The sequence below is a fragment of the Brevibacterium sp. UCMA 11754 genome (assembly GCF_021532275.1).
GTDB lineage: Bacteria > Actinomycetota > Actinomycetes > Actinomycetales > Brevibacteriaceae > Brevibacterium.
The window spans coordinates 57,672-153,364 of record NZ_JACBOT010000028.1 but is presented as its reverse complement, the minus strand read 5'-3'; the positions used below and the strand labels follow the sequence as shown (position 1 = coordinate 153,364).

General features: G+C 63.8%; 73 protein-coding genes and 4 pseudogenes (1 of these 77 only partly in view). 55 read left to right on the top strand and 22 right to left on the bottom strand.

Annotated elements, in window-relative coordinates; genetic code table 11:
* The 3 genes and pseudogenes from HX613_RS15680 to HX613_RS15670 form a co-directional block, all read left to right on the top strand.
* Window positions 1-435, top strand: a pseudogene (locus tag HX613_RS15680) (hypothetical protein); the annotation flags it as partial.
* Window positions 436-437: 2 nt separating this feature from the next.
* Window positions 438-653, top strand: coding sequence for a hypothetical protein (locus tag HX613_RS15675; protein ID WP_235346176.1), 216 nt, complete (start codon window positions 438-440; stop codon window positions 651-653).
* Complete coding sequence (locus HX613_RS15670) at window positions 650-1,300, top strand: TrmH family RNA methyltransferase (protein WP_235346174.1); 651 nt, start codon at window positions 650-652, stop codon at window positions 1,298-1,300. Before HX613_RS15675 ends, HX613_RS15670 begins: the two co-directional genes overlap by 4 nt.
* A gap of 448 nt (window positions 1,301-1,748) precedes the next feature.
* Here HX613_RS15670 and HX613_RS15665 read toward each other — a convergent pair whose 3' ends face one another.
* Together HX613_RS15665 and HX613_RS15660 are read right to left on the bottom strand one after the other, a co-directional pair.
* Window positions 1,749-2,897: an acyl-CoA dehydrogenase family protein gene (locus HX613_RS15665; RefSeq protein ID WP_235345022.1), complete on the bottom strand. Its 1,149-nt coding sequence runs from the start codon at window positions 2,895-2,897 to the stop codon at window positions 1,749-1,751.
* Window positions 2,849-4,129 (bottom strand): acyl-CoA dehydrogenase family protein, encoded by a 1,281-nt coding sequence (locus HX613_RS15660; protein WP_235346173.1) that lies wholly within the window; start codon window positions 4,127-4,129, stop codon window positions 2,849-2,851. The genes HX613_RS15665 and HX613_RS15660 overlap by 49 nt, the downstream gene beginning before the upstream one ends.
* A 313-nt stretch (window positions 4,130-4,442) precedes the next feature.
* Between HX613_RS15660 and HX613_RS15655 the strand changes: the two genes are divergently transcribed.
* The 13 genes from HX613_RS15655 to HX613_RS15595 all read left to right on the top strand — a co-directional run bounded on the left by HX613_RS15655 (window position 4,443) and on the right by HX613_RS15595 (window position 25,001).
* Window positions 4,443-6,983: a LuxR family transcriptional regulator gene (locus HX613_RS15655; RefSeq protein ID WP_268826960.1), complete on the top strand. Its 2,541-nt coding sequence runs from the start codon at window positions 4,443-4,445 to the stop codon at window positions 6,981-6,983.
* Complete coding sequence (locus tag HX613_RS15650; protein ID WP_235346171.1) at window positions 6,980-9,541, top strand: LuxR C-terminal-related transcriptional regulator; 2,562 nt, start codon at window positions 6,980-6,982, stop codon at window positions 9,539-9,541. The genes HX613_RS15655 and HX613_RS15650 overlap by 4 nt, the downstream gene beginning before the upstream one ends.
* Before the next feature lie 268 nt (window positions 9,542-9,809).
* Complete coding sequence (locus HX613_RS15645) at window positions 9,810-12,569, top strand: LuxR C-terminal-related transcriptional regulator (RefSeq protein WP_235346170.1); 2,760 nt, start codon at window positions 9,810-9,812, stop codon at window positions 12,567-12,569.
* A gap of 194 nt (window positions 12,570-12,763) precedes the next feature.
* Window positions 12,764-14,770: a nucleoside-diphosphate sugar epimerase/dehydratase gene (locus HX613_RS15640; RefSeq protein ID WP_235346169.1), complete on the top strand. Its 2,007-nt coding sequence runs from the start codon at window positions 12,764-12,766 to the stop codon at window positions 14,768-14,770.
* Window positions 14,771-14,777: 7 nt separating this feature from the next.
* Window positions 14,778-15,932 (top strand): GNAT family N-acetyltransferase, encoded by a 1,155-nt coding sequence (locus HX613_RS15635; RefSeq protein WP_235346168.1) that lies wholly within the window; start codon window positions 14,778-14,780, stop codon window positions 15,930-15,932.
* Window positions 15,929-17,086, top strand: coding sequence for a GNAT family N-acetyltransferase (locus HX613_RS15630; RefSeq protein WP_235346167.1), 1,158 nt, complete (start codon window positions 15,929-15,931; stop codon window positions 17,084-17,086). Before HX613_RS15635 ends, HX613_RS15630 begins: the two co-directional genes overlap by 4 nt.
* A 1-nt stretch (window position 17,087) precedes the next feature.
* A complete protein-coding gene (locus HX613_RS15625; RefSeq protein WP_235346166.1) occupies window positions 17,088-18,116 on the top strand; it encodes a sugar transferase in 1,029 nt (342 codons plus the stop codon).
* The gene (locus HX613_RS15620) at window positions 18,113-19,297 is read left to right on the top strand and encodes a DegT/DnrJ/EryC1/StrS family aminotransferase (RefSeq protein ID WP_235346165.1); all 1,185 of its coding nucleotides are present in this window, start codon (window positions 18,113-18,115) and stop codon (window positions 19,295-19,297) included. The genes HX613_RS15625 and HX613_RS15620 overlap by 4 nt, the downstream gene beginning before the upstream one ends.
* A 175-nt stretch (window positions 19,298-19,472) precedes the next feature.
* Window positions 19,473-21,101 carry a polysaccharide biosynthesis tyrosine autokinase gene (locus HX613_RS15615; RefSeq protein WP_235346164.1) on the top strand — a complete coding sequence of 543 codons (1,629 nt, stop codon included), beginning with the start codon at window positions 19,473-19,475 and terminating at the stop codon, window positions 21,099-21,101.
* Window positions 21,098-22,216 (top strand): glycosyltransferase, encoded by a 1,119-nt coding sequence (locus HX613_RS15610; RefSeq protein WP_235346163.1) that lies wholly within the window; start codon window positions 21,098-21,100, stop codon window positions 22,214-22,216. The genes HX613_RS15615 and HX613_RS15610 overlap by 4 nt, the downstream gene beginning before the upstream one ends.
* Window positions 22,213-23,304 carry a glycosyltransferase family 2 protein gene (locus tag HX613_RS15605; protein ID WP_235346162.1) on the top strand — a complete coding sequence of 364 codons (1,092 nt, stop codon included), beginning with the start codon at window positions 22,213-22,215 and terminating at the stop codon, window positions 23,302-23,304. Before HX613_RS15610 ends, HX613_RS15605 begins: the two co-directional genes overlap by 4 nt.
* On the top strand, window positions 23,301-23,903 hold the full coding sequence (locus HX613_RS15600; RefSeq protein ID WP_235346161.1) for an arsenate reductase/protein-tyrosine-phosphatase family protein: 603 nt from the start codon (window positions 23,301-23,303) through the stop codon (window positions 23,901-23,903). The genes HX613_RS15605 and HX613_RS15600 overlap by 4 nt, the downstream gene beginning before the upstream one ends.
* A gap of 3 nt (window positions 23,904-23,906) precedes the next feature.
* Entirely contained in the window at window positions 23,907-25,001 is a 1,095-nt protein-coding gene (locus HX613_RS15595) for an EpsG family protein (RefSeq protein ID WP_235346160.1), read from the top strand.
* Here HX613_RS15595 and HX613_RS15590 read toward each other — a convergent pair.
* Together HX613_RS15590 and HX613_RS15585 are read right to left on the bottom strand one after the other, a co-directional pair.
* Complete coding sequence (locus HX613_RS15590) at window positions 24,949-26,259, bottom strand: lipopolysaccharide biosynthesis protein (RefSeq protein WP_235346159.1); 1,311 nt, start codon at window positions 26,257-26,259, stop codon at window positions 24,949-24,951. The two genes, HX613_RS15595 and HX613_RS15590, sit on opposite strands and share 53 nt — an antisense overlap.
* A 45-nt stretch (window positions 26,260-26,304) precedes the next feature.
* Window positions 26,305-27,519 (bottom strand): lipid II:glycine glycyltransferase FemX, encoded by a 1,215-nt coding sequence (locus HX613_RS15585; RefSeq protein WP_235346158.1) that lies wholly within the window; start codon window positions 27,517-27,519, stop codon window positions 26,305-26,307.
* 35 nt (window positions 27,520-27,554) lie between these two features.
* Between HX613_RS15585 and HX613_RS15580 the strand changes: the two genes are divergently transcribed.
* Entirely contained in the window at window positions 27,555-29,987 is a 2,433-nt protein-coding gene (locus tag HX613_RS15580) for a helix-turn-helix transcriptional regulator (protein ID WP_235346157.1), read from the top strand.
* A gap of 24 nt (window positions 29,988-30,011) precedes the next feature.
* On the opposite strand, the gene HX613_RS15575 is transcribed toward HX613_RS15580, so the two are convergent.
* From HX613_RS15575 to HX613_RS15565, 3 genes are read right to left on the bottom strand one after another with little or no spacing between them, the layout of a single operon-like run.
* Window positions 30,012-31,700: an ABC transporter permease gene (locus HX613_RS15575; RefSeq protein ID WP_235346156.1), complete on the bottom strand. Its 1,689-nt coding sequence runs from the start codon at window positions 31,698-31,700 to the stop codon at window positions 30,012-30,014.
* On the bottom strand, window positions 31,697-32,641 hold the full coding sequence (locus HX613_RS15570; protein WP_235346155.1) for an ABC transporter ATP-binding protein: 945 nt from the start codon (window positions 32,639-32,641) through the stop codon (window positions 31,697-31,699). The genes HX613_RS15575 and HX613_RS15570 overlap by 4 nt, the downstream gene beginning before the upstream one ends.
* Complete coding sequence (locus HX613_RS15565) at window positions 32,638-33,390, bottom strand: TetR/AcrR family transcriptional regulator (RefSeq protein WP_235346154.1); 753 nt, start codon at window positions 33,388-33,390, stop codon at window positions 32,638-32,640. Before HX613_RS15565 ends, HX613_RS15570 begins: the two co-directional genes overlap by 4 nt.
* A gap of 88 nt (window positions 33,391-33,478) precedes the next feature.
* Between HX613_RS15565 and HX613_RS15560 the strand changes: the two genes are divergently transcribed.
* Together HX613_RS15560 and HX613_RS15555 are read left to right on the top strand one after the other, a co-directional pair.
* Complete coding sequence (locus HX613_RS15560; RefSeq protein WP_235346153.1) at window positions 33,479-33,820, top strand: ArsR/SmtB family transcription factor; 342 nt, start codon at window positions 33,479-33,481, stop codon at window positions 33,818-33,820.
* A 52-nt stretch (window positions 33,821-33,872) separates the two neighbouring features.
* On the top strand, window positions 33,873-34,361 hold the full coding sequence (locus tag HX613_RS15555; RefSeq protein WP_235346152.1) for an SRPBCC family protein: 489 nt from the start codon (window positions 33,873-33,875) through the stop codon (window positions 34,359-34,361).
* 151 nt (window positions 34,362-34,512) lie between these two features.
* On the opposite strand, the gene HX613_RS15550 is transcribed toward HX613_RS15555, so the two are convergent.
* Window positions 34,513-35,832 carry an MFS transporter gene (locus HX613_RS15550; RefSeq protein WP_235346151.1) on the bottom strand — a complete coding sequence of 440 codons (1,320 nt, stop codon included), beginning with the start codon at window positions 35,830-35,832 and terminating at the stop codon, window positions 34,513-34,515.
* Window positions 35,833-36,084: 252 nt separating this feature from the next.
* On the opposite strand from HX613_RS15550, the gene HX613_RS15545 reads away from it, so the two are divergent.
* Together HX613_RS15545 and fbaA are read left to right on the top strand one after the other, a co-directional pair.
* Entirely contained in the window at window positions 36,085-37,881 is a 1,797-nt protein-coding gene (locus tag HX613_RS15545; RefSeq protein ID WP_235346175.1) for a BCCT family transporter, read from the top strand.
* 182 nt (window positions 37,882-38,063) lie between these two features.
* Complete coding sequence (gene fbaA / locus HX613_RS15540) at window positions 38,064-39,086, top strand: class II fructose-bisphosphate aldolase (protein ID WP_235346150.1); 1,023 nt, start codon at window positions 38,064-38,066, stop codon at window positions 39,084-39,086.
* A 168-nt stretch (window positions 39,087-39,254) separates the two neighbouring features.
* On the opposite strand, the gene HX613_RS15535 is transcribed toward fbaA, so the two are convergent.
* Window positions 39,255-40,793: an alanine/glycine:cation symporter family protein gene (locus HX613_RS15535; RefSeq protein ID WP_235346149.1), complete on the bottom strand. Its 1,539-nt coding sequence runs from the start codon at window positions 40,791-40,793 to the stop codon at window positions 39,255-39,257.
* A gap of 348 nt (window positions 40,794-41,141) precedes the next feature.
* Here HX613_RS15535 and HX613_RS15530 point away from each other — a divergent pair, with 348 nt between their 5' ends.
* From HX613_RS15530 to HX613_RS15515, 4 genes are all read left to right on the top strand, one after another.
* Window positions 41,142-42,773 carry an ABC transporter substrate-binding protein gene (locus tag HX613_RS15530; RefSeq protein ID WP_235346148.1) on the top strand — a complete coding sequence of 544 codons (1,632 nt, stop codon included), beginning with the start codon at window positions 41,142-41,144 and terminating at the stop codon, window positions 42,771-42,773.
* Window positions 42,774-42,999: 226 nt separating this feature from the next.
* A complete protein-coding gene (locus HX613_RS15525) occupies window positions 43,000-44,091 on the top strand; it encodes an ABC transporter permease (protein ID WP_096178050.1) in 1,092 nt (363 codons plus the stop codon).
* The gene (locus HX613_RS15520; RefSeq protein WP_235346147.1) at window positions 44,091-45,128 is read left to right on the top strand and encodes an ABC transporter permease; all 1,038 of its coding nucleotides are present in this window, start codon (window positions 44,091-44,093) and stop codon (window positions 45,126-45,128) included. Before HX613_RS15525 ends, HX613_RS15520 begins: the two co-directional genes overlap by 1 nt.
* Window positions 45,128-46,894, top strand: coding sequence for a dipeptide ABC transporter ATP-binding protein (locus HX613_RS15515; RefSeq protein ID WP_235346146.1), 1,767 nt, complete (start codon window positions 45,128-45,130; stop codon window positions 46,892-46,894). The genes HX613_RS15520 and HX613_RS15515 overlap by 1 nt, the downstream gene beginning before the upstream one ends.
* A gap of 105 nt (window positions 46,895-46,999) precedes the next feature.
* Here HX613_RS15515 and HX613_RS15510 read toward each other — a convergent pair whose 3' ends face one another.
* Window positions 47,000-47,662, bottom strand: coding sequence for a TetR/AcrR family transcriptional regulator (locus tag HX613_RS15510; protein ID WP_235346145.1), 663 nt, complete (start codon window positions 47,660-47,662; stop codon window positions 47,000-47,002).
* Window positions 47,663-48,030: 368 nt separating this feature from the next.
* Here HX613_RS15510 and HX613_RS15505 point away from each other — a divergent pair, with 368 nt between their 5' ends.
* Window positions 48,031-48,633, top strand: coding sequence for an NADPH-dependent FMN reductase (locus HX613_RS15505; RefSeq protein ID WP_235346144.1), 603 nt, complete (start codon window positions 48,031-48,033; stop codon window positions 48,631-48,633).
* Between the two features lie 166 nt (window positions 48,634-48,799).
* A complete protein-coding gene (locus HX613_RS15500; RefSeq protein ID WP_235346143.1) occupies window positions 48,800-49,561 on the top strand; it encodes an SDR family NAD(P)-dependent oxidoreductase in 762 nt (253 codons plus the stop codon).
* A 19-nt stretch (window positions 49,562-49,580) separates the two neighbouring features.
* Here HX613_RS15500 and HX613_RS15495 read toward each other — a convergent pair whose 3' ends face one another.
* Window positions 49,581-50,249, bottom strand: coding sequence for a response regulator (locus tag HX613_RS15495; RefSeq protein WP_235346142.1), 669 nt, complete (start codon window positions 50,247-50,249; stop codon window positions 49,581-49,583).
* Window positions 50,246-51,616, bottom strand: coding sequence for a sensor histidine kinase (locus tag HX613_RS15490; RefSeq protein WP_235346141.1), 1,371 nt, complete (start codon window positions 51,614-51,616; stop codon window positions 50,246-50,248). Before HX613_RS15490 ends, HX613_RS15495 begins: the two co-directional genes overlap by 4 nt.
* Before the next feature lie 108 nt (window positions 51,617-51,724).
* Between HX613_RS15490 and HX613_RS15485 the strand changes: the two genes are divergently transcribed.
* Together HX613_RS15485 and HX613_RS22290 are read left to right on the top strand one after the other, a co-directional pair.
* On the top strand, window positions 51,725-52,750 hold the full coding sequence (locus HX613_RS15485) for a CPBP family intramembrane glutamic endopeptidase (RefSeq protein ID WP_235346140.1): 1,026 nt from the start codon (window positions 51,725-51,727) through the stop codon (window positions 52,748-52,750).
* A complete protein-coding gene (locus tag HX613_RS22290; RefSeq protein WP_268826958.1) occupies window positions 52,743-52,877 on the top strand; it encodes a hypothetical protein in 135 nt (44 codons plus the stop codon). The genes HX613_RS15485 and HX613_RS22290 overlap by 8 nt, the downstream gene beginning before the upstream one ends.
* Window positions 52,878-52,889: 12 nt before the next feature.
* On the opposite strand, the gene HX613_RS15480 is transcribed toward HX613_RS22290, so the two are convergent.
* The 3 genes from HX613_RS15480 to HX613_RS15470 form a co-directional block, all read right to left on the bottom strand.
* A complete protein-coding gene (locus HX613_RS15480) occupies window positions 52,890-53,660 on the bottom strand; it encodes a hypothetical protein (RefSeq protein ID WP_235346139.1) in 771 nt (256 codons plus the stop codon).
* A 71-nt stretch (window positions 53,661-53,731) separates the two neighbouring features.
* Entirely contained in the window at window positions 53,732-55,762 is a 2,031-nt protein-coding gene (locus HX613_RS15475; protein ID WP_235346138.1) for a sensor histidine kinase, read from the bottom strand.
* Window positions 55,759-56,688, bottom strand: a complete 930-nt coding sequence (locus HX613_RS15470; protein ID WP_235346137.1) for a hypothetical protein — start codon at window positions 56,686-56,688, stop codon at window positions 55,759-55,761. Before HX613_RS15470 ends, HX613_RS15475 begins: the two co-directional genes overlap by 4 nt.
* Before the next feature lie 168 nt (window positions 56,689-56,856).
* Between HX613_RS15470 and HX613_RS15465 the strand changes: the two genes are divergently transcribed.
* Complete coding sequence (locus tag HX613_RS15465) at window positions 56,857-57,618, top strand: response regulator (protein ID WP_268826957.1); 762 nt, start codon at window positions 56,857-56,859, stop codon at window positions 57,616-57,618.
* A 191-nt stretch (window positions 57,619-57,809) separates the two neighbouring features.
* Here the strand turns inward: HX613_RS15465 and HX613_RS15460 are convergent, their stop codons facing one another.
* Window positions 57,810-58,844 (bottom strand): nitronate monooxygenase, encoded by a 1,035-nt coding sequence (locus HX613_RS15460; protein ID WP_235346136.1) that lies wholly within the window; start codon window positions 58,842-58,844, stop codon window positions 57,810-57,812.
* A 288-nt stretch (window positions 58,845-59,132) separates the two neighbouring features.
* On the opposite strand from HX613_RS15460, the gene HX613_RS15455 reads away from it, so the two are divergent.
* Window positions 59,133-60,659: an acyltransferase family protein gene (locus HX613_RS15455; protein WP_235346135.1), complete on the top strand. Its 1,527-nt coding sequence runs from the start codon at window positions 59,133-59,135 to the stop codon at window positions 60,657-60,659.
* Between the two features lie 56 nt (window positions 60,660-60,715).
* On the opposite strand, the gene HX613_RS15450 is transcribed toward HX613_RS15455, so the two are convergent.
* A complete protein-coding gene (locus HX613_RS15450; RefSeq protein ID WP_235346134.1) occupies window positions 60,716-61,207 on the bottom strand; it encodes an SRPBCC domain-containing protein in 492 nt (163 codons plus the stop codon).
* On the bottom strand, window positions 61,204-61,557 hold the full coding sequence (locus HX613_RS15445) for an ArsR/SmtB family transcription factor (protein ID WP_235346133.1): 354 nt from the start codon (window positions 61,555-61,557) through the stop codon (window positions 61,204-61,206). The genes HX613_RS15450 and HX613_RS15445 overlap by 4 nt, the downstream gene beginning before the upstream one ends.
* A gap of 580 nt (window positions 61,558-62,137) precedes the next feature.
* Between HX613_RS15445 and HX613_RS15440 the strand changes: the two genes are divergently transcribed.
* The 17 genes and pseudogenes from HX613_RS15440 to HX613_RS15360 all read left to right on the top strand — a co-directional run bounded on the left by HX613_RS15440 (window position 62,138) and on the right by HX613_RS15360 (window position 84,222).
* Window positions 62,138-63,808 carry an ABC transporter substrate-binding protein gene (locus HX613_RS15440; RefSeq protein WP_235346132.1) on the top strand — a complete coding sequence of 557 codons (1,671 nt, stop codon included), beginning with the start codon at window positions 62,138-62,140 and terminating at the stop codon, window positions 63,806-63,808.
* A complete protein-coding gene (locus HX613_RS15435; RefSeq protein ID WP_235346131.1) occupies window positions 63,805-64,797 on the top strand; it encodes an ABC transporter permease in 993 nt (330 codons plus the stop codon). Before HX613_RS15440 ends, HX613_RS15435 begins: the two co-directional genes overlap by 4 nt.
* The gene (locus tag HX613_RS15430; RefSeq protein WP_235346130.1) at window positions 64,794-65,750 is read left to right on the top strand and encodes an ABC transporter permease; all 957 of its coding nucleotides are present in this window, start codon (window positions 64,794-64,796) and stop codon (window positions 65,748-65,750) included. The genes HX613_RS15435 and HX613_RS15430 overlap by 4 nt, the downstream gene beginning before the upstream one ends.
* A complete protein-coding gene (locus HX613_RS15425) occupies window positions 65,747-67,600 on the top strand; it encodes a dipeptide ABC transporter ATP-binding protein (RefSeq protein ID WP_235346129.1) in 1,854 nt (617 codons plus the stop codon). The genes HX613_RS15430 and HX613_RS15425 overlap by 4 nt, the downstream gene beginning before the upstream one ends.
* Entirely contained in the window at window positions 67,593-68,999 is a 1,407-nt protein-coding gene (locus HX613_RS15420) for an NtaA/DmoA family FMN-dependent monooxygenase (RefSeq protein WP_235346128.1), read from the top strand. The genes HX613_RS15425 and HX613_RS15420 overlap by 8 nt, the downstream gene beginning before the upstream one ends.
* 1 nt (window position 69,000) lies before the next feature.
* Entirely contained in the window at window positions 69,001-69,606 is a 606-nt protein-coding gene (ssuE, locus tag HX613_RS15415; protein WP_235346127.1) for an NADPH-dependent FMN reductase, read from the top strand.
* Window positions 69,603-70,571, top strand: a complete 969-nt coding sequence (locus HX613_RS15410) for an LLM class flavin-dependent oxidoreductase (RefSeq protein ID WP_235346126.1) — start codon at window positions 69,603-69,605, stop codon at window positions 70,569-70,571. Before ssuE ends, HX613_RS15410 begins: the two co-directional genes overlap by 4 nt.
* A complete protein-coding gene (locus HX613_RS15405) occupies window positions 70,564-72,669 on the top strand; it encodes an FAD/NAD(P)-binding protein (protein ID WP_235346125.1) in 2,106 nt (701 codons plus the stop codon). The genes HX613_RS15410 and HX613_RS15405 overlap by 8 nt, the downstream gene beginning before the upstream one ends.
* Before the next feature lie 223 nt (window positions 72,670-72,892).
* Window positions 72,893-74,170, top strand: a complete 1,278-nt coding sequence (locus HX613_RS15400) for a trans-sulfuration enzyme family protein (protein WP_235346124.1) — start codon at window positions 72,893-72,895, stop codon at window positions 74,168-74,170.
* An 842-nt stretch (window positions 74,171-75,012) separates the two neighbouring features.
* Window positions 75,013-77,271 carry a solute carrier family 23 protein gene (locus tag HX613_RS15395; protein ID WP_235346123.1) on the top strand — a complete coding sequence of 753 codons (2,259 nt, stop codon included), beginning with the start codon at window positions 75,013-75,015 and terminating at the stop codon, window positions 77,269-77,271.
* 93 nt (window positions 77,272-77,364) lie between these two features.
* Window positions 77,365-78,008 (top strand): annotated as a pseudogene (locus tag HX613_RS15390) (LysE family translocator).
* Between the two features lie 487 nt (window positions 78,009-78,495).
* Window positions 78,496-79,077: pseudogene (locus HX613_RS15385) on the top strand (recombinase family protein).
* Between the two features lie 288 nt (window positions 79,078-79,365).
* Window positions 79,366-81,426, top strand: coding sequence for a sensor histidine kinase (locus tag HX613_RS15380; RefSeq protein ID WP_235346122.1), 2,061 nt, complete (start codon window positions 79,366-79,368; stop codon window positions 81,424-81,426).
* On the top strand, window positions 81,414-82,058 hold the full coding sequence (locus HX613_RS15375) for a response regulator transcription factor (RefSeq protein WP_235346121.1): 645 nt from the start codon (window positions 81,414-81,416) through the stop codon (window positions 82,056-82,058). Before HX613_RS15380 ends, HX613_RS15375 begins: the two co-directional genes overlap by 13 nt.
* Before the next feature lies 1 nt (window position 82,059).
* Entirely contained in the window at window positions 82,060-83,040 is a 981-nt protein-coding gene (locus HX613_RS15370; RefSeq protein WP_235346120.1) for a DUF4097 family beta strand repeat-containing protein, read from the top strand.
* Between the two features lie 161 nt (window positions 83,041-83,201).
* Window positions 83,202-83,975, top strand: a complete 774-nt coding sequence (locus tag HX613_RS15365; protein WP_235346119.1) for an SDR family oxidoreductase — start codon at window positions 83,202-83,204, stop codon at window positions 83,973-83,975.
* 22 nt (window positions 83,976-83,997) lie between these two features.
* Complete coding sequence (locus HX613_RS15360) at window positions 83,998-84,222, top strand: YetF domain-containing protein (RefSeq protein ID WP_235346118.1); 225 nt, start codon at window positions 83,998-84,000, stop codon at window positions 84,220-84,222.
* 61 nt (window positions 84,223-84,283) lie between these two features.
* On the opposite strand, the gene HX613_RS15355 is transcribed toward HX613_RS15360, so the two are convergent.
* Window positions 84,284-85,237 carry an amidohydrolase family protein gene (locus HX613_RS15355; protein WP_235346117.1) on the bottom strand — a complete coding sequence of 318 codons (954 nt, stop codon included), beginning with the start codon at window positions 85,235-85,237 and terminating at the stop codon, window positions 84,284-84,286.
* A gap of 153 nt (window positions 85,238-85,390) precedes the next feature.
* Between HX613_RS15355 and HX613_RS15350 the strand changes: the two genes are divergently transcribed.
* Window positions 85,391-86,299, top strand: a complete 909-nt coding sequence (locus tag HX613_RS15350; RefSeq protein WP_235346116.1) for a DUF402 domain-containing protein — start codon at window positions 85,391-85,393, stop codon at window positions 86,297-86,299.
* A 93-nt stretch (window positions 86,300-86,392) separates the two neighbouring features.
* Window positions 86,393-87,415: an NADP-dependent oxidoreductase gene (locus HX613_RS15345; RefSeq protein WP_235346115.1), complete on the top strand. Its 1,023-nt coding sequence runs from the start codon at window positions 86,393-86,395 to the stop codon at window positions 87,413-87,415.
* 136 nt (window positions 87,416-87,551) lie between these two features.
* Here HX613_RS15345 and HX613_RS15340 read toward each other — a convergent pair.
* Window positions 87,552-87,671, bottom strand: a pseudogene (locus tag HX613_RS15340) (FGGY-family carbohydrate kinase); the annotation flags it as partial.
* Between HX613_RS15340 and HX613_RS15335 the strand changes: the two are divergent.
* Window positions 87,660-88,190, top strand: coding sequence for a substrate-binding domain-containing protein (locus HX613_RS15335; RefSeq protein ID WP_235346114.1), 531 nt, complete (start codon window positions 87,660-87,662; stop codon window positions 88,188-88,190). The pseudogene HX613_RS15340 and the gene HX613_RS15335 sit on opposite strands and share 12 nt — an antisense overlap.
* Before the next feature lie 72 nt (window positions 88,191-88,262).
* Here the strand turns inward: HX613_RS15335 and HX613_RS15330 are convergent, their stop codons facing one another.
* The gene (locus HX613_RS15330) at window positions 88,263-89,252 is read right to left on the bottom strand and encodes an asparaginase domain-containing protein (RefSeq protein ID WP_235346113.1); all 990 of its coding nucleotides are present in this window, start codon (window positions 89,250-89,252) and stop codon (window positions 88,263-88,265) included.
* Between the two features lie 83 nt (window positions 89,253-89,335).
* Here HX613_RS15330 and HX613_RS15325 point away from each other — a divergent pair, with 83 nt between their 5' ends.
* The gene (locus HX613_RS15325) at window positions 89,336-89,764 is read left to right on the top strand and encodes an MmcQ/YjbR family DNA-binding protein (RefSeq protein WP_235346112.1); all 429 of its coding nucleotides are present in this window, start codon (window positions 89,336-89,338) and stop codon (window positions 89,762-89,764) included.
* A gap of 22 nt (window positions 89,765-89,786) precedes the next feature.
* On the opposite strand, the gene HX613_RS15320 is transcribed toward HX613_RS15325, so the two are convergent.
* A complete protein-coding gene (locus tag HX613_RS15320) occupies window positions 89,787-90,788 on the bottom strand; it encodes a phosphatase PAP2 family protein (RefSeq protein ID WP_235346111.1) in 1,002 nt (333 codons plus the stop codon).
* Between the two features lie 296 nt (window positions 90,789-91,084).
* Between HX613_RS15320 and HX613_RS15315 the strand changes: the two genes are divergently transcribed.
* The 3 genes in view from HX613_RS15315 to HX613_RS15305 are tightly spaced (each overlapping or abutting the next) and all read left to right on the top strand, a layout consistent with a single transcriptional unit that may run on beyond the window.
* Window positions 91,085-92,548 (top strand): DUF3375 domain-containing protein, encoded by a 1,464-nt coding sequence (locus HX613_RS15315; RefSeq protein WP_235346110.1) that lies wholly within the window; start codon window positions 91,085-91,087, stop codon window positions 92,546-92,548.
* The gene (locus HX613_RS15310) at window positions 92,545-93,288 is read left to right on the top strand and encodes a DUF4194 domain-containing protein (protein ID WP_235346109.1); all 744 of its coding nucleotides are present in this window, start codon (window positions 92,545-92,547) and stop codon (window positions 93,286-93,288) included. Before HX613_RS15315 ends, HX613_RS15310 begins: the two co-directional genes overlap by 4 nt.
* A protein-coding gene (locus HX613_RS15305) for an ATP-binding protein (protein ID WP_235346108.1) crosses the window boundary here: on the top strand, window positions 93,285-95,693 show its 5' portion. 1,017 nt of this gene lie beyond the right edge of the window; only the first 2,409 of its 3,426 coding nucleotides appear in the window; its start codon is at window positions 93,285-93,287; its stop codon lies off the right edge, out of view. The genes HX613_RS15310 and HX613_RS15305 overlap by 4 nt, the downstream gene beginning before the upstream one ends.

Here is a 95,693-nt window from a genome sequence, read left to right as displayed (position 1 = left end):
GTGGCCGAACTCGGACTCTCCATCACAGGCAAGACCTCACTGGCATTCGCCATGCTGCCCGGCCTGGGCTGGTTCGCACTGACGCTGCTGTTCACCGCGTGGGCGATCTACGCGCTCCTCGTCTGGGCATCGACGGTGTCCGGCAGCAAGGCGCGCAAGACCTTCGTCTCGATCATCGGCGTCATCACCGTTGCCGGCTTCATCGCACCCGTCATCGTGGGAGCATCGGGAACGGTCGCCAAGGTGCTGTCGTGGACTCCGTTCACCTCGCCGCTGGAATTGCCGGACGCTTCTTCGGCAGCCCACCCGCATGGTGGGAGGGCCTCGTCGCCGCAGCCATTGCTGCCCTGGTTGCCCTCATCATCCACTCCTTGGCCAGCAGCGCCTACGTTCGCGCGGTGCTCACCGGCGGAGGACGCGGCGGCAAGACCGTGAAGATGAGCAAGCGTGCGCAGAAGGTCTCCGTCGGCTCAGCCGGCAAGAAGGCTGATTCTAAGGACTCTGCCGCGGACTCGGGCTCCGACGCTGATTCGGGCGCGAAATCCGACGACGTGATCGATTCGGACTCCGACGACACCTCGGACTCCGACGACACCTCGGCGAAGGCAGCGAAGGTTGACGAGTCGGCGGATGAAACCGATGACAAGAAGTGACTGAAGACAGCGCGTTGCAGGCAGACGCGCCACAGGTAGGGGTCGGTCCGTGGACCGGCCCCTGGCCTGTGTCTGAGCATTTTGATCCCGAGCTGCTGCGTGACGGTGATCGTCGCAATGTCGTCGACAGATATCGTTACTGGAAGCTCGACGCGATCGTCGCCGATCTCGACACGACGCGGCACGAGTTCCACGTCGGTGTGGAGAACTGGCAGCACGACCTCAACATCGGGTCGGTGGTCAGGACAGCCAACGCCTTCAACGCCGCCGCGGTGCACATCGTGGGCAGGCGGCGGTGGAATCGGCGCGGGGCGATGGTCACCGACCGGTACCAGTACCAGCACATCATCCACCACCCGAGCATCGACGACCTCCTGCAGTGGTGCACCGACAATTCCGTACCGCTGATCGGAATCGACAACTTCCCGGACTCGGTGCCGTTGGAGACCTATGACCTGCCGCGACGCAGCCTGCTGCTCTTCGGGCAGGAAGGGCCGGGTCTGAGCGAGGAAGCGCACCAGGCGAGCACAGCGGTGCTGTCGATCGCACAGTACGGTTCAACCCGGTCGATGAACGCGGCCGCGGCTGCGGCGATCACCATGCACTCCTGGGTTCGCCGCCACGTCTACGACCAGCCGGTGGACTGAATCCTGCCAACGTGATGAGGGTGGCCGACGGGTGCTCAACAGCCCGTGTGTCGAACGTCGACGGGTACTCAGCAGCCCGTGCGCCGAGCGCCGACGGGTGGGCAGGGCTCTACTGTGCCCCCGCCGGCACTTTTGGCCCCAACGGTTGGTAAGTCCTGGTCGATCGCAGCCCTGGGATCGACCAGGACTTACCAACTGTCCGGTGGTTCGTCGATGCTGCTGGGGCAAAAGTGCAGGAAAGGACGAAGAAGGGGCGTCCCGCGTTGCTTCCGGTATGGAAGAACACGGAACGCCCCTTCTCTTCTGCAGAGATTTCGACGCCCGACAGAGACTTCGACGCCCGACGTCATCGAATGCTCGTCGTCGCGCTGTGGCCTCAGCTCAGGTCGGCAGCCTGTGGCTCGCTGCGGCCTCAGTTCAGGTCGGCAGCCTGTGGCTCGCTGCGGCCTCAGTTCAGGTCGGCAGCCTGTGGCTCGATGAGCCCACCGATCTCTGCCAGCTCGGCAGTCAGCGAATCGGCATCGTCGAAGGTGCGCGAGATGACGGTCAGGCGCTTTGCGTAATGACCGATCGGGTACTCCATCGTCATGCCGATGCCGCCGTGCATCTGAATCGACTCCTGGCTGATGGTGCGAGCCGACTGATCGATGATGATCTTGGCCGCGATGACATCACGGTGGCGGTCCTTCTCGGAGCCGGCTTCCTCGTTGGTGACAGCAAGTCGTGAGTACAGGGCCATGCTGCGCGCATACTCGAGGTCCGCGTAGAGGTCGGCCGCACGGTGCTGCAGGGCCTGGTTCGCACCGATCGGGGCGCCGAACTGCTCACGGGTCTTGAGGTACTCGGCGGTCATGGTCAGCGAGGCTTCCATGACACCGACTGCTTCGGCCATGATCGCAGCGTTCGCGGTGTCGAGCACCTCGGCGACGACGGCATGCGCATCGGCGGCGCCGAGGCGCTGGGCCGGTGCGTTGTCGAACTTCACGCTGGCGCTTCCCTGGCCGTCGGCCTGACGGTGTGTGACGCGGGAGACTCCGGTTGCCGTCGCGGCGACCAGGAACAATCCGAGTTCGCCGTTCTCCGAGGCTGTGACGATGAACTGGTCGGCGACGTCGCCGCCGAGCACGCCGTTCTTCTCGCCGCTGATCGTGAAGGCACCGTCAGCGCCCGTCGAGGCGGTGGTGGACGGAGTATCGACCGCGTAGCGCAGACCGGGCTCGAGGGCCGCAAATGCGAGGAAGGTCTGGCCCTCGCACACGGAGGGCAGGATCTCCTGCTTCTGCTCTTCGCTGCCGGCGGCGGCGATCGCATTGGCGCCCAGCACTGCTGTGGCCAGGAACGGCTCGAGCACGAGTGAACGGCCGAATGCTTCCAAGACCACAGCAACCTCGGCGAAGGTCATTTCTGCTCCACCGTAGTTCTCCGGGATTGCCAGGCCGAGCAGGCCCATCTCTGCGAACGCCTCCCACTTCTCGCGGGAGATGCCCTCTTCGCTGTGCAGAATGGCTTCGCGGGCCTGGGTGTCGTACTCGCTGCGCAGGTACTTGTTCAGGGTGCTGGCGAGTTCTTGCTGAATGTCGTTGAGTTCAAGATCCATTGTTGTCCTCTTCTTAAGTGTTCTGGGGTTGCGGAGACCTCAGAGACCAAGCAGTGCTTTCGAGATGATTCCGCGCTGCACCTCGGACGAGCCGCCGTAGATGGTGACCTTGCGGGTGTTGAAGTACGCGGGAAGGGCGTCGACTGCTCCGAGCGGAAGTCCGAGAGTCCCTCGCCCTGAGCACGGTCGGTGACGAAGTCCAGGCCCTGGGGACCGAGGACGTCGACGAGCAGCTCGCTGATGTCTTCCTGCAGCTGTGAGCCCTTGAGCTTGAGCACGGAGGAGCGTGGATCCGGCTTGTCAGATCCGGCGGCCTGAGTCGAGAGGATCCGCAGCTGGGTCATCTCGAGTGCCGTGAGCTCGGCTTCGATCCTAGTCAGGCGGGCGGAGAACAGCGGATCGTCGAGCAAGGTGCCGCGTGCCGTCTTCGTCACCGCGGCGTATGCCTTGGCACGGGCCAGGTTGACCTTCGAGCCGCCGATCCGGGCGATGCCTGTTCGCTCATTGCCGAGCAGGAATTTCGCGTAGGTCCATCCCTTGTTCTCTTCGCCGACGAGGTTCTCGACGGGAACCTCGACATTGTCGAAGAAGACTTCGTTGACCTCATGGCCGCCGTCGATGAGCTGGATCGGGCGAACCGTGACTCCGGGCGTCTTCATGTCGATGAGCAGGAACGAGATGCCGGCCTGCTTCTTCACATTCGGGTCGGTGCGGACCAGGTTGAACATCCAGTCGCCGTACTGGCCCAGGGTCGTCCAGGTCTTCTGTCCGTTGACGATGTACTTGTCGCCGTCACGTACCGCGGAGGTCTTCAGCGATGCGAGGTCAGAGCCGGCATCGGGTTCGGAGAAGCCCTGTGACCACCAGATGTCGATATTGGCGGTGGCGGGAAGGAAGCGCTCCTTGATCTCCTGGCTGCCGAAGGTCGCGATGACCGGGCCGACCATGGAGACGTTGAAGGGCAGCGGCTGTGGAACGCAGGCCAGCTGCATCTCTTCAAGCCAGATGTGGCGCTGTACCGGAGTCCAGTCCTGGCCGCCCCATTCGACGGGCCAGTTGGGTACGGCGTAACCGTGCTGATTGAGGATCCGCTGCGAAGTGACCATGTCCTCCTTGGTCAGCTCCTGGCCGGTGGCGACCTTGAAGCGCAGCTCCTCGGGGATCTCCGTGCGATAGAACTGACGCATCTTCTGAGCGAACTCGCGCTCCTCTGCATTCAGCAAGGTGTCCATGAAAACTCCTGATTGATCGTTCGGTAACTTAGCTCCAATAGTACGGTTCGGTGTTCGGGCTCACAAGTGGGGCGAGCTGACCCGAGGGGCCGGAGCCAGGCTGCATCTAGTTTCAGGTTCCACCAACATCACGATTGCTTAACATTATTTCAAAAGTGACATACCACAAATACGCTGAGTGGTAAGACATTGATAGGCGCTTGATAGTCTTGGTCGGCGGCCTGAATATTATTCATTGGTGTTCCGATGACGACGCACACCTCTTCTTGACTCAGTTGAGACGCTCGGGAACGGAAAGCTGAGATTCTTGGACATGCAGGGATATCCGGCGTCGCATTCAACTTCTTCGCGGCAGATATTCGGATACGAGTCCGAACTGTCGACTGTGGTCGGTTCGTTCGCTGACCCTGCCTGTTGCGGCGTCCTTCTAGTGGGGCCTGCCGGCGTCGGTAAGACCACAGTCATCAATGCAACGCTGGCTCGTCTGGACCCAGCGGCGACGATCATTCGATTTCGGGGCTCGGAGAACGCGCTGAAGCGGAATCTGGGAATCTTTCAGATCCTCCTGTCTCAATCGGGCTTCGGCCCCAGCCTCGTACCTGGCCGCGCTCTGACGGTCCTCGCAGGGCTGCTCGCCCAGCGGACTGAGGGGGCCGATGCCATCGTCGTTCTCGACAATGCTGATCTTGTCGATGACCATTCGCTCTCCGTTCTGGCTCAGCTGGCTGAGACGGGCCGCGTCCGCCTGCTCGTCGCTGCGGAATCGGTGCGTCCGCCGCTTGATCTCATCGCGAACTTGTGGATTGCGGGAAGGATGTCCCGGGTGGACCTGGAGGGTATCGACGAGGCAGCAGCCACCGCGATGATCAACGGCCTGGGCCTGCTTGAGGCCGAGCTCAGATCCCCCACGGAACTCTACGAGTTCTCTCACGGCAATCCCCGGCTCCTCGAGCGGCTGATCTACGACGGGCGTCGGCACAGCGGGACCGAGCGCACCACTGCACGAGCGGATCCGCGCCACCGAGATCTCATCGAGACGATTTCCCTCATGGATGCGATTCCCTATGATTCACTGGTGCATTTGGCCGACCCCTCAGATCTGGACTCGCTTGCCGAAATCGGCCTGCTGACGATCACCAGAGGACGACGCGCTGTGGTGACGATGCGCGAGCCCGTCGTGTCCGAGAACATTCGAGCGGCCATTCGTCCATCTCGCAGCCTGCAGCTGTTCAAACAGTTCCAGCGCGTGGCCGATCCTGAGCAGCTGCGGGATCGCACCCTGTTCGGCTTCGTCCGCTGGGCCCTGTCTCTGGGAGAGCCGCAATCGGTCGAGCACGTCGTCTCCGCCGCAGGTTGGGCCAATGCGCAGGGCAGCTACTCGGTCGCCGCCGATCTCATCCGCACAAGCGGTCATGAGGAGGAGCGGCTCGCGCTCGAACTGTGTCGGGCCGAGCGGGCTCTCGGGAATTTCAGGTCGGCTCGGAAGATCCTCGACCGTCTCATCGATGCGGCGGTCGAGAGACCGTCCACGATGAGTGCCGAGTTCCTCTCTCGTCTGGCTTCGATCGAGTTGCGGCTCATCGATCCGCGGCATCCAGAGCTATCGCGAACCGAATGGGTGCGCGAGCGACTCTCCCACCCCAGCGATCGGGGCCGACTCGACGCCACACGTGCGAAATTTGAGCTCAAAGGCGGTCGCCTCGAGGCCAGCCGTCGACTCGCGGAGTCCGTCTATCGCGATCATGCCTGCTCGGTGCGGCATCGCCTGAGAGCATGTGCGTTCCTCGGCATCGCCGAGGTGATGGCCGGAAGAATCGAGACGGGTCTGTCCTACATCGAGCAGGCCAGACTCATGTTGCAGCTGCCTGGACTGACCTCGTTCGAGATCGAGGATGCTGTTCCTCAGTTCTTCACCGCTTACTACATCGCCGGAGAATGGGATCGGGCCCGCCATTCGCTGAGCGGACTCAAGTCGAGCAGGCGGCTCAAGGAGCTCACCGGAGCACTCGTCGACCTGCGGGTAGGGAAGGTGTCGAGCGCCCATCGAAGCCTCGACGCACTGTGTTTGTCCTTCAACGCCATCGACGTCGTCGACCTCACAGTGATCGCCCGCTCAGCGCTCAACTGCGCCGCAATGTTCACAGGGCTCGCAACACCGATCGTCGGACTCGACGAGGAGAACCCCGCCGATGGCAGTCTCCACTCATGGTGGTCGGCCTTCGAGACTCAGCTGTTGGATCTGCAGACTCTGGCGCAGAACTCTCCGCTCAGCGCCGCCGAGCAGCTGTACAGCCTCGGCGAGGCGTATGAGCGCAGCGATGCGCACGGGCTCACCGCTCTGGCCTGGATCGAAGCGGCCAGGCTAGGTCATCGGCCGGCAACGGCGTCCCTGCCTCGGGTAGCGGGACTCGTCGACGGCGGGCTCGGGCGCCTGGCTCGATCTGTGGCCCATGCTATGGCCACAGAGGATCTTGCCGCCCTCATCGCGGCGGCGCGTGAGGCAGACACTTTCGGCACGGTTCTCCTGTGCTCGCAACTCGCCAAGTCGGCACGCGATCAGGCGATCGCCGAAAACGATGGGGCGGCAGCCAAAGAGGCTCGGCTCATTCTCGGTCGCACTCTGAGGATCATCGACTTCAATGCTGACGGCGGTCAGCTGCGTGCCTCCCTGACTCAACTGGAAAGGGACCTCATCGACGGTATCGACGCGGGCAGCACGAGTGCGGCACTCGGCAAGGAGCTCCATCTGTCCGTGCGAACGGTGGAGTGGCACCTGGGCCGCATCTATCGTCGCCTGCATGTGGCCAATCGGCAGGAGCTGCGCGAGGTGGTGAGAGCGTGGAAAGGACTATGAGCGTCAATAGGACCGAGAACGTGGCTGCGGATCTGCGGGTCTTCGGTCGGAGGGCCGAGCTCGAGATGATCGACAATTCCCTCGTCGATGCGGCGAGCTCGGGAATCCTCATCGAAGGCGAGATCGGCGTCGGCAAGTCATTTCTGGCCCGCAGCATCTTTCTGCGGCGCGGGAGCGGCGACATCTGGATCCGCGGGGATCGCGTGCTCCAGTGGATCGACTTCGGCGCCCTCGGACTCATCGTCGACCTCGACGGGGATCCGGAGACCCTGCTCAGCCGAATCGTCGCCACACTGACATCGTCACGTTCCCCACGAGTCGTCTTCGCCGATGACGCGCATCTTCTCGACGAGAGGACGCGGGAAGTCCTGTCGGAACTGGCCGACGATGGCGTGATCAGACTCGTGGCGCTGACCCGGACAACGGCGAAGGACGAACGCATTCCCTTCTCTGAGCTCGTCGAGGATCGGGTCGTCGGTCATCTGGTTCTCGATGTCCTGCGGCCCGAGGACTATCGCGAGATGGTGGAAGCCTCTCTCGGAGGTATCGCCTCGCAAGGGGTGATCGACATCGTCAGTCACCATTCGGGACGGAACCCCGGGAAACTCTTGGAGCTGCTCGAATACACCTCCCGGAAGAGTCGCTTCCTCCATCGCCGAGGCGTATGGCTGCTCGACGGACTCGACATCGACTACGACGAACGCGCTCGCGACTACACGAGGATCGAACTGTCCCAGTACTCCGCGCAGGAGCGTGAGGCTCTCGCGCTGGTGGTGCTGGCGGGCGAGGTGGACCTCGAGACGATGCTGGAGGCGGAGCTGGGCGCGGCCGCAGACGCCCTGGTCGTGACTGGGGAGCTGCGCATCGAGCATGGCAGTTCGCGTACCTATGTGGCGGCGGAGAATTCTGCATTCGATACGATTCGCTACACTACTCCGGTGGGACGGAGCCGAGCGAAGTTCGAGTTCATCGCGGGAAGCGGGGATTCACCGTCCGACTGGGCGAAGGTCCTGCGGACTGAATGGGGACTGCTGTGCGGCGCCGAGGTGAGTGAGCGCGAGGTCATCGACAGCGCGAGAACGGCCGCACACCTCGGCGACTGGCTGCGCGCGATGCGACTGCTCGCCGAGGTTCCGACGGATCGGATGGAAGCCCACGAGCTGTTCGACCTCGCCCGACTGTACTGTGGGTGCAACAAGGTTCCGATCGGCCTGGACATACTGGCACAGTGCGTGAAGAAGGCCTGCTGCGCCCAGCTCGTCATCGACGCCTTGGTGATCTGGATGAACCGTGACTTCGGACGCTCATCGCCGGCGCTGTCCGCCGACGACTTCCGCCGGTCCTTCGAGAGGCTGAGGACTCAGGCGAATGCTCATTCCTCGCCGGGTCTGAGCGTGCAGTTCGGGCTCAGGCTCCTCGACCAGGTCGGCGACTCCCTCCGCGAGTCACGGCCGGTCGACAGACGAGCCATCGGGGACCTGTCAGGGCAGCGGGCTCTGCCGACGACGGTTCGCCTGCTCGACACGATCCTCAATGCTACGGCCATGCTGGATGCAGGGCGCACGCTCGAGGCACTCGCCCTTCTGGAAGGTGTGAATGAAGAATACCCGACGGAGAGTTCGGGGATCATGAACCTGAGAATGCTGAGGGTCCGAGCACTGCTGCAACTCAATCGGGTCGAGGAGGCAAAGAGGGCGTTGAGAGGGCTTCCGACCCATGACATCGCCTATCTGGCAGCGCGCTCGGGCCCCGTCGATCTCCTGTGGGCACAGACCCATCTGCTCGAGGGCGAGTTGCCGAAGGCGATGCATGCGCTGCGGGCGTCGATCGAGGCACTGGAGTATTGGAACCAGACCGGACAGCTCGCGATCGCGCTGGCGGAAGCGGAATACGCCACCGTGAGGGTGGGAATGCCGGAGGAAGCCGACGAGCTCCATGCGCGATTCGACGAACTGCCGGCCGCGGGCCTCTATCACGAGCGCCGACGGGCGTTGGTGCTGCGCACCGTGGCTCGCTGGCTGCGGACTGCCGATCGGAAGTATGAGCGAGAGCTCCGGAACCTTCTCCGCAGTGCGCAGGAGGACGGTGCCGCTGCAATCCAGGCCCTCATACGTCTCAGTCTCTTCAGACACTTCGACGAGTCCGAGCCGGAGGAGATGGTTCGAGTGGGCAGACTCGGCACGGGCCGCGAGTTCGAGCTGCTGCAGGGGCTGGGGGCGGCGCTGATGGACAAGGACGGAGCCGCTCTGATCCGATTCGCCGAAGTCCATGAGCGGTCGATGCCGGACCTCGGAGCCAGATGCCGAAGGCTCGCATCACGATTCTTCGATGCCGGGGCCGGACCCGGGTCCTCTGGCGGCCTGCAGGCTGTGCTCACGGTTCGCGAACGACAGATCAGCAGGCTCATCGTCGACGGCAGGTCGAATTCCGAGATCGCCGGCGAGCTCGGTGTCCGGGTGCGAACAGTGGAGGGTCATACGTACCGGCTGTTTCGAAAGCTGGGCATCACCCGCCGCGAACAGGTGGCAGACGCGCTGAGGACGGTCAGAGCGAGCTGACTGCGCCGCAGAGTACCTGTGGACTCGGACGGGCTGGGCGAAGGACGAGTGAGTATCGCCAGACTGCGGAGAAGCGTCGCAGAACGAACATGAGGTGACCAGTCACCGTGGTGACTCGGTGATGACTGAGTAGTGACCGAGACCGGACTCCCGTGGCAGCCACCTATCGGCCTCCCACCTGGGGCGGCAACGATCGAGACATGGATATTTCGCAGCGGCAGCCTCAGTCAGTGACAGCACAGCAACTGAACCGAATCGGCGGCACGCCATGCAGAAGGTGATTCGGCACAGGGAACTCGCACGCCTCAGGAATCTTCTCACGCGCCACTGGGCCGCCGCCGTCGTGGGGCGCACGGGTCTGGGAAAGAACTCACTCCTCAAGGCTCTGGAGGCGAACTGGGAGGGGACCGTCATTCGGGTCCCCTGCAACAGTTCGGAATCGACAACGCCCTACTCAGGAATCGATATCCTCCTCACCGCGGTCGGAGCGCTCAAGAACAGATCCTCCATCTTGTCGGCCGACGGAGCCTCCACCACGTCGGTCAGCTCTCGAACAGAAGCCGGTGTCGAAGTCGACTCCCCAGCGGTCCTCGACGCCGACGTCGAGCGTCGAGCGGGAGGTGAGTCGACGGCAGCCCTCGCCGACGCTGCGATCGATGCCCTGTGCGCGACCCAGCCGCCCGAGAACACCCTGATTGTGATCGCCGGCGCAGATGAGATGGATGACCATTCCCAGTCCGTGCTCGGCCAGATCATCCGCAGACTCCCGTCCGGTCGATTCCGCATCGCTGTCTCGGCGCATTCCATCACAAGTGAGAGCCCCCTGGGTCCGATCGCCTGCGTCGAGCTTCGGGACCTCAGCCACGACGAGCTGATCGAGCTCGTACATCGGCTCACAGACGGTCGTATCGCCGACGAGTCCGCCCGCATCGCCGCATCCGCCGCTTCCGGACGTCCGCTCGCACTCCGGCACATCCTCGATGCGATGAATCGCAGTGAGAGGCTCGGCGAGAGCGCACTGACGATCCCTGTCCGCACAGGTCGCGCAGGTGACTCGCTGATGCGAGACATCATCGGGAACCCTGGCACGGAAACCCTGGCTCTGCTCAGACTGCTGTCACTGGCGCCTTCGACGCCCTGCCGACCGCTGCTCGCCCGGGTCCCGGGCTTCTGGGAGATCGTCGACGAATTGGAGGCACGCGACATCGTCGAGCGACGGGGTGCGTACCTGCGCATCACCCATGGACTCGTGAGGGCCTGGGCCCATCAGTCGATGAGTTCGAGCGAACGCATCGCCGGTCACGAGCAACTCGCGGAGGACTGCGCGGAGTTCGATTCGCGTCTTGAGCACTGGCACTCCTCCTTCTCTCGGCCGACGGAGCAGTCGGCACCGACGCTCATCGATGACAGCCGGAGCTTCATCCGCCAAGGGGCGAGCGAAGCAGGCATCGAATTCGTGGAGCGCGCGATGCGAGTCAGCTCCGAGGAGGAAGCTCTGGCGACTGGTCTTCTCGACGTCGCTCAGATGCTCTATGAGCGCAGCGAATTCGTCTTCGCATCTCGCTATGTACGCATCGTCGCCCGCTCCAGCCGACGCTCACTCGCGGTGCGGGCTCGGACCCTCGACATCCAGATCACCTTCGCCCAGCGTCAGACGCTGCCCTCCCACCTGCTCAACAGCTGGACCAGGGCAGAACTCGCCGAGGTTCCGGCCGATGTGGCCCGACTGCAGCTCATCCTCAGCATCTGTCGCAGCGAACGGGGCGAATACGCCGAGGCCGACGAGCTGCTGCGGGCCGCGCAGGGAGCGTCGAACCACCTCGGCGAACCCGAGCGTCAGCTCCTCGAGGCGGCTATGATCCGGGTCGAGAGCAGTCGTGGCCGGGATCTGACGGCGCTGCGCAGCTTCACCGCGATGAGGACCCGCGACTCCGAAGGACTCGAACCTGACTATGTGCTGTCTGTGGCGTCGGGTCTGATGCTGACCGAGCACTACGAATCTGCACAGGCGGCGCTCGCCCTACTTCGGGACAACAGCGATCGAGGGACCATCTGGCGCACGCAGGCGCTCTGCCTGCAGGCTGAGACTGCGGTCCGCGCCGGTCACCTCCGACAGGCGAACGAACTCATCGATTCGATCGGCTCGCGGGAGGACGATGCGGCACACGTGAGGCCCGACCGGCTCCTCACACTGCGCTGCTGGCAACTGCTCATAGCTGGGAGGGCCAGCGATGCCGAACCCGTCGAAGCACAGCTGGCAGCCCTGGCGACCGCGACCGACAATCGGCGGCTGCTCGCCGAGCTCAATGCCCTGCAGGGGAGCGCTCTGCTGCGGATGGGCTACCCGGCTGAGGCCGTGCGCCATCTTCATCGGTGTGACGAATTGTCGACGGCCGAGGTGAGTCCGAACGTCCGCAGGCACGAGTCCGACCTCATCGAGGCCCTCATCGAGATCGGGCGGAGGGAACATGCGGGTCTGCTCGTGCAGCAGCTGCGGAAGAGGGTCGAGAGGTGTCACTCACGGTGGGCCGAATTGGCCCTGAGCCGATGCGAGGCACTGCTCGCGTCGGGGGAGAAGAGCAGTGAGCTGTTCAACCTCGCGCTGCGGTCATGGAGACCGCAGGACTCCCTGTTCGAGAAGGCACTGACGCACACAGCGTTCGCCAGGCGGCTGAACGATCTCGGTTCCGGACCACGCGCTCGGGAGCAGTTCCTCACCGCCGCTTCGATTTTCGCCGAGGTGGGCGCCGAACGCCTTGCCGAGGGTGACGGATCCCAGGCGTCGCTCAGCGCAGCCGCAACTGCGCCGCCCGTGCTCCCGCAGCTCAGTGAGCTCAGCGAGGAGGAGCTCAAGGTTGTCGAGCTGGTCAGGGCCGGGCTGAAGAACAAGGAGATCGCCCGCAGAGTCTTCGTCTCTCTGCGCACGGTCGAGCTCAGACTCACAGCCGTGTACAGAAAGCTCAATGTCGGGTCGCGGACCGAGCTCGTCTCCCGGCTCGCGGGGAACCCGAGACTGGCGGCCGTCTGAGCGACACCGCATGGCGGCAGTCCGCACAGAGCCCGCGGATGACCGCAGACCGGGTGCCGCATCGGCAGCGGCATGGTCGGTGCGAAATAGCGTGGAACTGATCGCGAATCGCCCGAACGACGCAGTTCGTCGGCAGGGCATAGGCAGGAAAGTGAGAGCGGCGCAGCTGCTCTCAGGAAGCATTGGAGATCGCAATGACAGTAACAGAACTCCCGAATTCGATGACCGGTGAATCGCCGGGCAGCTGGTCTTCTCGACTGGCGATCAGGATCTGGAAGAGGAAGTCGTGGCTGCAGGTCGTGTTCGACGTGGCCGCATGGATCGTTGCAGCCGGCCTTGCCTGGTCTGTCCTGGGCTTCGACTGGGTCGACGGCACGGCGATCGCCGTCGTCCTCGCCGTGTCGGTGGCACTGCAGCTGCTCGTCGGCCTGAGCCTGGGACTGTACCGCAGCCGATACCACTACGGGAGCTTCTCCGAATACGGGGGGCTCGTCCTGCTCTGCCTCGTCGTCATCTGTGCGCTGCTGATCGTCACCGCAGGCGATGCGCCGTTCGCTCTGCTGATCGTCTTCTCCGCGCTCATCCTCATGTCCGGCAGCCGCTACGTCATCCGCTACGTCCACCAGATCGCGACCCGCCCCTGGCAGGGCGAGCGAGTGCTCGTCGTCGGGGCCGGCGCGGCCGCCGAATCGCTCATTAGACAGATGCTCTCGGACGTGGAGGGCGCGTATCTGCCCGTCGGGCTCATCGACGACGACCCGCACAAGAAGCACCTGAGCATCCACGGCGTACGAGTCCGCGGAACGAGCAAGGACATCGCCGAGGTTGTCGACTGGCTCAATGTCTCCGGCGTCATCGTCGCCATCGCCGATTCGGACGCACAGTTCCTGCAGTCCTGCCGAGACCGGCTCCAGATGACCGGCCGGTGGCTGCGTACGATTCCTCCTCTGGCGGAACTCGTCGACCGTAGGGTGGAGATCGCCGACATCCGCGATCTCAAAGTCGAGGATCTGATCGGACGCAGCCCCATCCACACCGACCTCAGCGAGATCGTCGAGAGCATCGCCGGCAGACGGATTCTCGTCACCGGTGCCGGTGGGTCCATCGGCAGCGAGCTGTGCCGACAGCTCATCTCGCTGCGGCCGGAATCCCTCATCATGCTCGATCGCGACGAGTCGGCACTGCATGGCGTCGAACTCAACCTCTTCGGGTCGGCGCTTCTGACATCGCCGAACACGGTGCTCGCAGACATCCGCGACGCAGAGGCGCTCGATCGGATCTTCGCCTCGACACGTCCACAGGTCGTCTTCCACGCAGCGGCACTCAAGCATCTGCCGATGCTGCAGAGATTTCCCCAAGAGGCATGGAAGACCAACGTCCATGGGACGCTCAACGTCCTCGAGGCCGCCGCGGCCGCCGGGGTGGAGACCTTCGTCAACATCTCCACCGACAAGGCGGCATCGCCGACGAGCGAACTCGGACGCAGCAAGCGCATCGCTGAGCAGCTCGTGAGCGGATTCGCGGCTCGGGCGGCCGGAACCTACCTCTCGGTGAGGTTCGGCAACGTGCTCGGCTCTCGCGGTTCGGTACTGCTCTCGTTCCAGGAGCAGATCCGCAGGGGAGATCCGGTCACGGTCACCGACCCCGATGTGCGACGGTTCTTCATGACGATCCCAGAGGCATCCCAGCTTGTTCTCCAGGCGGCGGCGATCGGGCAGGACGGCAACGTCATGGTCCTCGACATGGGAGAGCCCGTGCGCATCGACGACATCGCCCGCAGCCTCGTCGCGATGTCGGACAGGCAATCGGAGATCATCTACACCGGTCTGCGCGAGGGCGAGAAGCTCGACGAAGAGCTTTTCGGCGACTACGAGGGCGCCGTGGTGCGAATCCACGAGAAGATCAGCCGAGTCGAAGCCCCCGAGCTCGATGCCCGAGTACTGCCGAGGTGGAACGCATCGAAGCAGGTCATCGACCTCTTCTGTGCGCAGACCTGCATGAGCGAGGTCGACACGCACGAACCCGCCGAAGAGCCTGCCCGCGAAGCCGTTGCCGGAACTGAGCGCGCCCCCGGAACGGTTGTCCGAACTGTGGCTGAAACCGGAAAGGCGCCTGAAATCGCAGCCGAGGTCATCGCCGAGCGGCGCGAGTTCCTCGAAGCTGCGACGAGAAGGATCGTGGGTGAGCCCCATGTCGTATGAGCCGAGAGTGGCGAGCAGCATCGCTGAGGACATCGCCGAGAGCATCGCCGAGGCGGAATTCCGGATCGTCGGTGCCGATACCGAGACCGGATACGCCAACTGGATGAGCGCCTGGCGACGGTGTGCGAACGGCGACGCCTTCTCCCATCCCGACTACCTTCTCGACCTGACCGCGACAGGGGAATCGCCACTGGCCGCCGTGTTCGAGGATCGTACCGGTTCTCAGGTGCTCTACGCCTTCCTGCTGCGCACGATCACCCACGACGCCTGCGGTCGCCAGGTCACCGACGCTGCCTATGACATCACTGCGCCCCTCCTCTACGGCGGACCACTCACGGCACTGGCCGAGAGCGTCGACGAGAGCGAGGTCCTGACACGGTTCTGGCGCCGGTTCCGGAGGTGGGCGCTCGGGGAAGGAGTGGTCACCGAGTTCCACCGGGAGAACCCGATCGCCGAGGTCTCGGGTGGGTATCCCGGAGTCCGCGTCGAACAGGCTTCTCACGTCGTCAAACGACTGGGTGGGCAGTCTCCTGCCGAGCTGCTGGCCGACACCTCGAAGAGCTTTCGACGCAAAGTCCGGCGAGCCGAGGCCGCCGAACTCACCATCTTCCTCGACGAGAGGGGCACCCGACTCGAGGACTTCCTGCGCCTGCACCGCGAGACCATGGATCGCAATCATGCGCACGAGAGGTTCTACCTCGAACGAGAGTACTTCCACACGCTGCATCGGAGCTTCCACGGCAGCTTCGCCTATCTCTATGCGATGGACCGGGGGAGACCGATATCGGTCGAACTGGTGATCTTCTGTCAGGACATCGCCTACTCCTTCCTCGGCGCCTCCGACGAACGTGGTCTGCACACCGGGGCGAACAGCTTCTTGTCGATGCGGGCATTCCGGTATGCGCAGTCTCGCGGGATCTCCGACTATGTGCTCACCGGAGGCGTGACGAACACCGAAGAGGACAGTCTCCTGCGTTACAAGCTCTCGATGGCGAAATCGGGACGCCGCACCTACCGCACAGCGCAGCAGGTGATCGACCCGAAGCGGTACGCCCAACTGAGGCAGGGGCACGCCGGAGCTGCCTTCTTCCCCGCCTACCGGGCGGCGAATCCGGTCTGCACAGAAGCGTGCGGAACACCGACTGCGGAGGTATCGAAATGAACGCCAGCTGGAAGACCTGGGACGCCGAGGCGGCCACGGACCGACAGGCATGGGTTGCGCTCTGGTCGGCCTCGACGGAACGCCATCCCTTCGCCCATCCCGACGTCTGCTCCCTGTTGCGTCCCGCCCAAGGACGGCTCATGGCGGTCGCGATGTCATCAGACGGCGGACACGTCCTCTACCCCTTCTTCCTTCGCGAGATCGGCAGGATCTCCTCCGGCGCCACGGGAGTCACCGGAGGTCCGGGGGCCCCTCTGCGCGACATCGTCTCTCCCTACGGATACGGCGGACCGATGCACTGGGGCATCGATGATGTCGAGACGACGGCGGGGAAGTTCTGGGAGATGTTCGACCTCTGGGCGAAGCAGAACTCCGTCGTCAGTGAGTTCTCCCGTCTGTCCCTGTTCGGCGAATCGCTGCTGCCCTACTGGGGCCAGACCCGCAAACGCCAGACGAACTACGTCCGAGACCTCAGCGTCACTCCCGAAAATCTTGCTCAACAGGCGGCTCCGAAGGTGCGCAGCAATGTCCGCCGGGCGCTGCGAGAGGGAGTGACGACAGTGATCGACACCGACGGTGAGTTCGTCGACGACTTCGTGAGGATCTACACCGAGACGATGGAGCGTCGTGAGAGCGCGGACTGGTACCGCTTCGAGCGGCCCTTCTTCGAGGGGATCCACGCGGCCCTGCCGGGCCAGTTCGCCTATGTCTACGCGCAGATCGAAGGGCGTCTCGTCTCCGCCGATCTGCTCCTCTTCGGAGAGTCCACCGGATACTACTTCCTGGGCGGGACCGAGGCAGCCGCCTTCGGTGTTCGTCCCAACGATCTCGTCAAGATGGAATCGATGAAATGGCTCCAGGCGCATGGCCGCCGCCGGTATGTGCTCGGTGGCGGCGTTACCGCCGATGACAGCTTGGAACGATATAAACGCGGATTCGCGCCTCACGGCCAGGTCGACTACCTCACGGGCGAACGCGTGATCTCCCCACGGAACTACGACCTTCTCCTCGCCGAGCATCGCCGCCGATTCGCCGCCAGCGGTCTGGTTTTCGACGACTCCGGCGACTTCTTCCCCGCGTACCGGCGCGACGCCGAAGTGCTGGAGGCTGTCGATGCCTCGGCGGCCGGACTGACTGAACGAGTGAGGTCCTGAAATGATCTATCCCCACATCAAACGAGCCTTCGATCTGATCGGGTCGGCCCTCGGGCTGCTCGTGCTCGGACCGCTCATCGTCGCCACAGCCTGTCTTGTGCTCGCCTTCCACGGGGCGCCGATCATCTTCACCCAGGAACGGGTCACCCAGGGTGGAAAGGTCTTCCGTCTCAAGAAGTTCCGGAGCATGAGGCCACCCCACCCGGACCGATGGACGAGCGACGCGGCCCGCCTGACGATCTTCGGACGGTTCGTCAGGGCCACGAGCCTCGACGAGCTGCCGAGTCTGTGGAACGTCCTCGTCGGCGATATGAGCCTCATCGGCCCGAGACCCCTGACGACCGACTACCTCTCCCTCTACACCCCCGAACAGATCAGACGCCACGAAGTCAGAGGCGGCCTGAGCGGACTCGCGCAGGTGAGCGGTCGCAATGCGCTGTCCTGGGACGACAGATTCGACCTCGACCTCGCCTACGTCGAGACGATGAGCCTGAGGACGGATCTGCGGATCCTGTTCCGCACATTCACGACCGTGTTCCGGCGACAGGGCGTCAGCCATCCGGGCGCTGCGACGATGTTCAGCTATGGGGGCAGTCTGCGGTCAGAGCTCGTCGACTTCCAGCAGATCGCGAAGACTCGTGAGCTCACCCAATGGATGGCCAGGACCCGAGCGGGCGAGAGGGTCGGACTGTGCGAGATGGTCAGCCTCGGCGAGTCCGCGAGGATGATTCGGTTCGTACCGAACCCTCCCAATCTCTCGTTCGACTCCGCCGAGCTCGAAGTCTTGGAGCGTGAGGTTCTGCGCCTGCTCCTCAACCGGGCTCGCGGAGCCGATGCCGACTTCGCCTTCTGCCCCGTGTCCGCAACGGCGGGTTCGGCCGATCTCTACTTCTCCTCCGGCTTCCGGCCCGTCACCGAGATGCCCAGCGCCGGGACCCTGCCGCATGTCGCTCGCTTCGGGGAGGACCTCCTGTGCTGTGTGCTGCGGCCGGAGGAACTGACGAGCACCGATCTGAGGTTGGCGTCATGACGATCTCAGATGTCGAAGCGACCAGTTCGATGAAGGCGCCCGGAATCGGACGGATCCCGATGTCGACCCCCGACGTCGGACCGCTCGAGGAGGAGTACCTTCTCCGGGCCTTCCGCAGCGGATGGATCGCTCCCACCGGTCCCGACCTCACTGCCTTCGAAGCAGAGCTGGCCGCGAAGGTCGGTGTTCGACACGCGGTCGGGCTCTCCTCGGGAACCGCGGCGCTGCACCTCGGCCTGCTGGGTCTCGGCGTCGGTCCAGGGAATCAAGTGGTGACCTCGACCATGACGTTCGCTGCGACGGCGAACGCCATCACCTATTGCGGAGCCGAGCCGGTGTTCATCGACTGCTGCGCAGACGGGAACATGGACCCTGTGCTCCTGCATAAAGCGCTCACAGTCGCGGCCGAGGGCGGTCGCCTGCCCGCGGCTGTCGTGCCCGTGGACCTCCTCGGGCGACCAGCCGACTACGACCGGATCCTGCCGATCGCGGCGGAATTCGGTGTCCCCGTCCTCGTCGACGCGGCCGAGTCCCTGGGCTCCTTGCACGGTGTTCGTGCGACCGCGAGCATGGGGCACGCTGCTGCAGTGTCGTTCAATGGGAACAAGATCATGACCACCTCGGGCGGCGGTGCTCTGCTCACCGACGATGCAGAGCTCGCCGGCTACGCGGCCTACCTAGCGGCCCAGGCGCGCAGACCAGTGGCCCACTATGAGCACACCGAGGTCGGCTTCAACTATCGTCTGAGCAATCTGCTCGCCGCCCTCGGCAGAGCTCAGCTCTCACGCCTCGAGTCGATGATCTCGAGGCGGACGGAGAATCGGGCCCGATACGTCGAACTGTTCGTCGGCAGGGAGGGCATCGAACTCTTCGGCAGTGGAAACCCCCATCATGACAATGCCTGGCTGAGCGCTGTGCTCATCGACGAGTCGAGAACAGGATTCACCGCCGGTCAGCTGGGGGCATGGATGGCCGATCACGACATCGAGACCCGACCGCTGTGGAAGCCGATGCACCTGCAACCGGTGTTCAGCGGCCTTCCGATGCTCGGCGGAGAGATGGCCGAGTCCCTCTTCGCCACGGGCCTGACTCTGCCCAGCGGCTCGGCCCTGAGTCCCGAGCAGCTCGATCGAGTTCTATCGGTCATCGACGCATTCCTGTGCGGAGGGCCGCACCAATGATGCGGCTGCCCGTAGTGCGGGCCCCAGCCCCGGGCACCGACAACCCTCATCCGAATAGTCTGAAACCGGGTCGAGCCCACCGCCCGACCCGCGCTGCGGTCTCACCTCTGGTGTTCGTTCGCAGCCGCCGACCGGAGCGGAACGAGAAATGAAACTCAAGGAATTCCTGCATCTCATGAGGCGAAATGCCGTCCTCCTCATCCTTGCCACCGTCTTCGGCGGGATCGGGGGCCTCGGCGTCTCAGCGCTGATGCCGACCACGTACAGCTCTCGCACCGAGATGTTCGTCTCGGTGTCGACCTCGGGCGAACCCTATGAGATGCAGATGGCATCGAGCTTCATCCAGGAGCGGATCCAGACCTATATCGACATGACCGGCAGCAGACCGGTTCTCGAACCGGCCATCGACCGCCTCGACCTTGATATGACCCCGGAGGAGCTGGCCTCGCAGGTTTCGGCCTACAGCGATCCGCGCACCGTGCTCATCACTGTCGAGGCGAGTGCGGAGACTGCCCGAGATGCCGCGGAGATTTCGGGGGCCGTTGCTGACAGCCTTGTCAAGGTCATCGGCGACGTCGAGAGCCCGAGCGCCGAGGCGACGGGACAGATCCAGCTCAAGGTGTCGAACCCGGCGGTCCCACCCACCCAGCCCGACGGCTTGGCCCTGTGGATGTGCATCTGCCTCGGTCTTCCCGTCGGTCTCGCGATCGGACTCGGTGTCGCACTTCTGCGGGCGAACCTCGACAGCCGGCTGCGCAGCAAGGAGGACGTGGAGGCGATCACCTCGGCTTCGGTGCTCGCGTCGATCCCCGACGATCCGCGGATAGCCGAACAGCCGCTGATTACCGAGATGGGCCTCGACAACCCCCGCGGTGAGGCGTTCCGTCGGCTCCGGACCAATCTGGGCTTCGCGCAGGTCGACGACACGAACTCGGCGATACTCATCACCTCTGCACAGGCCCAAGAAGGCAAGTCGTCGACGAGTATCAATCTCGCCATCGCCCTGGCTCAGTCGGGCAGCAGGGTCGCCCTCGTCGACGTCGATCTCAGGCAGCCGACGGTGGCCCAGAAGTTGGGCCTCGAGAACTCCGCAGGGTTGACGACGGCCCTGCTCGGCTCGGTCGATGTGTCCGATGTCCTGCAGCCGTGGGGGCAGGACGAGCTCTACGTCCTCACCGCAGGAATGATGCCGCCGAATCCAGTGGAGCTGCTCGATTCCCGTGCCATGGGCACGCTCATCACCCGGCTGACCGGGGAATTCGACATCGTCATCCTCGACGGTCCGCCACTCCTCCCGGTGGCCGACAGCCTGGTCCTGTCCAAACACGTCGGTCGTGTGCTCCTCGTCGCCAGCATCGGCCAGGTGCGCATCGGTGACCTGCAAGAGGCGCTGCGCAGCCTCAAGGTGCTCAAGGCTCCCGTGAACCTCGTCCTCAATCGGGTGCCGCGGTCCTCGACGGAGATGAATGCCTATTACCAGCCCTATTCGAGTAGGTCGCAGGAGCTGCGGCCGCGAACGGGCCGGGAGGTCGGCACGGACCGTTCTGGCACTCGGGCGCCGGATGCGGCGGGCGAAGGCTCGAACGCAGACGAGCCACGGCACGGCGAAGAGCCCTCAGACGGCGAGGTGTTCAGCGGCACCGAAGCGGGCTCGCGTGAAGGGGCCGATGCCGGTGAGGAGCTCGTCTATTCGCGGTGGGCATCGAGCGAAATACTCGAAGCCCATGTCTGGCCAGGGCGGTTCGGTCGTTCCGCCGGATTGACCAGGCGTGAGAGTCTGTCTCAGGGAAGAAGGCTGCCATGAGGATCGGTGTGCTCGCCAGCGTCGGGCATATGGTCGACTCCTTCTTTCACGAAATCATCGATTCCTGGGTCGACGCGGGCCACACGGTGTCCGTGGCTGCCGGAACGCCGACCGCGGACGGGGAGAGCGTCGTCATCTCCGGGCTCGGCCGCCGTCCGGGACCGGGCACCCTGGCCGCGTGGTCCGGACTCCGAGCCTGGGCGCGGGATGAGGCCCTCGACATCGTCCTGACGAACTCCGCAACGGCATCTGCGCTCGTGCGGACCGCACGGCTGAGAATCCCCGTCGTCTACTTCTGCCATGGGCTCCACTGGAACACCGGCACCCGACTCAGTGACGGGGTGTGGCAGATAGTGGAGGAGGCGCTGCTGCGACGCACCGACGCAGTGATCACGATCAACTCCGACGATCATGCGTGGTTCACCGCGAGAGTCGCCTCGCGGCGGCTGCTTCGTCTGCACACGGGCGTCGGGCTCGACCTCGATCGATATCGGGAGGCAAGCCCGCCTTCCGAGGAACGTCCGCCCCAGTCATTGCAGTCGCAGGCGCCGCATGAGGGGCGGCTCGAACTTGTGTGGATCGGTGAGTTCAGTGCCCGCAAGCGGCCGGAGTCGGCCGTCGACGTCGCCGCCGGACTGCGATTCCTCGGAGTCGACTTCCGGTTGCGCATGATCGGTGAAGGCTCCCGGCGTGGGGTCGTCAACGACAGAATCCGCAGGCTCGGTCTCACACAGAATGTCGCCGCTGCCGGATCGGGTTCCGCAGCCGCGGCACTGAGAGGAAGCCACGGCCTCCTCCACACGGCGACCTGGGAAGGTCTTCCACGCGTGATGTTGGAGGGATTGGCCGTGGGCCGTCGCGCCTATGCCTTCGACGTCAAAGGCGTCCGTGATGTCCCCGAAGCGGTCCTTGTCGCCGATGGCGATGTGGATGCCCTCGTCGCATCGATCTGGGCGGAGTGGTCCTCCGGCCGAATGACCGCTCCACTGTCCTATGACCGCACCGCCCTCGACTCCACACGATCGGCCGATGCCGTGAGAAACCTCCTCGAGGCCCTGACAGACCCAAGCGACCCCGGCGCTGGCCGGATCGCAGTGAGCCGGGGCACGAGATGATGGCCGCGGGCACCCTGGTGTCGTTGGTCGTTCCGGTCTTCAACGGCGAACGGAGTCTGAGATCCGCGCTCGAGTCGGTGACGGGGCAGACGCACCGCAACCTCGAACTCATCGTCGTCGACGACGGATCAACAGACGCCACCGGTGCGATCATCGATGAGCTCGCCGAGGCGGATGAACGGATCCGACCCGTGCACCAGCCGAATCGTGGAGTCTCCGCCGCTCGGAACCGGGGACTCGCTGCCGCAGCAGGAGAATGGGTCGTGTTCGTCGATGCCGACGACATGCTCACCGACCCGCTGCTGTGCGAGGCGATCGTCCTCGCCGGAGGTGAGGACGCCGACATTGTGTGCTTCGGTTCGAGCGACGATCCCGCGGACATCGGTGTCCCGAGCTTCGCCGACGACCGCAGTATCACGGGGGGCGGCGACTTCGTCGGTGGTGAGTCAGCCGGCAACGCCTGGGCCGTCAGGGTCGCGCAATGTCGTCTCCGCGAGCTGCTCGCCGAGGTCCGCGATGTGTCTCTTGACCAGCGGAGCCTCGCGACGATGATCGCCGACGAGAGCGCGAATGCCGTGTGGGACAAGGCCTACCGGCGGACCCTGCTCGACGAGGGCGAATGCCGATTCGTCGAGGGCCTCAAGATGGGCGAGGACCTTGTGTTCAACCTCGCCTGCCTCGATCGCGCCCAGACGATGAAATCCGTGCCGATCATCGGCCACTTCTACCGTCGCGACAGCGCCGGCTCCGCGACCGACCGCTACCTCCCCGACAAGTTCAGGGATCTCACGCTCGTCGGGGACCGCCTCGGCGAATGGGCGCGGAGCACAGGGTCAGCGGAACTCGTCGCGGCGGTGGACTTCATCAGAGCGAAGAACGTCTTCTCATGCATGAGGGACCTCCATCATCGCGACTGCGAGGTTCCGCGCGAGGGTCGGTTGGCGCGGGCCAAGGACTACCGAGCGCAGGTGCCTTCGGTCCGCGTCCGCGGACTCGGACCAAGCAGGCGTCTGCTGAGCTCCGCCTACAATCTCCTCGATTATCGGGCGATGTTCCGCCTCGCCGGACTGGTGGATGGTCTGCGATGACCGCACGATGGGAGATCGACGACAGGACATTCCGCATTCTCGTGGTGTGCACTGGAAACATCTGCCGGTCCCCGCTGACCGAGAAGTTCCTGCAGTGCGGATTCGACGCAATGGCGCCCGCGCAGTTCGAAGTCTCGAGCGCTGGCACCAGCGGCCTGACGGGTGACAACGTAACGCCGCAGATCGCACGGATCGCGGCCCCGCACGGGATCACATTCGACGGGTTCCGGGCGCGCAGGCTCGAGATCGAGCACATTAGTGTCGCCGATCTCGTCCTCACGATGGAGAGGGCCCACCGGGCGACTGTCGTGCAGATGCTGCCGTCAGCCCTCAGACACACGTTCACGCTGCGTGAATTCGCTCGCATCCTGCCGCTGGTGCGGGCCGAGAACAGCTCGTCTCCGATCGAGCGCTGGCGTTCCCTGGCGGCGCTGGCTCAGCGATACCGCCGTCCGGTCCTCGGCGACGGGGCGAGCGATGATGTCGTCGATCCGATCGGCCGTTCCGAGGCGATCCATCAGACGATGTTCGATGAAATGATGCCGGCGATCAGTACGCTTCTCGAGTGGGAACGTCGGCTCCGCCGCGTCGAGGTGTGAGAGATGTTTCTGACTGCCTGGTTCGCACTTGCGTCCCTGTGGATCGTCGGCTTCAGCGTGGTCGGCGAAGCGTCGAAGTTCCGACATTGGAGCAATGCGCTCTTCCCGATCGCGTCCCTAACCGCAATCACGGTCCTCGCCGCTGCGCCCGCGAACTACGACGTGGTCGACAAGTCCCGCTATGCCCTCGAATTCGAGTCCTTGAGCTTCGCCCCCATCAACGAGGTCTTCTATGCCTCGATCACCGACGGTCGGGAACCGGCGTTCCTGCTGTTCAACTGGACGATCGGCGTATTCACCCATGACACCCAGGTCTATTTCCTCGTCACCGCTGCCATCTGCGGGGTCATGCTCGTCATCACCCTTTGGCTGGTGCTCGGATCGGGCTGGCAGACGGCAGTGGTGCTCTATGTGACCTTCTGCTTCGGCTTCTTCATGGACTATTCGAGCTTCCTGCTGCGCCAGGGCCTGTCGATCTCGTTCCTGTTCCTCGCGCTGGCACTCGTGCTGCGGAACGCCAGGATGGTGTGGATCGTGCTCGCCCTGGTCGTCGGCGTTCTCTTCCACTGGTCGGCCATCGCCGCCGCAATCCTCATTCTCCTCGTCCGTGTCGTCCGTCTGCGCACCGACATCCTGCTCGGAGCGTGGGCGCTCTTCTCCGTCCTCTACTTCACCGGCTTCAACGGTCGGCTCGCGGAGCCTCTGAGCTCGAACATCGACCTGGTTGAGACCTACTCCGACCCCGAGCTCGAGGAGACCTATGTGGGCGGGACGAATCGGCCGAGCTTCTGGCTCTTCAGTGCCGGCCCCCTGCTCATCGCCTATGGGGCGGTCAAGAGGCTCGAGTTCCTACCCGAGTGGTACCCGAAGCTCGTCAACGCCTTCATTCTCCTCAACTGCTATTTCCTGTGTATGGGCTTCGTCTACTTCAGCGACCGCCTCGCCGCCTACTCCTGGTCGCTCGTCCCCGTCCTCGTCTCGATACCCTTCCTCAGGTATCAGGGCAGGGGGCAGATGATCGTCAGGCTGTGTCTGCTGCTCGCGTTCACCCTGTGGGCCGTGTATTTCGGATCGTTCGGGGTGCTGGTTCAGCAGTGACCACGACCTCATGACCGCCAGCGTGGGGATGCGCTCCCGGACGGGCAGGCAGCGATGCGAGGACGAGCTCGCCCCCGTAGCGGCCCAGTGAACCGCAGAGCAGCGCGATACACCCTGCTTCGACGGCAGGGAGGCCGAGAGTCCCCGCAGCCCAACCGCTACCGAGTGCCACGAGCACCGCGAATGCCCCCACTGAAGTGGTGGCCCAATACCGATTGAGCACCAGAAGGGTCGCGGACAGCAGGTAGGTGGGGACGGTGACGACCGCTGCGAGCGAGAGCATGCCGATGGCCGGCCGGGACAGGGCGAATTCGTCACCGTAGACGGCGCTCAGCAGCGGACTTCCGACGAACAGGGCAAGGACGATCAGCGGAGTCATGAGGCCCATGACGATGAGACCCCGAACCAGAGCGGCCCGCAGCAGTGACGTCGGTCCGGCGGCGTCGTAGTGGCGTCGGTAGACGGGCAGGATCACTGTCTCGAGCGAGGCCCCGACGAGATTGGCGAACACCACGAGGTAGGCGGCCGAGGCATACCGGCCGACCTCATCGGCAGAGCCGAACAGAGCGACCACTCCCAAAGGCGTGTAGGACATGAGCGAATAGATTCCCTGCATCAGAGACAGCGGCAGCCCGGCGGCGAGCAGGGCACGGGCCTCGGGGACTATGCGTGGCGCGGGGGCCTCTGCGAAGTTCGGTCGAGGGACCGAAGCGCGGATGCCGAGGTGAGCGGTGACGACGGCACCGACCACGGCAGTGCCCGCCACGCCCCACAGTGCGGCCACCACCGATCCGGTGGAGACCATGATGACCGTGACGACACCGGCAGATACGAGGGCACTGACGATGAGGATGATCCCAAATGTGGTGAGCCGCTCGGCCCTCTGCAGACGTGCGAAGAACAGATCGCCGATGGAGTCGCTGACCTTGATGACGAGTACGGCGAACGCCATGCGCCAGTCGACATCGGCATACAGAACGTGGATCGCCATGAGCCCGACAGCGGTGGCGATCACTGCTGTTGAGAGTCTGACGCCGAGATATACTCGCCAGCTAACCCGGCGCTGCAGGGTGAGATAGAGATTGCGCAGACCCAGCTGGGACAGAATGAACACCGGGGTCAGTGTCGCGATGAGGGTCGAATACTGGCCGACTGCCTGGGGCCCGTCCTGCCGAGCGAAGAACCACACGAGGTACCACTGCGCGGCGGCGGTGGAGACGTTTCCGACAGTGACGAGCAGCAGCGAGGCGTTCGGCATGTCGGATGTCCTTTCGACCGGAGCTGAGGCTCGCACGCGCCCCACTCATCGAAATGCTATCGATGCCGACTCCGTCTCGGGCCGAATCGGCGAGGTCCTTGCGGGATGCCGCAACAGGCGTGCGGGCACTCCTGCGCGCAACCGAGCACGGAGGGGGAGCAGCTTCGTGAAGAGGGTATAGATCTGCGGTCGCAGGGGTAGGTCCCAGGTGCCGATGTATTCGTGGGCGTCTGCTCCCATATCAGCCTTGAACCGGATGAGTCCCGCCGCTGGATCACTGTCGTCGAGGGTGTCATCGACTCCGCCGATGTCGAAGACCTCTGCGCCCTCTGCGATGGCACGGCGGATGATCGTCCAGTACACGGCATTCGAGGGTTTGGTCTGCGGCCTGATTCCGCTGGTCGCAGCGAAGACTCCCTGCGCCCGTCGCCCGACTAGTGCCGTGGCACTTGCGGCGACCGCGGTTCCCTCGTGTCGAGCGATGTCCAGTGCGAAGCTGCCCGGGAATTCTCTGCCCATCGAATTCCACATCGCCTCGAAGTAGCCCAGCGGCTGCGGATCGAAGCCGTTCCGCCCTGCGGTCTCGAGGTAGAGGCGATGAACATCGCCGAGGTCGTCTGGCCCTCCCAGCGCCACCTCGACCTCCGCCCGCTCCGCTTTGCGGATATTCTTCCGCCACGCCTTGGACATCCGGGCCAACGCCGTCTCCTCGGAGCCGCCGTCCAAACTGAGATGGAAGTTCATCCGAGGCTGACTGGCGTCAGAGTCGGCATCGCCGCAGGCCTCCCGCCATCCCAGCTCTTTGAGCACCCGGACGAGGCGGAGGGCCACCGGGCTGACATCGTCGGGTGCGAGGTCTGAGAAGCGGGCGATGTCGTCATCGGCCAGACCCGCCTTGACGGTGGCCGCGTCCCATCGGCGCAGCGTCACAGGTGGAGTGATGCGCAGACCGAACACGCGCCTCGATCTCAGATGCGCCTCGAGAGCGGAGAACTGGTCACTCAGGTCCGGCGAGGTCCAGTCGATGAGAGGTCCTTGCGGAATGAACGCGAAGCGCAGATCCGCGCCGGGAAGCCGCCGATACCTGATGACGGCCGCTGAAACCGGCTCGTCGCCGGAACCGAACCAGCCCACAAGCTCGTGGCCCCAGTCGGCGCTGCGGGCACGGCCCCACTCGGGAGTCTGCTGGTAGCTGGCACCGCCGGTGCGGTCGAGGAATCTCCAGAATTCATCCGTCTGGATCGTGCGAACCGTGTACATGGGCTTCAGCGTACGGGGGGCCGACCACCAGCTCCATGCCTTTGGCGGACTATTTCGCCGTCCCGCACAACCCTGACGGCTTCCCGCAGGCCGCGACCGAGAGGTCGGCCACGAACCCGTGGCTGCCCCACAATGAAGGCACAGCGAAGGACCGACTCGGTCCCGTCCTGGAGACGTCATGGGCGAATTCTCGCCTGCGAAGCGGATCGGAGAGAGGCATCGAGATGTTCGTCGATCAGCGCAGTGCGGGAGTGCCCCGCCGAGATGGAGGTCTGGAGAAGATGGTCCCGATTGCCGATTCGGGCAACGCCGCCGAACCCAACCTGACGTTTGAGGAGTTCGCCCGCGAACTCAGTCTCGACGATCCGGTGTTCGCCGCCGAGCTCTTCTCCGCCAGCGGAGGGAGCCTGAGCCTCGGGAAGATGGCGGTCGAAGCAGCGTCGCTCGCGAACTTCGTCGTGGATCTTGAGTCGACGAGCTTCGCCGACTATGTGGCGGCACAGTCGCCGACGCTGAGTCTCGGCATCAGCGAGAGCGATGAACGGGCGGCTGCTGTCCTTGCGCATCTGAGCCCCTTCACCAACCAGACGGCTCTGCTGGCACTCTCGGCGCTGCTCTCGGGCGGAGACGGCGGAATCAGTGCTCAGGATCCGGACGGCATTCTCCTGCGACTGCGCATGAGCGGTGTGCTCGTCCCCGACGGCGGCAGCGGGCGCGCCAGACTGCTGAAGATTCCGATGCTCATCGCGGCCAAGCTGCGCCATACCTTCGCCGCCGACCCTGAGTCCGCCGAGGTGGTCCTCGAGCTTGTCTCTGTCCTCGTGACCCACCTCGAGGAGACGGCCAGCCCAGATGTCGGCGTTCTCGCCGATGCCCTCGTCCTGACCCGACGGGCTGGTCTGTGGTCAGAGCTCTCACGCATCAGGGATGCTGGCGGTCTTGCGATTTTCCTGCTCACACCGCAAGCCGCGTGCATCGCCTTCGGCCATCTGCCGTCGGGAGCCAGGAATGCCGATCCGGGACTCAGCTTCTTCGCGGCGCTGGCGGAAGATGCCATGGACGAGGTCGCCGACGATCCGTCGCCTGAACGGATCCGAAGCGCTGTGATAGCGGAGACGGGCCCCGGGAGAATGAGGCTGCGGCTTCCCGGGTTCGGCGAGATGAGCCAGGGCGGATACATTGAGACGCTTCGTCGAATGATCGGGCTGCAGGGCGAGGGGCACCATGGAGCGGCCGCCGCTCTCGGACTCGCAGCATCGACTGCCATTCGGGCCACGCGCGCCCACCTCGTCATTCGGCTGCTCACGGCGATCTCACTCTTCCACGCGGCGCAGCCCCGTCGAGCCATCTCGATTCTCCACGACATCGAGTCGAGTGCGGAGACCACACACATCGACGGCGACTTCCTGCTGCCTGCCGCATACGCCTGGACGGCGCTCATCGCAGCGGTCAGCGGTGATCATGAGCGCGCGGATCAGCACCTGGCATGGTTGTTCGATGAGAAGTCGAGTCCAGTGATGATCGACGAATTGGTCCATCCAGCCCAAAGCATCGCGGCGGCACTGAGAGCCCTCGATCGTCTCGATCTGGATCGGGCGCGAGAGGAGCGCGACAACCTCGCGGCCTACCCTGAGAACCGATCGCTCGGTGTCTATCCCTCTGTCATCGGGCGCACACTTGCGATCCTGTCGGCCACGGCGGAGTCCGGTCTGCTCTTCGCCAATGACGATGTGGAGAACCTCAACGACGCCGAAGTCATCTCGCCGGCGGGTCGGGAGCTGCTCGCGGCAAGCCGCAGTATGGTCTTCATCTGTCTGGGGCAGCTGAAATGGGCCGAGCTGGAGTTCGAGCGCATCTCACCGGGTGCCGATTCCCGCATCGTCCTCAGCATCCGCGGCAAGCTCGTCGCAGGCCGGTACGAGGATGCCATCGCCTCGGCGGACAACTGGTTCTACCATCGATCGCTGACTCCGAAGAGTCGGGCCGAGTTGGCAGCGATCAGGGCCGCCGCGCTGCTGCGCACCGGAGACGAAGCGGCCGCGACCGCCGAATTCATCACCGCTGTGGGGTTGTCGACATGGGTGAGTTCTCTGCTGCCGCTCGCGTTCATCCCGCAGAAGGATCGCAATCGGCTCATCGATCTCACGGAGGACGCCCCCGCGTGGCGAGAGGCAGCTGCGGCTTTCTCCGGACACTTCCGCAGTACCGCGGAACTCATGTCGCGCCTGCGCACGATCTCAGCTGTGGCCGTCGGCGAGGCCTCGATGCCGCAGCTGAGCGCGAATGAGGCACAGTTGCTCAATCTGCTCTCGCGTGGACTGTCGGTCGCGGAGATCTCGGTCGAGCTCGATCAGGCCACCGGAACCGTGAAGAACCGACTCTCGGTGCTGTATCGGAAGTTCGAGGTCTCGAACCGGGCCGAAGCCATCGCCAGGGCGAGATCACTCGGATTTCTGAGCGCTCGCTGACGCCGAGACGGCTGCAGCTCGCCCTCATGCCGTGACGAGGTCTCGACGACGGAACCCCAGCCTCCCCAGCCACACGAGAACCACAGCGGCGACCAGGAACGCGAGCACCGCCTCGGCGGACAGCTCTTGGGCCGGATACTGCCCGATGTGGGTGAAGATCGAGGCGTCGAGGACTACCTCGTCGAGTTGGAGCATCTGGCCGAACAGAGCGAGCACGGCAGACGCGGCGAAGACGACCCACGTCAGACCCATCAGCCGCGGCGCGAAACCATAGAGCGCGAACGCCAGCCCGAGGAGTGCCCACACGGACGCCGTCTGCGCGAGGTGCCCGAGAACGGTGGGCCAAAGCAGATCCCAGTCACCCATCGATGCGGCCGCGCCGATTCCCTCGCCGACGCCCGCCAGCAGCATCAGCCACGCGGATCCCAGCAGCGTCACCCCGGCCCAGGAAGCCAGCCAACCACCGCGAGAGACCGCCGTTGCGAGCACGGGCTCGGTGTGAAAACTCTGCTCCTCGGCCCTGAGTCCACTGGCGGCGATGATCGCGTAGGCGGCCACGATCATCGCGAAGTACAGCGCCATGTAGCCGAGGTAGCCATCGACGATGCCCGACCGACCACCCATGATCGCGAGGATCTCCTGTGGCATCCCAGCCGCACCCTCGTCCATGGCGCCGGTGAACGATCCGAAGACGCCACCCATGACCAGAATACCCAGCGACCACCACAGAAGCCCCGAGCGCTGCAGGCGGAAGGAGAGGACGAACGTGTTCGTCAGGGCGCGACCGGCACAGGCGCGGCCGAGGCGTTCGGCGGTGATGCCCGCCCCGAGATCACGCCCCGACTGCAGGCGCAGCGCAGCGATGACGAGCGCGACCACGAGCCCGGCCGAGTACAGCAGCGGCCACCAGCGATCGAGTGTGAATGGTGCGGTCTGCTGTGTCCACCCCAGAGGGGAGAGCCAGGACAGCCAGTCGAGGTCGCCGCCGGCCACGGCCGACATGTCTCCGACACCGCGGACGACGAAGGCCAGCGCGAGCACGGCTCCGGCCATTCCCGAGGCGGCCCGCGCGAATGCACTCAGCTGCACGGTGATCGCAGTGACCCCAGCGAAGACGACGCCGACGGTTCCGACGCTGATCGCGAACAGAAGCGTGGAGGAGAAGGGCTCGGGTTCGGCCTCGGAGAAGTGGAATGCCACGGCCATGAGCCCGCTGAGTACGGCATTCATGAGCACGGTCAGGATGAGGGCTGCGATGAGCTGGGTGTGCCTGCCCATCACATTCGCGCGAACGAGCTCGGCACGACCGGTCTGTTCCTCCGTGCGGGTGTGGCGTGACATGGTCATAATCGACATCAGGGCGGTGCCGATCATGAGGAAGACCCCGTACATCCCGACGATGAACCGGGGTACGGTCACGTGGTCGAGGCCGTACCCCGGTCCGGTGATGAGGCCCATGACGGGGTTCTTCGCGAACACCGTCATCGCCTGCAGTGAGTCCCCGTCCATGACCACGGCGATGGCGTTGGCGAAGTACGCGGTGAGCGCCGCGAGGCTGAGCACCCAGATCGGCATCCACAGGCGGTCCCGCCGGAACATGAAGCGCAGCAGAGTGCCCAGTCCCGTCAGGCTTCCCCCGCCGAGGTGGCCTTCGCGTCCGCGTTCGTGTGCCCCGTGGTGCCCGCTCGCTCTCTTCTCGGCCAGGAGATTCATGACTGCGTTTCCTTTCCGTAGTGGCGCAGCAGCAGCTGCTCGAGTGTCGGGGGAGTCGCCGTCAGCGACCGTATGTCATGCTCGCCGAGGGTTCGCATGATGGCGGGGAGTTCGGCTGTGTCGGCGCTGAAGTGCAGCTGTGTTCCCTCTCGCACCAGGTCGTGGATCCCGTTCATGGTCGCCAGTTGCGCAATGTCCGTCTCCACCTGCACGGTCACCGTCGTCCGGGACAGATGACGCAGATCCGACAGTGCGCCGGATTCGACGATTCTCCCCGATCTGATGATCGACACACGATCGGCCAGTGCCTCCACTTGGGCGAGGATGTGGCTTGAGAGAAGAACCGTTCGGCCCTCCTCCTTCGCCTCTCTGATGCACTGCTGGAACACGGCCTCCATGAGCGGATCGAGACCGGCGGTCGGCTCATCGAGGAGCAGGAGATCGACATGTGAGGCCAGCGCGGAGATCAGCGCTACCTTCTGTCGATTGCCCTTCGAATACGTCCGTCCCTTCTTGCGTGGATCGAGATCGAAGCGCTCGATGAGCTCATCCCGCTTGTGGGTGTCGACCCCGCCGCGCAGCCGCGCGAACAGGTCGATCGCCTCCCCGCCGCTCAGCCCCGGCCAGAGTTCGACGTCGCCGGGGACATAGGCGAGCCTGCGGTGCAGCGATACCGCTTTCGCCCAGGGATCCTCGCCGAGGAGGCGGATGCGTCCCGAATCATGTTTGAGGATTCCGAGCAGGATTCTGATGGTCGTCGACTTGCCGGCACCGTTAGGGCCCAGGAAGCCGTGGACCTCGCCGCGGGCGACGTCGAGGGAGAGGCCGTCGAGTGCGCGCACGCGGCCGTAGCTCTTGACGACGTCCTGCATGGAGATGGCCGCGGTGTCGTGGTCGGCGGTCGCCGAGGCGGGGCCCGGGGTGCTCGTCGTCGTGGTCATGATTGATCGCCTCCAAGGGGATCGGTGGGTTTGGAATCTGTGTCAGCACTATCAGGCCGGGCATCGTCGGAAACGGGTTCGGTGTCTGCACGATCGGGTTGTCCCTCGGGCGTCGCTGAGAGAACGCCGTTGAGGTAGAGGTCGAGCAGGTGAGGCGCGAGGCGTGTCATCGTCTCAGCCGTACTGTTCGTGCCCAGCGACGTCTGCAGCCGCTGGGCAAGTATTGACGGGGAGAGCGCGAGGGTCGCGATCGTCGCCGCCTGGCCGCGCGGGTCGTCGCTCTGGCGGAAGGCGTACCCTGCGAAGCCGTGGGAGATGTAGTCCTCAACCAGGTCGACATAGTGCTCGAAGTAGCGCTGGCCGTGTTCGCTGGGATCGAGCAGGGACTTCATGAGGTAGTCGATCTTCGTGCTCATGTCCGGATCGTCGAAGATCATCTGCATGGCGTGGACCGCGTACTCGGCGTTCTGAGCCTTCGACTCGGCGATCGCGGCGAAGACATGATCGTCACAAGCCGTGCGCAGACCTTCCTTCGATCCGAAGTGGTGGATGACGAGCCCAGGAGAGACCCCAGCCGCCGAGGCGATGCTGCGGATCGTCGTCTTCGTGAATCCGTGCTCGGAGAACTCTTTGACGGCGGCGCTGAGAATCCGTTCCGCCGTCTCCGGAGAGACATGAGGGGAGCGATTGGGCCTTGCCGCTGTCGTTTCGGACTTCTTCGAGCTCGAATCATCGTGTGTTGAACGCATGTTTAATATTAAACGCGTGTTCAATCTGCGAGTCAATAGCTGGCGAGTAATTCTTGACGTACAACCATATGGTTGTATTATTGATGCCATGGAGGCACTTCTGGACGACCAGGTGGATGCGATGTTCCAGGCATTGGCCGATCGGACGCGTCGGGACATCGTGCGGCGAGTCATGGATGAAGAGCTTTCAGTGTCCGAGCTCGCCGATTCCTATGAGATGAGTTTCGCGGGGGTGCAGAAGCACGTTGCTGTGCTCGAACGCGCGGGACTTGTGTCGAAGCGGAGAGTCGGCAGGGCGCAGATCGCTCGAGTCGAGATGAGCGCGATCCGTACAGTGGCGTCGCTGCTGAACGAGCTCGAGGACATGTGGCGTGCGAGAGTCGCGCGCATCGATGACCTGCTTGCCGACGACGAGGCTGCCGGTCGATGAAGTGACCCGCTCCTGTCAACTGGGCGGGAGATGAGACATTCGAGGAGAAGCCATGCCAGTTCTAGACACCACTCATGATGAAGAGACGCTGACCTTGACGATGGTCGCTGAGTTCGCGGCGACGCCGGAGCGAGTCTGGGAGGTCTACGCCGACCCGCGCCAGTTGGAGCGAGTCTGGGGGCCACCCACCTATCCGGCCACGGTCGTCGACCACTCGCTGACTCCTGGCGGCAGGGTCACCTACTACATGACCAGCCCAGAGGGTGAGAAGTTCTGTGGTCTCTGGGAGGTCTCCTCGGTGGAGGAGCCCGCACGCTTAGTCTTTCGCGACTACTTCGCGGACGAAGACTTCAACGCAGTCGAATCGATGCCGGGCAGCACCAACACCTACACCTTCGAAGCGATCGAGGGCGGCACTCGCGTCACCTACGAATCGGCCTTCGATTCCCTTGAGGGTCTGAAGACCGTACTCGACATGGGCGTCGTCGAAGGCTCGACCGGAGCGATCAACCAGATCGACGAGCTGCTGGCCAAAGGCTGAAGCAGTCGACAGAAGCAGGCGACTGAAGCAGGCCGGTGCGGGATGCGTCCACGATTGGTATGTTCTCTTCGATCGTCGTGCTCAGATCGAGAAGAACATACCAACCGTTATCCCTATGAGGGAGTGCTCCGAGGCTTCACACCCCGATGCTTCACCCTTCGACCTGCGCCTGCATCGACTTAGCCGGGGCGTCTGGCCTGACCGGGATGATGAGGAGCAGGCCGATGAAGAGCACGAGGAGGATGCCCAGAGTCCCCGCCCGCTGGAATCCGAAGATGGAGATCGAGACCGCGAACATGGCCGGGCCTAGGAAGCTCACGGCGCGACCGGTCGTGGCATAGAGCCCGAAGTTCTCTCCGGCCCGCTCGGGCGGAGTGATCCTGGCCAGGAAGGACCTGCTCGAGGCCTGCACGGGTCCGACGCAGAAGCTGAGCACCAGCGCGCAGACCCAGAACACGACTGCGGTATCGCTGAAGAGGATCGGCAAGCCGCCGAGGAGGATGATGATGAGCCCGGTGATGATGACGGGCTTGGGGCCGAGCCTGTCGTCGAAATAACCGGCGATCATGGCACCCGTGCCGGCTGCGACGTTGGCAGCCACGCCCAGAATGATGATCTCCGAGGCTGAGAATCCGTAGCTGCCTGCTGCGAGGACACCGGCGAAGGCGAAGATCGCGGCCAGACCGTCGCGGAACACTGCCGAGGCGATGAAGAACCGCAGAGTCTGGTGTTCCTCCTTCCACATCCGAACGAGGCGGCGGACCAACGCGCCGTAGTCGGCGATGAACGCCCTGATCGGGTGCCCCTCCGCAGGACCGGAGGTCTTGGCGCTCGGCGCGGTGAACAGCACAGGCAGGGCGAAGATCGCGAACCAGACTGCAGAGAGGGCTGCGACGACGCGGAATCTCATTCCGCCCTCATCGCCGGCACCGAAGAGCCCCACCTCGGGCGAGATGACGAGGACGAGGAGGATGACGAGGAGCACGAGACCGCCGACGTAGCCCATGCCCCAGCCGAAGCCGGAGACCTTCCCGACATTGTCAGGTTGGGTGATGCGGACCATGATGCCGTTGTAGGAGACCTCGGCGAATTCGAAGAACACGCTGCCCATGGCGATGAGGAGGAGGCCCAGCCACAGGTAGTCGGGGGAGTCGCGGACGAAGAAGAGCCCGAACATCGTGAGGATGACGATTCCGGTGTGGACTCCCAGCCACAGCTTGTGCCGCCCGCCGGAGTCGGCGCGGGTCCCGGCCGCCGGTGCGACGAGAGCGATGATGAGTCCAGCAGCGGCCGTCGACCAGCCCAGGGCCGACGACCCGGCCTCCTCGGTCGCCGCCACACTCTTCGTCAGATAAGGGGCGAAGACGAAGGTGATGATGACCGCGTTGAAGGAAGCCGATCCCCAATCCCAGAGTGCCCAGCTGAGAATTCTGAACCGGGGACTCCCACGGGTGCTCGCTTGTGTCTCCATGGTTGCACTGTACGCAATCATTGTCGGTGCAGCTGTCAGTGACGGAGGCCAACCGCTGAGCTGTGAATATGGGGACTTTCCGGACAGTTATCTGGGAATAGCTTGATAGCAAGGGTGAGGTGCGGCAGAGTGGATTGACGTTCACGTCCACTCAATCCGAAAGGCCTCATGGATACCTCCGACGAGAAGGAGAGCGTTGGGGCGGAAGAAGCGTCCGCCTCGGCACCGACAAACGATCGTGACCACCCGCACATGCTGGTCGAGGGGCCGGATCCGATCAGACTGCACCTGCCCCGGAATGTATCGATCTCCGAGGGCGATGACGATGACGCGATCACCGCCAAGCTGCGTGCTCAAGGCGTGCGCATCGGCAAGGGGATGATCGCCCCTGCCGTATTCTGGCCCGCACTGATCACCATTCTGGCGATCGCGCTGCTAGCAATCATGCTGCCTGACGGCACCAGCAAGGTCCTCACGAGCATCAACGACTGGATCGTCGCTGACCTCGGTTGGTACTACATGCTCGTCATCGGCGGCCTCGTCATCTTCTCCATCGTGCTCGGATTCTCGAAGTTCGGAAAGATCACGCTCGGTCGTGACGGGGAGAAGCCCGAATTCGGAGTCTTCTCCTGGTTCGCGATGCTCTTCGCTGCTGGCATGGGCATCGGCCTGGTCTTCTACGGCGTCGGCGAGCCGCTGTCCTACGCCACCTCTGATCCCAAGCCGGGCTGGTCGGGCAGCGAGGCGGATATGTCCAAGCTGGCGATGGCGCAGACATTCATCCACTGGGGACTGCATCCCTGGGCGATCTACGCCGTGATCGGTTTGGCGCTGGCCTACGCAATCCACCGTCGCGGCCGGCCGGTCTCGATTCGGTGGGCGCTGGAGCCACTGCTCGGACACCGTGTCAAGGGATGGATGGGCGATGTCATCGACGTCCTCGCTATCTTCGGCACCGTGTTCGGCATTGCGACCTCTCTCGGTCTGGGGGTTCAGCAGATCTCGTCCGGTCTCAAGGAGATCGGCGTTGTCAGTGATTACGGCGACTGGTTCCTCGTCATCCTCATCGTCATCATCACATTCCTGGCCACCTTGTCTGTGGTCTCGGGAGTCGGTGCGGGAATCAAATGGCTCTCGAACATCAACCTGTCGATGGCGGGTCTGCTCCTCATCGCAGTGCTGCTGCTCGGCCCCACCCTGTTCCTGTTCCAGAACCTCATCGAATCTCTCGGCGTCTACCTCGCGAACTTCTTCAACATGACCTTCGACGTCGGTGCCTACACCGGTGAAGAGGGCGCCACGTGGAGTTCGACGTGGACGATCTTCTATTGGGGCTGGTGGATCTCCTGGGCGCCGTTCGTCGGTGTGTTCATCGCCCGCATTTCGCGTGGCCGAACCGTGCGCGAGTTCATCGCCGGTGTGCTCCTTGTGCCGACCGTCGTCGGGTTCATCTGGTTCGCCGCACTCGGCGGCACAGGAATCTACCAGGAGCTCTTCGGGTCCGGCGAACTCGTTGATCCCGAGGATGGAGTCGTCGCAGAGAAGGTGCTCTTCGACGTGCTCGGCTCTCTTCCCATGGGCAGCATCCTCTCTGTGGTGGCCATCATCCTGGTGGCGATCTTCTTCATCACCTCGTCGGACTCCGGATCGCTGGTCGTCGACATGCTGGCCTCCGGCGGACATCCGAACCCACCGGTGTGGTCGCGCATCCTGTGGGCCGGACTCGAGGGCGCGCTGGCGATCGGACTGCTCCTGGCGGGCGGGCTGGGCGCACTGCAGGCGGCCTCCCTGGCGACTGCTCTGCCCTTCAGCATCATCCTGATATTCATCGCCATCGCCACCGTACGGGCGTTCCAGCTCGAATCGGCCCGGGATCGAGAGATCGAGACCGGACAGCGCTATCACGAGGTCGGTGAACACATCGCCGATGACTTCGACGAGTACCTCGGCGATAAGGTCGATGCCCGCATCGACTACCGCTTGTCACGGACCAAGGGTGTTATGGGAAGGACGCCCAAGGAGGACCGGAAGTCCAAGGGCGTTCACTAGGCAACCGGCACTGCCGAAACGACAGAGGCGACTTGGGGTGAAACCCGGGTCGCCTCTGTCGGTGCACATGCCATCGACGAGAATTTGGTGTGCACGGCGGGGAGTGCTTCTGTCGCCAGCCGGAGACCGAGTAGTCTGGGGGCAACCGAAAGCGCATCGAATCCACCGATTAAGGAGCCCCTATGCCCATTGCAAGCCCCGAAGTGTATTCCGAGATGATCAACCGGGCGAAGTCGGAGGGCTTCGCCTATCCCGCAGTCAACTGCACCTCCTCCCAGACGATCAACGCGGCCATCCGCGGCTTCGCTGAGGCCGGATCCGACGGTATCGTCCAGATCTCGACCGGCGGTGCCGAGTACATCTCCGGCCCGACGATCAAGGATCGCGTCCGCGGTGCCATCGCGTTCTCCGTCTTCGCCGCCGAGGTGGCCAAGAGCTACGACGTCAACATCGCACTGCACACAGACCACGCCCCGAAGAAGGAGGTCGAAGAATGGGTCAAGCCGCTGCTGGCCCTGTCGACCGAACGCGTGAAGAACGGCGGCGCGCCCTACTTCCAGTCGCACATGTGGGACGGTTCGGCTGTTCCCCTCGATGAGAACCTGGTCCTAGCCGAGGAGCTGCTTGAGCTCTCGACGGCAGCTCACTCGATCCTCGAGATCGAGGTCGGCGTCGTCGGCGGCGAAGAGGACGGCGTTGAGAACGAGATCAACGAGAAGCTCTACACCTCGGTCGCCGATGGTCTGGCCACGGTCAAGGCCCTGGGGTCCGGCGAGAAGGGTCGCTACCTCACGGCGCTGACCTTCGGAAACGTCCACGGCGTCTACAAGCCGGGCAATGTGAAGCTGCGCCCCGAGCTGCTCGGTGAGATCCAGACCGACGTCGGCGCGCAGGTCGACAAGGACAAGCCCTTCGACCTCGTCTTCCACGGCGGCTCGGGTTCGAGCGCAGAGGAGATCGCCGAGGCCGTCCGTCATGGTGTCGTGAAGATGAACATCGACACGGACACCCAGTACGCTTTCACCCGCCCCGTCGTCGAACACATGTTCCGCAACTACGACGGAGTGCTCAAGATCGACGGTGAAGTCGGAAATAAGAAGATCTACGACCCGCGCGCCTACGGTAAGGCAGCAGAGGCCGGCATGGCCGATCGCATCGTCGAAGCCTGCCAGAACCTCGGCTCCGCCGGCACCAGCATGAAGTAAGTTACACGCCGAAGCTGCAGAGCAGCACAGCAGCTTGTAGAGACACAGCATTACAGCAGTACGACGCGAGGTCCGGGACGCCATTGTCCCGGACCTCGCGAGCATTCATCGCTGTGTATTCAATTGTGATGTCGGTGCCGACCTGCGATCGGCACCGACGGCGTGTGATCAGCCCTCCGAGACTGCTTCTCCCGCCTTCACCTTGGCCATGCGCTTATCCCAGAAATCGGCATTCCGGATGTTGAGCGCCTTGGGATCGAAGACCGGATCCAGGCCCTGCTTCCTCTGACGCTCGAAGTCCCGAAGGAGCTTGAACGCCGGACCCTGCAGGATGAGGATCGCGATGATGTTGAGCCATGCCATGAGGCCAACGCCGATGTCGCCCAGGGCCCAGGCACTGCCGGAGGCCGACATCGCGCCGACGGCGACGGCGATGAGGATGAGCACCTGCAGGGCGCGCTTGCCGATGGTCAGCGCCAGGGGGTTCTTGAGCCGGCCCAGCAGGTAGACCAGGTTGGTCTCGGCCATGTAGTAGTAGGCGACGATCGTCGTCAGGGCGAAGAGGAAGATCGAGATCGCGATGAAGCCGGCACCGAAGCCGGAGATCATCGTGTCGAGACCGGCCTGCGGCCACTTCTCGCCCGGAGTCGCAGCGATTGACTCGACCATCTGACCGCGGCCCGTTCCGACGATGGTCTCACCATCGTCACCGAATACCTTGTACATGCCGGTGGAGAGGATCATGAACGCAGTTGCGGAGCAGACGAACAGGGTGTCGATGTAGACCGACCCTGCCTGGACGAGGCCCTGCTTCGATGGGTGTGAGACCTCGGCGGCGGCAGCAGCGTGAGGTCCGGTGCCCTGGCCGGCTTCGTTCGAGTAGATTCCGCGCTGGACGCCCCACTGGACTGCCATGCCGATGATTCCGCCGAAGGCGGCTTCTGGTCCGGCATCGATGCCGAAGGCGGACTTGAACACGAGCTCGAAGACCGGGATGATCTGGTCGGCGTTGATCAGGGTCACGGCGATCGCGGCGATGATGTAGATGACGGCCATGAAGGGCACGGCCAAAGAGGCGAAGTGCGCGATGCGCTTGACGCCGCCGATGACGATGAAGCCCATGATCACGGCGAGGACGATCGCGGTCACCCAGGTCGGAGTGCCCCAGGCGTTCTCAACGGCACCGGAGATTGCGTTGGACTGGATGCCGGGGAGCATGAAGCTCATGGCCATGACCGTCACTGCTGCGAAGACCATGCCGTAGACCTTGAACAGGCCTTTGGCCTTGGTATGGCGGTAGGCCTTCTCGATGTAGTAGGCCGGGCCACCGCGGTATTCACCGGTTTTGGGGTCCTGCTCCTTGAACACCTGGCCAAGCGTTGATTCGACATAGGAGGTCGAGGCACCGAGCAGCGCGGAGATCCACATCCACACGACAGCACCCGGGCCACCGAAGCCGATGGCTGTGGCGACACCTGCGATGTTGCCGACGCCGACTCGACCGGCCAGCGATATCGCCAGGGCCTGGAACGAGGAGACGCCTTCATTGGAGCTCTTGCCACGGAACATCTGAGTGAAGATTGCTTTGATCTGTCGGATCTGGACGGCGCGGGAACGGATCGTAAAGTAGACACCGGCACCGAGGCACAGGTAGACGAGGGCAGACGACCAGATGATGTTGTTGAGCCATTCGAGGACTGCGGACATGCTTCTCCTATCAGGAGGCAAAAGACGGGATTGACCATTGGGCGGGATCCGGCAGTGAGCTGGATCAGGCATTTATATGGGCGATCACGAAAAGGGGCATGAGTTTTCTCTGTGATCGACTTCATAAGTCAAACGGATTGTGACCCGTGACGCAAATCCGGTGGTCACGGCCCGGAGAATCAGCCCGGACGCCGATTTCCGTGAGGCCATCGGCACATTTCAATGTGGTGACAGAGTGGGCCGAATCATACTGTGCAGTTCACTATTTGGGACGCGAACCGTAAGATGTGGTGCGGATCTCTCCGAGCAAAGACGACACGGAGAGCACTTTGGATGACAAGGAACACAATGAAACGTCGAACTGGTGCAAAGGCAGTGGCCATCGCCGCTGCCGGCGCTTTGCTACTCTCGGCTTGCTCGACCTCGACCACTGGTGGAGACGGCGAAGAGGGCGGTGGTTCCCTCACAGTGGGCACCACGGACAAGGTTGTCGCTCTCGACCCGGCCGGTGCCTATGACAACGGAAGCTCGCTCGTCGAACAGCAGGTCTACCCGTTCATCTTGGCCTACAAGCCGGGCACGGCCGAGCTCAATCCCTCCATCGCTGAATCAGCTGATTTCAGTGAACCGACGAAGTACGAGGTCAAACTCAAAGAGGGGCTGAAGTACGCCAACGGAAACGAACTCACCTCCTCGGACGTGAAGTTCTCCTTCGAGCGACAGCTGAAGATTCAGGATCCGAACGGGCCTTCGTCCCTCCTCGGCGGTCTGAAGTCGGTCGAGACCCCAGACGAGCAGACCGTCGTCTTCAACCTCAAGCGCAAGAACGACCAGACCTGGCCGGGTGTGCTGGCCAGCGCCGCGGGTCCTATCGTCGATGAGGACGTGTTCGAGCCGGACAAGATCACCGAAGACCAGGCCATCGTCGATGGCAAGGCCTTCGCTGGTCCCTACACGATCGACGGCTTCAAGTTCAATGAGCTGCTGACCTACAAGGCCAACCCCGACTATGAAGGCTTCATCGAGCCGGCGAAGACCGAGACCGTGCAGATGAAGTACTTCTCGGACGCGAACAACATGAAGCTCGAGGTCCAAGAGGGCAAGATCGACGTGGCCTGGCGATCGCTGTCGGCCACCGACATCGACGACCTCGGCACCAAGGAAGACCTCAAGGTCCACAAGGGTCCCGGTGGCGAGATCCGCTACATCGTGTTCAATATGGACACGATGCCCTTCGGTCCGAAGACCGATGAGGCCGATGAGAAGAAGTCGCTGGCAGTGCGCCAGGCCATGGCCGATTCCGTCGACCGTCAGGCCATCGCCTCGCAGGTCTACAAGGACACCTTCACCCCGCTGTACTCCCACGTCCCCGACGGACTGCCGGGAGCCGACGAGCCGCTGAAGTCGGAATATGGAGATGGGAAGGGGGGCGCCGACCTCGACAAGGCCAAGAAGGCCCTCAATGATGCGGGCGTCAAGACTCCGGTCAAGCTCAACCTCCAGTACAACCCCGACCACTACGGTCCCTCATCGGGCGACGAATACGCCTTGGTCAAGGATCAGCTGGACAAGACAGGGCTGTTCAAGGTCAACCTCCAGTCGACCGAATGGGTGCAATACAACAAGGACCGCACCGCCGACTCCTACCCGATGTACCAGCTGGGTTGGTTCCCGGATTACTCGGACGCGGACAACTATCTCGTGCCGTTCTTCTACGACACAGAGGAGACGCCGAGCTTCCTGGACAACAACTACAGGAACAAGTCGATGAACAAGGCGCTGAACGCTCAGTCCTCCATCGACGACAAGGGCAAGCGCGCGGAAGCGCTGAAGAAGATCCAGGGTCAGCTCGCTGAAGAGCTGCCGACCCTGCCGCTTCTTCAGGGCAACCAGATCGCGGTGTCCGGCAAGGACGTCAAGGGCGTCGATGACACCCTCGACCCTGCGTTCCAGTTCCGTTTGGCACTGCTGAGCAAGTGAGAGCGCGAACCACACGCGTCGCCATCGGCGTGAGAGTGCGCACGGCGATGCTCCGACAATCAACGAACTGATCGTCGATACGAGGTGCAGGTGAGCCGACTGGCCCACCTGCACCTCGTGGTGCGTTCGCACCGGCATCAGGCCGTGTCCGCACCCTGTGGCACCGAACGAGAACCACGTCGGCACGCGAGATCTTCGAGCGTCGACGCCAGCAACGAAGGAACACATGACTGCAGCCATCAGCGAACCAGGGGCAGAAGCCGCCGAGACCTCGGTCGCGGTGAAGAAGCCCTCGGGAGGCGGACTGGGACGCTACGTCCTCATCCGATTCCTCCTCATCATTCCCACCATCTTCATCCTCACCACACTCGTCTTCTTCCTGATGAGGATCACCGGCGACCCGATCTCCGCATCGATGGGCGGGCGCCTGACGACGGACCAGCTGGCCGAGCGCATTCACGCCGCCGGCTATGACCGACCGATCCTCGTCCAGTACTTCGAGTACATGGGCAATCTACTCAAAGGCGACTTCGGCACCGCGATCTCCGACGGACAGCCGGTCTCGTCGATCCTCCTCAATTACGGAACCGCGACCGTCGAGCTCGTCTTCTACGCCCTCATCGTCGCGTTCATCATCGGCATCCCGCTCGGGATGCTCGCCGCCTACCACCGCGACAAGGCACCCGATGCCGCGCTTCGCATCCTTGCGATCCTCGGCTACGCCACCCCGGTGTTCTTCGCCGGCATGATCCTCAAGCTGGTCTTCGGCGTCTTCCTGCCCATCCTGCCGGTCGCCGGTCGCGGCACCACCGAGACCGAATACATCATGTCGGGCGTGGTCGGTCCCACCCGGTTCTACATCATCGATGCGATCCGCATCGGAAACGTCGAGGTCCTCGGCGATGTGCTCGCCCACGCAGTTCTCCCTGCCATCGCCCTCGGCGTGCTCACGGCAGGAGTCTTCCTCAGGCTCGTGCGCACGAACCTCATCGGCACGCTGGGTCAGCAGTACATCGACTCGGGCCGCTCCCGCGGCATCTCCGAATTCCGTCTGGTCACCAAGCACGCCTACCGTCCGGCGCTGATCCCGATCATCACCGTCATGGGCATGCAGATCGCCCTGATGCTCGCCGGCGCCGTGCTCACGGAGACGACGTTCGAATGGAAGGGGCTGGGCTTCAAGCTCGCCGAATACCTCACCGCCCGTGACTTCGTGGCCGTCCAGGGAATCGTGGTCTTCCTCGCCATCATCGTGGCGCTGACCAACTTCCTCGTCGACGTCATCGCCGCCTTCATCGACCCCCGAGTGAGGTACTGATGTCCACTCCAGACAACACATCACAGGCTCCAGGCAACAACGAGAACGTCGCCGAGGCGGCCCCCGGTTCCGGTGCCCCCGCCATCGCGTATGACGACAGGGCCAAGAAATCCTGGCTCAACCGCCTGCCGATCGTCTCCCACCTGCGCCAATCGGTCGGTCTGCAGCGAGGCATGCTCATCACGGGACTCATCCTGTGCGGCATCGTCCTCATCTGCGCAGTATTCGCCCCACTCATCGCCCCATACGGGTTCAATCAGCTTGGCACCGCCGAAGGCAACTTCGGATCGAAGCTGCCACCCGGCGGAACCCACATCTGGGGCACCACAGTAGGTGGCTACGACGTGTTCTCCCGCGTGGTCTGGGGAGCCCAGACCGCGGTGGCCGTGATCATCGTCGCCGTGATCATGTCGCTCTTCGCCGGTGTCATCCTGGGACTTGTCTCGGGCTACCTCGGTGGCTGGCTCGACCGAATCCTCGTCGTCATCGCCGATGCGGTCTACGCCTTCCCGACCCTGCTGCTGGCCCTGGTCATGTCGATTGCGATCTCCGGGGGCCAGTCGAGCGCGTGGGGCGGCATCGCCGCGGCCGCGTTCTCGATCACCGTGGTCTTCATTCCGCAGTACTTCCGCGTCGTCCGCGCCGAGACTCTGCGACTCAAAGCAGAACCCTTCGTGGAGTCAGCGATCGTCCTCGGCGCTTCGAAGACCAGGATCATCTCGAAACACATCTTCCGCAATGCCACACGCACCCTGCCGCTGATCTTCACTCTCAACTCCTCCGAGGCGATTCTGACCTTGGCCGGACTGGGGTTCCTGGGCTTCGGAATCGAACCCACTTCGGCGTCGGAATGGGGCTACGACCTCAACAAGGCACTGCCCGATGTCACCAGCGGCGTGTGGTGGACTTCGGTCTACCCGGGTCTGGCCATCGTGCTCACGGTCCTGGGCATCACCCTGGTCGGTGAGTCGATGAACGACCTCAACGATCCGCGTCTGCGGGTGCGCCGCAAAGCGAAGACGAAGGATGCCAAGTGATGAGTGAGAACGTGAACGAAACGAACACAGCCAATTCCATCCTCGACGTCGAGAGCCTCAATGTCACCTTCTCCACCGACGGTGGTGATGTGCACGCTGTCAAGGACGTGTCGCTGTCGGTGACCCCGGGCGAAGTGCTCGCGATCGTGGGTGAATCCGGCTCGGGCAAGACCGTGACCGCACGCTCCATCCTCGGGCTCTTGCCCGAGACCGCACAGCGATCGGGTGCAGTCATCGTCTCCGGCAAGGACGTGCTCAGCGTCTCCGGGGAACAGCTGCGCAAGATGCGCGGAACAGATGTGTCGATGGTGTTCCAGGAGCCCTCGACGGCGCTCAACCCCGTCTACACGGTGGGATGGCAGATCGCCGAGGGCCTGCGCGCCCACCACCGGCGTGCGAGCAAGGCCGAACTTAAGGCCAAGGTCATCACCGCCATGGAGCAGGTCGGGATCCCCGACGCGCAGAACCGCTTCGACTACTACCCGCACCAATTCTCCGGTGGACAGAAGCAGCGCATCGTCATCGCCATGGCGCTCGCCCTCGGTGCCGAGCTCATCGTCGCCGACGAGCCGACGACCGCCCTCGACGTCACGGTCCAGGCAGAGATCCTCGACCTGCTGCGTGACTTGCGCGATGATACGGGGACCGCGATCGTGCTCATCACCCACAACATGGGCGTTGTCGCCGATCTCGCCGACCGCGTGGCCGTGATGTATCGCGGAGACCTCATCGAGGTGTCATCGGTCAAGCAGCTCTTCAGCGACCCGAAGGAGCAGTACACGCGCGACCTCCTCGGCGCCGTCCCCCGCTTGGGGTCAACGGTTGTCGGCAGCCGCAAGGCCGCTGCCGCCTCGGTGAAGCAGGATCGCGCTGGCGAATCCACCGGCGAATCCGCAGGCGCTGATGCGGACCCCGGCAAGCCTCGGGACGAACGCGATTCCATCGTCGTTGCTCGCAACCTCGACATCGTCTATCCGGGAGGATTCGGACGGTCGGACTTCCAGGCGGTGTCCTCGGTCAGCTTCGACATCAAGGCCGGCGAGGTCTACGGACTGGTCGGCGAATCCGGATCGGGCAAGACCACGATCGGGCGTGCCATCGCAGGCCTGACCAGGGCCAGCGGAGGCAGCCTCCAGGTGCTCGGGCACGAGATGGTCGGATTCAAGGAACGCGCCTTCTCTCCGATCAGGCGCCGCATCGGGTTCGTGTTCCAGGACCCGGCAGCCTCGTTCAACCCGCACCTGACGATCGGTGAGTGTGTGGCGGAGCCGTTCGCCATCCACCAGCGGGACATGTCGCCGAGGGATCGTGAGAAGCGCGTGCTCGAACTGCTCGACTCGGTGCAGCTGCCGAAGGCCTACGGTGCCAGGTACCCGCACGAACTCTCGGGCGGCCAGCGCCAGAGAGCTTCCCTTGCCCGCGGTCTCGCACTCGATCCGGAGTTGCTCGTCGCCGATGAGCCGACCTCTGCCCTGGATGTGTCGGTGCAGGCCAAGGTGCTCGAGCTGTTCGTCGAGCTGCAGAACAGGTTCGACTTCGCAGCCTTGTTCATCAGCCACGATCTGGCTGTCGTCGACATGCTCTCCGACCGCATCGGAGTGCTGTTCCACGGTGAGCTGCTGGAGGAGGGCACGGGTGAGCAGGTGCTCGGGTCGCCGAGCAGCGACTACACGAAGCGACTCATTGCCTCGCTGCCGGTGCCCGACCCGGACGAGCAGGCCACGCGCCGCGGACTCGCCCGCACCCTTCGCACCACGGCCGGCTGAGTCAGAGCACTCCACCCGCTACAACTACCTGACGGCGGCCCAGCAACCTCGCGCGAGGTTGCTGGGCCGCCGTCAGGTAGTTGGGAGGGCGTGTTTGCGGGGAGGTCAGGCCTGGTCGGCGGCGATGAAGTCGAGCATGCCTGCCTGGTTGATCGGCAGCGCCATGAGCCGGTCAAGCTCATCGCTGCCGGGATCGAGGCCGAGCATGCGCAGCGAATACTGTGTGAAGTCTCGTTCGATGACGTCGGGAGTCAGGTCGCCGGTGGGGCGGTACCAGAGCGAGAGTGAATTGCAGATCGAGTGGATCGCACGTGTCACAAGCTGGGCGCTGTCGACGTCGAATGTTCCGGCGTCGATGCCTGATTGGACGATGTCGCCCATGATGACTCGCGCCTCGTGTTGGAGTTCCTTGACGCGGGCGGCATTGTCACCAGTCAGGCGCTCCGTGTCGCGCAGCAGCACTGTGGATACCGATACGTTCTCCATGCGGTACCGGGCCAGGTAGCGCACCGCCACGGTCAGCTGCTCGGTGGGATCATCTCCTACCTCGGAGATGACGGCTTTGCTGTGCTCGCTGTACCAGGTGTATGCCGTGTGCACGAGCTCGTACAGAGCTTCCTGTTTGGATGGGAAGTAGTAGTAGAGTGCGGACAGGCTCAGTCCTGCGGCCTGTGCGATATCGCGGATGGACGCACCGTCGAATCCCTTTGCGGCGAAGGTGTCCCGAGCCGAGCGGAGGATGTTGTTGCGGCCGTTGGTTGATCTCACGGTGCTTGTACTCCCTGACGGTCGGATATCGAACAATCTTTCACTTGCCAATCGAGAATACATGACGTTGCCCTGTGAATGGCTGTTTCAGGCCAGAATTCGGGGATCTCTGCACCGCCGAAGGGCGTATCGTCACTGAGTGGTGGACGCTCTGATTCTGACGGAGGGATGTGCTGACTCTGATCGGCAGGCGCCCGTCCACCCCAAGCAGGCGCCCGTCCACCCCAAGCACGGTACGAAAGTATCGGCAATCACACTGCAGGTCGGGAATGATTGACGGTTCAATCATGTTGGGCAGATGTGGATGGCGCGGACGAAGACTGTCGGTGCCGATCACCTGAAACCAGCATCACCTGACATTGCAACCTATGAATGAACTGAGGACGGACATGCTCAACATCGCCATCATTCCCGGAACTTCGCGCCCGCAGGCACTCAATCCGCAGGTCGTCGCTTGGGCCAAGGACCAGCTGGCCGGTCGCGAGGACGTCCGAGCCGAGATCGTCGACTTCGGTGAGTTCAATCTGCCGCTGCTCGACGAGGTCATCCCGGCCGGCGCGAACATGTACCAGAACGACCACACCAAGGCGTGGGGCGCTAAGCTCGCCGAATTCGACGCTTTCATCTTCGTCACCCCTGAGTACAACCACTCGATCTCCGGATCGCTGAAGAACGCCCTGGACTTCGTGGCCAGCGAGTTCAACCACAAGGTCGCCGGCATCGTGAACTACGGCGCCGACAAGGGTGTGCGTGCCGCCGAGCACCTGCGCCACATCCTCGCCAACTACAAGCTCGCTGTCGTCCGTGACCAGGCCTCCTTCAGCCTCTTCACCGACTTCGCCGATGGCGTCTTCACTCCGACCGAGGTCTCCGCGACCCCGTTCGCTTCGATGGCCGATGACCTCGTGTCCTGGGGCGAGGCACTGAAGTCCGTGCGCGAGGAATCCGCCTCCGAAGAGCAGGCAGCCTGACCGTCATCAGCACGCCCTGCGGATGAGGCAGTCCCTCCCCAGCAGCTGACACGTCCGAAGCCCGCCGCACCGAATGGTCGGCGGGCTTCGTCGTGTCGGGACCCGAAGGGCTTGCGTTAAAGTCGAACCAACTCAAACGTTCACTTCAGTCATGCGAAGGATACTCATGGATCTCAACAGCACAGTCGCACTCGTCACCGGCGGGGCCTCCGGGCTCGGCCGGGCCACCACGGAACGGCTCCTGGCCGCCGGCGCTCAGGTCGTCATGGTCGATCTCAACGCCGAGGTGGGTCAGCAGGTGGCATCGGAACTGGGTGCCAGCGCCCATTTCGTCTCCGCCGATGTCACGAACGAAGAGCAGGTTCAGGCCGCCGTCGACAAGGCGACCGGTCTCGGGCAGCTGCGCGTCGTCGTCAACTGCGCGGGAGTTGCGACTCCCGGCAAGCTTGTCTCGCGCAAGGGCCCACTGGCTTTGGACGCGTTTTCGAAGGTGCTGAACATCAACGTCGTGGGCACGGTCAACGTGTGCCGCCTCGCCGCCGCCGCGATGCAGGCGCAGGAGGCTGTGGGTGAGGAACGCGGCGTCATCGTCAACACCGCCTCGGTCGCGGCCTTCGACGGTCAGATCGGACAGATCGCCTACTCCGCGTCCAAGGGCGCAATCGCCTCGGTGACGCTGCCGATGGCGCGCGAACTCGCATCCTCACAGATCCGTGTCGTGACGATCGCACCGGGTATCTTCGAGACCCCGATGATGGCCGGTCTGCCCGAAGAGGCTCAGGAGTCTCTGGCGAAGTCGATTCCCCATCCCTCTCGGCTGGGCAAGCCCGCCGAGTACGCGCAGCTCGTCGAATCGATCGTCGCCAACCCGATGCTCAACGGTGAGACCATTCGCCTCGACGGCGCCATCCGCATGGCCCCGAAGTGATCTGAGTCGTCCTCGACGCTCAGCGCCGTTCGTTGACGAGCAGGGCCAATTGCACACGGGTGCTGACGTCGAGCTTGTAGAAGATGCGCGCCAGGTGGGTCTTCACCGTGGCCGTGGAGACGAACAGCGCCCGCGCCACCTGTGCATTCGTCATCCCCTGAGCGACCGCCTCGGCGATCTCCCGTTCTCGTGCGGTCAGCGGTTCCAAGGGGTCGGGTCCGATCGGGGCACTGTTCCAATTCGAAGCACCGGACACTCCTGTCGCCGAGGTGGTGTCTCGTCCCAGCAGGGACTCGACCGCACTTGGTGACAAGGTTCGTGTGCCGTTCGCGGCTGCCCGAACCGCGTGGATGAGATCTTCTGGCGGAGTGTCCTTGAGGATGTAGCCGGCCGCTCCCGAGCGCAGTGCCTGAAGCACGAATTCATCGGTGCCGAAGGCCGTGAGGATGAGAACCTCCGGATGAAGAGTCTGAGCCATGAGGGCACGGGTGGCCTCGAGCCCGTCCATGACAGGCATGCGGATGTCCATGAGAATGAGGTCTGGACTCAGCTCTCGGGCGAGCTCGATGGCCTCGGCACCGTTGGCCGCCTCGGCGACGATGTCGATGTCATCGGCGGCGCCGAGGAGCAGGCGCAGGCCCGAACGCATAAGGGACTCGTCGTCGGCGATGATGGCTCTGATGCTCATGCGCTGATCTCTTCCGTGTTCTGGACGGGGATGCGAGCTCGCAGTTCGAAGTCAGGATAGTGGCTGACCTCGAGGTCACCGCCCATCGCCTCCAGCCGTTCCTTGAGACCCAGAATCCCCAGGCCGGAGCCGGCGATGTACTGCTTGCGGTGGGGTTCGCCGTGTGCCGGGGCGCCGAGGAGGCTGTCCGGGTAGTGATTGCGCGCGGTCATCGTGATATATCGAACGGCGTCATCGCCCTCGCCGCCGATGGTGATGGTGAGCATCTCACCGAGCGCGTGTTTGAGGGCATTGGTCATGGTCTCTTGGACGAAGCGGTAGATCGTCATTCGTTCGAGGCTGCCCAGGGCGTGCAGTGATTCGGAGGTGAGCGGTTCGGAGTAGATCAGAGTCACCGACTCCGGGCGGTCGGCGACGAGGCGGTCGAGATCGGGGTCGATCACTGTGCCTTGGTCGTCTCCGCGCAGCATCGTCAGAACCTCTCGCAGCTCGATTCCCGAGCGGCGGGCGCTGCTGGCGATGAGTCGGGCGCTTTCGTGGACGGACTCGGGGTCGAGGTCTCGCCTGACGGACAGTGCACCGGAGTACATGGCGATCACGCTGAGGTGGTGCGAGAGGGAGTCGTGCATGTCGCGGGCGATGCCGCGGCGCACCTCAGCGACGGCACGGTCCTGGCGCGAGCGTTCGCGCAGAAGCGTCTGCGCGGCGGTGTCGATGAGCCCTTGTTCGCGGGCTCCGCGGATGACGCCGATGACGACGATCATTGCGTAGACGGTTCCGTTGACGAGGAACAGCGGAAGTTCGAAGGCTCCGACCGCCGTCGGGGTGAGCGTGTACGTCAGGCCCTGGGAGATGATCGCGGCAGCGAGGCAGGTGAAGTCGAGTGACCAGCTGCGTCGAGACGTGAGGGTGATGAGGATGAGCAGTCCGGCGAATGCGCCGAGGACGCCGATCGTACCGGTGACGATGCCGAGGAATCCGACCGCAACCGGAACCCAGCCGCCGGGCCGACGCTGCAGGGATTCGACGGAGCCGTCCGAGGCGAGGAATTCTACGCCGCCGCGACCAGTGTTCGTGAGGAAATCGCGCAGCTTCTCGGCCGCAATCACCTTGGGGTGCAGGGATCGGCGGGGGATCGTCCGTCCGTCGAAGGCAAGGACGATGGGCAGGCAGGCCAAAGAGATGAGGCCGAAGAGGATATGGATGAACAGTTCGGCACCGAGCGCTCCGGTGCGGGCACCTGCCTCCTCGAAATCCGGCCATTCGGTTCCGACGATGACGATGAGCGCGAACACGCCGACGGCCGCCGAGATGCCTGTCCAAAGCAGGACATGCATCAGAGAGCTGCGGCCGGAAGGAGGAGTCACAATTCGACACTACCTGTCGCCGCTCGCCGGTGCTGTCCTCCGAAAGGATGAGATCATTCGAACCGATGACCGAGCGCTCCCGCCGAGGTGGTGCGAAAGGCTGGAGACATGTCAACGGATTTCATTCGCCAGTTCAGATCGCAGCCGCAGCACAGGTGGTACAGCCCGCTGCTCGTCGTCGTCCTCACCGCCGTCTTCTATGGGGTCGGCCTGATCATCCAGTTCGGTGGGTTCCTCGTCTGGGCACTGATCGTCATCGATGGTGGAAATGGTGACTTCGACTCCCTCGCCGAGACCATGGTCGACTTCAACACGCTCAATGGAATCGTCAACGGTCTGATCACCGTCATCCTCATGTGGCCGGCAGCGGAACTGGCCACACGCATCGTCTATCGCCGGTGGTTCTGGTCGATGATCTCGGTCGGCCGCGGACCTTCCTATAGTGAGGCGGTCGGCCGCGGACTTCGCTGGGGTCTGCTCGGTCGGTACATGCTGCTCGGTCTGCCCGTGTGGGGGATCGCTGCGGTCGTGCTAATCGTCTTCTCACCGGGGGCGATGGGGGACCTGACTTCCGGCGTGCAGTGGGACGGCCGCGTCGCCGCCATGCTCGTCGCAGTTTTCCTGCTCGTGCCGTTCCAGGCCGCCGCCGAGGAGGTCATCTTCCGTGGTCTGGCGATGAACGTCATCGGCAGCTGGCTGAAGCACCCCGCCTGGGCCGTGCTCATCCCTGTCCCATTCTTCGTCTTCGGCCACCTCTACGACCTGCCGGGACTCATCGATGTCGGCATCTTCGCAGGCATCGTCGGCGTCCTCACCCTGTACACGAACGGACTGGAGGTCGGCATGGCCTTCCATATCGTCAACAACATCTTCGCCCTGGGACTCGGGGTCCTCTCCGGTGCCGACATGAATGCGACGAGCGGACCGGCGATCGAGACCGTCATCTCGATCAGCGTCCCGATCGTGTTCGCAGTACTCGTTGTCCTCGACACCCGACGCCGGCAACGCACCGAGGAAAGCAGAGAAGAACGTGGAAACAGGAAAGCGAACCAACAGACGAATTCGGATCTCCCGACGACCACGCGGGTCTGCACAGTGGGCCGCGCACACGATCACCGGGAACCCCGTGCTTGAGCAGCTCGCGGGAATGATCGCGATCCTGGTCCTGCTCATCATCGGTGCCTTCGCAGCAGGCTTCATCGACACTCGTCTGCCCCGGGGCTTCAGCCTGAAGGGCTCGACGGCCGATGGCACCCGATGAGGGGAGCAGGGTTCAGTGGGAGTCCGGCAGCGTCGTCAGGCAGCGGTCGACGAATTCGTCGGGCGTGAGATCGGCTAGGCGGGCGGCTTCCTCAATGCGGCGGACTGATTGCGGTGACAGCTCAGAAACTGCCTTCGCGGACAGATCAGAGTCCCCTTCGCCGAGATCCGTCTGTGGCTCCACTGCCGCGGATTCGGGCCTCAGCAGCAGTGAGGAGACGGGCACTACGACGACCCCCAGGGCCGCGAGTATCCAGACGATTCCGATCAGCCGAGTCAGCCACTCGTAGTCCCACGCAGACTGGAACCAGATTGAGATCAACGACAGCGCGCAGCCGAGAGCGATGAGAAAGAGGGTGATCGACAATGCGATCCTGACCGTCCACGACCGGTTCGAGACCAACAGCAGGATGAGCGAAGCGACGGCGGTGCAGGCGGAGAGAAGGCAGGCCGTGACGAGCAGCTTCCAAGGGAGGTCAACGTCGTAGGGCTCTGCCCAGACGAACCAGAGGGCCAGCGCCAGAGCGAGGACGGCCAGTCCGATGGTGATGACGCCGAACTGCTTGCCGCGCCTGCCGATCAGTGTCGCCCCGCAGAATGTTGCAACGCTGAAGACTCCCGTCAGCGCCGTCGTGGCGAGGACCTGGTACGCGATCTCCGACTCGATGTCGCCGAGGAGGACGATGATCCCGCCCAGCGCCGCGAGACTGAAGGTCGTGACGATCGCCATGACGATCGCTCGTCGGAGGCTTTGGGCCAATGCGCTCGGGGCCTGGTGTGCCATCGGGGGCCGATCCTTCCGAAGGATTGTCTGGGCAGCACCATCATTATCCCATCGGAGCATCAGTAAGCCCTTCACGAGGTGGGCAACGTGGCCTTGACCTCGAATCCGCCCTCAGCAGTCGGACCCACCTGCAGCGTTCCGTCGAGTGCTTCGACCCTCTCGCGCATGCCTTTGAGGCCGAATCCTCCGCCGAGGTGGCCCCCGTCGGGCTGGCCCGAGCCCGGGTGATTCATTCCTGAGTCGGTTGAACCCGGAACCCCGTTGACGACACTGACCGACAGCTGCCACTCATCGGTGCGAACGGACACCCGAATCGGAGCTCCGGGAGCGTGGCGCAGAGCATTCGACAGTGCTTCCTGGACGAGGCGGAAAGCGGTCAATCCGGTCGTCGGGTTGATCTCGATCGGCTCCGCAGGGAATTCGAGTTCAACCTCGGCGCCCGAACCGCGGGTGGCCTCGACGAGGTCGGGAATGTCATCGATCATCGGCTGCGGAGCCAGATCGGCATCGCGGCCACCGCGCAGAATCGCCAGCAGACCGCGCATCTCATTGAGCGCCTGCCGAGCCGAGCCGGCGATCGAATCGAACTCGTCAACGCTTCGGGTATCGAGTTCGGGCAGTCGGTAGCGGGCCGTGGTGGCCTGGACGCTGATGACGGACATGCTGTGCGCGACTACGTCATGGAGTTCCTGGGCGATCCGATTGCGTTCCTCGAGCTCTTGACGCTTGGCCAACTGCTCGGCACTGAGCTGGCGCTCCGTGGCCAGCTGGGTGCGTCCGCGGATCCACAGATTGCCGATGACCGCGACGATCGAGATTCCGGCAGTGAGTGAGATCGTCGTGATGACATTCGCCAGCGCCCCCGACAGCCCTCCCGCATGGGGCATGGTCAGGCTCAGCGCGCCGAGCACTGTGGACAGCGACCACAGGATGACGAGGTGGAGCCAGCTGTGCCGAAGCCCGATGATGAGGTGGAGGAAGAGCAGTGAGAGGATCGCCGTCACCGTCCATGGCCACACCAGACCGAAGGAGTCTGCGGTCAGGATGATTCCGGCCGCAGCCGAGACCAGCCCGACGATGATCGCGGTGACCGGTCTGCGCACGGCGAGCACCAGGGCGCCGCTTTGGCCGAGGGCGACGAGCATCGCAATGACGGTCGACGATTCATACAGCGCTGCCGTCACTGGCCATCCGATAGCCACGAGCACCACGCCGACGAAGATGCTGATTAGCCAGAACCAGCCCTCGCCGGCGGCCCGCGTCAGGAACGAGTTGGCTGCCGGCAACCCCAGAGCTCTCGATCCCGCGGAAGTCGCCGAGGCGGTCCCGTCGGAAGCGTGGCCCGTTGGGTCACCGGCTCGTGCTTTTCCCGCCGAGGTCACCTCATCGTGGCCGGGCGCCAGCCCTGCCGTGACCGCTGCGATCTCCAACCGGGCCATGGCGTGCAGGACGAAGGGGAAGGTGACGAGGAGGATGAGTCCCGCGATGAACTGGAAGGTCGCCTCGGCACCGAATCCCAGAGCCACCACTGAGGTGTCGTTCCACCATGCTGCGATGAAGCTGATGAGATCGGTGTTGTCGTTGGGAAGGAACCGTCCCCAGAAGAAGTAGGTCATCCCGCCCAGGGCACCGAAGAACCAGGGGATCACCACGGAGAAGGTGAAAAGCCGGATGGGCAAGGCGAAGACGGTTTCGAACAGCAGGTCGAGCCAGCGCCGTCCTTCGGCCATGACACCGAACCATCCGCTGATTCCGTGTCCACGGGGACGATGGACCACCTCGGCGATGGGAGCTCCCCACTGCCGGGCACGGGCCCGGGACAGGTTCGCGAACCCGGTCGCGACGTAGAGAGTCACAGGCAGGAGCAGGGCGCCGATCCAGATGATGATGGTGGAGATTGAGACCGAGAACATCGTGATGAGGACGATGAATCCGATGAGGGAGATGAAGAATCCGGGGAGGACGAGGATGGCGTCCCGGCCCAGGTTGTGCCACATCCGCGACCACCATGACCGGGTCTGCGGCGGCGTATCTGGGGGACGGGGCACGTTCTCAGAATACGTGCTCGGCCACGAAGGCGCATCAGTGTATGTCTGGTTCATGATCGGATTCCTTGGTTATTGTGAGCCGGTGTTCGCGGCTCTGGTGAGAGGTGTGCGGGAACGTCTGCTGGGATGTGCCCTGTGGGGGCCGATTTCGATTCGAGGACGCGAGGGTGGAACTGCGAGAGCATCCAGACCCCGGCGATCCCACCGCCGGCGGCGAGGAGCAGCAGGCCGATGGCCATGGGGGTGAGGCCCGCGTACTCGCCGAAGAAGGCGGCGCCGATGACCACCGCCACGATCGGGTCGATGACGGTCAGGCCCGCGAGCACCGTCTCTGGAGGGCCAGAGGCGTAGGCGGTCTGGACCAACCAGAATCCCACCGCCGAGGCGAGAGCTACGGCTGCCAGCACTATCCACCACCGTGAGCCCAATGTTCCAAAATCGGGCAGTCCCTCGGTCACGACGGTCCTGGCGAGGACGTGGGTCGCGGCGGCGACGGTTCCGAAGATGATGCCGGTCATGATGACTCGCGGGATGTGCCCGGCCCGGCTGAGTGCGAAGAGTGTGCCGAAGACGCTGAGGGCGACGAGGAGCGCCATCAGCCAGGTCACCGATTCCTCGGTGGCGACGAGTTCGTGGGAGAATTGCGCCGAGGTGGTCACGAAGGCGAAGATCGAGAACATCGTCACCCCGATGCTGATGAGCAGTGGCGCGCCGAGCTGCAGGCCGAAGTACCGGCGGCTGATGAGCGCGGCGAAGACGAGGGAGATCGCGCCGATGGGTTGGACGATGGCAACAGGGCCGAGTCCCAGGGCGATGACGTTGAGGACGGTCACCATGCCCATCAGCCCCAGGCCGGTGACCCAGGTTGCCCGACGTTTGGGCCCGGGTGTCATGGTGGCGACGGCGTACTGCTGGAAGTGCGTGCCGAGCGCCAAGCAGAAGGCTGCGAGCGTGGCGAGTATTATCGCGGTGATGATCATGGTGTGCACGCTAAGGACCCGGTGTCATGGGGCGCATCATACGAAGGAGTGATTGTGCTGACGGAGGAGTGCTACTTGAGGATGAAATCGGCGCAGGCAGGGAGCCGTTCGCTTGATTTCACGGGTTTTCGAGGGGCCCTGACAGCGTGGGTCGGGTAGCGTAAGAGCATGCCAGAAGCAGGAGCGTCAGGTCCGAGTCCGACACCGCGCCCAACGCCGAGTCCCGCGCCGGGATCGATTGCGCGCGACGGAGTGCCGCCGCCCTCGTCCGAGACGACGCGGGTCGCCATCGTTGATGACCAGGCCATGGTTCGCCAGGGGTTCGGAGCCCTTCTCGATGCACAGCCGGACATGAGTGTCGTCGGCAGTGCTGAGGACGGTTCGCAGGTCGTCGACCTCGTGCGCAGAACCTCGCCAGACGTCATCCTCATGGACATCAGGATGCCGAAGCTCAACGGGTTGGATGCCACCCGAGCGGTGTTCTCGATGCCTGGGGACCACCCGAAGATCATCATGCTCACCACCTTCGATGCCGATGAGTATGTGTTCTCGGCACTGCGCGCGGGAGCGAGCGGGTTTCTGCTCAAGGACGCCACAGCCGAAGACATGATCACAGCCGTGCGAGTGGTCGCCGACGGTCAGTCGCTCTTGGCGCCGTCAGTGACCCGCCGCCTCATCTCCGAGTACGTGAGCGGGCCCAAAGTCGCCAAGGACACTGCCGTCCTCGGGCAGCTGACCGACCGTGAGATCGACGTCATGACGCTGGTGGCCAAGGGCCATGCCAACGCCGAGGTGGCTGCGCACCTGTTCCTGGCCGAGCAGACGGTGAAGACCCACGTGTCCCGGATCCTGTCGAAGCTGGGACTGCGTGATCGCACCCAGATCGTCGTCGCCGCCTACGAATCCGGGCTGGTCGTCGCCGGCAGCTGAGGCCCTAAGGAGTGCCCGAGTTCCCAGCGCCCGAGAGCCGCAGGCACGCGCGAAGTGCTCTTAGTTGGACGTTTTGGGCAGAAGGATCACTGCTAGATCCGACCAAAACGTCCATCTAAGGTGCTCCGGGCACCAAGTCTCCGGGTAACGAGCCACTGGGTAGCCCGGCCTCGCGAATAGTCGAGGAGTGCTCAGCTCCGGGTGAAGGGGGCGCCGAGCTCCTTGACGATCGTCTCCGCTGAGCCCGTCTGGGCGCGGCGATAGCCGGTGCCGGCCCACAGGTGCAGGCCCTGCGGGTCATCATTCTTCTTCGCCTGGGCGCGGAATGACTTCGTCAGGTGGTGGACCGCCGGGTAGGCATCGACTGCGATCGGATCGAACTTCCGCACGAAGTCGTTGACCAGTGCGCGAGCGGGCCGACCGGTGAATGCTCTGGTCAGCTGTGTCTCGTCGAAGTCTGCGGACTGCAGGGCCGCCCGATGAGTCGGCGCAGTGCCTGCCTCATCGCTCAGCAGCAGAAGAGTGCCCACGACCACGGCGCTCGCCCCAGCCTGCAGCAGCTCGTTGACGGACTCCTGGCTGTCGACTCCACCTCCGGCAGCCAGTGGCAGATCCACCTCGGCGAGGACATCTTTCACGAGATCGACGGTGGCCCGATCCTCGATGGACCGTGTCGGATCGGCGGTGCCCGAGTGCCCGCCGGCGCGAGGACCCTGGACGATGAGAGCGTCGATGCCGCGATCGGCAGCCGTGCGCGCCTCAGCGGCGGTCGTCACGGTGGCCACCACTTGAGTGCCGACGGAATGGAGACGATCGACCACCTCGGCGGTGGGGATGTTGAATGTCATCGACACCAGGGGCACGGGGTTGTCGACGAGGTAGTCGACCTTGTCGCTGTAGTGATCGTCGTCCTCGACGGGCTCGGGATCGATGCCGACGCCGCGATCGGCCGCAACGGGCTCGAGTGCCGAGACGAAGGCGTCGAAGGCACCGCGATCGATGGGCACAGGGTTCGGGGCGAAGAGATTGACGCCGAAGTTATTGCTCGTCTCCCGCATGCGCTCGACCAGAGGGGCCAATGCCTCGGCGCTGAGATAGCCGCCGGCCACGAAGGGGAATCCGCCGGCACGGGCGACCGCGGCTGCGAGCTCGGGCGTCGTCGTTCCGCCTGCCATCGGGGCTCCGATGATGGGCAGGTCGGTGGTCTCGAAGGCGATCGTCGTCATCGTTGCGCGCTCCTCAGTAGGACGTTCGGGACGAGTCGCGTCCCTGATCGGGTGATGCTCTCGTTGCCATTCTTGCACTCACGTTGGGCCAAGGCTCTCGGAGGGCGGGGTCGATGAGGGTACGGAGCCGAGGCGTCCCGACTCACCCGAAAGTAGTGCTTGGACGGACTCAGATCGGAACTCAGAGGTGATGTGTGGGCGGCGATCGCGCCCATAGCTTCGGATATATCGAACGACGAGCTCCGCACTCCGTGCAATCAGCGGAGCTCAATCCGACAAGGAGCCGACATGTCACTGACCCTCAGCAGGCCGCCCGAGGCCGGGGTGAACCACCTTCCCGTCCCACCCAGCGGCACCACTGATCGACCGCATCGGGACCGGGCGATCGATCTGATCCGCTTCGGCTGCCTCGTCGTCGTGGTGATCCTGCATTCGATGATGAGCGCAGCCGTGCTCGGCGCAGACGGTGACGTTGTGCCCACGGTGGCGCTGCTGCATACCGCTGGCTTCACAGCCGCCTCGTGGTTCTTCCAGATCATGCCGCTGTTCTTCTTCATCGGCGGATATGCCGCCATCAGCGGCTGGCGACGCACCCAAGCCACCGGAGGCACCTGGGCCGACTATATTCGTGCCCGTCTGCGCCGCCTCGTCATTCCGGTCGCCACCCTCATCGGCCTCGCCGGCGCAGGACTGTCGATCGCCTCGGAACTGGGTGTTCCCGCAGACCTGCTCGCCGAGGCGAGCACTCGGATCGGGCAGCCTCTGTGGTTCCTCGCCGTCTACGTCGGGCTGACCTCCTTGGTTCCCCTGGCGGTGCACTTTCACGAAAGGGCGCCGAGGCGGACGATCGCAGTGCTCGCCGGCGCTGTGGTGGCGGTGGATGGCTTGGTCGCACTCACGGGAGTGACCGGCCTGGGATATCTCAACTTCCTGTTCGTCTGGCCCTTGATCCAGCAGTTCGGCTTCTTCTACGCCGACGCCATTCATCGACCTGTGCGCGTCCGGTTGGCCTGGACAGTGATGGTCTCCGCCTTGGTGGTCCTCGGAGGGCTCGTCGGACTCGGGGTCTACAGCCCGAATATGCTCATCAACCTCAACCCACCGACCGGGGCATTGGTACTGCTGGGCATTGCGCAGATGAGCGTCCTGCGGCTGAGCCATGCGCGACTCAACGAAATTGTGGCTGGCGGCCGCCGGGGGACGGAGCGTGCGCGCGAGTACCGAGCTGGCATCTGGCAGCGCGTTATCACTTGGGGAAACGCCTACGGCATCCAGGTCTATCTGTGGCACATGCCGATCGTCATCACTCTCATCGGAGCTCTGGGCTACGCAGCTCAGCTGCTGTCTGGGGTGCCGGCAGGGGATGGACTGTCAGCGGCCGGGATCGTGCTCCCTGAGATCGAATCGAGCTGGTGGTGGCTGACCAGGCTGCCATGGCTGATGACGGTGATGGGACTGGCTGCGCTTTTGGCAGTGGCCATGTCGAAGATCCCGTATCCCAGCGAGGCGAGGTTGGCCAGATTCGGGAGCGCAGCGGCGAGGGTTGTGCGGGAGAGTTTCTCGACTTCCGAGGCTCGAGTGGGTCAGCGTTTATTGACTCCTGTTCCTCGGGCCCTCATCGCAGTCACCCTGGCAATGGGTGGCATCGCGACTGCGCTTCTCGTGGGAATCGCTGCGCTGATCTGGACGCTTGTCTCTATCGCGGCGCTCCTGACTTCGCTGGTGCTGGCCGCCACCATGAAGGCGCAGATTCCAGCGGAGAGTGAAGTGCCGACCGTGACGGATCGTGTCAAGGCGACGGCCAGCCTCGTCTGAGGCCGACTGCCGTACGTGCAGCAGCACGTGCTGCTGCAAGCGCCGTAGCGCTCGCCTCACTCCACGGACTTCGCCAGCTGCTCGGTGACGGTGCTCCAGCCGTCGAAGAAGCCGAGCTCCTCGTGACGGGCGCGCTGCTCGGGGCTGCCATGGCGGACGACGGCCTGATAGTCGGTGCCATCGGCATGGTCACTCAGGATGATCTCGGTGGTCATGGAGACAGGGTCGGGAAAGGCCGGGTGCCAGGAACTGTTGACGGCGTTGGTGAACACGAGGCGACTGCTGTCCTCGATGACGAGGAAGACTGCGTCGACGTGCGGCACAAATGATTCGCCGTCCTCGCTCATCATGGTGGAGAAGGCCCCTCCGGGACGCAGCTCCAGCGCGTCGACGCGGAGGGTGAGCGGTTCTGGAATCCACCACTTCGCCAGCTTCTCAGGATCAGTCCATGCGGACCAGATGGTTTCCTTGGGTGCCCGAATCACTCTCTGGATCGTGAGGTCGAGAGCGGAGTCGAAATGCCGGGTGCGAGCGAGATGTGCGGTCATGATTCTTCCCTACTGTGAGTGGTGTCGCTGTCGCCGGTCACGAACTGCTCGAGACGATCTGTGCTGGCCTCCCAGATGAGTCTCTGCTCGGCGAGCCAATCATTGAGCAGTGTCAGGCGATCGCTGTTGAGCACGCAGGTGCGCACTCGTCCTGACTTCCGTGTCCGAATCAGCCCACACGATTCCAAGGTGCGCACATGCTTCATGAACGACGGGAGCGAGATCGACAGGGGCTCTGCCAACTCTCCGATGCTCGCCGGTCCGTGGCCGAGGCGATGAATCACGGTGCGCCTTGTGGGATCGGCAAGTGCGGTGAACATCGCATCGAGCTCCTCCGAATACTTAGCCATGAAGCTAAGTATTACATGGCTTAATCGTGAAGGTCAATGGTTCCCCGTGGACGAAATGTGACGCCGCAAGACGGAAATCTCATCCATGTATTGTTGAGCAATCGGAATCTTGATATTGTGAATTTCGTCAGCACGATATGACTGAACTATCTCAACAGAGGGCGCGATGATCGCATACAAGAACACTCAGGCCTGGGCGCTGGCCACGCGGTTCGAGGCTCTTGATTGTTCGATGCCTATGAGCATGCGCCGCTCTCTTGCAGGTGACTGACCCGCTAGACCTACTCCTAGACCCTTGGTCGGTTCGCCGTTTCCATTGCGCCTGTCCATTGCCTGCATCCGGGTCTCAGGGTGCGCGCCGGGTGGAGTGCTATCGCATTGATGTTCAATCCTTTTCTTCAATGTGTTGAGCAATCGATCTAGCGGGAGAGTCTTCGCGGCAGTCCCTCTTCGACCTCTGCCATGGCAGTGCCGTGCGTTCGTCAACTTCGGGGCAATTGGTGAGAACCAGTCGCACCCTTCACAGCCTCATTTCTCGTACTCGCTTCTCAAACATTCACTTCTCACACCCAGGACGACCATGCCGACCATCAGCAGCCACTCACCCGCATCCGAACAACCGGCTCCACCAATACGATCCGCCGCTTCGCTTCGCCGAGGCCGCGGTCAGGTGCTCCTCTCCCTGCTTGCCGCGGCATCTCTTCTGCTTGCCGGCTGCTCCGGAAACGCTCAGGCCGATGCGGATGCTGATGCGAAACCGCAGTCGGGTGGAACGCTCAAGATCGCCTACGACGTCGATCCGACGTGCCTCGACGGTCAGCAGCAGGGCACGAACGTCACCCTCAATGTCACGCGGCAGATCACCGACTCGCTGACCGATCAAGATCCCGAGACTCAGGAGATCAAGCCGTGGCTGGCCGAGAGCTGGGACGTCTCCAAGGATGCGAAGACCTTCACCTTCCGTCTGCGCGATGGGGTCACCTTCCAGGACGGCACCGACTTCACATCCGCCTCGGTGAAGGAGAACTTCGAGGCGATTCAGGACCTCGGTGCGAAGGCCTCGCTCGGACAGACCTACCTCGACGGGCTCAAGTCAATCAAGACCCCCGACGAGTCGACGGTCACCTTCAAATTCGACAAGTCCAATGCTCAGTTCCTCCAGGCCACCTCGACGATGTCACTGGGCTTCTACTCCTCGGACACGCTCGCGAAGAGTGCCGAGGAACGCTGCACCGGCGACATCGTCGGCACAGGAGCCTTCAAGTTGGATTCCTTCGTCCATAACAAGGCGATCAAGCTCTCACGGTTCGATGACTACAACTGGCCGTCCTCGATCGCGAAGCATGAGGGGCCGGCCCACCTGGACGGAATCGAATTCTCGATCGTGCCCGAGGCCTCCGTGCGCAACGGTTCGCTGCTCTCCGGCCAGGTCGACGTCGACTTCTCCGTCCAATCCCAGGACGAGAAGACCCTCGAAGCACAGGGCCTGGGAATCGTCTCCCGGCCGAATCCGGGCGTCGTCTACAACCTCGTGCCCAAGCTCACCGGCACGATCGCCGCCGACAAGTCCGTGCGTCAGGCACTGATCAAGGGCATCGACCGGGAGCAGCTGAAATCGGTGATCTCCGAGCATCAGGCACCGGCCACCTCGGTGCTGGCGAAATCGACCCCCGAATACGAAGACGTTTCCGACCTCCTCGCCTACGATCCTGAAGGAGCGGAGAAACTTCTCGAGGACGCTGGCTGGAAGCCGGGGGAGAACGGCATCCGTGAAAAGGACGGCAAGCCGCTGAGTGTGACCCTGACCTATTGGCAGGATGCCTCGTTCCTCGAACTCGTCCAACAGCAGCTGCGTGAGATCGGCTTCGACCTCAAGCTCGAGAAGAAGTCCACCGCCGAGGTGACCGCGCAGCAGGCCGAAGGCAAAGAAGAGCTCACCTTCGGCAACCTCACCCGAGCCGACGGCGATGTGCTGCGCAACTACTTCGGCGCGAGCGAACAGAATGGCAATGCCAGGAAGACCGGTGAACTGGACGAGATCCTCGCCCGCACCACCTCGACCCTCGACGAGGACGAACGCAAGGCGGACTTCACCGAAGCGGTGAAGGTCCTCATCGACGAAGGCTATTCGATCCCGATCGTCGAACTCTCGGGGGTCATCGGCACAGGCAAGGATGTCCACGACTTCAATTACGAAGCCTCCTCGCGCTTCCAGCTCTACGACGCTTGGCTGGATGGTGAGGCACAATGAGCCTTCGCTACCTCGCTTCGCGCCTGGCCCAGGGAGTCATCGTCCTCTGGATCGCGTTCACGCTCAGCTTCTTCCTCCTCTACTGGCTCCCTGGGGACCCCGTCATCACGATGCTCGGGGCCGGGGGAGAGCTGCAGAGCTTCGACCCCGCCGAGGTGGAACGGCTGCGAGCCGAGTTCAACCTCGACCAACCTCTGCCCATCCAATACCTCCTGGCCCTCGTCGCCGTCCTCCGCCTGGACTTCGGTACGTCGATCCAGACCGGAACTCCCGTCACCGAGGCGATCGCCTCCTCGCTCCCCTCGACCATCGGTCTCGCAGCGGTGGCATTGGTCATCGCCCTGGTGGCGGGCACCGCCATCGCCATCGGCGCGACGCTCACGCGCAGGCCCTGGCTGCGGGACACACTCGCGGCACTGCCCGGTCTGGGCGTGGCACTTCCCACCTTCTGGGTCGGGCTGATGCTGTTGCAGGTGTTCTCCTTCCGCTTTCCGATCTTCCCTGCCATCGGGACGGGCACGCCGACCGCAGTCATCCTGCCGGCCGTGACCCTGGCGATCCCGCTGTCGGCGATCATCGCGCAGGTTCTGTTCCGGGCCCTGCAGAATGCGTGGATCCAGCCGTACGTCACGACCTACGCGGCCTCGGGCTACTCACGTCTGCGACTGCTGCTGCGACAGGCCCTGCCCGTCGCAGTGCTGCCGGCACTGACCATGAGCGGAGTCCTCTTCGGACAGGTGCTGGCCGGAGCCGTCGTCGTCGAGAACGTGTTCTCCCGACAGGGCCTGGGTCGTCTGGCACAGACCGCCGTGACCGGGCAGGACATCCCGCTCGTGCAGGGCATCGTGCTCCTCGCCGCCGCCGTGTTCGTCCTCGTCAACCTCGCCACCGACCTTATCTACCCCGTCCTCGACCCCCGGCTCAAGGCCGCAACGAGGAACGTGCCGGCAGACGCCGCCCCCACCGACCACGAAGGAGCCCGCGCATGAGCCTGGCAATGGAACTCCAGAAGAACGGACAAGCCGAGAACCTCGGTGAGGACGTTCGCACCGAAGATTCCGGGCCGGCAACGCCTGACCAGAAGCGTGGCAACGATCAGCAAGGCGGAGGCAGGGCCCGTGGGCCGCTGCGATTGAGCGGCAGTCGCCTCGGCGTCATTGAAATCCTCGCGTTTGCCGTCCTCGCCCTTGCCGTGCTCGCAGCCTTCTGGCCGAGTCTGCTCACCGGAGTCGATCCTCTGACGGGCGATCCGGTGAACCGGCTGCTGCCTCCGAGCCTCGATCACATCTTCGGCACCGACCACCTGGGCAGAGACGTCTTCTCACGCACCGTCCACGGCTCCGCACAGACTTTGTCGGCGAGCCTCGCCGCCGTGGCCATCGGGGTCATCAGCGGTGTGGTCATCGGCCTCATCGCCGGCTTCTTCACCGGTGTCCTCGACGCGATCTTCATGCGCATCGTCGATGTCCTCCAGGCCATTCCCGGTCTGCTGCTCTCCATGGCCGTGATCACAGCTCTCGGCTTCGGCACCATCAATGTGGCCCTCGCCGTCGGTGTCGCCGCGATTCCCTCGTTCGCACGCCTCACCCGCGCGGAGGTCATCAGGTGGCGATCAGCCGAATTCGTCCGTGCCGCACGCGCCGACGGGCTGAGCGCCCTGAGCGTTCTCGCACGCCACATTCTGCCGCAGGTCAGAGGCCCGATCGGGGCACTCGTGGCACTGGAATTCGGATCAGCGGTCCTCGCCGTCTCCGCCCTGAGCTTCCTGGGCTTCGGCGCACCTCCGCCACAGCCCGAGTGGGGCCTCCTCGTCTCCGAGGGCCGTGACTTCCTTGCCGCAGCCTGGTGGATGACGACATTCCCCGGACTCGTCGTCGCAGCCGTCGTGCTCGCCGCCAACCGCATCTCCCACGTCTTCAACTCTGAGAAGGAATTCCGATGACACTCACTGATTTCCTCGCCTGGCCAGCCTCGGGCGCCGGCACCGAACTCCTCGACAAGCCCGGTGCCGACAAGACCGGTTTCGACCAGCCCAACTCACCCATCGCCACGCCTGCGCACACGTCAACCCCCACGCCTGCGCACACGTCAACCCCCACGTCTGTCCTCGAGGTCTCGGGTCTGAGCGTGACCTACCCGCGGGCGGCCACCTCGGCGATCTCTGATGTCAGCCTCTCCATCGCACCCGGCGGAACCGTGGCGATCGTCGGCGAATCCGGGTCGGGGAAGTCGACCACGGCGGCCGCACTGACCGGACTCCTGCCCGCCGGAACCGCAGTGCACGCAGCCACACATTCCCACCTCGGCGAGGATCTGGTCGGGGCGAAGCCGCGCACCTGGCAGCGCATCCTCGGCACGGGCATCGCCTATGTGCCGCAGGACGCGGGAGCCGGACTCAATCCCGTGCGCACGATCGCTTCAGGCCTGGCCGAGACACTCACGGTCAACGGCTATGCCCGACCCCGGATCGGTTCGAGGGTCGCCGAGGTGCTTGACGCGGTCGGTCTCGACACGGCCGAGCACGGTCGCCGCTACCCCCACGAACTCTCCGGGGGCCAACGTCAGCGGGTTCTCATCGCGAACGCCATCGCCGCGGATCCGGCGCTCATCATCGCCGACGAACCGACCTCGGCCTTGGACGCGACGGTGCAGAAGCAGGTCCTCGACGTGCTCTCCGAACTCGTCGCCGGCTCCTCCACCGCACTCCTCCTCATCACCCACGATCTGGGGGTCGCGAAGGAACGCGCCGAGGATCTGATCGTCATGCGCAGCGGGCGCATCGTCGAAGCGGGCCGCACGCGGTCGATCATCGCCTCACCGAGCCGGGAATACACACGGGCTCTGCTGACCGCAGCACCCAACCTGGGCGGAGGACGCCTCCGACCAAGCGCCGACAGCGCCCCGGGTCGGTCCCCGACGGATGGCGCCTCGACGGTTGGCGCCTCGGCTGATCAATCACCGACTGAGGTCACTGCCACCGACGCCGAGGTGGTTCTTCGGGCCACCGACATCGCCCGTGACTTCGGCGGTCCGCACCCGGCGGTCAAGCGCCTCGGCGTCGAACTCACTGCCGGACGAACCGTCGGCATCGTCGGCGAATCTGGATCCGGGAAGACGACGACCGCTCGGATCCTGCTCGGAGCCGAACGACCCGACGCAGGCACCATCGAACTGCACGACAGGGAGCTGAGCACTTACGGGGCAAAGGGACTCGGGCGCCGGATCCGGTACGTCCACCAGGACTCGAGCGCGGCCTTGGACCCGAACTATACGGTCGAGAAGATCCTCACCGAACCGCTGCGAGGGCACAGGATCGGGACCAGGAGGGACCGCCCGGTTCGGGTGCGGGACCTCCTCGGTTTCGTGGCGTTGGATGAGAGTCTGCTGGGGCGGACTCCGCGTGAGCTCTCGGGAGGTCAGCGCCAGAGACTGGCGATCGCCCGCGCGATCGCTGTCGAACCAGAGGTGCTCATCCTCGACGAGCCGGTCTCCGCCCTTGACGTGCAGGTGCAGTCACAGATCCTGCAGCTGCTTGTAGACCTGCAGCAACGGCTCGGCCTCGCCTACCTCTTCATCTCCCACGACCTGGCCGTCATCGAGCAGATCGCAGATCAGGTGCTCGTGATGAAGGACGGCCTCGTCGTCGAATCGGGCGACACTGCCATGGTTCTGCGCGAGAGCGGTCACCCCTACACCCGGACACTGCTCGACGCGGTTCCCCGCTTCGACTCGACAGCCGTCACACGCCCTGCCACACGTCCCGCCACCTCGACTGGAGTAGACCATGCCTGAACTGCCATTGCGCCAAGTACATCTGGCCGCCCACTTCCCGGGGGTCAACAACACCACAGTGTGGTCCGACCCTGCCTCGGGCAGTCACATCGAATTCGACTCCTTCGCCCACCTGGCCCGGACTGCCGAGGCCGGACTCTTCGACTTCTTCTTCCTCGCTGAGGGTCTGCGACTGCGCGAACACCAAGGGCAGATCTTCGACCTCGACGTCGTCGGGCGACCCAACACGACCGCCGTCCTCTCGGCACTCGCGGCCGTGACGAACCACATCGGCCTGGCCGGGACTCTGAGCTCGACGTTCAACGAGCCCTTCGACATCGCCCGGAAGCTCGCCTCGATCGATGTGCTGTCCTCCGGTCGTGCGGCCTGGAACGTGGTGACGACTTCGAACGCCTTCACCGGAGCCAACTTCCGCCGCGGCGGATACCTCGACTACGCCGAGCGCTACCTACGCGCCGAAGACTTCATCGACGTCGCCCGCGAACTCTGGGACGCCGCCGGGCGAGGACCGGGCCACGCCGCCGGGACGACCGGGGACGATTTCTCCCATATCAGCGACTTCTTCGACATCTCGGGCCGCTTCTCCCTGCCCTCGCTGCCCAGCGGCCATCCGGTCATCCTCCAGGCGGGGGACTCCGACTCCGGACGTGACTTCGCCGCCGGTTCCGCCGATGTCATCTTCACCCGCCACTCCGATCCGGAATCGGGACGGAAGTTCTACGCAGATGTGAAGACTCGACTGGCTGACTACGGCAGAGGAGAGGACGACCTCAAGATCTTCCCCGGCATCTCCGTCATCCTCGGCGACACACAGGAAGAAGCAGCCGAACGCTCAAGGGAAGTCGCATCACAGCAGGTCAGCGAGGCCGGAGCGATCGCCTTCCTCGAGCGCGTCTGGGACCGAGACCTCTCCGCATTCGACCCGGACGGTCCCTTGCCTGACGTGCCGCCTGCCGGTGAGTCCATCTCCAAGGGACGTGTCAAGCACATCAAGGACACCGAAGCCACGATCGCGGAATGGAGGGCGCTGGCAGAGGCCGAGAACCTCACCGCCCGCGAGCTCGTCATCAAGGTCTCGACCCGACATTCCTTCGTCGGCACTCCCAGACAGGTCGCCCGTGATCTCTCCGAAGCAGTCCAGACCAGGTCCGCCGACGGCTACATCCTCGTCCCGCACCTGACCCCAGGTGGGCTCGACGACGTCGTAGCCAAGGTCGTCCCCGAACTTCAGGAGCTCGGGGTCTACCGCACCGAGTACCCCGGCCAGAACCTGCGCGAGAACCTCGGTTTGCCGCCGGCCAGACCGGCCGGCGAATGGACGAGTAATCGTGTCCGAGCGCGTGCCACCCCGAACGCGAACTCGACCGACACCAGCCCCGCATACAGAGAGGTGAGCTGAAATGTCCCGCGTCAGCCTCATATCGTCCAGCCCCACCGAGAACTCGAAGACAGAGGCACTTCTCGAGTTCATCGCCCGCCGCCTGCGCCAGTACGGCCACAGCACCGAGTTCATCAAGCTGCGTCATCTTCCTGCCGAGGCGCTGCTGAGGGCCGATGCTGCCGACGATCTCATCGCCTCGGCGCGGGCCGCGATCGAATCCTCCGACGCCGTGGTCATCGGCTCACCCGTGTACAAGGCCAGCTACGCCGGGCTGCTCAAGGTCTTCATCGACCTGCTGCCGATGGACGCCTTCCAGGGCAAGCCAGTGCTCCCGATACTCACCGGCGGTTCACCGGCGCACGTTCTGGCGCTGGACTTCAGCCTCAAACCACTGGTCGCGACCTTGGGAGCCAGCTCCATCGGCCGCGGACGCTTCGTCATCTCCAAGCACATCCTTCCCGCCACCGAGTCGACTCCGGCGGCCATCGACGAATCCGTCGAACGCGACATCGTCGACGCCATTGACCAATTCGACTCGGAGCTCAAGGCCAAGGAGCGAGCCTGCTCACATGCGACGACCGAGTTCGAACCCGAGTTCACTTCAATCGAGAGGAGCGCCTCATGAGCTTCATCATCGGTACCACGATCACGGCCGATCCCCGCACCGGGCTGGCGGCTGCGAAGACCGTCGACGGGCATATCGACTTCGCACTCGTCCCGGATGCCTTCGACGGGATCGACGCCCTCGAATTCGCCTCCTGGCTCGGCCCTATCACCTCCGAACTCGGACTGATTCCCGGGGTCAGAGTCACCCACACGGAACCCTTCCACGTGGCGACCGCCTCGGCGACTCTGGACTACACGGCCCGCAGCCGATCCGGACTCTCCATCGGAGTCTCCACCAGCGACGCCGATGCTGCACTGTTCGGCCGACGTCCGGCGGCAGACTCCGCGCCGGCCTGGGCGGAAGCAGCCCAGATCATCGACCTCGTTCGCCGCCTGTGGGACTCGTGGGATGACGACGCGATCATCCGCGACCAGAGCACGGACCGCTACATCGACAGGGATCGGCTCCACATCGTCGACGCCCAGTTGAGCGACTCGGCTGGCACGGACTACTCCGTGCTCGGCCCCTCGATCACTCCACGACCGCCGCAGGGGCACCCGCCTATCGTGGTGAGGGCGGATGCCGACAATGCGGCGGCCGTGGAGTCCGCGGACATCGTCTTCGCCGATGTCGATGCTGGTGACGCCGGCGTCGCGGAGTTCACCGGTGCAGGTCCGAGCTTGGACGAGCTGAAGGGACTCCTCGGTCCAAAGACCCCGATTCTCGCTCGTCTCGCCGCACCCACGTCCCCCGTCGAGGTGGCTCGGACGACCGATTTCGCCCTCGAGCTTCAGTCCCGTGGGGCATCAGGAATCGTGTTCTCGGCACCGCGGGAGGAACAGCTCGAGTTCAGCATCCGCTTGGTCAGTGAGATCGTTCCGGCCCTCACTGCCGCTGGTCTGCGTGCGCCGACGGCCTCCGGCGCCGATCTGCGCACTCGGTTGGGACTGCCCGCGGCTCACAGCCTCTACACCCATGCGTGAACTCCCACCCGATCTGCGCGCGGACCTCGTGTTCATCGGTGCTGGACCGAAGACCACAGGGATTCTCCTGGCGCTCGCGGCCACCTCGGACGCTGGCGCCGGGCGGACCATCCACCTCATCGACCCCTATCCGCCCGGTGCCGGAAGGATCTGGAGGACCGCCCAGTCGCCCCACCTGTGGATGAACTCGCGCACCGAGGACATCACGATCTTCCCCGACTCGAGCTGCACCCTCGAACGCACTCCGGTCGCTGGCCCGAGCCTGCACGAATGGATTCATGACCAGGGCCGGGAGTGCCTCGTGGCAGCTGGGCTGGGTGAAGAGGCGGACAGCCTCGATTCGCAGTCCTTCGCCTCGCGCCGCATCCAGGGCCACTATCTCGAGTGGGCCTTCGACGTCGCGATGGAGAGCCTCGCGGCCACGGTCCACATCCACCGCGCCCGCGCCGAGGTGGTCGATCGTCTACCCGAGAGCTCGCGGATCCGAGGCACAGGGTTTCGGGTCGTCACGTCCGAAGGGGTCTCGATCCTGACGGACACCGTGGTCTCGGCCCAGGGGCATCTCGATATGTCGCCAGTCGATGCCGATCTCGAGTTCGAACGAGTGACCGAGGGGACGGGCACGAGCGGCAAGGGTCTCTACTATCAGCGACCGGGTTACACCGCAGACATCGACTTCGGCGGCATCCCGGCGGGGGCCGATGTGCTGGCGCGCGGGTTCGGGCTGGCCTTCATCGACCTCATGGTGATGGTCACCCTCGGCCGCGGCGGAGAGTTCATCGAATGCGGCGGACGGCTGCGTTACCTGTCGTCGGGTAATGAACCCGTGCTGTGGGTGGGTTCGTCTCGAGGTGTGTCCTACAGCCCGAAACTCGGCTACAGCCGAGCCGACATCCCGGGTGCGCCCGTAGTCGAGCTGCGCTACCTCAATACTGATCGTCTCGAGCAGGCGCTGACCGCCGACGGCGCTGCGGCCGACGAAGCTGCGGGCGTTGGGGCTCGGACCAACGGGCCTCCATCCGGTGGGACGATCGACTTCCGAACCGTCATCGGCCCACTGGCCGAACTCGAGCTCACCTATGCCCACTACGAACACGTCCTGTGGAAGCGCGGCATCTCGGATGGTGCGCTGCTTGGCGAGATCGATGATGTGGCACAACAGGTCCTTGACGCTGCCGCGAACACGGACCTTGCCACTGCCGCGCGGCCTGACGCCGCCTCGGGTGACGACCTGCTCAGGAGAGGGCGGGTGAGCATCACCGCATCGGCGGCATCGGTGCTTGATGATCCTGCCGACCACTTCGACCTCGACGCGATCGACAGGCCACTCGACGACGCCACCTCGGACAGCCTCGGCGAGGGAGAGGCGGAGGTCCTTAAACACATCGAAGCGCACCTGGCGCGTAGTGCCGATCTCCACCATTCCGCGGATCTCGCGGTCTTCGAGGCTCTGGTGAAGTCATACGTCGCCATTCGACTGCTCGTGCGGGCCGAGCGAGTCAGTGCGAAGGATCGGGCATGTTATGTGGAGGGCAGCTTCCACTCACTGTTCTCCTTCATCGGCAGCGGCCCACCTCCGCTGCGGATTCGGCAGATCATCGCCTTGCACGAAACCGGCCTGATCAGATTCCTCGGGCCGGGACTGAGAGTGGAGGCGAGCGAGGCAGGGTTTCGTGCGACCTCGAGTGCGCACCCCGATGCCACGACGTTCACCTATTTCGTCGAAGCGCGACTGGCCAAGCAGAGCGCCGCCCGCGCAGTCGATCCTGCCTTGGAGTCCCTCGGCGAGCGCGGTGCGATCCTGCTCGAACCTGGAGCTGGGGAGGCAGCCGAATACGCCAAGCTGCGCACCGATTCCCACGGCCATGCCCTCGACAAGGCCGGGCGCTCGCAGCCGGATCTGTTCCTGTTGGGTCCAGCCGTGTCGGGATCGACCGCGGAAGGATTCAGTCGCCCCTGCACGGATGCTCCGGTGTTCAAGGACAACGAAAGAATCGCCTCGGCGATCCTCGAATCATTGCCGGGCAGCGAGGTCGGGTTCGGGGCCGAAGTCAGGGCCGAGGCAGAGGGCTCGGAGAGGTCGCTGCTGGCCGGGTGACCGCACCCGGGTGCTGTCCCGGATGAGGAGAAAGTGCAACGTTCACTCGCCCTGTGTGACACGCCCTCTGGCCCCGCATGACGAAAAGTGACACCGAAAGACCCGAACATGACGGTCGGTGACATCCCAGGTCATGCTCGAAGACAACGAGCCCACGAGCGGTTGAGACTGGTGGAACTTCGGCAGCGAAGTCGAAGCGTCATCAGTGAAGGAAGGACCCGCCGTGAGCATCACCCAGAACGGAATCTCAACCCGCTCGGTGCATTCGGGCGCCGACCCTGAATCGCACACCGGTTCGGTCGTCGCCCCTATCTTCCAGACCTCGACCTTCATGATGGACACCCCGGGTCAGACCCGCGCAGGCTTCGACTACGCGCGCACCGGCACCCCGAATCGCAGCGACCTCGAGCAGGTGCTGTGCGAACTGGAGAACGCCTCCTTCGCGGCGGCGGTGAACTCGGGGACTTCTGCCGAGGTCGCAGTCTTCTCTGCCCTGCTGGGTCCCGGCGATGAGATCATCATCCCGCGCGACATCTACGGCGGCACCTACCGGCTGCTCGTCAACGAATATGAGCGCTGGGGAATCAGCATCCGCACCGTCGATCTCACCGACACCGAGGCGCTGGCCGCCGCGATCTCGGCTAAGACCGCGATCGTCTGGGTCGAGACCCCGAGCAACCCCGGTCTCGACATCGTCGACATCGAGGAGACGGCCAAGCTCGCCCACGCCGCGAACGCCATCCTCGCCGTGGACTCCACATTCGCCACCCCGATTCTGCAGCGCCCCATCGAGCTCGGCGCTGACGTCGTCATCCACTCGACGACGAAGTTCATCAACGGCCACTCCGACGTCATCGGCGGTGCCGTTCTCGCCGGAGACGGTTCGACCTGTCCCCGTGCCGCCGAGGTTGTCGAACGTCTCGAGTCCTACCTCGCATCCGTGGGGTTGGGCATCGCCCCCTTCGATGCGTGGCTGACCCGCCGAGGCATCAAAACCCTGCCGGTGCGGATGGCCAAGCACTGTGAGAACGCGCAGGCCGTGGCCGAATGGTTGGAAAGCCGCCCCGAGGTCGCTGAGGTGTATTATCCAGGTCTGTCATCCCACCCGGGTCATGAGGTCGCGAAGAAGCAGATGAGCGGCTTCGGTGGAGTGGTCTCATTCCGCACCGACACCGAGGCAAGAGCTCTGTCGCTGGTGAAGAGCACGAAGCTCATCACCCTGGCCGAATCGCTCGGCGGAGTCGAGTCCCTCATCGATCATCCTGCGACCATGACTCATCTGGCGGTCGCCGACTGCGAACTCAGCGTCTCGCCGACGTTCATCCGCCTGTCCCTGGGCATCGAAGACATCGCCGACATCCTCGCCGACCTCGAATCGGCGATCGCCGCGGCGGCGCAGACTCCGGACGGTGTGAGCTCCGACGCGGAGGCGCTGGGTGCGGAGGTTCCAATTGCGGATCCCTTACCGTCAACCCTTCAACACCCTGTTGCAACGGTATGAATTGATGTGTGAGGTTCAGCGGTAAGTGGCGGTGTTTTGGCAGTGCTATGTGGCGGTTTGGTTCCGACAACCCGTGGCCGGGAATCGTTTCAATAATGGGGGTCTCGGCCGACCTTGTAACTGATCCCTTGAGCGGCTCAAGGCAGGGAGTTCGATTGTGCCGCTAACGTTCGTATTCGGCACACAGGCTCAAATAGCATCACTGTTTGTATCGCGTATCCCATGAGTTTTGACGCACTTTAGTTGTGAGACACTTTCGACCTTCTTGCGGGTCTATAAGAAGGCAGCGCTGCGTCGTACTTCACGGCACCGACGAGGGCTCCGACGGAAGTGATCGCAAGGCCCAGTGCTATTGAATGTGGGATGCGGGCCACGGCCTATCTGGCGCAGGGCCCCTGAGCGCAGCGGATGCGAATTGCCAAGCAGTGACCTGGCCAATCATCAGGGCGAGCACTTCTGCTGCCAGTTCACCGAATAGCCAGCTGTCACTTTCGGCTCATAAGCTCGAACTTCATTCGGTGACGCCTCGGCTCGTTCGAGCCCGGCTCAAGTGGTCAGTCGCAAAGCCTCAGGCCGCTAGAAATGTTCGGAACATTGTCGCAAGAGGCATCAGGGAATCAAGAAAGTCTCCCGCTGTCGACTTCTGGACCCAACCGCACGTGGAGTGATTCATTCCACAATCAACACTCGTCACATAGAAAGTACGCTTGTTCTATCCGTTGTCCTGCCGATTGATTACAGCCCATCGGGAGAATGCCTGACCTGGAGCTTGATCCGTTTTGCGGGCCATCGCGGCCACTGTCCACTCAAGAGCCCTGAGGAACACCGACCGAAGGACTGTCATGCATGAACACACCGCAACCACTACGCGATCGCGAAAATTGCCCTCACTACCCTCTCGCGCGAACCTGCGTCGAGACATCCCCGCCTCACTAGTCGTCTTCCTCGTCGCCTTGCCGCTTTCCCTCGGCATCGCCGTCGCCTCCGGAGCCCCCGTCATGGCAGGACTCATAGCGGCCGCCGTAGGCGGGATCGTTGCCGGCAGCCTAGGCGGTTCGCCGCTGCAGGTCAGCGGGCCAGCCGCAGGGCTGACCGTGATCGTCGCCGGGCTCATCGAGCAGTTCGGCTGGCAGGCGACATGTGCCATCACCGTTGCCGCGGGCTGTCTCCAAATCCTGCTGGGTCTCAGCCGGGTGGGCCGATTAGCCCTGGCCATCTCCCCCGTCGTCGTACACGCCATGCTCGCCGGAATCGGCATCACAATCGTACTGCAGCAACTCCACGTCGTACTCGGCTCCGAACCGGGCAGCAATGCCATAGAGAACATCAGCAATCTTCCCGCCAGTTTCACATCCATGAACCCACTGGCGGTGGTGCTAGGTTCGACTGTGATCGCACTTCTGCTGTTATGGAAGAAACTCCCCCGAAAGGTGCAAAAGTTCCCCGGCCAGCTCGTCGCCGTCATCCTCGCCACCGTGCTTTCCCTAGCCTGGGGTGGCTCCGTGGACCGCATCGCCCTGGACGGTTCCCTGCTCGAAGCAGTCGGCGCACCTGTACTGCCCGACGGCGCTTGGGGCGCAGTGGGTATCGGGGTCTTGACCATGGCCCTGATCGCCAGCGTCGAATCTCTGCTGTCCGCTGTAGCAGTCGACAAGATGCAGTTCGGCCCACGAACCCACTTCAACCGCGAACTCTTCGGTCAGGGCGCTGCCAATGTCACCTCCGGCCTGTTGGGTGGCCTGCCCGTGACCGGTGTGATCGTTCGCAGCGCCACGAACGTGGAAGCCGGCGCCCGCACCCGTTCATCGTCCATCCTGCACGGAGTATGGGTCCTGGTCTTCTCTGTCTTCCTTGCACCCGTCATCATGATGATCCCGCAGGCCGTGCTCGCCGGGCTCCTCGTCGTCATCGGTGTGCAGTTGGTGAAATTCGCCCACATCAAGGCGGCACTGCGTACAGGCGACTTTCTGATCTATGCCGTGACCGTGACACTTGTGGTGTTCTCGAATCTACTCGAGGGCGTCCTGGTCGGTCTCGCATTGGCGGTCCTGTTGGTCCTCGTCCGCGTTGTGCGAAGCTCTATCCACGCAGAGCATTCCAGTGATGACGTAGGGCAGCAAGTATGGACGGTCAACATCGAGGGTTCGTGCAGCTTCCTCACCTTGCCCCGACTCAACCACACCTTGTATTCGGTTCCGGCCGGTGCCAAGGTGACCGTGCGTCTGGAAGCCGATTTCATCGATCTGTCGGTCTACGAGTCCGTGGCGTCTTGGCGAGCCCAGCACGAAGCCACAGGAGGAAGCGTGACTGTGAAGGACCACGGGACGTTTCCGCTAGATGATGCTGCCGACGGGACACCGCGACGTGGAGTCTTCCGATCTTCTGTCAGTAGTGGGCTGGCTCCCTGGAAGCATTGGCAGGCTCGAACAAACGTCGACGAACCTACCGGCGCGCCAGAGACTCTCCCGGTGCTGCAGGGTGTGGAAAACTACCAGCAGCGGCACGCCGCCATGGTCCGTGACGACACGGAGGCGATTGCTGGTAGGCAGGATCCAACCACTTTGTTCCTCACGTGTGTGGACTCACGCATCGTGCCCAATGTGATCACCTCGAGCGGGCCCGGTGACCTGCTCACCGTGCGCAACGTCGGCAACACGGTAGACCGGACTGGTGCCGACCTATCCTTCGAGGCGGCCTTGGAGTTTGCCGTCGACAATCTCGCAGTCGACACGATCACCGTATGTGGGCATTCCAACTGCGGTGCGATGCAGGCGCTGCTGACGACCGATCCGACGATCCAACACGATATTGACGACTACCCCGTGCGCCGGTGGGTGGATGGAATGCATCACTCCCGTGCTGCCCTCACAGCCGATCACCCGTTGCGCCGGGATGCGGCAGAAGCTGGTTACGGAGAGGTGGACCAGCTGGCGTTAGTGAATGTCGCGATGCAGCTGGAGACGTTGGCAGCTCACCCCAGGTTGCGCCAACGGGTCGAATCTGGATCGCTCCATTTGGTGGGCTTGTTCTACGACCTTTCCACGGCAAATGTCACCAGACTCACCGCGATGGGACTCCACCGACAACTACCGATTTCGTAATCCGCCTTCCTCCGGGCGGTAACAAGTTTCTCCGCCCGGAGGAAGGCGGACCCGTTCACATGTATGTGATGAGCATCCATATATTTTACGGGCATGTTGTCAGGGGAAGTCTTACTCGCGGTCATTCTTGCCTCCGTCCTGTTGGTTGCCATCCCCGGTCCTAGCGTCATATTCGTTATCGGCCGGTCGCTTTCACTCGGTCGAGGTGGAGGGTTCCTTAGCGTTCTGGGTAACGAGGCCGGTGGTATCCCGCTCGTGGTCGCCGTGTCTTTAGGGGTGGGCGCGATCGTCGCAGAATCGATCATCGTTTTCACCGTCATCAAGATAGTCGGTGCGTCGTACTTGATTTACCTCGGAGTCCAGTCGATTCGCCACAGGCGACAAGGGCTGGACGCGAAGGGCCAGAGCGATGAGGGGCGAGCCTCCGGTTGGGCCACATTTCGACAAGGATTTCTCGTCGGTCAGACAAATCTGAAGACAATCGTCTCTTTTTTGTCGCTGCACTGCCGCAATTCGTGGACTACGGCGCGGGACGAGTCGCGTTGCATATGATGATATTGGGCTTCGTGTTTATTTGGGTTGCCTTCTTGTGCGATGCCGTGTGGGCGATCGCCGCGGGGACGGCTCGGAAATGGTTTTCGAGGTCACCGAAACGCCTGTCGGCGATACGAGCCACCGGTGGAGGGATGATGATCGGTCTCGGCGGGGCACTAGTCTTGGCTGGCAACAAGGCCTAACGCTCAACACTAATTCCCCATACCCCGAACCCGCTCAAAGGGGTCCTGCACAGTTGATTTGGTGGTAGAGCCGCGCTGTCAGGGCACAGTAGCCATACTGCCGATGACGGCGCCGAACCTTTTGTCGAGGACGCACCTGAACGACGGGACGATCCGGCTCTCGCTAGTAGTGCGTCAATTATCGCGAATCCTCCTGGCCGATCTAGAGACGTCATCCAACATATGCATGGTGGGGCCTGCATCTGACTTTGCCACCGACGATATTGACCATCTGGTTTCCAGCCCGGCAATAGACGCGACCAGGAGTCGCATAACCCTAGGGATACGAGACGTCTCACTGCCCTGATGTTTCCTTCTTCCGCAATCCGTCAACTTCGGCGGATTCTTGGTGCCGGCGATCACTCGTCAAATTCTTATAACTATGTCTTGTTACCTGGCGGGAGAATCGGTGGACTGATCGTTAGTTATGAGACACATAGGCGCACGCATGGCGAAACTCATTGGATACGCGCGTGTATCAACCCGCGATCAATCTACCGACCGACAGCAAACGGACCTCCTCGCCGCCGGCGTCCGCTGCGATGACATCTACATCGATCACGGCGTCTCGGGCGCACGCGCTTCACGACCCGAGTTCGATCGGGCCCTCGAAGCACTCATTGACGGTGACACTCTCGTCATCACCACACTCGACCGCTTAGGCCGCTCGACGCAGAATATGCTGGCCTTCGCCGAAGAGCTCCGAGCACGTGGTGCCGGTTTGCGAGTGCTCAACCTCGGCGGCGGAGACGTGGACACTGCGACGCCGATGGGGTCGATGCTGTTTACGATCATTGCCGCTTTGGCGTAAATGGAACACGAGATAACCCGAGAACGAGTCACCGACTCCATCAAGAAGCGTCGCGACGCCGGCCTTGATCTGGGCGGCCGACCTCGCCCTATCACCGATAGCCAGATCCGCAACGCCATCCGTCTCGTCGAAAGTGGTGAACCGGCTGCGCAGGTGGCGCGGGACCTCGGAATGTCCAGGGCAATTTTCTACCGACGGGCACGCTCGCTCGTCGAATAGAGGGAAGACCTATTGTTCCCAAATGCCGCCATCGAACGGTCACAGAACACCGCAATTTATCGTTGAAGCTCACAGAATTGATGCACGCAGCGCCACTCGCAGTGTCAGCGGCGGCGCGTGGAGCTGTGGGTAGGATTCACCGCTGGCAGTGCGTGGTGGGGCGGTATGAATCGCAGCTAGCGGTCCGTGTCGCGTGTGTGCGTGGTCACGGGGCGTGGGGAAAACCCGACGCAGGGTAGGCGGTCAACGTGCTGTCGGCAGCTTGCCGACTCCCGTAGCGTTATTGCTATGAGTGAGAACACCCCCACGAACCCACACGAATCGGAGCCGCAGAGCGCCGATTCCGTGGAGTCCCAGACACCAGAAGAAGCGTCAGAATCGGACAGGTCAATCAGCGCCGAGTCGATCGTCAACGCGCCCCCAAACGCAGAGACTCCCGCGGCTGCGGAGACCCCCGAGGCCGCGAACGGCTCTGAGTCTTCGGGCAACGGCGCAGCCGACGAGTCCGCAGACACACCGTTGGCGACGGAGGCCGGACAGTTTCGGACGGCGCCCATGGATATGGAGGTTCCCTTCAGCCGCGGTGCCGCTCAGCAGTATGGATCGGCTCAACAGCACGGTGCCACTCAGCAGCACGGATCGGCTCACGGCCAGGAATCGCCAGCGACTGACCACCCAACGCAGCAGTACACGCAGGCCTATCCCCAGACCCGTGTGATGAATGCGAACTCCACGCAGGGGTTCTCGCAGCAAACACCCTCACAGCACCCCACTCAGGCGTACCCGCCCCAGCGCACCCACTCCTCCGGACCTGGCAATCTCCAGCAGCCCGGCACTCTGCAGCAGCCCGGCACTCTGCAGCAGCCCGGCTACCAGCCGCGCACCTACTCCACCCAGCAGCAAAGCCCGCAGCTGGGCCAGCACCCCAATCAGCTCCCTGCCCCCGTGCCCGGGACCAACGGTCAGATGTCGATGCAGCCGATGCCGCCACCTCGGCGGAAGATGCCGAAGTCGGAGAACGTCACCTATGCACCCGTGACAGGGGCAATGCCACTGACACGCGACGAAGCGACCGAGGTACCGGCCGACGGGCCGATCGAATGGCCGCACACTCGAGTCGGAATCGTGGGCGTCGCGAACCTCGTGCTCTCGGCCGTGATGGCTGTGGTCTGGGCCTGGATCCCGCTTGGCCTGCTATTCACCGGCTTCGGCGGAATCTTCGCCCTCGGCCTCGGCGTGCTCGCACTCGTCGCCTGGGTCGTCGTCCAACAGGGCGCGAACGTGTTCGAACGTTACAGGGCTGAACTCATCTACGGTGATCGCATCCCTGTTCCGAAGATCGCACGCAGTACCCGCGAATCGGGCTTCGGTCGCTTCTTCCATAACCGCTGGCTGCACGTGAAATCCGGCTCGTTCTGGCGTTCGACCGCCCACCACTACGTGAAGATGCTGCTCGGCGCGATCATCGTCGGCGGCACCATCGCCGGCATCTGCGGGGCAATCATCGGCATCTTCAGCGCCATCAATCCTGAGGGCATCACCGACTTCTTCTTCCGTGGAACCACCGGTGGGCTGGGGCGCACCGGCGTCGCCATCGGCTCTCTCATCGTCCTCGCCAGTTCGCTGGCGATCCTATGGTTTGCCCCGTACCTCGATAGGGCACTCGACCGCAGCCTCCTGCCGCCGGCACGCACCGCTGCCCTGCAGGCCGAGGTCACCGATCTCGACCGGGCCCGCATGGCCGGGATCGAAGCCGCGGGTGCGGAGCGACTGCGCATCGAACGCGACCTCCACGACGGAGCTCAGCCACGACTCGTCGCTCTGAGCATGACGCTGGGCATGGCGAAGTCGAAGATCGACAAGGATCCAGAACGCGCCAAAGAGCTCGTCTCCGAAGCCCACGCAGAGGCGAAGGGCATCGTCAACGAACTCCGCCAACTGGCACGTGGAATCCACCCTGCTGTGCTCACAGACCGCGGCCTCGACGCGGCCGTCTCCGCATTGGCCGGACGCTCGACGATTCCCGTCGAGGTCGACGTCCGACTGGCTGGGCGCATCGATCGAGAGGCCGAAGCCGTGGCCTACTTCGTCGTCGCGGAATGCCTGACGAACATCACCAAGCATTCGGGGGCAACACATGCCCGCGTGTTCATCGCCCCCATCGAGGCCGGCGTGCAGATCGTCGTCACCGACAACGGTCAGGGTGGTGCGCGCATCGATCGTTCGGGCCGCCACACAGGTATCGCCGGTTTGGTCGATCGCGTCGAAGCCGCTCGTGGGACACTGAACCTGACCAGCCCCGCAGGTGGGCCAACTACTGTCGTTGTGGAGGTGCCATGCGCATCGTAATTGCCGAAGACTCTGCCATCTTGCGAGCCGGACTCGAGAGGCTTCTGGTCGATGCCGGGCATGAAGTGATCGCCGCCGTCCCCGATGCCAACGAGCTCCTCGCCACAGTCCACAACACTCCGCCGGACCTCGCCATCATCGACGTGCGCATGCCGCCGACGTTCACCGACGAAGGAATCCGCGCCGCAGTCCTCATCCGCAAGCAGAACCCCGACGTCAAGGTGCTCGTGTTCAGCCAGTACGTGGAGGAGCAGTACGCATCCGAACTCATCGCTGAGAACACCGGCGGCTTCGGATACCTGCTCAAGGACCGAGTCGCCGATGTCGATGACTTTCTCACAGCCGTCGACGAGGTCGCCGCCGGCGGCACCGTCTTAGACCCTGAGGTCGTTTCGCAGATCCTCGTGCGCACGCGCAAGAAGGACGGGCTGTCCACGTTGAGCCCGCGCGAACTCGAAGTCCTCCAACTCATGGCCGAAGGCAAATCCAATGCCGCGATCGCCCGCACCCTCTACCTCAGTGCGGGAGCAGTTGAGAAGCACATCAGTTCGGTCTTCACCAAGTTCGGCCTCACCGCCGACACCTCGGACAACCGACGAATCCTCGCCGTCCTCACTTTCCTCGGAGCCTAGAATGCCTGCCACAGTCCACGTCAGCGAATCCACTCGCACGAGCATGCGCGTCGTCATCACGATCGCCGCCCTCGTCGTCCTCCTCGTCCCCATCGCCTTCAGCGTCTCTCACGGTGCCTCTCGTCTGAATTATGCGAAGCTCGAAGTCACAAAGCCGCTCTCGACCTCGACCACGGATCTGAAGTTCCTCCTCGACACCACTGCAAGAGTGACCGTCAAGACCACCGATACCGAGAAGCCCTCTGTCCGGCTCACCGCCACAGGGCCCCGTGACGAAGCCCCGACGCTGCAGGTGAGAGGCTCCGGCGATTCATCGACAGTGTCCATCGAAGAGCCCCGGCACCTAGAGAGTGCCGAGATGGTCGTCACTCTCCCCGAGAAGACCGCGAAGGAGATGAAGCTCGATTTCACCGGCGGACTCGGTGCCATCGAAGTGACCGGGGGCTACAAAGAGATCGTCGCCAACACCGATGGCGGCTCCGTCGATGTCAACGGTTCGGCCGAGCGTCTGCAGACGTCGACCGACTATGGGATGACTGACCTGAGCGGGACTTTCGGCACCATCGAATCTAAGACAGACGTGGGCACGCTCAACGGTTCGAACCTCAACGTGCGCGATCACGTCGACGTGGTGACCTCGACGGGAACGATCGATCTCGATTTCTCCAATGACATGGTTCCGATGTCCGGCATCGTTGCCAAGGCCGACGAAGGCACAATCGACATCCGACTGCCGCGTTTGGACCTGGCCCAGGAGAGGATGGCCGCCGAGGCTGCCGCCGCGAAGGGCGACGACAGTGACGGTGGCGACAAAGATCTGTTCTACCGCATCAATGCGAATTCGAATGATGGCGACCTTGACCTGGCCAAGGACCTCAAGAAGTACGACGCGGCGCGCGTGCCGAAGGATGCGAAGGGAAAGACGATCATCCCGGTGTCAGCGAGCGCTGACCTGGGTGCGATCACCATTGAGCAGAACTAGGCCCAGCAGAAGCTGGCGACAGCGAGGCTGGAGACAGCAGAACTAGACTGGTGCCTACGGTGCCCGTCGGTGCAACCGCCGGCGGGCACCGCCATCCGCTCAGCTGTCGACGGGCCTGTTGACTCGCGCACTCGCCGATCCACCGAACTCAGGGATGAGACATGCAGATCACCGTCTATGGAGCCACTGGAACCTTCGGTCGCCGACTCACGGCACACCTGCGTGAGGGCGGCCACTCAGTGATCGCCGCTCACCGCGGGATCGGCGTCGATACTTATAATGGGGAAGGCGTCACTGAGGCGGCGGAAGGCAGCGATGTCCTCGTCGACTGTGTCAACCGCATGACGAACAATCGGCACAAGGCGCTCGATTTCTTCTCCCGCAGTTCACGCTCGATCGCTCTGGCTGCGGCAGAGAATCCGGGGGCTGCGATGGTATGTCTGTCCATTGCGTTCCGGCCCGAGGTCGCCCAGTCCAAGCTGCTCGGCTACTACCAGGCCAAAGAGCTCCAGGAGCGGGTCTATCGCAGGTTGGTCCCCGCCGATCAGCTGCTGATGTTCCGCTCGACCCAATGGTTCGAACTTGTCGATTCGATGACGTTCACCGCGGGGCCAGTGGCGTTCGTGCCGAAGATGCGAGTCCAGGCCCTGGCCGCGGACGAAGCCGCCCGGATGATGTCCGAGGCGATCGACGCCGGGGAGCGTGGAACCATCGAGGTCGCCGGCCCCGAGATCAGCGACTTCCCGACGATCGCCGGCCAGATCGCCGCCAGAGAATCGAACCGAGATTCAGCTGTGCGCGACACCGAGCGCCCGGAACGTGGTCCGAAGATCGTTCCCGTCCCGATCCCCGGGCCTATGTCAGCCGAAGGTCTCATCCCCGAATCGCCGAGGCTCTCTGCCGTGACCGTCGACGATTGGCTGCATACCCGCTGAGCCCAGAGCTGCCATCGTCCTCATGGCCGGCAGTCAGCTGCTGACCGACAACCTTGCCAGGGCCCATGTCGACCCCGCCGAAGTGTGTTCGAGGCTGAGAATGGCGGGAATCCGACAGCGCGCCGAGGTGGCATGCGTGATCCTCGAGCCCACAGGTCAGATCAGCGTCACCCGAAGAGGGGCGCCGATCGATGACGAGATGCTGCGCGGCGTCATCGGAGCGGAGCGAATTCCCCGCGAGAGCTGAGCCCCGCGGCCACGCAGAGCTTGAGATCTCTTCCGCTCAGCCGTCGAGACCGAGGGCCCGCTCAGTCGTCGAGTCCGAGGACCCGCGCACCATTGCGCCACAGTACCGAGCGCATCCAATCATCGCCGAGGTCGAGTCCGGCCAGCCCCGAGATCTGATCCGCATAGGGGTAGGGAATGTTCGGGAAGTCCGAGCCGAGGATGATCTTGTCCTGCAGACCAGCCAAGCGTTCACGGTAAGCCGGGTCCACCTCGGCGGGGGAGGAGAAGAACCCTGACACGTACATCGTCGTGTCAAGGTGGACTCCGCTGTAATCCTCGGCGAGGCTGGCGAAGGCATCGTATTCGGGCATGCCCATGTGGGCGATGACGAAGCGCAGGGATGGGAACCGCTCAAGGACCTTCGCCACCGCCTGCGGACCGGTGTAGGTGCCGGGCAGAGGCTCGGAGCCGGCGTGGATGACGATGGGCACCTGCGCCTCGGCCAGTGCCGCCCACGCCCGATCGAGCACGGGGTCATCGGGGGAGAATCCGCCCACTTGAATGTGGACCTTGAACAGTCGGGCCCCGGCCGCCAGCGCCTCGGGGACGTAGTCGGCGGATTCCGGCTCCGCGTACAGGGTTGCGCAGTGGATGACGTCATCGTGGGCGGCGGCGAACTCGCGGTTCCACTCATTGAGCCAGGCGGCCATGCCCGGTTTGTGCGGGTAGGTCAGTGCCGGGATGGCACGGACGCCCAGGTCACGGAGGATCTGGAGGCGGGTCTCCGTGTCATAGCGGTAGTGGATCGGCCACGGATAGCCATAGCTGGCTTCGGCGGCGTCGAAGTATGCCCACACCTTGTCGAGGACGTTGGTCGGCAGGAAGTGAATGTGGATATCAGCGAGGCCGGGGATGCCCAGCGCCTCGAGGTAGCCCGGAATGTCGGCATCGGTGCGTGGCGGGGTATGTGACGGCGTGGTCGCCTCGCTGCGATGAGTCGCGCCCTTGCGATCGGGAAGTGTGAAGTCGTCCATGCCCACCACCTTAGGCGGTGGCCGCTGAGCAGGCTGAAACGGTGAGTACTGGGCGGGCCGAAACGATGGGCAGCGGTTCGGCTGTATCGGTGCCTGCGAAGCGGGCTCGTGTGTGTCCAGCCCTCACTCATGACATGAACTTAGACTGCCTGTATGGAGTTCACCGATCCGTACGAGATCGACGTCCCACCCGGCACACGTCACGTGGGTGAGGGGCCCTTCTGGACGCCCGGCGATACCGTGACGTGGTCGTTTCGACGATTCGATTTCGACCGCGACCACGCCGAGGTGCGCCGGCCGATGCGTGTGATCGAGGACGGGCCGGCCGGTGCCGTGCTGTGGATGGCCGGGGGCACCGAGACCGTCGACACGAGGATCGTCGGCTGGGAGGATTCGAATCCCCACGACGTTCCGCTTAAGGATCGTTTTCGCCCGCCCGCCGAGGCGCCGCGACGGATCAAGGCGCCCGGCAGCTGGCGCGGGCTCGGGGTACTCAAGATCGTCCCGCCAGGAGTTCCGTTCTCCGTGTGGGTGCTGCTCAAACCTGGTGCTTCCGGCAGCGGTTCCGGTGCCGTCGGAGGTTCCGGTGCCGTCGGAGGTTCGGAAGGCGATTCGGGCGCGGATGCTGTTCGTGCAGACTGGTACGTCAACCTCGAGACCACGCATCGTTGCACGGGTGATGCCATATACACGAGCGATCACATCCTCGACATCACATTCCCCGTCGACAGCATGCCCCTGCATACGACGTCCGGGCACGTGCGGTCCGGGAACACGTCGTCGGGGCACACTCTTCTCGACCCGAACGGAGCGGTGTTCAAGGACGTGGACGAGCTCGCCGCCGCAGCGAACTACGGTGCGTGGCCGCGTGAATGGTCGGACACCATTCGAAGCAACGGATCGGAACTGCTCGACCACCTCGGCGAGTTCACCTGGGCATTTGACTTAAAGTGGGAGACGAAGGCTCGGGAGCTCGCGAAAGAACCGTCGGTCTCGGATTCGTCGCGAAATCAGGAACATCATCGGATCCGAATTGGTTGCTACGACAAGGATTGGATCTAGGCGCTGTCGCTTCAGCCGCCAGAGGTTCAGCCCCACGGACACGTTACGACCGTGTGCAGACAGTGCGCGGCGTCGATGAAAGGAAGCATCTCGATGACGACAAACCACAGGATTCGCCTGAATTCTCGTCCGGTCGGAGAGCCGAAGGCGGAGAACTACCTCCTCGACGAGGTTGACCTGGGTTCGCCGCAGGACGGTGAGGTTCTGCTCCGGACTCTGTACCTCTCACTCGACCCCTATATGCGCGGTCGGATGTCGGACGCGAAGTCCTACGCGAAGCCGGTCGAACTTGGCGAGGTCATGGGCGGCGCCACGGTCTCGGAGGTCGTCGAGTCGAATTCGTCCGACTTCTCAGCCGGCGACACCGTCCTCGGCTACGGCGGCTGGCAGGAATTCTCCATCGAGAAGGCCGCACACCTGAGCCGCGTCGATCCCGAGATCGCTCCGATCAGCACCGCCCTCGGCGTGCTGGGCATGCCGGGCTTCACCGCATATGCAGGTCTGCTGGAGATCGGCCGTCCGCAGCCCGGTGAGACCGTGGCTGTCGCTGCTGCGACCGGTCCGGTCGGGTCTGTTGTCGGTCAGATCGCGAAGATCAAGGGCGCGAAGGCCGTCGGCATCGCCGGTGGGCCCGATAAGGTCGCCCACCTGAACGAGCTCGGCTTCGATGTGGCACTTGACCACAGGACTGGCAACCTCAAGAACGAACTCAAAGAATCGGTTCCACAGGGCATCGACGTCTACTTCGAGAACGTCGGCGGAGATGTCTTCAAGGCAGTGCTGCCACGCCTGAACACCTACGCACGTGTGCCGGTCTGCGGACTCGTCGCCAACTACAACCTCACCGAACTGCCCGAAGGTCCGGACCGTTCCGGTGCGCTCATGGGCAACATCCTCACGAGGTCACTCAACGTCCGCGGTTTCATCCAGACGGAATTCGTCGAGAAGCACCATGAGAACTTCCTGTCCGACATGAGCGGCTGGGTCAAGGAAGGAAAGGTCCGCTACCGCGAGGACATTCGCCCGGGACTGGACAAGGCTCCCGAATACTTCAACGACCTGCTTAACGGCCGCAACTTCGGCAAGATGGTCGTGGCCGTCGGCGCCGAGAGCTGAGTCAGCTCCACGGCGCTGCAGGCAGCTCCACGGCGCTGCAGGCAACACCAACATTCGGTAAGTTCTGGTCGAATTTCGTATGATTTTCGACCAGAACTTACCGACTGTTTCAGTTTCAGGCCACCTTTCATGCCCGAATGTCGCCGATCGCGGTCGCTTCGACTGGTCCGGCTACAACGGGGCGGCGAGTCCGGTTCGCCGTCAACTGGCACAGCAATGCGTTCTGCGATCCGCCCCCGACGACGTGGATGGTGCCGCAGGCGGACGAACGGCGCTCGACCACCTCATCGCCGGTGGATGTGCGAAACCTGCGTTCGTCGGGGGACCGTTCACTCTGCCGCAGGTCAGTGATCGTGCCCGCGGTGCGCGGGAGCGCGCAGCTGAGTCCGATCTCGACTTGGCGGTGTTCGAAACCGATGAGCTGACGATACTCGCAGGTCGCTCGATCGGAGAGCGCATCGTCTCCCTGTCGGAAGAAGAGCGCCCCGATGCCGTCTTCTGTGCCAATGACCTGCTTGCTGTGGGCTTCATGCAGGCGGTCGTCATGTTCTCCGCATTGCGCATCCCTGAGGATCTTGCGCTCATCGGCTATGACGACATCGACTACGCGTTTTCGACGATTGTGCCGTTGACCTCGATTCGGCAGTCGGCGGATCTGCTGGGACGCACCGCCGTCGAATCGCTGCTGGCGGAGAACGCATCGGGCGAGCAGACCCACCGGGATCAGAAGTTCACACCCGAACTCGTCGTTCGTCAGTCGACGAAAAACGTCTGAATCCGCCTCTGCCGGTCAGCGACCGAATCCAGCTCACCCCACCCCAGCTCGGCGCCCGCCAGGGGTCGGCGCTCACGCGAATGCCGTGAACACCTCGGCGGGGTCGAGTCCCAGGCTCAGAGCCAAGGTCAGGACGATGCGGGCCTTGCGAGCGTCGAGGATCCCGGCCGGGATGAGGCCAGACTCGAGCAGCCCGATCTCGCCGCCGGGGTAGCCGTAGGTGCGAGTCAGGCTCGCGCCCGAGCCTGGCCGCGATGCCAAGATCACGGGCATTTCTTCGCCGAGGCGGGTCACCGCTGGCACCAGATGGTCAGGGACGTGGCCGCCACCGACACCAGCGATGACGACACCGGAGAAACCGGGCCCGAGGAGCTGGGTCAGTGTCTCCTCGGGTTCGCCCATTCCCACCTCGGCGAGGGCGACCTTCGCAAGCGTTTCCGGCCGGGACAGGCCTGCGAACGGGGAGACACTCGCGGCGGGCGCGTGGGGGAGGCGGACTGTGTCCTCGCTGATCCACCCGATCGCGCCGAGGACCGGGCCGGAGGAAAATGCTGCGGTCGAGGTCACGTGGGACTTGCGGACGAAACGCGGATCATGGATCTCGTCGTTGAAGACCAGAGTTGAGGGCAGTCCACTGCTCAGCGGAGAGAGCGCCGTCAGTGCGGCGGCGCGCACGTTTGCCGGTCCGTCGGCACTGGGCAGGGTCGGGTTGCGCATGGCTCCGGTGGCTGCGATGTGAGTAGCGCAGTCGTTGAGCAACCAGAGGGCGAAGGCGCTCTCCTCGAGAGTGTCGGTGCCTTGTGTCAGGACGATGCCGTCGGCCTCGCTCGTGCGGGCCAGTTCGCGAACCTCGAAGAGCATATCGAGGGTGACATTGGCGCTCGAGACCTGTGACACCTGGGTGAAGTCAGCCTGCAGGTCCGGCCAGATCTGGTCGAGGCCGGCGGCTGCGGCGATCTCGGCCCCGCTCAGGGCCGGGGCCACGCCTCCCGACTGGTTCGAAGTCGATGCGATGGTTCCGCCGAGGGCGGCGACAAGGAGGCGGGGAGCATTCTGCGACATGAGCAAGATTCTATCGGCACTGCTCTGCAGGTTCGACGCTGGTGAGCGGGTTCGGTGTCATGGCCCTTTGCTAATCTCCAGGCATGGATCCTGACACCGTGCTCGCACTCGCTCATGACCAGGCGATCCAGTATCCGTCGGTGGAGATCGGCCACCCGTTCGGGCCGGAGAACACCGTGTACAAGGTGCGCGGAAAGATGTTCATGATGACCTTCGAACTGCGCGGTGTGCCCAGCATGAATCTCAAGATCGACCCGCTGGACGGGGAGGTGCTCAGTGATGCCTTTGCGGAGATCACTCCCGGATATCACATGAGCAAGAAGCACTGGATCACCGTGGCGGGTGCTGGCACAGCCGAAAGCGAGGACCCCGACGGTGCGACGGGAAACATCCTCGACGCTGACCTGCTCCATGATCTCGTCCTCGAGTCCTACTGCCTCGTTGTCGCGAAGCTGCCGAAGAAGGACCGCCCCGTTGACCCGAAGGCCTTCGGCGGGAGCGATGCGACATGAATCGCTCAGCGCCCCGCATCCGTCAGGCGGCGTCGACGAGTGCCGTTTCCTTACGATGCTCGACGGCGCCCGGTTCTGCGCTCCGCTGAGGTCGCTTTCTCCGGTTCCCGGTGACCCAAGCACCCAGAGTGACGGCGGCCCAGCCGATCACCACGCCGGCGATGTCATCGAGGATGTAGTGCCAGCCGAAGTAGAGTGTGGCGATTACCGTGGCCCCGAAGAAGATCCACATCAGCGTCTGTATCAGGGGCCTCTGCTGTGTGCGCATCATGAACAGGGCGGCTGCGAACGTCACGGAGACGTGCAACGAGGCGAACGCAGCCACGCCCTGAATCTGTCCGCTGCCGACCGGGTCGGCAAGAACATCAAGACGAGTGGAGATCAGTGACTGCTGCAAGTCGGTGACCCCGGTATCGGCCAGGCCGCGGTAGAGCTCTGGCCGGGAAAATGCAGGCCCAAGAGCGGGCAGGATGTAGTAGCTGACCGTGCCCAGCACCCAGTTGAGACACAGCGTCGTGGCATACCAGGCACCGATGGCGAGGTTGCGACTGAGGATGAGAACTGCCCCGAGGCTGATGGGGATAAGCGGGAGATAGGCGAGATAGACGACAGAGAACACCTCGGCCATGAACCCGGTGCCGAACAGATCGTGCAGGAACACAGCGGGATTGATTCCCCCGCTGAACCACAGATCGGAATGCGAAAGCTCTTGGTCGTAGAGAACTCCCTCCCGGTAGGTCGGAAGGTCACTCTTGAGGTTTCGGTAACTGAGATAGCAGATGTAGAAACTCATCATGCCCGCGGTGATGCACAGGATACGACGGAGACTCCACTCGTTCCTCACGACTTCGAACATCCCGTTGGGCAGATGCTTCCAGCCGCTCCTCCTCACCGCATCCACGACGATGCCCACGCCGAAGAACAGCAGCGCCAGCAACGGCATCCGGATATAGGCGGGTCCGAGGAAGCCATCCGGGTCCCGGAGCGGCCGACCGAGGTAGATCGAAGAAGCCAGGGCAACCATTGCGACAACAATAGAAAGCAGCATGGCGAAGGTGTAGGGCCATCGTCGTATCCGAGTCATCGGCACACGGTATAACAATTCGGTATCGTTATGCCGAATTCAGTGGCCCGTGTCACGAGCTGAACAAAGCATGAATAATGGCCCAATAGTCGACTGCTTGTGCGCCGTCCGAATACGACCTGTGCGCCACCCGAAAGCGAGTCGTGCGCGATGCGAGAGGCGTGCACGCTTCGATCCCCCGTGGTCCGTGCACCCGAAATTGGCAACGGGCCCCACCGGCGCAGAGAATGGGTGATATGTCCGCCCTCAGCTCCGCCCTCGCCTACCGGCGACTGCTCGATACGAATGCCACCTTGAGCATGCTGCGGGCCGACCATCTCCCGGTTATGGCAGCAACACTGGGCACTCACCTGGGCAAGCCCGGCACCCGAATCTCCACTGAAGACCTGCACGAGTCCATCGATTCGGACCTCGAGGAGCTGCGCGACCACTTCGAGCTGTCCCCGCGAACTGCCAAGGCCTACTGCGATGATTGGCGTCGGGCGGAGATCCTCGTCCGCCGACCGGCCACCTCGGCGAGAGGCGAGACCTACGAACTCTCCGCGGCGGGATTCGACGCCATCCGAATGCTCGAACAGCTGCGGACTCCACCGCAGACCGCGACCGAATCACGATTGGTCAGCCTCGCCCAATCGGTGCGGCAGCTGGCCATCGACACCGACCCGGACAGTTCCCGTCGGTTGGAATCCCTGCGAGCCGAACGTGACCGCATCGATGCTGAGATCGCCCGTGTCCGCCGCGGAGACCCCCGCTCGATCGTCCTCGACCGGCGCCGGGCGAATGAGCGCGTCGGCGACATCCTCCAGCAGGCGCAGGGGCTGCCCGCCGACTTCGCACGTGTCCGCGCCCGCTTCGAAGAGCTCAACCAGGAACTGCGGATCTCAATCCTCGCCGCCGAGGACTCACAGTCCCAGGTACTCGACGAGGTCTTCCGCGGAGTCGACCTCATCGAATCCTCTGATGAGGGCAGAACCTTCTCCGCCTTCTCCCAACTCGTCCGCGATCCTGAGCAGGCCTCGGCCTTCGACGAAGATATCGCAGCGATCCTCGACCGCGACTTCTCAGCGACGCTGACGGCCGAGACCCGCCGCTCATTGCGCACCCTCATGCGGCAGATGAAGGACGGCTCACGCGAAGTCTCCGACATCCTGTCCGAATTCGCCCGCGGTCTGCGCCGCTACGTCCACTCCCACGAATTCCAACGCGATCGCGTGATGCGCACCCTGATCCAGGATGCCTTGGCCGCGGCAGCACCGGTTTCACAGGTCCGCAAACCCTACGACAGCCTCGGCGTGGATCTGGAGCTTTCGAGCGTCGCATTGGCCAGCGTCGGGGAGGTCGTTCTCCACGACCCCACCGAGTTCGATGCCGGTGTCGAACTGGGCGAGGCGACCGAGACCGAGGTCGACTTCGCTGAACTCATCGCCGTCGCAAGGGAATCCGAGATCGACTTCTCCGAACTGTCCGATAACGTCAATCAGGCCATCCATGGATCCGAGCAGATCTCCGTCGCCGAGGTGCTCGACCAGTTCCCGGCCTCACAGGGCCTGGCGAGCGTCGTCGGTCTCCTGTCCCTGGCCAGCACCTATGGACACGTCGATTCCGTAGCGCGAGACCGACTCGAATGGGCAGGGGTCGACGGAATTGGGCGCAGCGCCACGATCCGCCGCCACTACTTCACCGAAGGCATCACACTATGAACGATTCCGCAGACGCACCTACCGAGTCTGGCGAGTCCGCCCAGAATCCGAGTGGGCTGTGGTTTCAGGACACCGGCACCTTGGGTGAGCGCACCCGCAGGGTTCTGCTCGAACTGCTCAAGGGTCCCTATGTCTCCGGTGCACAGAGTCCGCAGCTGTGGTCGGCTCTGGTCGCCGACGAGTCCATTGTGCGATCACGGCTGCACGACCTGTTCTTGGAGCTCGTCATCGACAAGATAGACGAATTCGCCTTCACCCGCAAGGTCGTCTCCGAGGAGATCGACGTGCCCGCTGCGGTGCGCAGCGAACGGCTGACCTTCCTCGATACCGCCATGCTTCTCGTCCTGCGGCAGCTGCTGCTGGCCGCACCCGGCGAGCGGCGTGTGATCGTCGATCGCGAGGAGGTCTACGAACGCCTCGCGATCTATCGCACAGGCGACGAATCGACGTTCCAGCGCAATCTCAATGGTGCCTGGAGCCGGATGAGCAACCGTCTGCGCGTCCTCCACAAGGCAGGCGAGGAGCGTTTCGAAATCTCGCCGATGGTGAAGTTCCTCATCGACGAGGACCAGGTGCGTGAGCTCATCGACGTCTACGAACGCATCACCTCGGGAGAGGCCAAGGGCTCCATCGCCGAGGCGGGGCTCAGTTCCCATGCGACCGACGATCCTGACGATCCCGAAGGCTCCGATCCTGATTCCGGACTCGGCACCGACGACTCCGAGGAGGACGAGGCGTGACCGAAGCCCTCTTCCCGCTCGATGCCGCACTCATCGCTGACCAGGCCCGCGCCCGCGGCACCGATCGTCCCGACGTCGGCAGCCAGTGGAGGCTGTCTGAGATCCAGATCGCGAACTGGGGCACCTTCGACGCCGACATCCACCGCATCCCTGTCTCCCACAAGGGCCACCTGATCACCGGACCTTCGGGTTCGGGCAAGTCCTCACTGCTCGACGGCATCGCCGCCGTGCTCACTCCGGACAAGTGGCTGCGCTTCAACGTCGCAGCCCAGACTGCGGGCAGTCGGGTCGATCAGCGCAGTCTCGTCAGCTATGTCCGCGGCGCGTGGACCCGCACAGCGGATTCCGATGAGGACCGTGTCGTGAGCAAGTACCTGCGTCCGCGTGCCACGTGGAGCGGCATCATCCTCCGCTACGACAATGGCACGGACCGTCCGCTGTCGCTGGCCAGGCTCTTCTTCATCAAGGGCTCCGGGACGAAGATGACCGACCTGTCCGATGTCTGTATCCTCGAACGGGCAGGCCTCGACCTCGCCGACCTGCAGCAGTACGCGCGGTCCGGTCTCGAGACCCGGAAGCTCAAGACTGAGCATCCTGAAGCACTCATCACCTCAAACGGTTCCCACGCCAGGTTCTACGCCCGGATGCGCAAGGTCTTCGGTATGGCCAGCGAATCGGCGCTGCAGCTGCTGCACAAGACCCAATCGGCCAAGAGCCTCGACAGTCTCGACCGCCTCTTCCGCGACCACATGCTCGAACCGCCGGTCACCTTCGACCTGGCAGAGACCGCGGTCAACCAGTTCGGAGACCTCAAGGACGCCCACGACCACGTGGTCGAACTGCGCCGTCAACGCGACCACCTCCTGCAGCTGCGCGAGGCCTCGAACCGATACGACTCCGCCCACGAGTCCGCGGCGAAGTCGATCGCCCTCAACGATGCCCTGCTGCCGTTCCAGAAGCGGCGCGAACTCGACCTCATGCGCTCAGATCTCTCATCCCAGCGCCGGGAGCTCGTCGAAATCGAAGTCGCTGCCGATCGGGCCAAGAAGGACTATGACGCCGCGGTCGACGAATACGACCTCGCCCGCCGTGCCACCCTCGACCTCGGCGGTTCGGAGGCCGAACACCTGCAGCAGCGCATCGACACGGCCGAAACCGAACGCCGCGCCATCGCCGACCGGTGGGCCAGCCTCGAGCGACAGCTGAAGCAGGCAGACATCGAAGCGGTGCCCACCTCGGCGACTGAATTCGCCGAACTCCAAGCCCAGATCGCCTCCACCCTCGACGAGAAGACACAGGCCGCAGGACCCAGCCATGCCGACCATGATCGCTTCTCGAAGGCCCGCGCACGTGTGAGGGACCTCGAAGCCGAGATCGATTCCCTGCGTCGTTCCGGTTCGACCGTGCCGGGCAACCTGCTCCAGATCCGACAGGAACTGGCCGAGGGCACCGGACTGAGTGAGAAGGCACTGCCCTTCGCCGCCGAACTCATCGAAGTCGATCCCGACCAGGCCGCCTGGACCGGTGCGATCGAACGCGTGCTGCGTCCGCTGGCTCTCACGGTGCTTGTGCGCAGCGAAAACCTCGGTGCGGTCCGGTCCTGGGTCGACTCCCATCGGATCAAGGGACGACTCGTATTTGAGGAGATCCCCGCGCACGCCGCGAAACGACGACCCGTCAACAGCACGAAGTCCCTGGTCAACAAGGTCACTGTCGCCGAAACCGGATTCGGGGAGTGGGTGCATTCGACCTTGTCCGAACGCTTCGACTTCGCCTGTGTCGAGCGCCCCGACGAACTCGATGACCATCCCCGTGCTGTGACGATGAAGGGCCAGGTCAAGACATCCCGGACCCGCTATGAGAAGGATGACCGGCGGCGCATCGACGACCGCAGCCAATGGGTCCTCGGTGACCGGGAGAACAAACTCGAAGCCCTCATTGCCGCCCTGAAAGACGCCCAGGCGGAACTTGACGAGGCACAGGCCATCGTAGAAACCGCGAACGCGGAGACCGCACAGGCCCACCGGCGGAAGGGCATCCTCGCCGGGATCCGCGAACAGTCCTGGCGCGATGTGGACCTGGCCGGGGCCAAGGAGACGATCGCCACCCTGGAGAAGGCGCTGCGCGAACTCGAGGACGCAGACGGTGACCTGCAGCAGGCGATCGGAGCCGAACGCGAAGCCCGTGCGGCGAAGGAATCCGCCGAGGCTGCCACCCGCGACTGCGACTATGCCCTGCGTCGGGCGAACGAAGAGATCACCGGTCTGCGGGCAGGTCTCAGCCGTCTCGAGGATGACGTCAGCGCCGGGCACATCCCCGAGGTGGATCCGACGATCGCCGAGCAGCTCGAGGCCCGGTTTGCAAAGATCCAGCGCAGCATCAAGCGCGAATCTCTGCCCGAAATC

Coding starts and splice junctions, on each gene's coding strand:
- HX613_RS15650 (WP_235346171.1), top strand. CDS start 6,980: ATGAGCGTCAATAGGACCGAGAACGTGGCTGCGGATCTGCGGGTCTTC.
- HX613_RS15655 (WP_268826960.1), top strand. CDS start 4,443: ATGCAGGGATATCCGGCGTCGCATTCAACTTCTTCGCGGCAGATATTC.
- HX613_RS15520 (WP_235346147.1), top strand. CDS start 44,091: ATGTCCACTCCAGACAACACATCACAGGCTCCAGGCAACAACGAGAAC.
- HX613_RS15590 (WP_235346159.1), bottom strand. CDS start 26,259: ATGCCGAACGCCTCGCTGCTGCTCGTCACTGTCGGAAACGTCTCCACC.
- HX613_RS15320 (WP_235346111.1), bottom strand. CDS start 90,788: ATGGTTGCCCTGGCTTCTTCGATCTACCTCGGTCGGCCGCTCCGGGAC.
- HX613_RS15605 (WP_235346162.1), top strand. CDS start 22,213: ATGATGGCCGCGGGCACCCTGGTGTCGTTGGTCGTTCCGGTCTTCAAC.
- HX613_RS15370 (WP_235346120.1), top strand. CDS start 82,060: ATGCCTGCCACAGTCCACGTCAGCGAATCCACTCGCACGAGCATGCGC.
- HX613_RS15505 (WP_235346144.1), top strand. CDS start 48,031: ATGAATGAACTGAGGACGGACATGCTCAACATCGCCATCATTCCCGGA.
- HX613_RS15470 (WP_235346137.1), bottom strand. CDS start 56,688: ATGATCATCACCGCGATAATACTCGCCACGCTCGCAGCCTTCTGCTTG.
- HX613_RS15560 (WP_235346153.1), top strand. CDS start 33,479: ATGGAGGCACTTCTGGACGACCAGGTGGATGCGATGTTCCAGGCATTG.
- HX613_RS15450 (WP_235346134.1), bottom strand. CDS start 61,207: ATGACCGCACATCTCGCTCGCACCCGGCATTTCGACTCCGCTCTCGAC.
- HX613_RS15640 (WP_235346169.1), top strand. CDS start 12,764: ATGACAGTAACAGAACTCCCGAATTCGATGACCGGTGAATCGCCGGGC.
- HX613_RS15350 (WP_235346116.1), top strand. CDS start 85,391: ATGGAGTTCACCGATCCGTACGAGATCGACGTCCCACCCGGCACACGT.
- HX613_RS15485 (WP_235346140.1), top strand. CDS start 51,725: ATGTCAACGGATTTCATTCGCCAGTTCAGATCGCAGCCGCAGCACAGG.
- HX613_RS15595 (WP_235346160.1), top strand. CDS start 23,907: ATGTTTCTGACTGCCTGGTTCGCACTTGCGTCCCTGTGGATCGTCGGC.
- HX613_RS15405 (WP_235346125.1), top strand. CDS start 70,564: ATGCGTGAACTCCCACCCGATCTGCGCGCGGACCTCGTGTTCATCGGT.
- HX613_RS15615 (WP_235346164.1), top strand. CDS start 19,473: ATGAGGCGAAATGCCGTCCTCCTCATCCTTGCCACCGTCTTCGGCGGG.
- HX613_RS15380 (WP_235346122.1), top strand. CDS start 79,366: ATGAGTGAGAACACCCCCACGAACCCACACGAATCGGAGCCGCAGAGC.
- HX613_RS15475 (WP_235346138.1), bottom strand. CDS start 55,762: ATGAACCAGACATACACTGATGCGCCTTCGTGGCCGAGCACGTATTCT.
- HX613_RS15315 (WP_235346110.1), top strand. CDS start 91,085: ATGTCCGCCCTCAGCTCCGCCCTCGCCTACCGGCGACTGCTCGATACG.
- HX613_RS15365 (WP_235346119.1), top strand. CDS start 83,202: ATGCAGATCACCGTCTATGGAGCCACTGGAACCTTCGGTCGCCGACTC.
- HX613_RS15395 (WP_235346123.1), top strand. CDS start 75,013: ATGCATGAACACACCGCAACCACTACGCGATCGCGAAAATTGCCCTCA.
- HX613_RS15325 (WP_235346112.1), top strand. CDS start 89,336: ATGGATCCTGACACCGTGCTCGCACTCGCTCATGACCAGGCGATCCAG.
- HX613_RS15425 (WP_235346129.1), top strand. CDS start 65,747: ATGACACTCACTGATTTCCTCGCCTGGCCAGCCTCGGGCGCCGGCACC.
- fbaA (WP_235346150.1), top strand. CDS start 38,064: ATGCCCATTGCAAGCCCCGAAGTGTATTCCGAGATGATCAACCGGGCG.
- HX613_RS15440 (WP_235346132.1), top strand. CDS start 62,138: ATGCCGACCATCAGCAGCCACTCACCCGCATCCGAACAACCGGCTCCA.
- HX613_RS15585 (WP_235346158.1), bottom strand. CDS start 27,519: ATGTACACGGTTCGCACGATCCAGACGGATGAATTCTGGAGATTCCTC.
- HX613_RS15310 (WP_235346109.1), top strand. CDS start 92,545: ATGAACGATTCCGCAGACGCACCTACCGAGTCTGGCGAGTCCGCCCAG.
- HX613_RS15620 (WP_235346165.1), top strand. CDS start 18,113: ATGACGATCTCAGATGTCGAAGCGACCAGTTCGATGAAGGCGCCCGGA.
- HX613_RS15610 (WP_235346163.1), top strand. CDS start 21,098: ATGAGGATCGGTGTGCTCGCCAGCGTCGGGCATATGGTCGACTCCTTC.
- HX613_RS15645 (WP_235346170.1), top strand. CDS start 9,810: ATGCAGAAGGTGATTCGGCACAGGGAACTCGCACGCCTCAGGAATCTT.
- HX613_RS15375 (WP_235346121.1), top strand. CDS start 81,414: ATGCGCATCGTAATTGCCGAAGACTCTGCCATCTTGCGAGCCGGACTC.
- HX613_RS15480 (WP_235346139.1), bottom strand. CDS start 53,660: ATGGCACACCAGGCCCCGAGCGCATTGGCCCAAAGCCTCCGACGAGCG.
- HX613_RS15465 (WP_268826957.1), top strand. CDS start 56,857: ATGCCAGAAGCAGGAGCGTCAGGTCCGAGTCCGACACCGCGCCCAACG.
- HX613_RS15525 (WP_096178050.1), top strand. CDS start 43,000: ATGACTGCAGCCATCAGCGAACCAGGGGCAGAAGCCGCCGAGACCTCG.
- HX613_RS15500 (WP_235346143.1), top strand. CDS start 48,800: ATGGATCTCAACAGCACAGTCGCACTCGTCACCGGCGGGGCCTCCGGG.
- HX613_RS15570 (WP_235346155.1), bottom strand. CDS start 32,641: ATGACCACGACGACGAGCACCCCGGGCCCCGCCTCGGCGACCGCCGAC.
- HX613_RS15530 (WP_235346148.1), top strand. CDS start 41,142: ATGAAACGTCGAACTGGTGCAAAGGCAGTGGCCATCGCCGCTGCCGGC.
- HX613_RS15535 (WP_235346149.1), bottom strand. CDS start 40,793: ATGTCCGCAGTCCTCGAATGGCTCAACAACATCATCTGGTCGTCTGCC.
- HX613_RS15355 (WP_235346117.1), bottom strand. CDS start 85,237: ATGGACGACTTCACACTTCCCGATCGCAAGGGCGCGACTCATCGCAGC.
- HX613_RS15360 (WP_235346118.1), top strand. CDS start 83,998: ATGGCCGGCAGTCAGCTGCTGACCGACAACCTTGCCAGGGCCCATGTC.
- HX613_RS15575 (WP_235346156.1), bottom strand. CDS start 31,700: ATGAATCTCCTGGCCGAGAAGAGAGCGAGCGGGCACCACGGGGCACAC.
- HX613_RS15515 (WP_235346146.1), top strand. CDS start 45,128: ATGAGTGAGAACGTGAACGAAACGAACACAGCCAATTCCATCCTCGAC.
- HX613_RS15675 (WP_235346176.1), top strand. CDS start 438: ATGAGCAAGCGTGCGCAGAAGGTCTCCGTCGGCTCAGCCGGCAAGAAG.
- HX613_RS15625 (WP_235346166.1), top strand. CDS start 17,088: ATGATCTATCCCCACATCAAACGAGCCTTCGATCTGATCGGGTCGGCC.
- HX613_RS15435 (WP_235346131.1), top strand. CDS start 63,805: ATGAGCCTTCGCTACCTCGCTTCGCGCCTGGCCCAGGGAGTCATCGTC.
- HX613_RS15345 (WP_235346115.1), top strand. CDS start 86,393: ATGACGACAAACCACAGGATTCGCCTGAATTCTCGTCCGGTCGGAGAG.
- HX613_RS15555 (WP_235346152.1), top strand. CDS start 33,873: ATGCCAGTTCTAGACACCACTCATGATGAAGAGACGCTGACCTTGACG.
- HX613_RS15630 (WP_235346167.1), top strand. CDS start 15,929: ATGAACGCCAGCTGGAAGACCTGGGACGCCGAGGCGGCCACGGACCGA.
- HX613_RS15445 (WP_235346133.1), bottom strand. CDS start 61,557: ATGGCTAAGTATTCGGAGGAGCTCGATGCGATGTTCACCGCACTTGCC.
- HX613_RS15430 (WP_235346130.1), top strand. CDS start 64,794: ATGAGCCTGGCAATGGAACTCCAGAAGAACGGACAAGCCGAGAACCTC.
- HX613_RS15550 (WP_235346151.1), bottom strand. CDS start 35,832: ATGGAGACACAAGCGAGCACCCGTGGGAGTCCCCGGTTCAGAATTCTC.
- ssuE (WP_235346127.1), top strand. CDS start 69,001: ATGTCCCGCGTCAGCCTCATATCGTCCAGCCCCACCGAGAACTCGAAG.
- HX613_RS15455 (WP_235346135.1), top strand. CDS start 59,133: ATGTCACTGACCCTCAGCAGGCCGCCCGAGGCCGGGGTGAACCACCTT.
- HX613_RS15580 (WP_235346157.1), top strand. CDS start 27,555: ATGCCTTTGGCGGACTATTTCGCCGTCCCGCACAACCCTGACGGCTTC.
- HX613_RS15545 (WP_235346175.1), top strand. CDS start 36,085: ATGCTGGTCGAGGGGCCGGATCCGATCAGACTGCACCTGCCCCGGAAT.
- HX613_RS15600 (WP_235346161.1), top strand. CDS start 23,301: ATGACCGCACGATGGGAGATCGACGACAGGACATTCCGCATTCTCGTG.
- HX613_RS15420 (WP_235346128.1), top strand. CDS start 67,593: ATGCCTGAACTGCCATTGCGCCAAGTACATCTGGCCGCCCACTTCCCG.
- HX613_RS15410 (WP_235346126.1), top strand. CDS start 69,603: ATGAGCTTCATCATCGGTACCACGATCACGGCCGATCCCCGCACCGGG.
- HX613_RS15495 (WP_235346142.1), bottom strand. CDS start 50,249: ATGAGCATCAGAGCCATCATCGCCGACGACGAGTCCCTTATGCGTTCG.
- HX613_RS15665 (WP_235345022.1), bottom strand. CDS start 2,897: ATGGATCTTGAACTCAACGACATTCAGCAAGAACTCGCCAGCACCCTG.
- HX613_RS15460 (WP_235346136.1), bottom strand. CDS start 58,844: ATGACGACGATCGCCTTCGAGACCACCGACCTGCCCATCATCGGAGCC.
- HX613_RS15330 (WP_235346113.1), bottom strand. CDS start 89,252: ATGTCGCAGAATGCTCCCCGCCTCCTTGTCGCCGCCCTCGGCGGAACC.
- HX613_RS15660 (WP_235346173.1), bottom strand. CDS start 4,129: ATGGACACCTTGCTGAATGCAGAGGAGCGCGAGTTCGCTCAGAAGATG.
- HX613_RS15565 (WP_235346154.1), bottom strand. CDS start 33,390: ATGCGTTCAACACACGATGATTCGAGCTCGAAGAAGTCCGAAACGACA.